The sequence below is a fragment of the Shigella sonnei genome (assembly GCF_002950395.1).
GTDB lineage: Bacteria > Pseudomonadota > Gammaproteobacteria > Enterobacterales > Enterobacteriaceae > ECMA0423.
Genome location: NZ_CP026802.1, coordinates 4551829 through 4667171 on the forward strand (window position 1 = coordinate 4551829; position 115343 = coordinate 4667171).

The 115343-nt window shown below is 50.8% G+C and carries 104 protein-coding genes, 1 tRNA gene and 19 pseudogenes (2 of these 124 only partly in view); 63 read left to right on the forward strand and 61 right to left on the reverse strand.

Annotation, left to right across the window (positions count from 1 at the left end):
* The 5 genes in view from nudF to parE are tightly spaced (at most 28 nt apart) and all read left to right on the forward strand, a layout consistent with a single transcriptional unit that may run on beyond the window.
* Window positions 1–629 carry the 3' portion of an ADP-ribose diphosphatase gene (nudF, locus tag C1P89_RS23475; RefSeq protein WP_000917117.1) on the forward strand. It extends 1 nt beyond the left edge of the window, so the window shows 629 of its 630 coding nt (coding positions 2–630); the start codon is cut by the window's left edge — 2 of its three bases fall inside, at window positions 1–2; the stop codon is at window positions 627–629.
* Entirely contained in the window at window positions 630–1052 is a 423-nt protein-coding gene (locus tag C1P89_RS23480) for a DUF1249 family protein (protein ID WP_000833393.1), read from the forward strand.
* A gap of 24 nt (window positions 1053–1076) precedes the next feature.
* Window positions 1077–1904, forward strand: coding sequence for a 3',5'-cyclic-AMP phosphodiesterase (gene cpdA, locus C1P89_RS23485; RefSeq protein ID WP_000444747.1), 828 nt, complete (start codon window positions 1077–1079; stop codon window positions 1902–1904).
* A complete protein-coding gene (gene yqiA, locus C1P89_RS23490; protein ID WP_000105733.1) occupies window positions 1904–2485 on the forward strand; it encodes an esterase YqiA in 582 nt (193 codons plus the stop codon). The genes cpdA and yqiA overlap by 1 nt, the downstream gene beginning before the upstream one ends.
* A gap of 28 nt (window positions 2486–2513) precedes the next feature.
* Complete coding sequence (gene parE / locus C1P89_RS23495; protein WP_000195296.1) at window positions 2514–4406, forward strand: DNA topoisomerase IV subunit B; 1893 nt, start codon at window positions 2514–2516, stop codon at window positions 4404–4406.
* 47 nt (window positions 4407–4453) lie between these two features.
* Here parE and C1P89_RS23500 read toward each other — a convergent pair whose 3' ends face one another.
* The 4 genes from C1P89_RS23500 to qseB form a co-directional block, all read right to left on the reverse strand.
* Entirely contained in the window at window positions 4454–4768 is a 315-nt protein-coding gene (locus C1P89_RS23500; protein WP_000958598.1) for a putative quinol monooxygenase, read from the reverse strand.
* A 30-nt stretch (window positions 4769–4798) separates the two neighbouring features.
* Complete coding sequence (gene mdaB, locus C1P89_RS23505) at window positions 4799–5380, reverse strand: NADPH:quinone oxidoreductase MdaB (protein WP_000072420.1); 582 nt, start codon at window positions 5378–5380, stop codon at window positions 4799–4801.
* 109 nt (window positions 5381–5489) lie between these two features.
* On the reverse strand, window positions 5490–6839 hold the full coding sequence (qseC, locus tag C1P89_RS23510) for a quorum sensing histidine kinase QseC (protein ID WP_000673376.1): 1350 nt from the start codon (window positions 6837–6839) through the stop codon (window positions 5490–5492).
* Window positions 6836–7495, reverse strand: coding sequence for a quorum sensing response regulator transcription factor QseB (gene qseB / locus C1P89_RS23515; RefSeq protein ID WP_001221493.1), 660 nt, complete (start codon window positions 7493–7495; stop codon window positions 6836–6838). Before qseB ends, qseC begins: the two co-directional genes overlap by 4 nt.
* A 151-nt stretch (window positions 7496–7646) precedes the next feature.
* On the opposite strand from qseB, the gene ygiW reads away from it, so the two are divergent.
* The 6 genes from ygiW (at window position 7647) to C1P89_RS23545 (ending at window position 16165) form a co-directional block, all read left to right on the forward strand.
* Window positions 7647–8039: an OB fold stress tolerance protein YgiW gene (ygiW, locus tag C1P89_RS23520; protein ID WP_000712658.1), complete on the forward strand. Its 393-nt coding sequence runs from the start codon at window positions 7647–7649 to the stop codon at window positions 8037–8039.
* A gap of 52 nt (window positions 8040–8091) precedes the next feature.
* A complete protein-coding gene (locus C1P89_RS23525) occupies window positions 8092–8574 on the forward strand; it encodes an AraC family transcriptional regulator (protein ID WP_000183494.1) in 483 nt (160 codons plus the stop codon).
* A gap of 545 nt (window positions 8575–9119) precedes the next feature.
* Window positions 9120–11378, forward strand: a complete 2259-nt coding sequence (gene parC, locus C1P89_RS23530) for a DNA topoisomerase IV subunit A (protein WP_001281884.1) — start codon at window positions 9120–9122, stop codon at window positions 11376–11378.
* Window positions 11379–11610: 232 nt separating this feature from the next.
* Entirely contained in the window at window positions 11611–12348 is a 738-nt protein-coding gene (plsC, locus tag C1P89_RS23535; RefSeq protein WP_000965712.1) for a 1-acylglycerol-3-phosphate O-acyltransferase, read from the forward strand.
* Between the two features lie 74 nt (window positions 12349–12422).
* The gene (gene ftsP / locus C1P89_RS23540; protein ID WP_000059385.1) at window positions 12423–13835 is read left to right on the forward strand and encodes a cell division protein FtsP; all 1413 of its coding nucleotides are present in this window, start codon (window positions 12423–12425) and stop codon (window positions 13833–13835) included.
* Window positions 13836–13945: 110 nt separating this feature from the next.
* Entirely contained in the window at window positions 13946–16165 is a 2220-nt protein-coding gene (locus C1P89_RS23545) for a YgiQ family radical SAM protein (protein ID WP_000095201.1), read from the forward strand.
* A gap of 42 nt (window positions 16166–16207) precedes the next feature.
* Here C1P89_RS23545 and yqhH read toward each other — a convergent pair whose 3' ends face one another.
* From yqhH to yqhD, 4 genes are all read right to left on the reverse strand, one after another.
* Complete coding sequence (yqhH, locus tag C1P89_RS23550; protein ID WP_000848522.1) at window positions 16208–16465, reverse strand: lipoprotein YqhH; 258 nt, start codon at window positions 16463–16465, stop codon at window positions 16208–16210.
* 50 nt (window positions 16466–16515) lie between these two features.
* Window positions 16516–17442 (reverse strand): YqhG/Tai3 family protein, encoded by a 927-nt coding sequence (locus C1P89_RS23555; protein ID WP_000691638.1) that lies wholly within the window; start codon window positions 17440–17442, stop codon window positions 16516–16518.
* 199 nt (window positions 17443–17641) lie between these two features.
* Window positions 17642–18469 carry a 2,5-didehydrogluconate reductase DkgA gene (gene dkgA / locus C1P89_RS23560; protein ID WP_000013145.1) on the reverse strand — a complete coding sequence of 276 codons (828 nt, stop codon included), beginning with the start codon at window positions 18467–18469 and terminating at the stop codon, window positions 17642–17644.
* Window positions 18470–18573: 104 nt separating this feature from the next.
* On the reverse strand, window positions 18574–19737 hold the full coding sequence (gene yqhD / locus C1P89_RS23565; protein ID WP_001058794.1) for an alcohol dehydrogenase: 1164 nt from the start codon (window positions 19735–19737) through the stop codon (window positions 18574–18576).
* Window positions 19738–19930: 193 nt separating this feature from the next.
* Here yqhD and yqhC point away from each other — a divergent pair, with 193 nt between their 5' ends.
* Complete coding sequence (gene yqhC, locus C1P89_RS23570; protein ID WP_005137119.1) at window positions 19931–20830, forward strand: DNA-binding transcriptional regulator YqhC; 900 nt, start codon at window positions 19931–19933, stop codon at window positions 20828–20830.
* Between the two features lie 39 nt (window positions 20831–20869).
* Here yqhC and yghB read toward each other — a convergent pair whose 3' ends face one another.
* Window positions 20870–21529, reverse strand: coding sequence for a DedA family general envelope maintenance protein YghB (gene yghB / locus C1P89_RS23575; protein WP_000268419.1), 660 nt, complete (start codon window positions 21527–21529; stop codon window positions 20870–20872).
* Window positions 21530–21668: 139 nt separating this feature from the next.
* The gene (gene metC, locus C1P89_RS23580) at window positions 21669–22856 is read right to left on the reverse strand and encodes a cystathionine beta-lyase (protein ID WP_001295517.1); all 1188 of its coding nucleotides are present in this window, start codon (window positions 22854–22856) and stop codon (window positions 21669–21671) included.
* 251 nt (window positions 22857–23107) lie between these two features.
* Between metC and exbB the strand changes: the two genes are divergently transcribed.
* A complete protein-coding gene (gene exbB, locus C1P89_RS23585) occupies window positions 23108–23842 on the forward strand; it encodes a tol-pal system-associated acyl-CoA thioesterase (RefSeq protein ID WP_000527844.1) in 735 nt (244 codons plus the stop codon).
* Between the two features lie 6 nt (window positions 23843–23848).
* A complete protein-coding gene (gene exbD, locus C1P89_RS23590) occupies window positions 23849–24274 on the forward strand; it encodes a TonB system transport protein ExbD (protein ID WP_001240712.1) in 426 nt (141 codons plus the stop codon).
* A 159-nt stretch (window positions 24275–24433) separates the two neighbouring features.
* Here the strand turns inward: exbD and yghA are convergent, their stop codons facing one another.
* Window positions 24434–25318, reverse strand: coding sequence for an NADP(+)-dependent aldehyde reductase (yghA, locus tag C1P89_RS23595; protein ID WP_000018758.1), 885 nt, complete (start codon window positions 25316–25318; stop codon window positions 24434–24436).
* Between the two features lie 190 nt (window positions 25319–25508).
* Between yghA and C1P89_RS23600 the strand changes: the two genes are divergently transcribed.
* On the forward strand, window positions 25509–26003 hold the full coding sequence (locus C1P89_RS23600) for a TIGR00645 family protein (protein WP_000439331.1): 495 nt from the start codon (window positions 25509–25511) through the stop codon (window positions 26001–26003).
* A gap of 39 nt (window positions 26004–26042) precedes the next feature.
* Here the strand turns inward: C1P89_RS23600 and gpr are convergent, their stop codons facing one another.
* Complete coding sequence (gene gpr, locus C1P89_RS23605; RefSeq protein ID WP_000262150.1) at window positions 26043–27083, reverse strand: L-glyceraldehyde 3-phosphate reductase; 1041 nt, start codon at window positions 27081–27083, stop codon at window positions 26043–26045.
* A 156-nt stretch (window positions 27084–27239) separates the two neighbouring features.
* Between gpr and yghX the strand changes: the two genes are divergently transcribed.
* From yghX to hybG, 10 genes are all read left to right on the forward strand, one after another.
* Complete coding sequence (gene yghX / locus C1P89_RS23610; RefSeq protein ID WP_005137123.1) at window positions 27240–28127, forward strand: YghX family hydrolase; 888 nt, start codon at window positions 27240–27242, stop codon at window positions 28125–28127.
* A 118-nt stretch (window positions 28128–28245) separates the two neighbouring features.
* Window positions 28246–28533, forward strand: a complete 288-nt coding sequence (gene yghW, locus C1P89_RS23615) for a DUF2623 family protein YghW (protein ID WP_001059136.1) — start codon at window positions 28246–28248, stop codon at window positions 28531–28533.
* 188 nt (window positions 28534–28721) lie between these two features.
* Entirely contained in the window at window positions 28722–29840 is a 1119-nt protein-coding gene (gene hybO / locus C1P89_RS23620; RefSeq protein WP_000145410.1) for a hydrogenase 2 small subunit, read from the forward strand.
* Between the two features lie 2 nt (window positions 29841–29842).
* Window positions 29843–30829: a hydrogenase 2 operon protein HybA gene (gene hybA / locus C1P89_RS23625; RefSeq protein WP_001081870.1), complete on the forward strand. Its 987-nt coding sequence runs from the start codon at window positions 29843–29845 to the stop codon at window positions 30827–30829.
* Window positions 30819–31997, forward strand: a complete 1179-nt coding sequence (hybB, locus tag C1P89_RS23630; protein WP_000017694.1) for a Ni/Fe-hydrogenase cytochrome b subunit — start codon at window positions 30819–30821, stop codon at window positions 31995–31997. The genes hybA and hybB overlap by 11 nt, the downstream gene beginning before the upstream one ends.
* On the forward strand, window positions 31994–33697 hold the full coding sequence (hybC, locus tag C1P89_RS23635) for a hydrogenase 2 large subunit (protein ID WP_000083053.1): 1704 nt from the start codon (window positions 31994–31996) through the stop codon (window positions 33695–33697). The genes hybB and hybC overlap by 4 nt, the downstream gene beginning before the upstream one ends.
* The gene (locus C1P89_RS23640) at window positions 33697–34191 is read left to right on the forward strand and encodes a HyaD/HybD family hydrogenase maturation endopeptidase (protein ID WP_001221946.1); all 495 of its coding nucleotides are present in this window, start codon (window positions 33697–33699) and stop codon (window positions 34189–34191) included. Before hybC ends, C1P89_RS23640 begins: the two co-directional genes overlap by 1 nt.
* Entirely contained in the window at window positions 34184–34672 is a 489-nt protein-coding gene (gene hybE, locus C1P89_RS23645; RefSeq protein ID WP_000134014.1) for a hydrogenase-2 assembly chaperone, read from the forward strand. Before C1P89_RS23640 ends, hybE begins: the two co-directional genes overlap by 8 nt.
* A complete protein-coding gene (gene hypA / locus C1P89_RS23650) occupies window positions 34665–35006 on the forward strand; it encodes a hydrogenase maturation nickel metallochaperone HypA (RefSeq protein ID WP_000544953.1) in 342 nt (113 codons plus the stop codon). The genes hybE and hypA overlap by 8 nt, the downstream gene beginning before the upstream one ends.
* 12 nt (window positions 35007–35018) lie before the next feature.
* Complete coding sequence (gene hybG, locus C1P89_RS23655) at window positions 35019–35267, forward strand: hydrogenase maturation factor HybG (RefSeq protein WP_000334896.1); 249 nt, start codon at window positions 35019–35021, stop codon at window positions 35265–35267.
* Window positions 35268–35389: 122 nt separating this feature from the next.
* On the opposite strand, the gene yghU is transcribed toward hybG, so the two are convergent.
* Window positions 35390–36256: a glutathione-dependent disulfide-bond oxidoreductase gene (gene yghU, locus C1P89_RS23660; protein WP_005137126.1), complete on the reverse strand. Its 867-nt coding sequence runs from the start codon at window positions 36254–36256 to the stop codon at window positions 35390–35392.
* Between the two features lie 204 nt (window positions 36257–36460).
* On the opposite strand from yghU, the gene gss reads away from it, so the two are divergent.
* The gene (gene gss, locus C1P89_RS23665; protein ID WP_001297309.1) at window positions 36461–38320 is read left to right on the forward strand and encodes a bifunctional glutathionylspermidine amidase/synthase; all 1860 of its coding nucleotides are present in this window, start codon (window positions 36461–36463) and stop codon (window positions 38318–38320) included.
* Window positions 38321–38607: 287 nt separating this feature from the next.
* Window positions 38608–40107 carry an inorganic phosphate transporter PitB gene (gene pitB, locus C1P89_RS23670; RefSeq protein ID WP_000933296.1) on the forward strand — a complete coding sequence of 500 codons (1500 nt, stop codon included), beginning with the start codon at window positions 38608–38610 and terminating at the stop codon, window positions 40105–40107.
* Between the two features lie 48 nt (window positions 40108–40155).
* Here the strand turns inward: pitB and C1P89_RS23675 are convergent, their stop codons facing one another.
* On the reverse strand, window positions 40156–40848 hold the full coding sequence (locus C1P89_RS23675; RefSeq protein ID WP_001190792.1) for a dTMP kinase: 693 nt from the start codon (window positions 40846–40848) through the stop codon (window positions 40156–40158).
* Window positions 40849–41021: 173 nt separating this feature from the next.
* Here C1P89_RS23675 and C1P89_RS23680 point away from each other — a divergent pair, with 173 nt between their 5' ends.
* The 3 genes from C1P89_RS23680 to C1P89_RS23690 are packed head-to-tail and all read left to right on the forward strand — an operon-like array spanning window position 41022 to window position 43929.
* Window positions 41022–41735, forward strand: a complete 714-nt coding sequence (locus C1P89_RS23680) for a dTMP kinase (protein ID WP_001076234.1) — start codon at window positions 41022–41024, stop codon at window positions 41733–41735.
* A 31-nt stretch (window positions 41736–41766) separates the two neighbouring features.
* The gene (locus C1P89_RS23685; RefSeq protein ID WP_000339543.1) at window positions 41767–42525 is read left to right on the forward strand and encodes a nucleoside/nucleotide kinase family protein; all 759 of its coding nucleotides are present in this window, start codon (window positions 41767–41769) and stop codon (window positions 42523–42525) included.
* Between the two features lie 45 nt (window positions 42526–42570).
* Window positions 42571–43929 (forward strand): lipopolysaccharide biosynthesis protein, encoded by a 1359-nt coding sequence (locus C1P89_RS23690; RefSeq protein ID WP_000896882.1) that lies wholly within the window; start codon window positions 42571–42573, stop codon window positions 43927–43929.
* Here the strand turns inward: C1P89_RS23690 and C1P89_RS23695 are convergent.
* The 6 genes and pseudogenes from C1P89_RS23695 to C1P89_RS23715 all read right to left on the reverse strand — a co-directional run.
* Window positions 43923–44620 (reverse strand): IS1-like element IS1A family transposase gene (locus C1P89_RS23695; protein WP_237158178.1). Its coding sequence is split into 2 segments (ribosomal slippage): window positions 43923–44371 and window positions 44371–44620, totalling 699 coding nucleotides; the frame shifts between segments, so codons are not numbered across the junction. The genes C1P89_RS23690 and C1P89_RS23695 overlap by 7 nt on opposite strands.
* 112 nt (window positions 44621–44732) lie before the next feature.
* Window positions 44733–45272, reverse strand: a complete 540-nt coding sequence (locus tag C1P89_RS23700; protein ID WP_001104025.1) for a DUF4339 domain-containing protein — start codon at window positions 45270–45272, stop codon at window positions 44733–44735.
* A gap of 125 nt (window positions 45273–45397) precedes the next feature.
* Window positions 45398–45751 carry a YfjT/YkfB family phage-associated protein gene (locus C1P89_RS26555; RefSeq protein ID WP_000491376.1) on the reverse strand — a complete coding sequence of 118 codons (354 nt, stop codon included), beginning with the start codon at window positions 45749–45751 and terminating at the stop codon, window positions 45398–45400.
* A 236-nt stretch (window positions 45752–45987) separates the two neighbouring features.
* Complete coding sequence (locus tag C1P89_RS23705; protein ID WP_000102623.1) at window positions 45988–47058, reverse strand: patatin-like phospholipase family protein; 1071 nt, start codon at window positions 47056–47058, stop codon at window positions 45988–45990.
* On the reverse strand, window positions 47055–47960 hold the full coding sequence (locus C1P89_RS23710; RefSeq protein WP_000203504.1) for a diguanylate cyclase regulator RdcB family protein: 906 nt from the start codon (window positions 47958–47960) through the stop codon (window positions 47055–47057). The genes C1P89_RS23705 and C1P89_RS23710 overlap by 4 nt, the downstream gene beginning before the upstream one ends.
* A pseudogene (locus C1P89_RS23715) lies at window positions 47957–48715 on the reverse strand (dynamin family protein); the annotation flags it as partial. The pseudogene C1P89_RS23715 and the gene C1P89_RS23710, both read right to left, overlap by 4 nt.
* A 91-nt stretch (window positions 48716–48806) precedes the next feature.
* Here C1P89_RS23715 and C1P89_RS23720 point away from each other — a divergent pair.
* Window positions 48807–49805 (forward strand): annotated as a pseudogene (locus C1P89_RS23720) (IS3-like element IS600 family transposase); the annotation flags it as partial.
* 16 nt (window positions 49806–49821) lie between these two features.
* Here C1P89_RS23720 and C1P89_RS23725 read toward each other — a convergent pair.
* Window positions 49822–50519 (reverse strand): IS1-like element IS1A family transposase gene (locus C1P89_RS23725; protein ID WP_094096600.1). Its coding sequence is split into 2 segments (ribosomal slippage): window positions 49822–50270 and window positions 50270–50519, totalling 699 coding nucleotides; the frame shifts between segments, so codons are not numbered across the junction.
* A 56-nt stretch (window positions 50520–50575) separates the two neighbouring features.
* Here C1P89_RS23725 and C1P89_RS23730 point away from each other — a divergent pair.
* Window positions 50576–50740: pseudogene (locus tag C1P89_RS23730) on the forward strand (IS3 family transposase); the annotation flags it as partial.
* A gap of 70 nt (window positions 50741–50810) precedes the next feature.
* On the opposite strand, the gene C1P89_RS23740 reads toward C1P89_RS23730, so the two are convergent.
* The 3 genes and pseudogenes from C1P89_RS23740 to C1P89_RS23755 form a co-directional block, all read right to left on the reverse strand.
* Window positions 50811–51380, reverse strand: a complete 570-nt coding sequence (locus C1P89_RS23740; protein ID WP_237158179.1) for a hypothetical protein — start codon at window positions 51378–51380, stop codon at window positions 50811–50813.
* A 58-nt stretch (window positions 51381–51438) separates the two neighbouring features.
* Complete coding sequence (sigA, locus tag C1P89_RS23745) at window positions 51439–55296, reverse strand: serine protease autotransporter toxin SigA (RefSeq protein ID WP_001034111.1); 3858 nt, start codon at window positions 55294–55296, stop codon at window positions 51439–51441.
* A 361-nt stretch (window positions 55297–55657) separates the two neighbouring features.
* Window positions 55658–56662: pseudogene (locus tag C1P89_RS23755) on the reverse strand (conjugal transfer protein TraF); the annotation flags it as partial.
* Between C1P89_RS23755 and C1P89_RS23760 the strand changes: the two are divergent.
* Window positions 56647–57024: pseudogene (locus C1P89_RS23760) on the forward strand (IS66 family transposase); the annotation flags it as partial. The pseudogenes C1P89_RS23755 and C1P89_RS23760 overlap by 16 nt on opposite strands.
* A gap of 38 nt (window positions 57025–57062) precedes the next feature.
* Here C1P89_RS23760 and C1P89_RS23765 read toward each other — a convergent pair.
* From C1P89_RS23765 to C1P89_RS23815, 9 genes and pseudogenes are all read right to left on the reverse strand, one after another.
* Window positions 57063–57428 (reverse strand): annotated as a pseudogene (locus tag C1P89_RS23765) (transposase); the annotation flags it as partial.
* Between the two features lie 27 nt (window positions 57429–57455).
* A pseudogene (locus C1P89_RS23770) lies at window positions 57456–57626 on the reverse strand (IS3 family transposase); the annotation flags it as partial.
* 187 nt (window positions 57627–57813) lie between these two features.
* A protein-coding gene (locus C1P89_RS23775; protein ID WP_085948186.1) for an IS3-like element IS600 family transposase occupies window positions 57814–58970 on the reverse strand; the annotation gives its coding sequence in 2 pieces (ribosomal slippage) (window positions 57814–58721 and window positions 58721–58970; 1158 coding nt in all).
* Between the two features lie 64 nt (window positions 58971–59034).
* On the reverse strand, window positions 59035–62550 hold the full coding sequence (locus tag C1P89_RS23780) for an AAA domain-containing protein (RefSeq protein WP_000344109.1): 3516 nt from the start codon (window positions 62548–62550) through the stop codon (window positions 59035–59037).
* Between the two features lie 451 nt (window positions 62551–63001).
* Window positions 63002–63304 (reverse strand): annotated as a pseudogene (locus C1P89_RS23790) (tyrosine-type recombinase/integrase); the annotation flags it as partial.
* Window positions 63305–63577: 273 nt separating this feature from the next.
* Entirely contained in the window at window positions 63578–64597 is a 1020-nt protein-coding gene (locus C1P89_RS23800; RefSeq protein WP_000878026.1) for an IS110-like element ISEc11 family transposase, read from the reverse strand.
* Between the two features lie 137 nt (window positions 64598–64734).
* Window positions 64735–65706 (reverse strand): annotated as a pseudogene (locus C1P89_RS23805) (tyrosine-type recombinase/integrase); the annotation flags it as partial.
* A gap of 197 nt (window positions 65707–65903) precedes the next feature.
* A tRNA-Phe gene (locus C1P89_RS23810) sits at window positions 65904–65979 on the reverse strand.
* A gap of 105 nt (window positions 65980–66084) precedes the next feature.
* Window positions 66085–66792 carry a DUF554 domain-containing protein gene (locus C1P89_RS23815; RefSeq protein WP_000234514.1) on the reverse strand — a complete coding sequence of 236 codons (708 nt, stop codon included), beginning with the start codon at window positions 66790–66792 and terminating at the stop codon, window positions 66085–66087.
* A gap of 152 nt (window positions 66793–66944) precedes the next feature.
* Here C1P89_RS23815 and yqgH point away from each other — a divergent pair, with 152 nt between their 5' ends.
* Together yqgH and speC are read left to right on the forward strand one after the other, a co-directional pair.
* Window positions 66945–67028, forward strand: coding sequence for a protein YqgH (yqgH, locus tag C1P89_RS26195; RefSeq protein ID WP_211180506.1), 84 nt, complete (start codon window positions 66945–66947; stop codon window positions 67026–67028).
* 162 nt (window positions 67029–67190) lie between these two features.
* Window positions 67191–69068 (forward strand): annotated as a pseudogene (speC, locus tag C1P89_RS23820) (ornithine decarboxylase); the annotation flags it as partial.
* A gap of 265 nt (window positions 69069–69333) precedes the next feature.
* Here speC and C1P89_RS23825 read toward each other — a convergent pair.
* The gene (locus C1P89_RS23825; protein ID WP_001063816.1) at window positions 69334–70461 is read right to left on the reverse strand and encodes an IS110-like element ISSso6 family transposase; all 1128 of its coding nucleotides are present in this window, start codon (window positions 70459–70461) and stop codon (window positions 69334–69336) included.
* Between the two features lie 127 nt (window positions 70462–70588).
* Between C1P89_RS23825 and C1P89_RS23835 the strand changes: the two are divergent.
* Window positions 70589–70846: pseudogene (locus C1P89_RS23835) on the forward strand (Orn/Lys/Arg family decarboxylase); the annotation flags it as partial.
* Between the two features lie 48 nt (window positions 70847–70894).
* Here C1P89_RS23835 and nupG read toward each other — a convergent pair.
* The 4 genes from nupG to mutY all read right to left on the reverse strand — a co-directional run bounded on the left by nupG (window position 70895) and on the right by mutY (window position 74852).
* On the reverse strand, window positions 70895–72151 hold the full coding sequence (nupG, locus tag C1P89_RS23840; RefSeq protein WP_001049791.1) for a nucleoside permease NupG: 1257 nt from the start codon (window positions 72149–72151) through the stop codon (window positions 70895–70897).
* A 201-nt stretch (window positions 72152–72352) separates the two neighbouring features.
* The gene (mltC, locus tag C1P89_RS23845; protein WP_001298916.1) at window positions 72353–73432 is read right to left on the reverse strand and encodes a membrane-bound lytic murein transglycosylase MltC; all 1080 of its coding nucleotides are present in this window, start codon (window positions 73430–73432) and stop codon (window positions 72353–72355) included.
* 64 nt (window positions 73433–73496) lie between these two features.
* Window positions 73497–73772: an oxidative damage protection protein gene (locus tag C1P89_RS23850; protein WP_000091700.1), complete on the reverse strand. Its 276-nt coding sequence runs from the start codon at window positions 73770–73772 to the stop codon at window positions 73497–73499.
* A 27-nt stretch (window positions 73773–73799) separates the two neighbouring features.
* Window positions 73800–74852 carry an A/G-specific adenine glycosylase gene (mutY, locus tag C1P89_RS23855; protein ID WP_001295382.1) on the reverse strand — a complete coding sequence of 351 codons (1053 nt, stop codon included), beginning with the start codon at window positions 74850–74852 and terminating at the stop codon, window positions 73800–73802.
* A 160-nt stretch (window positions 74853–75012) separates the two neighbouring features.
* Between mutY and trmB the strand changes: the two genes are divergently transcribed.
* The 8 genes and pseudogenes from trmB to C1P89_RS23895 all read left to right on the forward strand — a co-directional run.
* Entirely contained in the window at window positions 75013–75732 is a 720-nt protein-coding gene (gene trmB / locus C1P89_RS23860; protein ID WP_000786911.1) for a tRNA (guanosine(46)-N7)-methyltransferase TrmB, read from the forward strand.
* Entirely contained in the window at window positions 75732–76058 is a 327-nt protein-coding gene (locus C1P89_RS23865; protein ID WP_001107564.1) for a YggL family protein, read from the forward strand. Before trmB ends, C1P89_RS23865 begins: the two co-directional genes overlap by 1 nt.
* Before the next feature lie 183 nt (window positions 76059–76241).
* Entirely contained in the window at window positions 76242–76961 is a 720-nt protein-coding gene (locus C1P89_RS23870) for a YggN family protein (protein WP_000984796.1), read from the forward strand.
* 175 nt (window positions 76962–77136) lie between these two features.
* Window positions 77137–78183, forward strand: coding sequence for an L-asparaginase 2 (ansB, locus tag C1P89_RS23875; protein WP_000394125.1), 1047 nt, complete (start codon window positions 77137–77139; stop codon window positions 78181–78183).
* Window positions 78184–78299: 116 nt separating this feature from the next.
* Window positions 78300–78752, forward strand: a pseudogene (locus C1P89_RS23880) (DUF1202 family protein); the annotation flags it as partial.
* Between the two features lie 55 nt (window positions 78753–78807).
* Window positions 78808–79505 (forward strand): IS1-like element IS1A family transposase gene (locus C1P89_RS23885; protein WP_094096600.1). Its coding sequence is split into 2 segments (ribosomal slippage): window positions 78808–79057 and window positions 79057–79505, totalling 699 coding nucleotides; the frame shifts between segments, so codons are not numbered across the junction.
* 9 nt (window positions 79506–79514) lie between these two features.
* Window positions 79515–79844: pseudogene (locus tag C1P89_RS23890) on the forward strand (TRAP transporter small permease); the annotation flags it as partial.
* Window positions 79844–80416: pseudogene (locus C1P89_RS23895) on the forward strand (TRAP transporter large permease subunit); the annotation flags it as partial. The pseudogenes C1P89_RS23890 and C1P89_RS23895, both read left to right, overlap by 1 nt.
* A 15-nt stretch (window positions 80417–80431) precedes the next feature.
* On the opposite strand, the gene C1P89_RS23900 reads toward C1P89_RS23895, so the two are convergent.
* From C1P89_RS23900 to yggS, 8 genes and pseudogenes are all read right to left on the reverse strand, one after another.
* A protein-coding gene (locus C1P89_RS23900; RefSeq protein WP_094096600.1) for an IS1-like element IS1A family transposase occupies window positions 80432–81129 on the reverse strand; the annotation gives its coding sequence in 2 pieces (ribosomal slippage) (window positions 80432–80880 and window positions 80880–81129; 699 coding nt in all).
* A 55-nt stretch (window positions 81130–81184) separates the two neighbouring features.
* Window positions 81185–81373, reverse strand: a pseudogene (locus tag C1P89_RS23905) (TRAP transporter small permease); the annotation flags it as partial.
* Window positions 81374–81417: 44 nt separating this feature from the next.
* On the reverse strand, window positions 81418–82404 hold the full coding sequence (locus C1P89_RS23910; RefSeq protein WP_000783997.1) for a TRAP transporter substrate-binding protein: 987 nt from the start codon (window positions 82402–82404) through the stop codon (window positions 81418–81420).
* A gap of 310 nt (window positions 82405–82714) precedes the next feature.
* A complete protein-coding gene (gene hemW / locus C1P89_RS23915; protein WP_000239924.1) occupies window positions 82715–83851 on the reverse strand; it encodes a radical SAM family heme chaperone HemW in 1137 nt (378 codons plus the stop codon).
* A complete protein-coding gene (locus C1P89_RS23920) occupies window positions 83844–84437 on the reverse strand; it encodes an XTP/dITP diphosphatase (protein WP_001174756.1) in 594 nt (197 codons plus the stop codon). Before C1P89_RS23920 ends, hemW begins: the two co-directional genes overlap by 8 nt.
* A gap of 7 nt (window positions 84438–84444) precedes the next feature.
* On the reverse strand, window positions 84445–84735 hold the full coding sequence (gene yggU / locus C1P89_RS23925; protein WP_001277227.1) for a DUF167 family protein YggU: 291 nt from the start codon (window positions 84733–84735) through the stop codon (window positions 84445–84447).
* Window positions 84732–85298: an osmotic shock tolerance protein YggT gene (yggT, locus tag C1P89_RS23930; RefSeq protein ID WP_001094831.1), complete on the reverse strand. Its 567-nt coding sequence runs from the start codon at window positions 85296–85298 to the stop codon at window positions 84732–84734. The genes yggU and yggT overlap by 4 nt, the downstream gene beginning before the upstream one ends.
* A 17-nt stretch (window positions 85299–85315) precedes the next feature.
* Window positions 85316–86020 (reverse strand): pyridoxal phosphate homeostasis protein, encoded by a 705-nt coding sequence (gene yggS, locus C1P89_RS23935; protein WP_000997795.1) that lies wholly within the window; start codon window positions 86018–86020, stop codon window positions 85316–85318.
* 17 nt (window positions 86021–86037) lie between these two features.
* On the opposite strand from yggS, the gene C1P89_RS23940 reads away from it, so the two are divergent.
* Window positions 86038–87018, forward strand: coding sequence for a PilT/PilU family type 4a pilus ATPase (locus C1P89_RS23940; RefSeq protein ID WP_014334060.1), 981 nt, complete (start codon window positions 86038–86040; stop codon window positions 87016–87018).
* A 174-nt stretch (window positions 87019–87192) separates the two neighbouring features.
* Here C1P89_RS23940 and ruvX read toward each other — a convergent pair whose 3' ends face one another.
* The 8 genes from ruvX to metK all read right to left on the reverse strand — a co-directional run bounded on the left by ruvX (window position 87193) and on the right by metK (window position 94415).
* Window positions 87193–87609 (reverse strand): Holliday junction resolvase RuvX, encoded by a 417-nt coding sequence (gene ruvX / locus C1P89_RS23945; protein ID WP_000017111.1) that lies wholly within the window; start codon window positions 87607–87609, stop codon window positions 87193–87195.
* The gene (locus C1P89_RS23950; RefSeq protein ID WP_001053178.1) at window positions 87609–88172 is read right to left on the reverse strand and encodes a YqgE/AlgH family protein; all 564 of its coding nucleotides are present in this window, start codon (window positions 88170–88172) and stop codon (window positions 87609–87611) included. Before C1P89_RS23950 ends, ruvX begins: the two co-directional genes overlap by 1 nt.
* A gap of 108 nt (window positions 88173–88280) precedes the next feature.
* Window positions 88281–89231, reverse strand: a complete 951-nt coding sequence (gshB, locus tag C1P89_RS23955; RefSeq protein ID WP_000593273.1) for a glutathione synthase — start codon at window positions 89229–89231, stop codon at window positions 88281–88283.
* Between the two features lie 12 nt (window positions 89232–89243).
* Complete coding sequence (gene rsmE, locus C1P89_RS23960; protein ID WP_001222508.1) at window positions 89244–89975, reverse strand: 16S rRNA (uracil(1498)-N(3))-methyltransferase; 732 nt, start codon at window positions 89973–89975, stop codon at window positions 89244–89246.
* Window positions 89976–90054: 79 nt separating this feature from the next.
* Window positions 90055–90762, reverse strand: coding sequence for a deoxyribonuclease I (gene endA / locus C1P89_RS23965; RefSeq protein ID WP_000286500.1), 708 nt, complete (start codon window positions 90760–90762; stop codon window positions 90055–90057).
* Between the two features lie 94 nt (window positions 90763–90856).
* Entirely contained in the window at window positions 90857–91354 is a 498-nt protein-coding gene (locus tag C1P89_RS23970; protein WP_005137173.1) for a SprT family zinc-dependent metalloprotease, read from the reverse strand.
* 76 nt (window positions 91355–91430) lie between these two features.
* Window positions 91431–92825 carry a galactose/proton symporter gene (gene galP / locus C1P89_RS23975; RefSeq protein WP_001112301.1) on the reverse strand — a complete coding sequence of 465 codons (1395 nt, stop codon included), beginning with the start codon at window positions 92823–92825 and terminating at the stop codon, window positions 91431–91433.
* Between the two features lie 435 nt (window positions 92826–93260).
* The gene (metK, locus tag C1P89_RS23980; RefSeq protein WP_001062128.1) at window positions 93261–94415 is read right to left on the reverse strand and encodes a methionine adenosyltransferase; all 1155 of its coding nucleotides are present in this window, start codon (window positions 94413–94415) and stop codon (window positions 93261–93263) included.
* 55 nt (window positions 94416–94470) lie between these two features.
* Here metK and yqgD point away from each other — a divergent pair, with 55 nt between their 5' ends.
* From yqgD to speB, 5 genes are all read left to right on the forward strand, one after another.
* The gene (yqgD, locus tag C1P89_RS26310; RefSeq protein ID WP_001303651.1) at window positions 94471–94722 is read left to right on the forward strand and encodes a protein YqgD; all 252 of its coding nucleotides are present in this window, start codon (window positions 94471–94473) and stop codon (window positions 94720–94722) included.
* 110 nt (window positions 94723–94832) lie between these two features.
* Window positions 94833–94976, forward strand: coding sequence for a protein YqgG (yqgG, locus tag C1P89_RS26315; protein ID WP_001297404.1), 144 nt, complete (start codon window positions 94833–94835; stop codon window positions 94974–94976).
* Between the two features lie 93 nt (window positions 94977–95069).
* Window positions 95070–95201: an acid stress response protein YqgB gene (gene yqgB, locus C1P89_RS23985; protein WP_001297406.1), complete on the forward strand. Its 132-nt coding sequence runs from the start codon at window positions 95070–95072 to the stop codon at window positions 95199–95201.
* A gap of 8 nt (window positions 95202–95209) precedes the next feature.
* Window positions 95210–97186, forward strand: coding sequence for a biosynthetic arginine decarboxylase (speA, locus tag C1P89_RS23990; RefSeq protein ID WP_001295380.1), 1977 nt, complete (start codon window positions 95210–95212; stop codon window positions 97184–97186).
* A 137-nt stretch (window positions 97187–97323) separates the two neighbouring features.
* A complete protein-coding gene (speB, locus tag C1P89_RS23995) occupies window positions 97324–98244 on the forward strand; it encodes an agmatinase (protein WP_000105575.1) in 921 nt (306 codons plus the stop codon).
* 142 nt (window positions 98245–98386) lie between these two features.
* Here the strand turns inward: speB and loiP are convergent, their stop codons facing one another.
* On the reverse strand, window positions 98387–99145 hold the full coding sequence (gene loiP / locus C1P89_RS24000; RefSeq protein WP_000701842.1) for a metalloprotease LoiP: 759 nt from the start codon (window positions 99143–99145) through the stop codon (window positions 98387–98389).
* Between the two features lie 277 nt (window positions 99146–99422).
* On the opposite strand from loiP, the gene tkt reads away from it, so the two are divergent.
* The 3 genes and pseudogenes from tkt to cmtA all read left to right on the forward strand — a co-directional run.
* Window positions 99423–101414 (forward strand): transketolase, encoded by a 1992-nt coding sequence (gene tkt / locus C1P89_RS24005; protein ID WP_000098609.1) that lies wholly within the window; start codon window positions 99423–99425, stop codon window positions 101412–101414.
* Window positions 101415–101727: 313 nt separating this feature from the next.
* Window positions 101728–102171 (forward strand): PTS mannitol transporter subunit IIA, encoded by a 444-nt coding sequence (gene cmtB, locus C1P89_RS24010; RefSeq protein WP_001239645.1) that lies wholly within the window; start codon window positions 101728–101730, stop codon window positions 102169–102171.
* A 27-nt stretch (window positions 102172–102198) separates the two neighbouring features.
* Window positions 102199–103191: pseudogene (gene cmtA, locus C1P89_RS24015) on the forward strand (PTS mannitol transporter subunit IICB); the annotation flags it as partial.
* Window positions 103192–103205: 14 nt separating this feature from the next.
* Here the strand turns inward: cmtA and C1P89_RS24020 are convergent.
* Window positions 103206–103903, reverse strand: a pseudogene (locus C1P89_RS24020) (IS1-like element IS1A family transposase).
* Window positions 103904–103959: 56 nt separating this feature from the next.
* Here C1P89_RS24020 and C1P89_RS24025 point away from each other — a divergent pair.
* Together C1P89_RS24025 and C1P89_RS24030 are read left to right on the forward strand one after the other, a co-directional pair.
* Window positions 103960–104037 (forward strand): annotated as a pseudogene (locus C1P89_RS24025) (transcriptional regulator); the annotation flags it as partial.
* A complete protein-coding gene (locus tag C1P89_RS24030) occupies window positions 104034–104747 on the forward strand; it encodes a nucleoside/nucleotide kinase family protein (RefSeq protein WP_000687765.1) in 714 nt (237 codons plus the stop codon). The pseudogene C1P89_RS24025 and the gene C1P89_RS24030, both read left to right, overlap by 4 nt.
* Here the strand turns inward: C1P89_RS24030 and C1P89_RS24035 are convergent.
* Genes C1P89_RS24035 through C1P89_RS24055 form a run of 5 tightly spaced genes read right to left on the reverse strand, consistent with a single transcriptional unit; the run spans window position 104719 to window position 107795 of the window.
* Entirely contained in the window at window positions 104719–105396 is a 678-nt protein-coding gene (locus C1P89_RS24035; protein WP_000956897.1) for an ABC transporter ATP-binding protein, read from the reverse strand. The genes C1P89_RS24030 and C1P89_RS24035 overlap by 29 nt on opposite strands.
* Entirely contained in the window at window positions 105390–106067 is a 678-nt protein-coding gene (locus C1P89_RS24040) for an ABC transporter ATP-binding protein (protein ID WP_000256970.1), read from the reverse strand. Before C1P89_RS24040 ends, C1P89_RS24035 begins: the two co-directional genes overlap by 7 nt.
* Window positions 106055–106762, reverse strand: a complete 708-nt coding sequence (locus tag C1P89_RS24045) for an energy-coupling factor transporter transmembrane component T (RefSeq protein WP_000553211.1) — start codon at window positions 106760–106762, stop codon at window positions 106055–106057. The genes C1P89_RS24040 and C1P89_RS24045 overlap by 13 nt, the downstream gene beginning before the upstream one ends.
* Window positions 106763–107341 (reverse strand): ECF transporter S component, encoded by a 579-nt coding sequence (locus tag C1P89_RS24050; protein ID WP_000124312.1) that lies wholly within the window; start codon window positions 107339–107341, stop codon window positions 106763–106765.
* A 22-nt stretch (window positions 107342–107363) separates the two neighbouring features.
* Window positions 107364–107795: a PPC domain-containing DNA-binding protein gene (locus tag C1P89_RS24055; protein WP_000988688.1), complete on the reverse strand. Its 432-nt coding sequence runs from the start codon at window positions 107793–107795 to the stop codon at window positions 107364–107366.
* Window positions 107796–108166: 371 nt separating this feature from the next.
* On the opposite strand from C1P89_RS24055, the gene epd reads away from it, so the two are divergent.
* The 8 genes and pseudogenes from epd to C1P89_RS24095 all read left to right on the forward strand — a co-directional run.
* Window positions 108167–109186 carry an erythrose-4-phosphate dehydrogenase gene (gene epd / locus C1P89_RS24060; RefSeq protein ID WP_000218480.1) on the forward strand — a complete coding sequence of 340 codons (1020 nt, stop codon included), beginning with the start codon at window positions 108167–108169 and terminating at the stop codon, window positions 109184–109186.
* 49 nt (window positions 109187–109235) lie between these two features.
* Window positions 109236–110399, forward strand: coding sequence for a phosphoglycerate kinase (gene pgk / locus C1P89_RS24065; protein WP_005143530.1), 1164 nt, complete (start codon window positions 109236–109238; stop codon window positions 110397–110399).
* 214 nt (window positions 110400–110613) lie between these two features.
* Complete coding sequence (gene fbaA, locus C1P89_RS24070) at window positions 110614–111693, forward strand: class II fructose-bisphosphate aldolase (protein ID WP_000034372.1); 1080 nt, start codon at window positions 110614–110616, stop codon at window positions 111691–111693.
* Window positions 111694–111883: 190 nt separating this feature from the next.
* Window positions 111884–112744: a small-conductance mechanosensitive channel MscS gene (mscS, locus tag C1P89_RS24075; RefSeq protein WP_000389818.1), complete on the forward strand. Its 861-nt coding sequence runs from the start codon at window positions 111884–111886 to the stop codon at window positions 112742–112744.
* Window positions 112745–112882: 138 nt separating this feature from the next.
* Window positions 112883–113518, forward strand: coding sequence for an arginine exporter ArgO (argO, locus tag C1P89_RS24080; RefSeq protein WP_000493340.1), 636 nt, complete (start codon window positions 112883–112885; stop codon window positions 113516–113518).
* 92 nt (window positions 113519–113610) lie between these two features.
* Entirely contained in the window at window positions 113611–114351 is a 741-nt protein-coding gene (locus tag C1P89_RS24085; protein ID WP_000669834.1) for an oxidative stress defense protein, read from the forward strand.
* Window positions 114352–114516: 165 nt separating this feature from the next.
* Window positions 114517–114801 (forward strand): annotated as a pseudogene (locus C1P89_RS24090) (LysR family transcriptional regulator); the annotation flags it as partial.
* Window positions 114802–114857: 56 nt separating this feature from the next.
* A protein-coding gene (locus tag C1P89_RS24095) for an IS1-like element IS1A family transposase (protein WP_094096600.1) occupies window positions 114858–115343 on the forward strand; the annotation gives its coding sequence in 2 pieces (ribosomal slippage) (window positions 114858–115107 and window positions 115107–115343; 699 coding nt in all); it runs 212 nt beyond the window's last position.

Genomic DNA, 115343 nt, shown 5'->3' on the forward strand with positions numbered 1-115343 from the left:
TGCTTAAGCCAGACAACCTGCCCGTTACATTTGGCAAAAACGATGTAGAAATTATTGCACGAGAAACACTTTATCGCGGCTTTTTTTCATTAGATCTTTATAGATTTCGTCATCGTCTATTCAACGGGCAAATGAGTCATGAGGTACGGCGGGAAATTTTTGAGCGCGGTCACGCCGCAGTCTTGCTACCCTTTGACCCAGTGCGCGATGAAGTTGTGCTGATTGAGCAGATTCGGATTGCCGCATACGACACCAGTGAAACCCCCTGGCTACTGGAGATGGTTGCCGGGATGATAGAAGAGGGTGAAAGTGTGGAAGATGTTGCCCGTCGCGAAGCGATTGAAGAGGCGGGACTGATAGTCAAACGGACCAAACCGGTGTTAAGTTTCCTGGCAAGCCCGGGGGGCACCAGTGAGCGTTCGTCAATTATGGTGGGCGAAGTGGACGCCACGACCGCAAGCGGTATTCATGGTCTGGCTGATGAAAACGAAGATATTCGCGTTCATGTGGTAAGCCGGGAACAGGCATACCAGTGGGTAGAAGAGGGGAAAATCGACAACGCAGCGTCGGTCATCGCTTTGCAATGGCTGCAGCTGCATCATCAAGCGTTAAAAAATGAGTGGGCATAAATGAAGCGTTACACACCTGACTTTCCTGAAATGATGCGCCTGTGCGAGATGAACTTTTCACAATTGCGCCGTTTGTTACCGCGCAATGACGCACCCGGCGAAACTGTAAGCTATCAGGTGGCAAACGCACAATATCGGCTGACGATTGTGGAATCGACCCGATACACTACCCTGGTGACAATAGAACAGACTGCGCCCGCGATCAGTTACTGGAGCCTTCCGTCAATGACGGTGCGTCTGTATCATGACGCGATGGTGGCTGAAGTGTGTTCAAGCCAGCAGATTTTTCGCTTCAAAGCGCGGTATGATTATCCTAATAAAAAGTTGCATCAACGCGACGAAAAGCATCAAATTAATCAGTTTTTAGCGGACTGGTTGCGATACTGTTTAGCACATGGAGCGATGGCGATTCCGGTTTACTAGCATCGTGAAACCTAAGGACACCATTTGGAAAGCCTGTTAACCCTTCCTCTGGCTGGTGAGGCCAGAGTCAGGATTTTACAAATTACCGACACTCACCTGTTTGCACAAAAGCACGAAGCTCTGTTAGGGGTAAACACCTGGGAAAGCTACCAGGCGGTGCTGGAGGCGATTCGTCCACATCAGCACGAATTCGACCTGATTGTCGCGACAGGTGATTTAGCGCAGGATCAATCCTCTGCGGCCTATCAGCATTTCGCTGAAGGCATCGCAAGTTTTCGTGCGCCCTGCGTCTGGCTGCCGGGCAACCACGATTTCCAGCCCGCGATGTACAGCGCGTTACAGGATGCGGGTATCTCCCCGGCGAAGCGGGTGTTTATTGGTGAGCAATGGCAAATCCTGTTGCTGGATAGCCAGGTGTTTGGCGTGCCGCACGGTGAGCTGAGCGAGTTTCAGCTTGAGTGGCTGGAACGTAAACTGGCCGATGCGCCAGAACGCCATACGTTGCTGCTGCTGCATCATCATCCGCTACCTGCGGGTTGTAGTTGGCTCGATCAACACAGTCTGCGTAACGCGGGCGAACTGGATACCGTGCTGGCGAAGTTTCCGCACGTCAAATACTTGCTGTGCGGTCATATTCATCAGGAGCTGGATCTCGACTGGAACGGTCGCCGCCTGCTGGCAACGCCGTCGACCTGTGTGCAGTTTAAGCCGCACTGTTCCAACTTTACGCTGGATACTATCGCGCCCGGCTGGCGTACTCTCGAGTTACATGCTGATGGCACGCTGACCACCGAGGTGCATCGCCTGGCGGACACACGTTTCCAACCTGATACCGCTTCAGAAGGCTACTGATGTCTACGCTTCTTTATTTACACGGTTTCAACAGCTCGCCGCGCTCTGCAAAAGCGAGCTTGTTAAAAAACTGGCTGGCGGAACATCACCCTGACGTTGAGATGATCATTCCGCAGTTGCCGCCGTATCCTTCCGACGCGGCAGAACTGCTGGAATCCATTGTCCTGGAACATGGCGGCGATTCGCTGGGTATTGTCGGTTCGTCACTGGGGGGATATTACGCCACCTGGTTGTCACAATGTTTTATGCTGCCCGCAGTGGTGGTAAACCCGGCGGTGCGCCCGTTTGAACTGCTGACGGACTATCTCGGTCAGAACGAGAACCCATACACCGGGCAGCAATATGTGCTAGAGTCACGCCATATTTACGATCTCAAAGTCATGCAGATTGACCCGCTGGAAGCGCCGGATTTGATCTGGCTGCTGCAACAGACGGGAGATGAAGTGCTGGATTACCGCCAGGCGGTGGCGTACTACGCTTCCTGCCGCCAGACTGTCATAGAAGGCGGCAACCACGCATTCACGGGCTTCGAAGATTATTTCAACCCGATCGTCGATTTTCTTGGTCTGCACCATCTCTGACGATCAACTCGAATTGCTAACTTAAACCATGACGCAAACTTATAACGCTGATGCCATTGAGGTACTCACCGGGCTTGAGCCGGTTCGCCGCCGTCCGGGGATGTATACCGATACCACTCGCCCTAACCATTTGGGGCAAGAAGTTATTGATAACAGTGTCGATGAAGCACTGGCGGGTCACGCAAAACGCGTGGATGTAATCTTACATGCTGACCAGTCGTTAGAAGTTATTGACGATGGGCGCGGGATGCCGGTGGATATTCACCCGGAAGAGGGTGTCCCGGCGGTTGAATTGATTCTTTGCCGTCTGCATGCAGGCGGTAAATTCTCTAACAAAAATTACCAGTTCTCTGGCGGCCTGCATGGCGTGGGGATTTCGGTGGTTAACGCCCTGTCGAAGCGCGTTGAAGTTAACGTGCGCCGCGATGGTCAGGTTTATAACATCGCCTTTGAAAATGGCGAAAAGGTGCAGGATTTACAGGTTGTCGGCACTTGCGGTAAACGCAATACCGGTACCAGCGTGCACTTCTGGCCGGATGAAACCTTCTTTGACAGCCCGCGATTTTCTGTTTCACGCCTGACGCATGTGCTGAAAGCCAAAGCGGTACTGTGCCCCGGCGTTGAGATTACCTTTAAAGATGAGATCAACAACACCGAACAGCGCTGGTGCTATCAGGACGGTCTGAATGATTACCTGGCGGAAGCGGTAAACGGTTTACCGACGCTGCCAGAAAAACCGTTTATCGGTAATTTCGCTGGCGATACTGAAGCTGTGGACTGGGCGCTACTGTGGCTGCCGGAAGGCGGTGAACTGCTGACCGAAAGCTACGTCAACCTGATCCCAACGATGCAGGGCGGTACCCATGTTAATGGCCTGCGTCAGGGCCTGTTGGACGCGATGCGTGAGTTCTGTGAATATCGCAACATTCTGCCGCGCGGCGTGAAGCTGTCGGCGGAAGATATCTGGGATCGCTGCGCCTATGTTCTGTCGGTGAAAATGCAGGATCCGCAGTTTGCCGGGCAGACGAAAGAGCGTCTCTCTTCGCGTCAATGCGCGGCATTCGTTTCTGGCGTGGTGAAAGATGCCTTTATCCTGTGGCTGAACCAGAACGTTCAGGCGGCGGAGTTGCTGGCAGAGATGGCGATTTCCAGCGCCCAGCGTCGTATGCGTGCGGCTAAAAAAGTGGTGCGTAAAAAGCTGACCAGCGGCCCGGCGCTGCCTGGCAAACTGGCTGATTGTACCGCGCAGGACCTTAACCGTACCGAACTGTTCCTCGTGGAAGGTGACTCCGCAGGCGGATCTGCCAAGCAGGCGCGCGATCGTGAATATCAGGCGATCATGCCGCTGAAAGGTAAGATCCTTAACACCTGGGAAGTTTCTTCCGACGAAGTGCTGGCCTCGCAGGAAGTGCATGATATTTCGGTAGCGATCGGTATCGATCCTGACAGCGACGATCTGAGCCAGCTTCGTTATGGCAAAATCTGTATCCTCGCGGATGCGGACTCTGATGGTCTGCACATTGCCACGCTGCTCTGCGCTTTGTTCGTAAAACACTTCCGCGCGTTGGTGAAACACGGTCACGTTTACGTCGCACTGCCACCGCTCTACCGTATTGATCTCGGGAAAGAGGTTTATTACGCGCTGACGGAAGAAGAGAAAGAGGGCGTACTTGAGCAATTAAAACGCAAGAAAGGCAAGCCGAACGTCCAGCGTTTTAAAGGTCTGGGGGAAATGAACCCGATGCAATTGCGTGAAACCACGCTTGATCCGAACACTCGCCGTCTGGTGCAGTTGACTATCGATGATGAAGACGATCAGCGTACTGACGCGATGATGGATATGCTGCTGGCGAAGAAACGCTCGGAAGATCGCCGCAACTGGTTGCAAGAGAAAGGCGACATGGCGGAGATTGAGGTTTAAAGGAAAGAACATTGCCCGGTCAGGATGGCCGGGCAAACAAGGCAGGATTAAATCCCTGGCTGCAGAATACGAATATTCATCTCCAGCACGTCGCCTTTTACGGCTTCGCTGTACGCCTTCATGTGCGGGGTTTGCAGATGCGCTTCAAGGTGCGCGATGCTTTCCCACTGCTCAATCATCACGATAGAATCCGGTGCCATAGACTGGAAACTCACGCCAGCAGCGCAATCCACCATTGGCGCATAGCCGTGGCAACCTTCTTCTTTCAGTACGGTTGGAACGATTTTAGCAAACTGATCCAATACCGCCTGACGGTGATGTTGACCAGGACGAGTACGGATTTCTGCGATTACGGTAAGCATGGTTAACTCCTTCTAAAGCCTGAGCTCTAGTTAACCAAAAATTTCCACAAGATGCTTGCGATATTCTTCAGTATAGCGGGGAACATCAGGCATTTTTATCACGTCATTAGCGATAAATGTCGGCAGCGGTTCCATGCCAAGGAATTGGTTTGCTTTATGGAACGGCAGATACACACCGTCGACGCCAACGCCGTGGAAGAATTGATCTTTTTCGGTGAAGGCTTCCATTGGTGCGTTCCAGGTCAGAGAAAGCATATATTTTTTGCCCTGTACCAGGCCGCCGGAACCGTATTTTTTTGACGGATCTTTGCGGGTACGGCCATCGCTGGCATACAGCGTCCCGTGACCTTCGGTGAATACATCATCAATGTATTTTTTCACTGTCCACGGCGCGCCCATCCACCAGCCTGGCATCTGCCAGATCACCACATCAGCCCAGAGAAAGTTTTGTACTTCCGCTTTGACATCGTAGTCGCTGTCGGCGCGAACGATGCGAACATCATGCCCGAGGTCGCGCAGTGTGCCATCCGCGACTTCGGTCAGGGTGTCGTTCAGTTGACCATTGGAGTGGGCGAATTTTTTCGCGCCGTTGATAATCAGGGTGTTGCTCATTTTTTAACCTCAAGGTGAGACGTTTGTCGACTATAGTACGTCACAGAGCGGTACGGTAAAATTAGCAAAATGTGCAAAGTCTTTTGCGAATTTAGCAAAAGTCTTACCCTTACCAGCTCACCTTCGCCTCAAATCCACCTTGTTCCGCATTCCCAAATTCAACATTCATGCCATGCAATTTGGCGATTCGCTGGACAATCGATAGCCCAAGTCCACTGCCGGTAGCGGTTTGTCCGGGGGGGCGATAGAAGCGTTCGCCAATTCGCGCCAGTGCCTCTGGTGTCACACCGGGGCCGTTATCCCTCACGATGAAATTATCGGCATTCAGCGTGACGTCCACCACGCTGCCCTGTGGACTGTAGCGCACGGCGTTATCCAGAAGGTTTCGCACCAACAAACTTAGCAATAGCGGTTGTCCAGTGCGTTTGATGCTGTGGGCATTGAGTGTCAGTCGCACGTCAATTTTCGCCTGCTGCGCCGTGTGGTAAATATCCATCACCGACGATTGCAGGAGATCTTCAAGCGGGATCTCCGCGACGTCCTGAAGGTTATCCAGTGAGTCCAGCCGCGATAGCGTGAGCAGTTGATCAACCAGACGAGTAGCGCGATCGATCCCGGAATGTAATTGGAGCAGTGCTTTTTTCCGCGCCTGCGGATCATCGTCAGAGAGCTGCGCAACTTCGGTTTGCACTTTCAGCGCTGTTAACGGGCTACGTAGTTCGTGAGCTGCATCGGAGGTAAAGCGTCGTTCTCGAACCATCATCGCATGTGTGCGGGCGAACAGTTGATTTAGCGACTCAACCAGTGGTCGCACTTCGCTGGGTACGCCAGTCGCGTTTAGTGGTTTTTCCGAGTCAGGGTCACGCATACGTAGTGCCAGCGCCAGTTTGTTCAGCGGCGCGAGTTCACGACCCAGTAGTACCATCATGATGATTAACATAATCGGCAGTGCGACCAGCCACGGGATCAATTGCCCGGCAACAATCGCCAGCGCCATGTCTTCACGGTATTCCCATTCCTGGCCAACAACGATGCGATATTTGCCATCAGGTGAGGTCATCCAGACAAAACGCCAAGGATCGTCTTCACCGACCAGTTGCCCGTCAGCAAAACCTTCCCGTTGATAGCTATAGGGAATATCTTCTCCGTTATCGCCATCATTAAGGACCATTCTGCCGTCGTGGGTAAAGATGGCAAAGGTCAGCGCATCGTCATCAACATGACCGTGTTTTAATTTATTTGGCGTCTGTGCCATGCGATCCGCCGCGTTGATTTCGTTGAGATCGAGCGTACTTAACCGCTTGGCAAACAGCATCAGTTGGGTGTCGAACAATTCATCGACGTTATCCGTTGTTTGTTTCCAGGCGACAAAGCTGGAAAGCAGCCAGGTCACCGAGGCCAGAATTAAAAAGATTAGCGTCAGCCTGACGCGCAGACTAAGACGTTGGGTAAATTTCATTTCTCACCTAATGTGTAGCCAATACCATGCACGGTACGAATAAAATCACTACCGAGTTTGCGTCGCAGATGATGCACATGCACTTCAACGGCATTACTGGTGACCTCTTCGTCCCAGGTATACAGTTTCTCTTCAATCAGTTTGCGCGGCAGTACCCGACCAGCGTTACGCATCAGTAATTCCAGCAGGGCAAATTCTTTTGGTTTCAGTGTTAAGGGTTCGCCAGCCAGCGTGGCGATACGTTTGCCGGGGTCGAGCATGACGTTACCGTGGCGCAGCTCGTTGCTGGCCTGGCCGTTGGTTCGGCGCATCAGAGCCTCCAGCCTGGCGGCGACTTCTATCAACGCAAAAGGTTTACACAGATAATCGTCAGCTCCCAGACGCAGCCCTTCTACACGTTCCGCTAACGCATCACGCGCGGTCAGGATCAGTACCGGCTCACGCTGACCTTTCTCTCGCCATTCGCGCAAAATATCGCGACCATCCATGCCTGGTAAGGTTAAATCCAGGATCACCGCATCATAAGGTGCGCTATAAAGCGCCTCTTTTCCCTGACGACCTTGTGTAAACCAGTCGACACTAAAACCCATTTTACTAAGGCCAGTTTTGATGCCGTCGCCAATCAGCATGTCATCTTCTATCAGTAAAATTCGCATTTTTTCATCCCTGCGATAACCGTATTTGCTGCCAGTAAACCGTGTTGTAACGCGCTCTGTACAGCATTAAATTTTATTTTTTTCCCTTAAGAAGTTGTTAAGGACTATCTTGTTAAATGCTCGGAAACAGACATTAAAGGGAGTAATAAACATGAAAAAATTCGCAGCAGTAATCGCAGTAATGGCCCTGTGCAGTGCACCGGTGATGGCAGCAGAGCAGGGCGGTTTTTCTGGCCCATCGGCAACGCAAAGTCAGGCCGGAGGATTCCAGGGGCCGAACGGCAGCGTAACGACTGTAGAAAGCGCAAAATCCCTGCGTGACGACACCTGGGTAACCCTGCGCGGCAATATCGTTGAACGCATCTCTGACGATCTCTACGTGTTTAAAGATGCCAGCGGTACTATCAATGTTGATATCGACCACAAACGCTGGAACGGTGTGACGGTGACGCCGAAAGATACGGTTGAGATTCAGGGTGAAGTCGATAAAGACTGGAATTCTGTTGAAATTGACGTCAAACAGATCCGCAAAGTAAATCCGTAATTGTTACCGCTCCCGGGACGCGTTCCCGGGAATAATTTCGCAGGGAGGCAAAATGACAAACCTGACACTGGATGTAAACATTATCGATTTCCCATCAATCCCTGTGGCGATGTTGCCGCACCGCTGTAGCCCTGAGTTGCTCAACTACAGTGTGGCGAAATTTATCATGTGGCGTAAAGAGACGGGGCTTTCTCCTGTTAACCAAAGCCAGACTTTTGGCGTCGCCTGGGACGACCCTGCCACCACCGCACCGGAAGCGTTTCGCTTTGATATCTGCGGCAGCGTTAGCGAACCGATTCCCGATAATCGTTATGGTGTGAGCAATGGTGAACTTACCGGTGGACGTTATGCCGTGGCCCGCCACGTTGGCGAGCTGGACGATATTTCACACACGATATGGGGCATTATTCGCCACTGGCTGCCTGCAAGCGGCGAGAAAATGCGTAAAGCACCGATTCTGTTTCACTACACCAATCTTGCCGAAGGGGTGACGGAGCAGCGACTGGAAACGGATGTTTATGTGCCGTTAGCGTGATGGGGAATCTTTACCGGAGTGTGAGCCAAATCACTCGCGATAAGTTTGAGCGAACAATGCCACAGGCGTATTGTTGTTGGGCTTATAATTTCTCCGGTAAGGAATACCATGTATACGCGAAATTTATTATCCGGTGCGCCGTAAGCCGTCTCGGGGGTACCCATGAGCAAGCCGCACTTATGGCAGGAGGCGCGGGGCACTGGTGGAGACACAGCTAAACTGGGCTGAACCATATACTTACAGTCGACTACTTTGATGCTTTAGGCTTCCCTGGACTCGCATAACCTCAACTTCTCGAATCGCCCGGAGCGGACCCCCATGCCGAGTGGTGTGGCATGGGCGCAACCTTGTGCTGCCCTCTATGCCGATCAAGTCTACAGCAAAGAGTTGTATATCAAGGCACATTGATGCCTTTATCGCCGTCGGAGCACGTCCGGCGGCGCTATTCACGCTGATCTCCTGTGACTCGACGCGGCAGATAATGTAGTATCTCCGGCAATATTGCCCCTTTGAAGGCTGGCGAATCAGTTGAGGAATCAGAATTAATGAGCGATATGGCAGAGCGCCTTGCGCTACATGAATTTACGGAAAACGCCTACTTAAACTACTCCATGTACGTGATCATGGACCGTGCGTTGCCGTTTATTGGTGATGGTCTGAAACCTGTTCAGCGCCGCATTGTGTATGCGATGTCTGAACTGGGCCTGAATGCCAGCGCCAAATTTAAAAAATCGGCCCGTACCGTCGGTGACGTACTGGGTAAATACCATCCGCACGGCGATAGCGCCTGTTATGAAGCGATGGTCCTGATGGCGCAGCCGTTCTCTTACCGTTATCCGCTGGTTGATGGTCAGGGGAACTGGGGCGCGCCGGACGATCCGAAATCGTTCGCGGCAATGCGTTACACCGAATCCCGGTTGTCGAAATATTCCGAGCTGCTATTGAGCGAGCTGGGGCAGGGGACGGCTGACTGGGTGCCAAACTTCGACGGCACTTTGCAGGAGCCGAAAATGCTGCCTGCTCGTCTGCCAAACATTTTGCTTAACGGCACCACCGGTATTGCCGTCGGCATGGCGACCGATATTCCACCGCATAACCTGCGTGAAGTAGCTCAGGCGGCAATCGCATTAATCGACCAGCCGAAAACCACGCTCGATCAGCTGCTGGATATCGTGCAGGGGCCGGATTATCCGACTGAAGCGGAAATTATCACTTCGCGCGCCGAGATCCGTAAAATCTACGAGAACGGACGTGGTTCAGTGCGTATGCGCGCGGTGTGGAAGAAAGAAGATGGCGCGGTGGTTATCAGCGCATTACCGCATCAGGTTTCAGGTGCGCGTGTACTGGAGCAAATTGCTGCGCAAATGCGCAACAAAAAGCTGCCGATGGTTGACGATCTGCGCGATGAATCTGACCACGAGAACCCGACCCGTCTGGTGATTGTGCCGCGTTCCAACCGCGTGGATATGGATCAGGTGATGAACCACCTCTTCGCTACCACCGATCTGGAAAAGAGCTATCGCATTAACCTCAATATGATCGGTCTGGATGGTCGTCCGGCGGTGAAAAACCTGCTGGAAATCCTCTCCGAATGGCTGGTGTTCCGTCGCGATACCGTGCGCCGCCGACTGAACTATCGTCTGGAGAAAGTCCTCAAGCGCCTGCATATCCTGGAAGGTTTGCTGGTGGCGTTTCTCAACATCGACGAAGTGATTGAGATCATTCGTAACGAAGATGAACCGAAACCGGCGCTGATGTCGCGGTTTGGCCTTACGGAAACCCAGGCGGAAGCGATCCTCGAACTGAAACTGCGTCATCTTGCCAAACTGGAAGAGATGAAGATTCGCGGTGAGCAGAGTGAGCTGGAAAAAGAGCGCGACCAGTTGCAGGGCATTTTGGCTTCCGAGCGTAAAATGAATAACCTGCTGAAGAAAGAACTGCAGGCAGACGCGCAAGCCTACGGTGACGATCGTCGTTCGCCGTTGCAGGAACGCGAAGAAGCGAAAGCGATGAGCGAGCACGACATGCTGCCGTCTGAACCTGTCACCATTGTGCTGTCGCAGATGGGCTGGGTACGCAGCGCTAAAGGCCATGATATCGACGCGCCGGGCCTGAATTATAAAGCGGGTGATAGCTTCAAAGCGGCGGTGAAAGGTAAGAGCAACCAATCGGTAGTGTTTGTTGATTCCACCGGTCGTAGCTATGCCATCGACCCGATTACGCTGCCGTCGGCGCGTGGTCAGGGCGAACCACTCACCGGCAAATTAACGTTGCCGCCTGGGGCGACCGTTGACCATATGCTGATGGAAAGCGACGATCAGAAACTGCTGATGGCTTCCGATGCGGGTTACGGTTTCGTCTGCACCTTTAACGATCTGGTGGCGCGTAACCGTGCAGGTAAGGCTTTGATCACCTTACCGGAAAATGCCCATGTTATGCCGCCGGTGGTGATTGAAGATGCTTCCGATATGCTGCTGGCAATCACTCAGGCAGGCCGTATGTTGATGTTCCCGGTAAGCGATCTGCCGCAGCTGTCGAAGGGCAAAGGCAACAAGATTATCAACATTCCATCGGCAGAAGCCGCGCGTGGAGAAGATGGTCTGGCGCAATTGTACGTTCTGCCGCCGCAAAGCACGCTGACCATTCATGTTGGGAAACGCAAAATTAAACTGCGCCCGGAAGAGTTACAGAAAGTCACTGGTGAACGTGGACGCCGCGGTACGTTGATGCGCGGTTTGCAGCGTATCGATCGTGTTGAGATCGACTCTCCTCGCCGTGCCAGCAACGGTGATAGCGAAGAGTAATATGCCGGGGAGGGCCTGTTTCCTCCCGCTTGCAAGGAACGCCGGATGAAACGTTAAGTCGTCATCCGGCAGCGTATTCAACCCCCGGAAACGATAAAAATTCCCTTGAAACCGTTGTTTATTCATGCGTTGCGATTAACAATACGCTTTTCCAGAGAGCGGCTTTTAACAATGCCCTAACCTGATTTCAGGTGACGTATAATGCCAGTCTCTCAGACCTTCAGAGGGTGTTATGCTATATATCTTTCGTCTTATTATTACCGTGATTTACAGCATCTTAGTCTGTGTATTCGGCTCCATTTACTGCCTTTTCAGCCCGCGTAACCCGAAACATGTGGCCACCTTTGGGCATATGTTTGGCCGTCTTGCGCCGCTGTTCGGCCTGAAAGTTGAGTGCCGCAAACCTGCAGATGCTGAAAGCTACGGCAATGCTATCTATATCGCTAACCACCAGAACAACTATGACATGGTGACAGCATCGAACATTGTGCAACCGCCGACGGTGACGGTAGGTAAAAAGAGCTTGCTGTGGATCCCCTTCTTCGGGCAGTTGTACTGGTTAACCGGCAACTTATTGATCGACAGAAACAATCGCACTAAAGCTCACGGCACCATTGCGGAAGTCGTGAATCATTTCAAAAAACGCCGTATTTCCATCTGGATGTTCCCGGAAGGAACCCGCAGCCGTGGTCGCGGCCTGCTACCGTTCAAGACTGGAGCATTTCACGCGGCAATTGCGGCGGGCGTCCCGATTATTCCCGTGTGCGTCTCTACAACTTCGAATAAGATTAATCTTAATCGACTGCACAACGGTCTGGTGATTGTCGAAATGCTGCCGCCAATTGACGTCAGTCAGTATGGCAAAGATCAGGTTCGTGAGCTGGCTGCCCATTGTCGTTCGATAATGGAACAAAAAATCGCCGAGCTCGATAAAGAAGTCGCAGAACGCGAAGCCGCCGGAAAAGTTTAAGTCGGCAATCTGTATTTTTGCGGGGAACACTTTCCTGCACGGTATTACTTTAGCCAGTTTTACATGGAGCAAATATGTCACTCAGTCGGCGTCAGTTCATTCAGGCATCGGGGATTGCACTTTGTGCAGGCGCTGTTCCCCTGAAGGCCAGCGCAGCCGGGCAACAGCAACCGCTACCCGTTCCGCCGCTACTTGAATCTCGCCGTGGGCAACCGCTGTTTATGACTGTACAACGTGCGCACTGGTCATTTACGCCAGGGACACGCGCGTCGGTCTGGGGAATCAATGGTCGTTACCTGGGGCCGACTATCCGCGTCTGGAAGGGCGACGATGTTAAGCTTATTTACAGCAACCGCCTGACAGAAAATGTCTCAATGACGGTGGCCGGGCTACAGGTACCTGGCCCGCTGATGGGCGGTCCGGCACGGATGATGTCGCCAAACGCTGACTGGGCACCCGTACTGCCTATTCGCCAGAACGCAGCTACTCTGTGGTATCACGCCAATACTCCCAACCGCACGGCTCAGCAGGTCTATAACGGCCTTGCCGGAATGTGGCTGGTGGAAGATGAAGTCAGCAAGTCGCTGCCTATCCCCAACCATTATGATGTGGATGATTTTCCGGTCATTATCCAGGATAAACGGCTGGATAACTTTGGTACGCCAGAATACAACGAACCGGGAAGCGGCGGCTTTGTTGGTGATACGCTGCTGGTTAACGGTGTACAAAGCCCGTACGTTGAAGTCTCGCGTGGCTGGGTGCGCTTGCGACTGCTGAACGCGTCGAACTCTCGTCGCTATCAACTACAGATGAGCGATGGTCGCCCGTTACATGTGATTTCTGGCGATCAGGGATTCCTGCCTGCTCCTGTATCGGTGAAGCAACTTTCGCTGGCACCGGGCGAGCGCCGCGAGATTCTGGTGGATATGAGCAACGGCGATGAAGTGTCGATCACCTGTGGCGAAGCGGCGAGCATTGTTGATCGTATTCGCGGCTTCTTTGAGCCATCCAGTATTCTGGTTTCTACCCTGGTGCTAACGCTGCGCCCAACCGGCCTTCTGCCGCTGGTCACAGACAGTCTTCCGATGCGCTTGCTGCCAACTGAAATCATGGCCGGTTCGCCGATTCGCAGTCGCGATATCAGTCTGGGTGATGACCCGGGTATTAATGGACAGCTGTGGGACGTCAACCGTATTGATGTCACCGCGCAGCAAGGAACGTGGGAACGCTGGACGGTACGCGCGGACGAGCCGCAAGCGTTCCATATTGAAGGCGTGATGTTCCAGATCCGTAACGTGAATGGTGCGATGCCGTTCCCGGAAGACAGAGGCTGGAAAGATACCGTTTGGGTTGACGGACAAGTGGAGCTGCTTGTTTATTTCGGTCAGCCTTCCTGGGCGCACTTCCCGTTCTACTTCAACAGTCAGACGCTGGAAATGGCGGACCGTGGCTCGATTGGGCAACTGTTAGTCAATCCGGTACCGTAATCTTCATACTCGCCCGAGGAGGGCGAGTATGGAATACTTTTCGATTTCTCTTTCGTTCCGGCTTATAATCCCCGGCCTTTGATTATTTTTTTATCATTTCTGGAAGCAAAATGAGCTCTATCTCCCTGATCCAACCGGATCGCGACCTGTTCTCCTGGCCGCAGTACTGGGCCGCCTGTTTTGGACCGGCACCGTTTTTGCCGATGTCTCGTGAAGAGATGGATCAACTTGGCTGGGATAGCTGCGACATCATTTTGGTTACTGGCGACGCGTATGTCGATCACCCAAGCTTCGGGATGGCGATTTGCGGTCGTATGCTGGAAGCACAGGGCTTTCGCGTCGGGATCATCGCCCAGCCGGACTGGAGCAGCAAAGACGACTTTATGCGTCTGGGTAAACCGAATCTGTTTTTCGGTGTTACTGCTGGCAACATGGATTCGATGATCAACCGTTATACCGCCGATCGCCGTTTACGTCATGACGATGCCTACACGCCGGATAACGTCGCGGGTAAGCGCCCGGATCGCGCCACACTGGTTTATACCCAGCGTTGTAAAGAGGCGTGGAAAGATGTACCGGTGATCCTCGGCGGTATTGAGGCTAGTCTGCGCCGTACCGCACATTATGATTACTGGTCCGATACCGTGCGCCGTTCCGTGCTGGTGGATTCGAAAGCCGACATGCTGATGTTTGGTAACGGTGAGCGTCCGCTGGTGGAGGTGGCGCACCGTCTGGCGATGGGCGAGCCGATTAGTGAAATCCGCGATGTGCGTAATACCGCGATTATCGTGAAAGAGGCGCTGCCTGGCTGGAGCGGCGTGGATTCCACCCGTCTTGATACCCCTGGAAAAATCGACCCAATCCCGCATCCGTATGGTGAAGATTTGCCGTGCGCGGATAACAAACCGGTGGCACCGAAAAAGCAGGAAGCCAAAGCCGTAACCGTGCAGCCACCGCGCCCGAAACCGTGGGAAAAAACCTACGTGTTGCTGCCTTCTTTCGAGAAAGTGAAGGGCGATAAAGTGCTGTACGCCCATGCTTCGCGTATTCTGCACCACGAAACCAACCCAGGCTGCGTCCGCGCATTGATGCAAAAACACGGTGACCGCTATGTGTGGATCAACCCGCCTGCTATCCCGCTTTCTACCGAAGAGATGGACAGCGTTTTTGCGCTGCCGTACAAGCGCGTGCCACATCCGGCCTATGGCAATGCCCGTATTCCGGCTTACGAAATGATCCGTTTTTCGGTCAACATTATGCGCGGCTGCTTTGGCGGCTGTTCTTTCTGTTCTATTACCGAGCACGAAGGGCGCATTATTCAGAGCCGTTCGGAAGATTCGATCATTAATGAGATCGAAGCGATCCGCGACACCGTTCCAGGTTTTACGGGCGTGATTTCCGATCTCGGTGGGCCAACTGCCAACATGTATATGTTGCGCTGCAAATCGCCACGCGCTGAACAAACTTGTCGCCGTTTGTCGTGCGTTTATCCGGATATTTGTCCGCACATGGACACTAACCACGAACCGACGATCAACCTCTATCGCCGTGCGCGTGATCTGAAAGGCATTAAAAAAATCCTCATCGCCTCAGGCGTACGTTATGACATCGCCGTGGAAGATCCGCGCTATATCAAAGAGTTGGCGACCCATCACGTCGGCGGTTATCTGAAGATTGCTCCGGAACATACCGAAGAAGGGCCGTTGTCGAAGATGATGAAGCCGGGCATGGGCAGCTATGACCGCTTTAAAGAGCTGTTCGATACCTACTCGAAACAGGCAGGTAAAGAGCAGTATCTGATCCCGTATTTCATCTCTGCGCACCCCGGTACGCGTGATGAAGATATGGTGAATTTGGCGCTGTGGCTGAAAAAGCATCGTTTCCGTCTCGACCAGGTACAGAACTTCTACCCATCGCCGCTGGCGAACTCAACCACCATGTATTACACCGGGAAAAAACCGCTGGCGAAGATTGGTTATAAGAGCGAAGACGTCTTCGTACCGAAGGGCGACAAACAGCGTCGTTTGCATAAAGCGTTGTTGCGTTACCACGATCCGGCAAACTGGCCGTTAATCCGCCCGGCGCTGGAAGCGATGGGCAAAAAGCATCTGATTGGCAGCCGTCGCGATTGCTTAGTGCCTGCGCCAACCATTGAAGAGATGCGTGAAGCTCGTCGCCAGAACCGCAATACCCGTCCGGCGTTGACTAAACATACGCCGATGGCGACCCAGCGTCAGACGCCTGCTACGGCAAAAAAAGCGTCGTCTACGCAATCTCGTCCGGTGAATGCTGGTGCGAAGAAACGCCCTAAAGCGGCGGTTGGACGTTAAAAAAAATCCCCGGCAACTGACATGCTGCCGGGGATTTTTTTATCATTCTGCGTACATACGCAAGCAGCGCAGGCAATCAAAATAGTCCTGAGCATCAAGACGCGTATTGGCTCTGTTAGCTTCGGATTTGGCAGCATAGATTTGTGGGCGTAGTGCTTTTATATCCTGCTCAAGCCGGGCGATTTTGGCATTTAATGTTTGTACATTGCTCGCCAGTTGATTGACCTTTTGCTCATTGACGCAGCCACTGAGCAAGCAGGTTGCCAGAACAACAGCTCCCACGGTGAAAATCGTTTTCATATAGTGTTCCCTTTTATTTATTGTTCCGGCTAATTGTTATTTAATTCAGCTCATTGCTTTAATCTGGCGGCGGTTTTTGCCTCAATCTGCTTAAGTAGGCTGCCGCTGTTCGGGCGGATAAAATCAGCGATTTCCCACTTGCCTTCGCGCCGCTGTAAAACCAGTTCTTGCTCTTCGTTGTTGCCATTGGTCAGCGTAAAACGAACATGAATGCGGGCGGAATCGGCGGTTTTCTCCAGGACTCGAATTTCATCAACGCGTGAAAATAGCGACTCTTCGCCAAAACAGATCGGATTGTCGTAAATAAATTGCCGTTCTATTTGCATATCTTCATCGGGATTATTGGCCGTCTTGAAGGTGGTTTTATAGAAGGCATTAACCGCCTGGCGGTAAGAGTCGGAAACCACCCACGTCCACGGCCAGCTATAATCAGCAATATGTTCAAAGAGTTCGGCAACAAAGGCTTCCGGCTGTTCTTTTTGCAACGAAGCTAAAGCGGCCAGCGTTTTTTCATTCTCGCTATTAACTGCTTGTAAGACGCTGCCATGATTGCTGACAATATCGTCAATGACCCAACGACCATTTTCCGCCACCATTTTCAGTGTCTGCGTGGTCTTTTCTTTATCATCTTTAAAGATACGAAAGCGCACAACGGCATCGGCATGATCGGCGTCAGTTTGGGTTATCGCAACGCTTTCTAGCACCAGATCGCCAAAATCCTGACAATCACAAACCGGATCATAATCCAGCCAGCCAATATTGCCCGGCAGCGTAAGATTGTCGTTCAGGGTAAGCGCCTGTTGAATACGCGCTGAAGTTATCGCCCGCTCTCCGGTTTCACCGAAATAAGGTGTACTGGCATCTGATTTATAGTTCTGATAAATCTGCCGGACTGTTTGTTCTACGGTCTGTGAAGGAGGCTGCGCGTGTACGGTAAAACTTGCCAGGGCTGCTAAAAACAGAAGTATTATTTTCATCTGTTTTTCACCTCTCCGTTGCGTTTATCCCGGATATAGATGAGTTGTTCTTTTAAGAGCTTCCGGCTCTGCATGATGATGTCCTTATATTTGGCATTCCTGAACAAGGAAGAGTAACAACGGGCGGGACGCGAGGGGAATAAATGATTTCTGAAAAGTCCGGTAGCGGAACATTACCGTCACCGGGAGAATTTGCATGTTAGCCGCCGAACTGGTCAGGATCGGGACCGAGACGCTTGCCCTGATCGAGTTTTGCAATTTCGCCGAGTTCGTCTTTGTCGAGACGGAAATCCCAGACATCAAAGTTTTCGGCAATACGTGAAGGTGTGACCGATTTCGGGATCACCACCAGGCCGCTATCCAGATGCCAGCGGATAACAATCTGCGCCGGGGCTTTGCCGTATTTATCTGCCAGATCGCGAATGACTTTCTGATCGAAAACGCCTTTCCCTCCTTGCGCTAATGGGCTCCAGGATTCGGTCTGGATTTTGTGTGTCGCGTTCCAGGCGTGTAGCTGGCGTTGTTGCATCAGCGGATGAAGTTCGATCTGGTTTATCACAGGCGTCACGCCAGTTTCATCAATCAGGCGTTGCAGGTGATGGATCTGGAAGTTGCACACGCCGATGCTTTTGATTAATCCCTCTTTTTGCAATTCGATCATGCCTTTCCATGCTTCGACATAATGGTCGATAGCGGGAACGGGCCAGTGCATTAAGTAGAGGTCGATATAATCAAGCTGGAGTTTTTTCAGGCTGTCGAGCAGGGCTTCGCGGGGGCGCTTGTGGTCGTCGTTCCACAGCTTAGTGGTGATGAACAGTTCTTCTCTGTTGACTGAGGCATTTTTCAGGGCTTTGCCGACACCTTCTTCGTTCTTGTAGGCCGCGGCGGTATCAATCGAGCGATAACCCACTTCTAACGCTTTTTGAATGGCGGTGATTACTTCCTCATTACTTGCTTGCCAGACGCCCAGTCCCAGCTGGGGCATGACATTGCCATCCTGTAGCTTAATAACGGTTGGATTAGCCATACGTTCCTCCTTTATATGAACTCACCGGAGCAGGCTCCGGTGAGGTGTTGTGAACTTAAGTCTGGACGAAATGCCCGAAAACGAAAGTTTGAGGCGTAAAAAGCTTAGCGGGCGGCTTCGTATATACGGCGGCTGACATCCAACGTAATGTCATGATTTTCGCCCAGTTGGGTCATGCCGTGCTCTTCCAGTTTTTTCAGCAAAGCCGGGATGGAGCTGCCGTCCAGACCGTAGTCGGAGAGGTGGGTCGGCACGCCTAATTGCTCAAAGAAATTGCGGGTTGCGGCAATCGCGGCGTCAATACGCTCATCGTCGGAACCTTCAGTGATGTTCCAGACGCGTTCAGCATATTGCAGCAGCTTAGCGCGCTTGGTCTCGCGTTTTTCATTCCACAGTGCAGGCAGGACGATAGCCAGTGTTTGCGCGTGATCCAGACCGTGCATCGCAGTCAGTTCGTGGCCCAGCATATGCGTTGCCCAGTCCTGCGGTACGCCAGCGCCAATCAAACCGTTCAGCGCCTGAGTCGCCGCCCACATGACGTTGGCGCGCACATCGTAGTTTTCTGGCTCTTTCAGGGCTTTCGGACCATCTTCGATTAGCGTCAGCAAAATGCCTTCTGCGAAACGGTCCTGAATTTTGGCATCAACCGGTTTGGTAACATACTGTTCCACGGTGTGTACAAAGGCGTCCACTACGCCGTTAGCCACCTGACGCGGCGGCAGGGTGTAGGTATAAACCGGATCGAGCACGGCAAATACCGGCTGAACATGGGCAGAATGGAACGCCTGCTTGTCGCCTGTGGTTTTACGGGAGATCACCGCGCCTGCGTTGGATTCTGAACCGGTTGCTGGCAGCGTCAGCACACAGCCCATCGGGATGGCGCTTTTAATCTCTTTACCGCCCGTTTGCAGAATGTGCCACGGATCGATATTTTCCGGATAGTTAGCCGCTGCGGCGATAAATTTGGTGCCGTCCAGTACAGAACCGCCGCCAACCGCCAGCAGGAAAGTCACTTTCTGTTCGCGAACCAGTTTCACGGCGTTCATCAGCGTTTCATAAGCCGGGTTTGGCTCAATACCGCCAAATTCCAGCACGTCCATGCCTTTCAGGGCATCCAGAACTTGATCGAGAACGCCGATTTTTTTCACGCTGCCGCCGCCGTAGGTAATCAATACGCGAGCATCGTGAGGAATTTGTTCGCGTAAACCAGCGATTGCGCCTTTACCAAACAGAATGCGGGTTGGGGTGTGCAGATTAAAGTTGTTCATTACTTGCTCCCTTTGCTGGGCCAATATGAGGGCAGAGAACGATCTGCCTGATGTTTTTCATTGTGATCGCCAGCGCCCTGGCTCTCAATGCTCATTTCTGCCAATGTCTTGCCTATTTCTCCAGAGTGCTGGAGAAATGCTACAAAATTGCGCACAATCAAATTGCCGCATTATTCCTAAGAAATTACGCGATATGAAACGTGAAGAGATTTGCCGCTTGCTGGCGGATAAAGTTAATAAACTGAAAAATAAAGAAAATAGTTTGTCAGAACTGTTGCCCGATGTGCGTTTGTTGTATGGCGAGACGCCTTTCGCACGTACACCGGTGATGTACGAGCCTGGCATCATAATTCTCTTTTCCGGGCATAAAATCGGTTATATCAATGAACGCGTGTTTCGTTATGATGCCAATGAATACCTGCTGCTGACGGTGCCGTTGCCGTTTGAGTGCGAAACCTATGCCACGTCAGAGGTGCCGCTGGCAGGATTGCGTCTCAATGTCGATATTTTGCAGTTACAGGAACTGTTGATGGACATTGGCGAAGATGAGCATTTCCAGCCGTCGATGGCAGCCAGCGGGATTAACTCCGCCACGTTATCAGAAGAGATTTTATGCGCGGCGGAGCGGTTACTCGACGTGATGGAGCGACCACTGGATGCGCGTATTCTCGGCAAACAGATCATCCGCGAAATTCTGTACTACGTGCTGACCGGACCTTGCGGCGGCGCGTTACTGGCGCTGGTCAGTCGCCAGACTCACTTCAGTCTGATTAGCCGCGTGCTGAAACGGATTGAGAATAAATACACCGAAAACCTGAGCGTCGAGCAACTGGCGGCAGAAGCCAACATGAGCGTATCGGCGTTCCATCATAATTTTAAGTCTGTCACCAGCACCTCGCCGTTGCAGTATTTGAAGAATTACCGTCTGCATAAGGCGCGGATGATGATCATCCATGACGGCATGAAGGCCAGCGCAGCAGCGATGCGCGTCGACTATGAAAGCGCATTGCAATTTAGCCGTGAGTTTAAACGTTACTTCGGTGTGACGCCGGGGGAAGATGCGGCAAGAATGCGGGCGATGCAGGGGAATTAAATACGTTCCCGGTACAGCAGCCGGGAACGGGGAAAATCGTCAGGCGTTACAGTATTTTTTTTTAATCACTACAAACAGCGTGCCTAACAAGCCAGCGGTTAACAAGGCAATTGGCAGGATCATCAGGAACGTCATTACCTGATCTTCATGGCGTTTAACGAACGGAATCATACTTAAGGCATAGCCAAAACTGGTTACCACGCTGACCCACAGCAATCCACTTAACCAGTTGAAAAACTGGAAGCGGCGGTTTGGCAGACCGGAAATTCCCGCCATGGTTGGCAGCAGCGTACGGACAAATGCAAGAAAACGTCCAGCCAGCAGCGCCAGCAGACCGTGGCGGTCAAACATGCAGGTGGCGCGCTGGTGATATTTAGCAGGAAGCTGTGCCAGCCAGCCTTTCACCGTTTTGGTATTCCCTAACCAGCGCCCCTGAATATAACTTAGCCAGCAGCCCAGACTTGCTGCGGCGGTCAGAATCGCAATCGTAGGCAGAAAATCCATAACCCCTTGGGCAATCAATGCGCCTGCCAGTATCAACAAGCTGTCGCCTGGCAAAAATGAGGCGGGCAGCAGGCCGTTTTCTAAAAACAGCGTGGCAAACATGACAAAGTAAACAACGCTAACAATATGAGGATCCGCCAGCGCGGCAAAGTCGTGTTGCCAGAGCGCAGCGATGATATCTTGAATAACAGCCATGGACTTTCCTGTGGAACAGCGTTTAAGCCTTTATCTGCCTATTGTACTCCTGATTCGTCCGGGACGCCTTGATCCCGGACGCAACAATTTAAGACTTTTCACAATTAAATGTCTGCAAAATTGTCCAAAAGTGGCAATGTTATACAATTCGCGCAAAACCGGCGTCCAGATCGGCAATCAGATCGTCGACATCTTCCAGACCAATATGCAGGCGAATCAAGGTCCCGCTAAAATCGATCTCGCCTTGTGGGCGAATGGCGGCGATATGTTCTGGTTGATTCGCCAGGATCAACGATTCATACCCGCCCCACGAGTAGGCCATGCTGAATAAACTGAAGTTATCCAGATAGTTCGCCAGCTCTTCATTACTGAGTTTTTTCTTAAGCACAAAGGAAAATAGCCCGCTGCTGCCTGTAAAGTCTCGTTTCCAGAATTCGTGGCCTTTACTGCCAGGCAGAGCAGGGTGGTTAACTCGCGCTACTTGCGGATGTTCTGCCAGCCATTCAGCCACTTTCAGACTGCTTTCATGATGTTGACGCAAACGCACACCTAATGTGCGCAGGCCACGGCTGGTTATATAGGCGGTATCGGCATCGACCATCTGGCCCATCAGATAGGCGTTTTCCCGTAGCTGCTCCCAGCAACGGGCATTGCACACGGCAGTGCCAATCATCGCATCTGAATGCCCAACCAGATATTTGGTGGCGGCTTGAATAGAAACATCGATGCCAAAATCCAGCGCCTTAAACAGCACACCGGCTGCCCAGGTGTTGTCGATCATAATGATGGCATCCGGCACCACACTGCGTACGGCGGCAACAATCGCCGGAACGTCGTGGACTTCCATGGTGATGGAGCCTGGCGATTCCAGAAACACGATTTTAGTGTTTGGCTGCAGATGCTTAACGATATCGGCACCAATCAGCGGATCAAACCACGATGTCGTTACGCCCAGTTTGCTGAGGATTTTGCTACAGAAATCCTGACTCGGTTCATAGGCGGTGTTGGTCATCAACACATGATCGCCCTGTTCGACAAAAGCAAGAATGGAATTAGCAACCGCTGCCGCCCCGCAGGGAAATAGCACGCAGCCTGCGCCACCTTCCAGTTCACACATCGCTTGTTGTAAGGAGAAATGGGTTAACGTTCCGCGCCGTCCATAGAACAACTCGCCATTGGCGCGATTGCGCGTCGCGTGCTTTTTGGCTTCCACACTGTCAAAGACCAGCGAAGAAGCGCGCTGAATCACGCTATTTACCGCGCCGAGAGTGTATTTTTTGCTGCGTCCTGCATTCACCAGTTGAGTATCAAGCTTTTTGTCCGCCATCTCGGGATTCCTGTTTTTATACGTCTGGATGTCTAAACTAGCATGAATATTCGCGGGCGCATCCTGAAGAATTGGCATAAAGCAGAAAATTTTCGCAAATGGCGTGCTGGTGACTTTTTTACTGCGTAAACGCAAGGAAAAGAAAGCAAAGGTACGGCAGTATGCAAATAGTAATGAGAACGACTATCAATTCGACGTCATTTTGATATTATTATGCGCAGATTTTGTGACTTGCGTCCTGGAGATACACAGTGGGTAATAATTTGATGCAGACGGACCTTTCCGTCTGGGGTATGTATCAGCACGCCGATATTGTCGTTAAGTGCGTGATGATTGGGCTTATTTTGGCCTCCGTAGTCACTTGGGCAATCTTCTTCAGTAAGAGCGTAGAGTTCTTCAATCAGAAGCGTCGCCTTAAGCGCGAGCAGCAACTGCTGGCTGAAGCGCGTTCCTTAAACCAGGCCAACGATATCGCCGCTGATTTTGGTAGCAAAAGCTTAAGCCTGCATTTGCTCAATGAAGCGCAGAATGAGCTGGAACTGTCAGAAGGCAGCGACGATAACGAAGGTATTAAAGAACGTACCAGCTTCCGTCTGGAGCGTCGGGTCGCCGCAGTGGGTCGTCAAATGGGCCGCGGTAACGGCTATCTGGCAACCATCGGCGCGATTTCTCCGTTCGTTGGTCTGTTTGGTACGGTCTGGGGCATCATGAACAGCTTTATTGGTATCGCGCAAACGCAGACCACTAACCTGGCAGTCGTTGCGCCGGGTATCGCAGAAGCTCTGTTAGCAACGGCAATCGGCCTCGTGGCAGCGATTCCTGCGGTCGTTATCTATAACGTATTTGCACGCCAGATTGGCGGCTTTAAAGCGATGCTGGGTGATGTTGCAGCGCAGGTATTGTTGCTGCAAAGCCGTGACCTGGATCTGGAAGCCAGCGCCGCTGCGCATCCGGTTCGTGTCGCACAAAAATTACGCGCAGGATAATGTCCGATGGCAATGCATCTTAACGAAAACCTCGACGATAACGGCGAAATGCATGATATCAACGTGACGCCGTTTATCGACGTGATGTTGGTTCTGCTGATTATCTTTATGGTGGCGGCACCGTTAGCGACGGTAGATGTGAAGGTGAACTTGCCTGCTTCTACCAGCACGCCGCAGCCGCGCCCGGAAAAACCGGTTTATCTGTCGGTGAAGGCAGACAACTCGATGTTTATCGGTAACGATCCGGTCACCGATGAAACAATGATTACGGCGTTGAATGCGTTAACCGAAGGCAAGAAAGACACCACCATCTTCTTCCGAGCGGACAAAACCGTCGATTACGAGACGTTGATGAAGGTAATGGATACGCTGCATCAGGCGGGTTACCTGAAGATAGGTCTGGTCGGCGAAGAAACCGCCAAAGCGAAGTAAAGTAGAATTGCCTGATGCGCTACGCTCATCAGGCCTACAAAATCTATTGCAACATGTTGAATCTTCGTGCGTTTGTAGGCCGGATAAGGCGTTTTCGCCACATCAGGTAAGAGTGAATTCACAATGATGCCCGGTTGCTTTTCACAACCGGGCATTTTTTTAACCTAAATGCTCGCCGCCGCACACGCCGTGCACTTCTGCGGTGACGTAGCTCGACTCCTGACTTGCCAGATAAACATATACAGGGGCCAGTTCCGCCGGTTGCCCCGCACGCTTCATCGGCGTTTTCTGACCAAACTGCGGGATCTTATCCTGCGTTTGTCCGCCGGAAATTTGCAGTGCCGTCCAGATAGGGCCTGGCGCGACAATATTCACCCGAATACCTTTCTCCGCGACCTGTTTTGCCAGGCCACGGCTGTAGTTCAGAATCGCCGCCTTCGTAGCCGCATAGTCCAGTAAATGCGGACTTGGCTGGTATGCCTGGATTGACGAAGTGGTGATGATACTTGCACCTTTCGGTAGCAGGGGGATCGCTTCCTGGGTTAGCCAGAACAGCGCGAAAACGTTAATGGCAAAGGTCTTTTGAAACTGTTCGCTGGTGAGGTCTGCAATATCCGGAATGGCAACCTGTTTCCCGGCGACCAGCGCCATAATATCCAGCCCGCCTAACGCCTTGTGCGCTTCGTGAACCAGCGAACGGGCGAATTTCTCATCGCTTAAATCGCCTGGCAGCAGAACGGCTTTGCGTCCGCATTCTTCAATGATCTTTTTCACATCCTGAGCGTCTTCTTCTTCCACGGGAAGATAACTGATCGCCACGTCAGCCCCTTCACGCGCGTAAGCGATGGCGGCAGCGCGACCTATTCCGGAATCGCCCCCTGTCACCAGTGCTTTACGATCTTTCAGGCGACCGCTACCAACATAGGTTTTCTCGCCGCAATCCGGTACCGGTGTCATCTTCGCCTGGATGCCTGGCGTCGGTTGTTTCTGTTTGGGATATTCACCAGTGTAATACTGCGTGGTCGGGTCTTTTAAATGAGACATCGTTTTTCTCCCTTCAGGTTCAACGTCCTTTAAGGGTAGACGCTCTCGATGCGTTGATAAGGGAACCAGGAAGATCCCTAAACCTCAGAATTATGCGACAAAGGTTTAACGTATATGTTGATTTGCTGTTGCGTGCTGTTTACTCAATTGCGATATACTGTTGCCCGTTTTAACTACACGACAGGAATGTATGGAACGTTTTCTTGAAAATGCAATGTATGCTTCTCGCTGGCTGCTTGCCCCCGTGTACTTTGGCCTTTCGCTGGCGTTAGTTGCCCTGGCGCTGAAGTTCTTCCAGGAGATTATTCACGTACTGCCGAATATCTTCTCGATGGCGGAATCAGATTTGATCCTCGTGTTGCTGTCGCTGGTGGATATGACGCTGGTTGGCGGTTTGCTGGTGATGGTGATGTTTTCCGGTTATGAGAATTTCGTCTCACAGCTGGATATCTCCGAGAACAAAGAGAAGCTGAACTGGCTGGGGAAAATGGACGCAACGTCGCTGAAAAACAAAGTAGCAGCGTCGATTGTGGCAATTTCTTCCATTCACTTACTGCGCGTCTTTATGGATGCGAAAAATGTCCCGGATAACAAACTGATGTGGTACGTCATTATCCATCTGACGTTTGTGCTTTCTGCATTTGTGATGGGCTATCTTGACCGACTGACTCGTCATAATCACTGATCTGATTCGGGCGCGGTTCGCGCGCCCGTTATTAACAGGTCATTTATCGGACGACGCCTGCCACAGATTCAGCTCGCCATCGGCGATATGCTGATCAATCTGCGCCAGCTCCTCGGTGCTAAATGTCAGATTATTCAGCGCCTGCACGTTCTCCTCTAGTTGCTCCGCGCGGCTGGCACCAATCAATACCGACGTCACGCGATCATCTTTCAGCAACCAGCTTAACGCCATTTGCGCCATTGATTGTCCACGCTGCTGTGCCATTTCATTCAATAAGCGCAGGCTGTTGAGGTTGGCTTCGGTAAGCATTTTCGGCGTCAGACCACGAACTTTATTCCCTTCACGATGCATCCGTGAATCTTGCGGAATGCCGTTGAGATATTTTCCGGTCAGCAATCCCTGAGCCAGAGGAGTAAAGGCAATACAGCCCACGCCGTTATTTTGCAGGGTATCCAGCAGGCCGCTTTTATCCACCCAGCGGTTCAGTAAATTGTACGAAGGTTGATGAATTAAAAGCGGAATTTTCCACTCGTGCAGCAACTCGACCATTTTTTGCGTCCGCTCTGGCGAGTAAGAGGAGATCCCGACATACAGCGCCTTACCGCTTTGTACCGCATGAGCCAGCGCAGAGGCGGTTTCTTCCATCGGCGTATTTTCATCGACGCGATGAGAGTAAAAGATATCGACATACTCAAGCCCCATACGCTTCAGGCTTTGGTCGAGGCTGGCGAGCAGGTATTTACGTGAACCGCCAGAGCCGTAAGGGCCGGGCCACATATCGTAGCCAGCCTTGGTAGAGATAATCAGTTCATCGCGATAAGCGGCAAAATCCTCCCGCAGCAGGCGACCAAAGTTCTCTTCTGCGCTTCCTGGAGGCGGCCCGTAATTGTTGGCTAAATCAAAGTGCGTAATGCCCAAATCAAACGCTTTACGCAGGATCGCACGCTGTGATTCCAGCGCGTTAACGTGACCGAAATTGTGCCATAAACCGAGCGATAACGCGGGCAGGCGTAAACCGCTTTTTCCGCAATAGCGGTATTGCATCTGCCCGTAACGTTCGGGATTCGCTAACCAGACCATGACCTCTCCTTTCCACCGTTCAATTTCGAAACAATGTTTCTAGTTTAGCGATTCGCCAGCGCGTATCCCGTAGTCTGGCTCACAGAGTGACGAAAAACTGGGCAAAAACACGTGCTTATGCTTTGCTTAAAAAAACACCAACTGAGGAGTGCAACGATGCCGCGTTTAACCGCCAAAGATTTCCCACAAGAGTTGTTGGATTACTACGACTATTACGCTCACGGGAAAATTTCGAAACGTGAGTTCCTCAACCTTGCGGCGAAGTATGCGGTGGGCGGGATGACGGCATTAGCGTTGTTTGATTTGCTCAAGCCAAATTATGCGCTGGCGACTCAGGTAGAGTTTACCGACCCGGAGATTGTTGCTGAGTACATCATGTATCCTTCGCCAAATGGTCACGGCGAGGTACGGGGTTATCTGGTGAAACCCGCAAAAATGAGCGGCAAAACGCCAGCCGTGGTGGTGGTGCATGAGAATCGTGGACTGAATCCGTATATCGAAGATGTGGCACGGCGAGTGGCGAAGGCGGGGTATATCGCCCTGGCACCTGACGGCTTAAGTTCCGTTGGAGGTTATCCGGGAAATGATGATAAAGGTCGTGAGCTGCAACAGCAGGTTGATCCAACCAAACTGATGAATGATTTCTTTGCCGCAATTGAGTTTATGCAACGCTATCCACAAGCGGCAGGCAAAGTGGGTATTACCGGATTTTGCTATGGCGGTGGCGTATCGAACGCGGCGGCTGTCGCGTATCCGGAACTGGCCTGCGCGGTGCCGTTTTATGGTCGTCAGGCACCCACTGCCGATGTGGCGAAGATTGAAGCGCCTTTACTACTCCACTTCGCGGAACTGGACACCCGAATCAACGAGGGCTGGCCTGCTTACGAGGCGGCGTTGAAAGCCAATAATAAGGTTTATGAGGCGTATATCTATCCGGGGGTTAATCACGGATTCCATAATGATTCCACGCCCCGTTATGACAAATCTGCCGCCGATCTTGCCTGGCAAAGGACACTGAAATGGTTCGATAAATATCTCTCCTGATAGGTTTATCTCTTACTGGATTACGTCTTAAACAAGCATGAAAAAATAGCGTGCGCAAAAGTCGTTCTTTGCCTAAAATATCGCTATATATGGCGATATATAGCGAATGAGGTGAACGATGAATAACCATTTTGGTAAAGGCTTAATGGCGGGATTAAAAGCAACGCATGCCGACAGTGCGGTTAATGTGACAAAATTCTGTGCCGATTATAAACGCGGTTTTGTATTAGGCTACTCACACCGGATGTACGAAAAGACCGGAGATCGCCAGCTTAGCGCCTGGGAAGCGGGTATTCTGACGCGCCGCTATGGACTGGATAAAGAGATGGTAATGGATTTCTTTCGTGAGAATAATTCCTGTTCTACGTTGCGCTTTTTTATGGCCGGTTATCGCCTCGAAAATTGATCAAACATACGTATTATCTTGCTTTAATTAATTACACTAATGCTTCTTCCCTTCGTTTTAGCGCCCCGCCGCAGTATCATGATATCGATAACCATAATAAATGTGTGGTAAATGGCGCATCGATCGCATTATTGATTTTGCGATTGAGGCAAAATATATGCCAGGTCTTCGCAACGGAATAACTATAAATGACTGGAGATAACACCCTCATCCATTCTCACGGCATTAACCGTCGTGATTTCATGAAGCTTTGTGCAGCATTAGCCGCCACCATGGGGTTAAGTAGCAAAGCCGCTGCAGAGATGGCCGAATCGGTTACTAACCCGCAGCGTCCGCCAGTTATCTGGATTGGCGCGCAGGAGTGCACCGGTTGTACGGAATCTCTGCTTCGTGCAACGCATCCAACGGTAGAAAACCTCGTGCTGGAGACTATCTCTCTGGAGTATCACGAAGTGCTTTCCGCCGCCTTCGGTCATCAGGTCGAAGAGAACAAACATAACGCACTTGAGAAGTACAAAGGGCAGTATGTGTTGGTTGTGGATGGTTCCATCCCATTAAAAGATAACGGTATTTATTGCATGGTTGCTGGTGAGCCGATTGTGGATCACATCCGCAAAGCGGCAGAAGGCGCAGCAGCGATTATCGCTATCGGTTCCTGCTCTGCGTGGGGCGGTGTTGCCGCAGCTGGAGTTAACCCAACTGGCGCAGTCAGCCTGCAAGAAGTTCTGCCAGGCAAAACCGTTATCAATATTCCGGGCTGCCCGCCGAACCCGCACAACTTCCTCGCGACCGTTGCGCACATCATCACTTACGGCAAACCGCCGAAACTGGATGACAAAAACCGTCCGACCTTCGCCTATGGCCGTCTGATTCACGAACACTGCGAACGTCGCCCGCACTTCGATGCTGGTCGTTTTGCCAAAGAGTTCGGTGATGAAGGCCACCGTGAAGGCTGGTGCCTGTACCACCTCGGCTGTAAAGGGCCAGAAACTTACGGCAACTGCTCAACGCTGCAATTCTGCGATGTTGGCGGCGTGTGGCCGGTAGCGATTGGTCACCCATGCTATGGCTGTAACGAAGAAGGTATCGGCTTCCATAAAGGCATCCATCAGCTTGCCAACGTCGAAAATCAGACTCCGCGTTCACAGAAACCGGATGTTAACGCTAAAGAGGGCGGCAACGTCTCTGCAGGCGCTATTGGTTTGCTCGGCGGTGTGGTTGGGCTGGTTGCCGGTGTCAGCGTGATGGCGGTGCGTGAACTGGGTCGTCAGCAAAAGAAAGATAACGCTGACTCACGGGGAGAATAACCGTGAACAGACGTAATTTTATTAAAGCAGCCTCCTGCGGGGCATTGCTGACGGGCGCGCTGCCGTCTGTCAGTCATGCGGCTGCTGAAAACCGCCCGCCAATTCCGGGATCGCTGGGGATGTTGTACGACTCGACCTTGTGCGTAGGCTGCCAGGCTTGCGTCACCAAGTGTCAGGATATCAACTTCCCTGAACGTAACCCGCAAGGGGAACAGACCTGGTCGAACAACGACAAACTGTCGCCGTATACCAATAACATCATTCAGGTGTGGACCAGCGGCACAGGGGTCAACAAAGACCAGGAGGAGAACGGCTACGCGTACATTAAGAAACAGTGTATGCACTGCGTCGATCCGAACTGTGTCTCTGTGTGCCCGGTCTCTGCACTGAAAAAAGATCCGAAAACCGGCATTGTCCATTACGACAAAGACGTGTGCACCGGTTGCCGTTACTGCATGGTCGCCTGTCCGTACAACGTGCCGAAGTACGACTACAACAACCCGTTTGGTGCGCTGCATAAGTGCGAGCTGTGCAACCAGAAAGGTGTGGAACGTCTCGATAAAGGCGGTCTGCCTGGCTGCGTAGAAGTGTGCCCGGCGGGCGCGGTGATTTTCGGTACGCGTGAAGAGCTGATGGCGGAGGCGAAAAAACGTCTGGCGCTGAAGCCTGGCAGCGAATACCACTATCCGCGTCAGACGCTGAAATCTGGCGACACTTACCTGCATACGGTGCCGAAATATTATCCGCATCTGTACGGCGAGAAAGAGGGCGGCGGTACTCAGGTTCTGGTACTGACGGGTGTGCCTTATGAAAATCTCGACCTGCCGAAACTGGACGATCTTTCTACCGGTGCGCGTTCCGAAAATATTCAACACACCCTGTATAAAGGCATGATGCTACCACTGGCTGTGCTGGCGGGCTTAACCGTGCTGGTTCGTCGCAACACCAAAAACGACCATCACGACGGAGGAGACGATCATGAGTCATGATCCACAACCGCTGGGCGGCAAAATCATCAGTAAACCGGTCATGATTTTTGGACCGTTAATCGTCATCTGTATGCTCCTGATTGTGAAGCGTCTGGTGTTCGGTCTGGGCTCTGTCTCTGACCTGAACGGCGGCTTCCCGTGGGGCGTGTGGATCGCGTTTGACCTGCTGATTGGCACCGGCTTTGCCTGTGGCGGCTGGGCGCTGGCGTGGGCGGTATACGTCTTTAACCGTGGGCAATACCATCCGCTGGTGCGTCCGGCGCTGTTGGCGAGTCTGTTTGGTTACTCACTGGGTGGCTTGTCGATCACTATCGACGTGGGTCGCTACTGGAACCTGCCGTACTTCTACATTCCGGGTCACTTCAACGTGAACTCGGTACTGTTCGAGACGGCGGTCTGTATGACCATCTATATCGGCGTGATGGCACTGGAGTTTGCTCCGGCACTGTTTGAACGTCTGGGCTGGAAGGTTTCTCTCAAGCGTCTGAACAAGGTTATGTTCTTCATCATTGCACTTGGCGCGCTGTTGCCGACCATGCACCAGTCTTCAATGGGGTCACTGATGATCTCGGCGGGCTACAAGGTGCATCCGTTGTGGCAGAGCTATGAAATGTTGCCGCTGTTCTCGCTGCTGACGGCGTTCATCATGGGCTTCTCGATTGTCATCTTTGAAGGTTCGCTGGTGCAGGCGGGTCTGCGTGGCAACGGTCCGGATGAAAAGAGTCTGTTCGTCAAGCTGACCAACACCATCAGTGTGTTGCTGGCGATTTTCATCGTGCTGCGCTTTGGCGAGCTTATCTATCGCGACAAGCTGTCGTTAGCGTTTGCCGGTGACTTCTACTCCGTGATGTTCTGGATTGAAGTCCTGCTGATGCTCTTCCCGCTGGTCGTTCTGCGTGTGGCGAAGCTGCGTAATGATTCCCGCATGCTGTTCCTGTCAGCACTGAGCGCACTGTTAGGTTGTGCAACCTGGCGTCTGACCTATTCGCTGGTGGCATTCAACCCGGGCGGCGGTTACGCCTACTTCCCGACCTGGGAAGAACTGTTGATTTCTATTGGTTTTGTGGCTATTGAGATTTGCGCTTACATCGTACTCATTCGTCTACTGCCGATACTTCCTCCTTTAAAACAAAACGATCATAATCGTCATGAGGCGAGCAAAGCATGAGCCAGAGAATTACTATTGATCCGGTAACCCGTATTGAGGGGCATTTACGCATCGATTGCGAAATCGAAAATGGCGTCGTTTCGAAAGCATGGGCTTCCGGTACCATGTGGCGCGGCATGGAAGAGATCGTGAAAAACCGCGATCCGCGCGATGCATGGATGATTGTGCAACGTATCTGTGGCGTATGTACTACCACTCACGCGCTGTCTTCCGTTCGTGCGGCAGAAAGTGCGCTGAATATCGACGTTCCGGTTAACGCGCAATACATCCGTAACATCATTCTGGCTGCGCACACCACGCATGACCATATCGTTCATTTCTATCAGCTTTCGGCGCTGGACTGGGTGGACATCACTTCTGCACTGCAAGCTGACCCAACCAAAGCCTCCGAAATGCTGAAAGGCGTTTCGACCTGGCATCTGAACAGTCCGGAAGAGTTCACTAAAGTTCAGAACAAGATCAAAGATCTGGTTGCCAGCGGTCAGTTGGGTATTTTCGCCAATGGCTACGGGGGTCACCCGGCGATGAAACTGCCGCCGGAAGTGAACCTGATTGCGGTAGCGCACTACCTGCAGGCGCTGGAGTGCCAGCGTGACGCTAACCGCGTCGTGGCGCTGCTGGGCGGTAAAACGCCGCACATTCAGAACCTGGCGGTAGGTGGTGTCGCGAACCCGATCAACCTCGACGGTTTGGGCGTGCTGAACCTTGAGCGCCTGATGTACATCAAGTCTTTCATCGACAAGCTGAGCGACTTTGTTGAACAGGTTTATAAGGTTGATACCGCAGTTATTGCCGCGTTCTACCCGGAATGGCTGACGCGCGGTAAAGGTGCGGTGAACTACCTGAGCGTGCCGGAATTCCCGACCGACAGTAAAAACGGCAGCTTCCTGTTCCCGGGCGGCTACATTGAGAATGCGGATCTGTCCTCGTATCGTCCGATCACTTCTCATTCCGATGAATACCTGATCAAAGGCATTCAGGAAAGCGCGAAGCACTCCTGGTATAAAGACGAAGCGCCGCAGGCACCGTGGGAAGGTACCACCATTCCGGCTTATGATGGTTGGTCTGACGACGGGAAATATTCCTGGGTGAAATCACCGACTTTCTACGGCAAAACGGTAGAAGTGGGTCCGCTGGCTAATATGCTGGTGAAACTGGCGGCAGGTCGCGAATCTACCCAGAACAAACTGAATGAAATCGTTGCGATTTATCAGAAACTGACTGGCAACACGCTGGAAGTGGCGCAGCTGCACTCCACGCTGGGCCGTATTATTGGTCGTACCGTTCACTGCTGCGAATTGCAGGATATCCTGCAAAATCAATACAGTGCACTGATCACCAATATCGGCAAAGGCGATCACACCACCTTTGTGAAACCGAACATTCCGGCAACGGGTGAGTTCAAAGGTGTTGGCTTCCTCGAAGCGCCGCGCGGTATGCTCTCTCACTGGATGGTTATTAAAGACGGTATTATCAGTAACTACCAGGCAGTTGTTCCATCAACCTGGAACTCTGGTCCGCGTAACTTCAATGATGACGTCGGTCCTTACGAGCAGTCGCTGGTGGGTACACCGGTTGCTGATCCGAATAAACCGCTGGAAGTGGTGCGTACCATTCACTCCTTCGACCCGTGCATGGCCTGTGCGGTACACGTAGTGGATGCCGACGGCAACGAAGTGGTTTCAGTGAAGGTTCTGTAATGCGTATTTTAGTCTTAGGGGTCGGCAATATTTTGCTGACCGATGAAGCCATCGGTGTGCGGATTGTCGAAGCGTTAGAGCAACGATACATTCTGCCGGATTATGTTGAGATCCTCGATGGCGGCACGGCGGGAATGGAGCTGCTTGGCGACATGGCAAATCGCGATCATCTGATTATTGCGGATGCCATTGTGTCGAAAAAGAACACGCCGGGAACGATGATGATCCTGCGGGATGAAGAAGTTCCGGCGTTGTTTACCAACAAAATCTCTCCGCATCAGCTTGGCCTGGCCGACGTATTGTCGGCCCTGCGCTTCACCGGTGAGTTTCCGAAAAAGCTGACCCTGGTCGGCGTGATCCCGGAATCGCTGGAGCCACACATCGGCTTAACGCCGACGGTTGAAGCAATGATTGAACCTGCGCTTGAGCAGGTTCTGGCTGCGCTGCGCGAATCAGGCGTGGAAGCCATCCCACGGGAGGCGATTCATGACTGAAGAGATAGCAGGTTTCCAGACCTCCCCGAAGGCGCAAGTACAGGCAGCGTTTGAAGAAATTGCCCGGCGTTCGATGCACGATCTCTCTTTTCTGCATCCTTCAATGCCGGTGTATGTTTCTGATTTTACGCTGTTCGAAGGTCAGTGGACGGGGTGTGTGATCACCCCGTGGATGCTGAGTGCAGTTATCTTCCCCGGCCCGGATCAACTCTGGCCGCTGCGCAAAGTGAGTGAAAAAATTGGTCTGCAACTGCCGTATGGCACTATGACCTTTACCGTTGGCGAACTGGACGGTGTTTCGCAATATCTCTCCTGTTCGCTGATGTCGCCGCTTTCGCACAGCATGTCGATTGAAGAGGGCCAACGCCTGACGGATGACTGCGCACGAATGATCCTTTCGCTGCCAGTCACGAATCCGGATGTACCACACGCAGGGCGTCGCGCCCTGCTGTTTGGTCGCAGGAGTGGCGAAAATGCATGAGTTGTCTCTTTGCCAGAGCGCCGTTGAAATTATCCAACGGCAGGCGGAGCAGCACGATGTTAAGCGCGTCACCGCCGTGTGGCTGGAAATTGGCGCGCTCTCCTGCGTTGAGGAGAGCGCCGTCCGTTTTAGTTTTGAAATTGTCTGCCACGGAACGGTGGCGCAAGGGTGCGATTTACATATCGTCTATAAACCCGCCCAGGCTTGGTGCTGGGATTGCAGCCAGGTGGTGGAGATTCATCAGCACGATGCGCAGTGTCCGCTCTGTCACGGCGAGCGGTTGCGTGTCGATACCGGCGATTCGCTGATCGTCAAAAGTATTGAAGTTGAATAACCGGAGTTAATAATGTGTATTGGCGTTCCAGGCCAGGTGCTGGCTGTCGGTGAAGATATTCACCAGCTTGCGCAGGTTGAAGTATGTGGTATCAAGCGCGACGTGAATATCGCCCTGATTTGTGAAGGTAACCCTGCCGATCTACTGGGCCAGTGGGTGCTGGTACACGTCGGATTTGCCATGAGCATCATCGACGAAGATGAAGCCAAAGCCACATTAGACGCACTGCGCCAAATGGATTACGACATTACCAGCGCGTGATGATTAGCTTTCGTAGGCCTGATAAGACGCGGCAGCGTCGCATCAGGCATTGTGCACGATTGCCGGATGCGGCGTGAACGCCTTATCCGGCCTGGATGGCTTGCTGCGACGAACACCAACCCTTACCCCTGACGCTTATCTTCCGTATTCGTCTCGAAATCACTGGCGTCATGGCGCTCATGCAACTGCTCATTCAGCGGTCCGTTGGTGCGGTTAACAATACGCCCACGTTTCACCGCCGGACGTTCGCCTACTTCTTTCGCCCAGCGTTGTACATGCTTATAACTGCCCGCATCAAGAAACTCTGCGGCATCATACACGCCGCCTAACACCACATTGCCAAACCACGGCCAAATCGCCATATCCGCAATGGTGTACTCATCGCCCGCAACAAACTTATGCTGCGCCAGTTGCTTATCCAGCACGTCGAGCAGACGTTTGGCTTCCATGGTAAAGCGGTTGATGGCGTACTCAATTTTCATCGGCGCGTAATGGTAAAAGTGACCAAAACCACCGCCGAGGAACGGTGCCGCGCCCTGTAACCAGAACAGCCAGTTCATCGTTTCAGTACGCTTTGCCAAATCCTGCGGCAGGAAGTAGCCAAATTTCTCCGCCAGATAAAGCAGGATCGAACCAGATTCAAACACGCGGATCGGCGGATTATGCGTATGATCGCGCAGCGCCGGGATCTTCGAGTTTGGGTTCACTTCGACAAAGCCGCTGGAGAATTGATCGCCATCGCCAATACGAATCAGCCAGGCGTCGTACTCTGCACCAGTAACGCCCAGCGCCAGCAGCTCCTCAAGCATAATCGTTACTTTCTGACCGTTCGGCGTTCCCAGCGAATAAAGTTGCAATGGGTGTTTGCCAACGGGCAGCGTTTTTTCATGCGTCGGACCAGAAACCGGGCGATTGATATTGGCGAACGCGCCGCCAGCGGATTTATCCCACGTCCAGACTTTCGCGGGCTGATAAGTATTGTCTGTCATAGTGAGTTGCCTTCTGAGTGGTAGTGTTGAAGCAGTGTAGCAGGTCACTTGCTGTACAGAATGTGAATTTTTTAACCCTTTGCGCCAGCCGCTGCGATGAGGTGTATGATTAGTCTGACCTCTGTCCGGTTAATGTCGCTGAGCAGGTAATCAGAGCACAACAATTACGCCAACTGCTTAGGTTGTATTGTTAAAGGTAAAGTGATGAGCAAAGGAACGACCAGCCAGGATGCCCCGTTCGGGACATTATTGGGCTACGCCCCAGGTGGGGTAGCAATCTACTCTTCAGATTACAGTTCTCTCGATCCGCAGGAATACGAAGATGACGCCGTATTCCGTAGCTATATCGACGACGAATATATGGGCCACAAGTGGCAATGCGTTGAATTTGCTCGCCGTTTTCTCTTTCTGAATTACGGTGTGGTCTTTACTGACGTGGGTATGGCGTGGGAGATTTTCTCGCTGCGCTTCCTGCGAGAAGTGGTTAATGACAACATCCTGCCATTGCAGGCATTTCCTAACGGCTCGCCGCGTGCGCCGGTCGCGGGTGCGCTTCTTATCTGGGATAAAGGCGGTGAATTTAAAGACACTGGCCATGTCGCCATCATTACCCAATTGCATGGCAACAAAGTCCGTATTGCGGAACAGAACGTGATTCATTCCCCGTTGCCGCAAGGGCAACAGTGGACGCGTGAGCTGGAGATGGTGGTCGAAAACGGCTGCTATACCCTGAAAGACACTTTTGATGACACCACCATTCTGGGCTGGATGATCCAGACGGAAGATACTGAATACAGCTTACCGCAGCCGGAAATTGCAGGCGAGCTGCTGAAAATCAGCGGAGCGCGCCTGGAAAACAAAGGCCAGTTTGACGGTAAATGGCTGGATGAAAAAGATCCGCTGCAAAACGCCTATGTGCAGGCCAACGGTCAGGTGATCAATCAGGATCCTTATCATTACTACACCATTACCGAGAGTGCCGAGCAGGAGCTAATTAAAGCCACCAACGAGCTGCACCTGATGTATCTTCACGCAACCGACAAGGTGCTGAAAGATGACAACCTGCTGGCGCTGTTCGACATCCCGAAAATCCTCTGGCCACGTTTGCGTCTCTCCTGGCAGCGTCGCCGTCACCATATGATCACTGGTCGTATGGATTTCTGCATGGATGAGCGTGGCCTGAAGGTTTACGAGTACAACGCCGACTCCGCCTCCTGTCATACCGAAGCGGGCTTGATCCTCGAACGTTGGGCGGAGCAGGGCTATAAAGGCAACGGCTTCAATCCGGCGGAAGGGCTGATTAACGAATTGGCTGGTGCCTGGAAACACAGTCGTGCACGTCCGTTTGTCCATATCATGCAGGACAAAGATATCGAGGAAAACTATCACGCGCAGTTTATGGAGCAGGCGCTGCACCAGGCGGGCTTTGAAACGCGTATCTTGCGTGGATTGGATGAACTGGGCTGGGATGCTGCCGGGCAACTGATTGATGGGGAAGGGCGACTGGTTAACTGCGTGTGGAAAACCTGGGCGTGGGAAACCGCGTTTGATCAGATTCGTGAAGTTAGCGACCGTGAGTTTGCTGCGGTGCCAATCCGTACCGGTCATCCGCAAAACGAAGTGCGTCTTATCGACGTATTGCTGCGCCCGGAAGTGCTAGTCTTTGAGCCGCTGTGGACGGTGATCCCCGGCAACAAAGCGATTCTGCCGATCCTCTGGTCGCTGTTCCCGCACCATCGTTACCTGCTGGATACCGATTTCACTGTTAATGATGAATTGGTGAAAACAGGTTACGCAGTGAAACCGATTGCCGGTCGCTGTGGTAGCAATATCGACCTGGTCAGCCATCATGAAGAGGTGCTGGACAAAACCAGCGGTAAATTTGCCGAGCAGAAAAACATCTATCAGCAACTGTGGTGTTTGCCGAAAGTGGACGGTAAATACATTCAGGTATGTACCTTCACCGTGGGCGGCAACTACGGTGGGACGTGTTTGCGCGGTGATGAATCACTGGTCATCAAAAAAGAGAGTGATATTGAACCGTTAATTGTGGTGAAAAAGTAATACATGTTGTAGCAACCCCGTACTGATTATGAAGAATAATCAGTACGGGGATTAATCAAAATATTCAATATTTATATGTTCTAATATTTATTTCATATGTGAATATATTAACCAGTGGAATACCTGTGTTTTGATTATTTCTAAAGGTTTTGAATGAATGCTTATTGTCTGATACACAAGAAATAACACTCTTTTTATCGTTAAAAAATGATATTTCACTTTGCCCATGCCGTTAAAGTCACTGATAATGCGTCCGTTCGTAAATTCAAAATGGCGTAATCTAATATATGCTAAATTTATTTGTTGGCCTTGATATATACACAGGGCTTTTGTTATTGCTTGCTCTGGCATTTGTGTTGTTCTACGAAGCAATCAATGGTTTTCATGACACGGCGAATGCGGTGGCAACCGTTATTTATACTCGTGCCATGCAACCACAACTTGCTGTGGTGATGGCGGCATTTTTTAACTTTTTTGGCGTGTTATTGGGCGGACTTAGCGTTGCCTATGCCATTGTCCATATGTTGCCAACCGATTTGTTGCTGAATATGGGGTCAACCCACGGCCTGGCGATGGTCTTTTCCATGCTGCTGGCGGCGATTATCTGGAACCTGGGAACGTGGTTCTTCGGTTTACCGGCCTCCAGTTCGCACACCTTGATTGGTGCGATTATCGGCATCGGTTTAACCAACGCGCTGTTAACCGGATCATCGGTGATGGATGCGTTAAACCTGCGTGAAGTGACCAAAATTTTCTCCTCGCTGATTGTTTCCCCTATCGTCGGCCTGGTCATTGCGGGAGGCCTGATATTCCTGCTGCGACGCTACTGGAGCGGGACGAAAAAGCGTGACCGTATTCACCGCATTCCGGAAGATCGCAAAAAGAAAAAAGGCAAACGTAAACCGCCATTCTGGACGCGTATTGCGCTGATTGTTTCCGCTGCGGGCGTGGCGTTTTCGCACGGCGCGAACGACGGACAAAAAGGGATCGGCCTGGTGATGCTGGTACTGGTGGGGATTGCCCCTGCTGGCTTCGTCGTCAATATGAACGCGTCCGGCTATGAAATTACCCGTACCCGCGATGCCGTCACCAACTTCGAACACTACCTGCAACAGCATCCTGAACTGCCGCAGAAGTTGATTGCGATGGAACCTCCATTGCCTGCAGCATCGACTGATGGCACGCAAGTAACAGAGTTTCACTGTCATCCGGCAAATACCTTTGATGCGATTGCGCGCGTTAAAACGATGCTGCCAGGCAATATGGAAAGTTACGAGCCGTTAAGCGTGAGTCAGCGCAGCCAGCTGCGCCGCATTATGCTGTGCATCTCTGATACCTCCGCGAAGCTGGCGAAACTGCCAGGCGTCAGTAAAGAAGACCAGAACCTGCTGAAAAAACTGCGCAGCGATATGTTAAGCACCATTGAGTACGCTCCTGTGTGGATCATCATGGCGGTAGCACTGGCGCTCGGCATTGGCACCATGATTGGCTGGCGTCGTGTAGCGATGACCATCGGTGAGAAGATTGGTAAGCGCGGCATGACGTATGCGCAAGGCATGGCGGCACAAATGACGGCGGCAGTGTCTATCGGCCTTGCCAGTTATATTGGGATGCCTGTCTCCACAACACACGTCCTCTCGTCTGCGGTAGCAGGGACGATGGTGGTGGACGGCGGTGGGTTACAGCGTAAAACGGTAACCAGCATCCTGATGGCGTGGGTGTTTACTTTACCGGCGGCAATTTTTCTTTCTGGTGGGCTGTACTGGATAGCATTGCAGTTGATTTAACCTTCCTGAAAATGCCCGGTCCTGGCGATCGGGCATTTCCATTTTTGACTAGTGATAACCACGCGCGGTCATAAAATCCGTAATCGCTTTTTCTGCATCAACCAACACCTGTTCCAGTGGCTGATTGGCATCGATATCAACCAGTTGTGCACCACCAAAGGTTAACTGTGGCGTTATGGCAATCTTCCTCGCCAGCGATTCCCGTTTATGGTCGGGTTTACGTGCACAGGCAACTTCAAGGTCAACATTGAGTTTGATGACCAGATCAGGCTTATGGCTCGCCATCCAGTGAAACGCTTTACGTTCCTGGCTTGCCAGCCATGAGACAAAACGACCACCTTCAACGTTAGGTGGGAACACCGTACCATCGTAAGCGCCAGGAATTTGGTCCTGAGGATAACGGTCGGTTAGAACAATTAACCCGCGACGACGACAGGCAAGCATATGACGAAAGCGCAGTAAGCGACGGGCGACAAACGCTGTAATTACCAGCGCCGGAACTGGTCTAGGCAATTTTTTTGCTGTTTTCACCTGATTTCGTTCAATTGTTTTATGTAAGGATTTTCCCATCAACGGTAATTTTGTCACTGCACGACCGACATTTCCGGCCTGTTTTCCTAAATGAACTCTTTCGGCAGCACCATATTTTTCGACAACGGTAATAAGATGTTCACACACCGTTGACTTGCCTGAACCATCGCTACCAATAACGGCAATTAATGGAGGTGTTATTGACTGCATGAATATATCCTTTAATTTAAATATCCATTAAAAATATTTATTTGGTTAATATGTTTTTATGAAAGCGTAATTCAGGTCAATGTCACAATTAACCATTGTCACAATAAGGTTGAACGGATATTCTGAGCACGGACCACGTAATATTCAATACATTATTTACTGCCGGGTTTTTCGTGAATCAACGTAATATGTCAATAATTAATTCCACGCCAGTGCGTGTTATTGCCATTGTAGGATGTGATGGTTCAGGTAAATCGACCCTCACGGCAAGCCTGGTAAATGAACTGGCAGCAAGAATGCCAACAGAACACATTTATCTCGGGCAATCGTCCGGGCTAATTGGCGAATGGATTTCACAGCTCCCTGTTATTGGCGCACCTTTTGGGCGTTATCTGCGAAGTAAAGCGGCACATGTGCACGAAAAACCCTCAACACCGCCTGGCAATATTACTGCTCTGGTTATCTATCTGCTTTCCTGCTGGCGGGCGTACAAGTTTCGCAAAATGTTGTGTAAAAGCCAGCAAGGCTTTCTGCTCATCACCGACCGCTACCCGCAGGTTGAAGTGCCGGGTTTTCGCTTTGATGGCCCGCAATTGGCAAAAACCACGGGCGGTAACGGTTGGATAAAAATGTTAAGGCAGCGCGAGCTGAAGCTGTACCAATGGATGGCATCTTATTTGCCCGTATTGTTGATTCGTCTTGGCATTGATGAACAAACCGCGTTTGCGCGTAAACCTGACCACCAACTGGCAGCGTTACAGGAAAAAATCGCCGTTACGCCGCAACTGACTTTCAACGGCGCCAGGATCCTTGAACTGGATGGTCGGCAACCAGCCGATGAAATCCTGCAAGCGTCACTACGTGCAATTCACGCCGCGCTTTCCTGATCACCAAAATGGATAGGGGATGATTTAACGAATGGATGCACTACAAACACAAACTGTTAATAGTACAACCGCGCCGCAGCCCAGCTACATTCCGGGGCTAATTGCGGTGGTCGGGTGCGATGGCACCGGTAAATCCACGCTGACCACCGATCTGGTGAAATCATTGCAACAGCACTGGCAAACCGAGCGGCGCTATCTGGGGCTGCTCTCGGGCGAAGACGGCGACAAAATCAAACGATTACCGTTGGTTGGCGTCTGGCTGGAACGGCGACTGGCGGCCAAATCCTCGAAAACCCAAAGCATGAAAACCAAATCTCCGGCGCTATGGGCGGCGGTGATTATGTACTGCTTCTCGCTGCGAAGAATGGCGAATCTACGCAAGGTTCAGCGACTGGCGCAAAGTGGCGTTCTGGTGGTCAGCGATCGCTTCCCGCAGGCTGAAATTTCGGGCTTTTATTACGACGGACCGGGGATTGGCGTCGAACGTGCGACCGGGAAAATCAGCATGTTTCTGGCGCAGCGCGAACGGCGTTTATACCAACAAATGGCGCAATATCGCCCGGAATTAATTATTCGCCTGGGCATTGATATTGAGACTGCCATCTCCCGCAAGCCTGACCATGACTATGCCGAGCTGCAGGACAAAATCGGTGTCATGTCGAAGATTGGCTATAACGGCACAAAAATTCTTGAGATTGATTCCAGAGCGCCCTACAGCGAAGTGCTGGAACAGGCACAGAAGGCGGTTTCTCTGGTTGCCATCGTTTCTGACCGCCGAAGTTTAACTTAAGGCTGGCGGGATACTTTTTACTATCAACGATAAGGTCAGGCTGAATTGGCGGGTTTTAACATCAAACATTGGTTTGCAGATGGCGCGTTTCGCACCATTATTCGCAATAGCGCCTGGTTAGGCTCCAGTAATGTCGTGAGCGCCTTGCTGGGGCTGTTGGCGCTCTCGTGTGCCGGTAAAGGGATGACGCCCGCCATGTTTGGCGTACTGGTGATTGTGCAATCGTACGCCAAGTCGATCAGCGATTTTATTAAGTTTCAGACATGGCAGCTGGTGGTTCAGTACGGAACGCCAGCCTTGACCAACAATAATCCGCAGCAATTTCGCAATGTCGTCTCATTTTCCTTCTCGCTGGATATCGTCAGCGGCGCGGTGGCGATTGTCGGCGGCATTGCCTTACTGCCATTCCTTTCCCATTCATTAGGTCTGGATGACCAAAGCTTTTGGCTGGCGGCGCTGTATTGCACGCTCATTCCTTCAATGGCTTCCTCCACGCCGACCGGCATTCTGCGTGCGGTAGATCGCTTCGATTTAATTGCTGTACAGCAGGCGACGAAACCTTTTCTGCGCGCAGCGGGGAGCGTCGTAGCCTGGTATTTTGACTTTGGTTTTGCGGGTTTTGTTATTGCCTGGTACGTGTCGAATCTGGTTGGCGGCACCATGTACTGGTGGTTTGCAGCGCGCGAATTACGCCGCAGAAATATCCATAATGCCTTCAAATTGAATCTGTTTGAGTCTGCCCGACACATCAAAGGCGCGTGGAGTTTTGTCTGGTCAACCAACATTGCCCACTCCATCTGGTCGGCGCGTAACTCGTGCAGCACAGTGCTGGTGGGGATCGTGTTAGGACCCGCTGCCGCCGGGTTATTTAAAATCGCCATGACATTCTTCGACGCCGCCGGAACGCCAGCGGGTTTGCTGGGTAAAAGTTTTTACCCAGAGGTGATGCGTTTAGATCCGCGCACCACCAGACCGTGGTTGTTAGGTGTGAAGTCCGGTTTACTGGCGGGCGGAATCGGTATTCTGGTGGCGCTCGCGGTGTTGATCGCCGGCAAGCCGCTCATTTCGCTGGTGTTTGGCGTTAAGTATCTCGAAGCGTATGACCTGATTCAGGTGATGCTGGGCGCAATTGTGATTTCGATGCTGGGTTTCCCGCAGGAGTCATTGCTATTGATGGCGGGAAAACAGCGCGCTTTTCTCGTGGCGCAAACCATCGCCTCAATCGGCTACATCGTATTGCTGTTCATGTTCTGTCATCTGTTTGGTGTGCTGGGAGCAGCGTTTGCTTACTTCGGTGGGCAATGTCTGGATGTGGTGCTCTCGTTAATTCCAACTTTAAAGGCATTTTTTCAGCGTCATTCCTTGCTTTATAACGCAGCCGGGGTAATGACTCCAACTTATTGATAGTGTTTTATGTTCAGATAATGCCCGATGACTTTGTCATGCAGCTCCACCGATTTTGAGAACGACAGCGACTTCCGTCCCAGCCGTGCCAGGTGCTGCCTCAGATTCAGGTTATGCCGCTTAATTCGCTGCGTATATCGCTTGCTGATTACGTGCAGCTTTCCCTTCAGGCGGGATTCATACAGCGGCCAGCCATCCGTCATCCATATCACCACGTCAAAGGGTGACAGCAGGCTCATAAGACGCCCCAGCGTCGCCATAGTGCGTTCACCGAATACGTGCGCAACAACCGTCTTCCGGAGACTGTCATACGCGTAAAACAGCCAGCGCTGGCGCGATTTAGCCCCGACATAGCCCCACTGTTCGTCCATTTCCGCGCAGACGATGACGTCACTGCCCGGCTGTATGCGCGAGGTTACCGACTGCGGCCTGAGTTTTTTAAGTGACGTAAAATCGTGTTGAGGCCAACGCCCATAATGCGTGCAGTTGCCCGGCATCCAACGCCATTCATGGCCATATCAATGATTTTCTGGTGCGTACCGGGTTGAGAAGCGGTGTAAGTGAACTGCAGTTGCCATGTTTTACGGCAGTGAGAGCAGAGATAGCGCTGATGTCCGGCAGTGCTTTTGCCGTTACGCACCACCCCGTCAGTAGCTGAACAGGAGGGACAGCTGATAGAAACAGAAGCCACTGGAGCACCTCAAAAACACCATCATACACTAAATCAGTAAGTTGGCAGCATCACCTTACCTGTTAAGAACACTAATAACCTGATTATTTAGTAAACTCTGCGATAAAGAATATCAGACCGTAAATAACACCAGTATCAGCATAACCAACCAGACCCAGAAATACGCAGGTTTTTGTCCGAGGATTTTTGCCCGACGCCACAGATAAACCGGGATCAACCATGCCAGCCAGCCAAATGTTGCAGTATCAACACCAGATTTACGGAGTTTTCGTTCATCCAGATATCCCAGAGCAATATTCAGAATCAGAGAGATAAACCAGTACTGGCCTTCGCTGACTGCATCATAAGCCCGTTCAAATGACATACCGTTCAGCCCTGCAGTCCACATCTCAAGTATGTACCCAATCAAAGGGGCAAATGCCAGCGTCCAGACAACGCCTCCGGGAATGCGGTGACCCGGAAGGGCTGGGGGAACTTCACTTTGTTTCAGTATTTCCGCCAGTGATGTGGCTGAAACTGGCTGCCATTCCAGCATGCCCTGTTGCCACACCAGTGTTGATGCATTCAGTTCACCACGCCGGATACGTTCGATAATATCTTCCTCTGTTACGTTATCATAACGTACACCATTTTTTTCATAATGCCAGTTCATCTGATTCTCCTGTTAATCATTCAGTTAATAAAATATATGACATCTGAAACAAAAAATATTTTTATAATATTCATTTTCACTCATTGTATTAAATTAAACTGAGGTGTTTTACACCACGTTATCAATTATTCCTGGAACCAGGTGTTCCAGCAGCTGTCGTAGAATTTGTTACCCAAAGTCTTTTTCACATTTTTGATATTTGCGGTATAGCTGTCGACTTTCTTACCGTTTACTAAAACGTCGAATTGCGTGGCTTCACTGATAGCATCGATAAAGTATACCCATGCATTCTTATTCATTCGTGTTCCGTCGACAGATGGGGCCGGATACTTTTTATCGTTGATGATAAAAATAATATCAGAATCGTACTGATTTAGCTGGGTGGAGGTATGACCGTAAATCCACACATAGTGTGGTAGCAAATTGTTGTCTTCTGGATTAATCGTGCAGTTAATAGAAACATTACCGATACTGAACATATCAGTGCCAGCAATACTGTTACGCGTCTACAATGCCGATTCTGTTTGTGCTACGGTTGCACTTACAGTTAAAACAACAGCTAAAAGAATGTTTAACAGTTTCATGAGTTTTCTCCCCAAAATTAAATAAATTAATCTTAACCATCATCCAGGTAATATATATCTGAAAATATTTTCAATAATACCAGACAGGAAAAACACCACCACAGTGGCGGTGGCGTTTCTCCGGAGCGTCTTTATTTAATCCGGGCCATCGCGTTTCTCAGTGCCGAATCTGCACCTTCAGTTATCTCCAGGCTTTTCTGCAATACCGTCTCTGACCGGGTCAGTGCCTGACGTGCTGCCAGCGGTTTCCGGATATGCTCCATCGTCAGCATCGTGTCCTCGTAGCCCTGCTGACGCCAGGCGTCGGTATGTGCCGATGTAAAACTGAGCAGACCGCCACTTTTGCCTTCGTCCCCGATTTGTTTCAACCTTTTCCGGGGACGGATTTCAAGGATTGTGGTGTCCGGATAAGCCCGACGATCCCATAAAGAACCGTCACTCAGATGCGTCACAATCACCATATTGCATCCGGCATCCACCAGTGGCGTCACGGGAGTATTCCCCTGCCTGTTTCGCCATCCGCCCATCCCACCATCACCGTACATTGTTCCCTGAACCTCGCGGGGACGGAACAGCAGAGGCAGCGCGGCTGACGCCAGTAAGGCTTCTTTCTGCTGCCCGCGGGGCAGACTCTGGATATGCTGAAAAACAGCGTTTTTCGTGGTTCCGGCACCCAGTTCAGCACGAATGCAGTCAATAATATCCTGCATGCCTCCTTCTGTGGGGTACAGCGACACGTACAGCGGTAGCCCGTCGGCCAGAGCATCTGTATCAAGATAATGATCCATCAGCGCTGTCAGGGGCTCATCTGACAACAGCGGCTGAATCATCGGATTGTCGAACCCGTTGATTGTCGATATATGGCGAAAAAGCGTCGTAAGCAGTGCGCCCGCACGTCCGGGGATCTGGCAGAGGTTCATGGCCTGAACCAGTTTTTTCAGCAATGAAAAGTAAACCGATCTGTTTACCGACAGAACCTGATTATTCCCCAGATGATCCCAGAGCGCCTCCAGGCGTAAGGCGGCTTCTGACAGATCGGGAGAGGCCGTGATAATGGCACCATTGAGAGCCCCGATACTGGCTCCTGAGACCATACTGATCTGTGCGCCGCACTCTGCCAGTGCCTTAACCACTCCCGCCTGATAAGCGCCCACCGCCCCGCCGCCGGACAGCACCAGCCCCGTTTTCATTTCTGTACTCATGCCTCCCCCTTCTGAAATATTTCATCAACCATACTTTCAGAGAGGCGTTCTGCAGAGCAGAGACGGGGCATACGAACCGGTAAGTGTTCTGCAGCCTGTGTGGTTGACCAGATCACAGGATGCCGCTCTTCACTGCACCAGTCCCCCAGCCAGTTAACCGCTTCATGCCATTCGTTATCAGCCTGTTCCCGGCTCTGACCACCAAGCCAGTCCAGTGTGTTCAGACGTACTGTTGCGCTACCGCCATTCTCCTGTGCCATTTGCGTTAATGCTTTATGTCTGAGGATATCCAGTAACTGGTTAACCTGGCCTGTTTCACCCTGACGTATCACATCACCAAACGCGCCCCAGCGAAGCTCTTCAAGCGCCACATAACAACGTCCGGCAGGGGAAAATGACGCGTATCGCCCGGCGCTCCACCATGAGAATATCTGCTCAAGATGTAACTGTGCCCGCTGAACCTGGTCAACACGGTGGAGTTTTTCTTCAAGATGATTCAGTTTCTGATGAACCTGTTCTGCCAGGGTGAGTAACTGCTCCCGCGTGTCTGCCGAATAATGCGCCAGCCTGGCAGTATCACTGACCAGTGAACTGACCCTGTCGTTTACCCGGGTAATCGCGTAATTTGTGGTGGCAAGCGACGTTGTCAGCTCCGTCAGCCAGCGCAGGGACGCCTCAACGCCCTGTGCAAGCGAAGCATTGATGGCATTCTGGCGTACAGCGCCTTTGCCAGTCAGACCTTCTTTTAAACGCCGGAAAAACGTGCGCCCCCCGGCCGTGCGGTTATGCTCCTGTGCAACATCAATACCGTTTGCAAAATCAACCACAAATTTTTCAGGAAGGCAACTGAGTACCTGACATACCCGGTTATCAGCAATTTGTTGAATAAATGGTGAGGTCACAGCAGTGTCTCCAGTTCTTCCCTTAACGCCTTACTGTCAGTAATCAGCTCGGGAACCCTTTCATTTAATGCCTGAAGGCGCTCCGTAAGCTGCTCCTGTGCCTGCTGATCGCGTTTATGATCTTCAGAGCTCTGAATGAGTGTGTTACGTAGCTGTTCGACTTTTTCCCTGAATGTACAGAAAAAATCATCGATCTCCTGGCGGACGGGCTGGTTAATATTCTGCTCAATGGATGCCTGCAACTCCCCGAAATATGCCCGGGTCAGTGACATCACTTCCTTCCTGACCGAGTTGATATTGATCACACTGCGGCTCACATTCTCCTTATAGTTTTCCCAGCCCCAGTCACTGGTGCCAAACGCTCCACAAATCTTTCCCCAGAAACCACTCTGCCGACGGCGACGGGTGACTGTCTCAGTTCTTTCCTCCATAAGCGCACTCAGATTTGTTTTTACCGCGATCCTGGTCTGTAACTGGCTGACTGCCGGGAAAGTGATTTTTACAGTGAAGCCCTCGTCCTCCAGGCGGGCATTGATACGTCCGGCAATATTTTCTGTGGCATACAGGGCCGTACCACGAAAACCTGTTTCGATACCCCTGACGATTTTTTCCAGTTCAGGCCGGAACTGTGCTTCAGCCTCACGGTGCAGGCTGGTCACGGTCGATTCGATTTGCGTCATCAGTTTAAGGGCTTCCCTGCGATCACTGAATTTTATCTCGGGGCTGTCCGGATCAAAGTCTCGTTTCCATGAATGATGGCCCGGGGCACTGACACTAAACTGTGAGGTAGCCTGAGTTTAACGGACACTCCTTCCTGAAATAGAATGGCATCAGAAGGAGCTAATAATGAGCAGAAAAACCCAACGTTACTCTAAAGAGTTCAAAGCTGAAGCTGTCAGAACGGTTCTTGAAAATCAACTTTCGATCAGTGAAGGCGCTTCCCGATTATCTCTTCCTGAAGGCACTTTAGGACAATGGGTTACCGCCGCCAGAAAAGGGCTCGGTACTCCTGGTTCCCGCACGGTGGCTGAACTGGAATCTGAAATTCTGCAACTGCGTAAGGCGTTAAATGAAGCTCGCCTTGAGCGAGATATATTAAAAAAAAGCAACAGCGTATTTTGCACAGGAGTCGCTGAAAAATACGCGTTAATCGAACAATGGCGACAACAATTTCCCATTGAAGCGATGTGTCAGGTATTTGGTGTATCCAGGAGCGGTTATTACAACTGGGTACAGCATGAACCCTCAGACAGAAAACAAAGTGATGAGCGGCTAAAACTGGAGATTAAGGTGGCACATATCCGCACTCGCGAAACATATGGAACCCGGCGGCTCCAGACGGAGCTGGCAGAGAATGGCATCATCGTTGGTCGTGACCGACTGGCACGTCTTCGTAAGGAGCTAAGGCTACGCTGTAAGCAGAAACGCAAGTTCAGAGCGACTACGAACTCGAACCACAATCTGCCAGTTGCGCCAAATCTGCTGAACCAGACGTTCGCTCCTACAGCACCAAATCAGGTCTGGGTGGCGGACCTGACGTATGTTGCCACACAGGAGGGATGGTTGTACCTCGCTGGCATCAAAGATGTTTATACGTGCGAAATTGTCGGCTACGCCATGGGAGAGCGCATGACAAAAGAGCTGACAGGTAAAGCCCTGTTTATGGCGCTCAGGAGCCAGCGCCCACCTGCCGGGCTAATCCACCACTCTGATCGAGGTTCACAGTACTGCGCATACGATTACCGGGTCATACAGGAGCAGTCTGGTCTGAAAACATCAATGTCGCGTAAAGGTAACTGTTACGACAACGCTCCGATGGAAAGCTTCTGGGGAACGCTGAAAAATGGGTAATGACTCCAACTTATTGATAGTGTTTTATGTTCAGATAATGCCCGATGACTTTGTCATGCAGCTCCACCGATTTTGAGAACGACAGCGACTTCCGTCCCAGCCGTGCCAGGTGCTGCCTCAGATTCAGGTTATGCCGCTCAATTCGCTGCGTATATCGCTTGCTGATTACGTGCAGCTTTCCCTTCAGGCGGGATTCATACAGCGGCCAGCCATCCGTCATCCATATCACCACGTCAAAGGGTGACAGCAGGCTCATAAGACGCCCCAGCGTCGCCATAGTGCGTTCACCGAATACGTGCGCAACAACCGTCTTCCGGAGACTGTCATACGCGTAAAACAGCCAGCGCTGGCGCGATTTAGCCCCGACATAGCCCCACTGTTCGTCCATTTCCGCGCAGACGATGACGTCACTGCCCGGCTGTATGCGCGAGGTTACCGACTGCGGCCTGAGTTTTTTAAGTGACGTAAAATCGTGTTGAGGCCAACGCCCATAATGCGTGCAGTTGCCCGGCATCCAACGCCATTCATGGCCATATCAATGATTTTCTGGTGCGTACCGGGTTGAGAAGCGGTGTAAGTGAACTGCAGTTGCCATGTTTTACGGCAGTGAGAGCAGAGATAGCGCTGATGTCCGGCAGTGCTTTTGCCGTTACGCACCACCCCGTCAGTAGCTGAACAGGAGGGACAGCTGATAGAAACAGAAGCCACTGGAGCACCTCAAAAACACCATCATACACTAAATCAGTAAGTTGGCAGCATCACCGAAAAATGAGAGCCTGAGCCACTATCGTTTTAATAACCGGGATGAAGCCATCTCAGTAATACGGGAATACATTGAGATTTTCTACAATCGTCAGCGTCGTCACTCTCGTCTGGGGAATATCTCCCCGGCAGCCTTCAGGGAAAAATATCATCAGATGGCTGCTTAAAAAAAGAACAAATGGTAGTGTCCGCTATTGCCAGTACACCTCAGTACACCTCAAAATACCGGGACAGAGATCAGGCGTGATTAATCTGCAGCATTTTTAATAACAGAAGTACTGAGCTTACTTTACCTTTGATGATGTAATAGTTATTTCCGTCGGTACTCATTTTTCCCTGAAATAATGTCACGGATGTTTCTTCCTGCTGATCCTGCAGGCGCAGTCGTAAGGTCATATTTTTAATGAGCTGAGATCCGGGTGGCAAGGGGTATTTGCTGTCAGATACTGGGCGACTGAGTCTGATGTGGCGCGTATACAGCCCGTTTTCGTACAGGGTGGCCTCTGTTATGGTGTCAGTGACCAGCATGTGGGAGACAATGCTGTATTCTTTTTTAAAGCACTCACCAGAAACGGTGATTGTAATGATAATGGTCTTCTCGATCGAGATGTAAATACCCGTTTCGTTATACTGTCCGTATCGGAACCATGAGAACTCAGTTGCATTCCAGCCATGCTCCAGAATATGTGCATTTTTTTGCCTGATAGTTTCTTTTTTTATTCGCTCATGTTTAAGGCATAACAGGCAGATAAATAATGTCAGAAAAAGAAAGCTAATAATGAGAGCAAGAGCGATATAGTCTGTCACAGGGTAATACATATTCTCTACGGTAGAAGAAGGGCCGCAAACGCGGCCCGGGCTGTTATCAGAAAGAGTAACGGAAGTTGGCGTTGATCGCGTTATCCACGTTGTATTTACCAAATGCCGATTTCTCAAACTCAAGACCGAAGCGAAGATTATCGCGAATTTCGGCGTTGAGACCAACATTCATGAGAATACGACCGTCTTTTTCACCTTTGATACGTTTCTCACCGGACGCATCACGCAGTACGGTTTCACCGTTGGCAAACAGGTCAAACTGGTAGCCAAGGCCGGCGCGGGCTGTGACTTTCCAGTCCTTACCGGAGAAGGATTTACCCACATCAACACCGGTACGCCCAATCAGCGGATTAAAGTCCTTATCCTTCATGGTCACGCTCATTCCGCGATCCTGCCAGTCGAACCGTTTACCTGATACGGCCCCATAAACCAGTTCTGCCTGCGGCTCAATCCAGGAGTCTTCTGTTACATGATAGCGGTAGCCTGCTTCAGCACCCACATACAAGGAATGAGAACTGTAGTCTTTTGTTCCGAGTCCAGCAAAGGTCGCCGAGTACTCATTATCATGGTGAACATACTTACTAATCAGGTCGATATAGGCACCAGAGTCAAATATAGCGGAAGCATACAGACCTGCCCCGACGGACTTCGTCTTGCCACTGAATGCATTACTGCTGGCATGACTGTCGGTATACGTCATAGTCAGACCAGTGAAAAGGTCAAGTCCATCCAGCTCATGTTTTTTATCCACACCAATCTGCACATGGGTGTAGTTGTCACTGTATCCACTAGAAGCTGAACCTGCTCCGCTCATGATGCGGGCCCATGCACCGGCCTCGCCATTGGTGTCACGCAGATCCCCCATTCGTTTATTCAGGTTGTTGACTTCTGTCAGGAAGGCTTTGTAATTACCGGACATATACGATTTTGCTGCACCGGAAGATGCTGTATTTTCAGCCACCTTATATCCGGTCAGGGTCCACGTGGTATGTTCCTGATCCTCTTTCGTGCTGATCACAGGAGATATGTTGCTGAAACCTATGGCCTGAGTACTGGCTTTAAATATCTCTTTATTGCTTCCTTTTGGGGCTGTTATCAGGTCAACGTTTAATCCTGAGTTATTATTTCCCACTTTCTGTATATCGACCGACAGACTGTTATTGCTTCCGGTTAACTGATTTTTAACAATGAGTTTATCCGATTGATTTACAGACTGGCTCAGATCAGCCCGCATAATCACAGCAGTATTAGTGGCATCCAGTGTGTTTACTGTCACAGTATGGAAACCCGAATTCTCTATGTTACTAAACAACAAAAGACTGTCGCGGGTTTTTAATGATTGCAGGGCTGACTGTCCGTTTACTCTCCATAAGGTGTTATACATGCTGGCTGAGGCAGCAGGAGCATCAATACCTCCGGTATAAGAAGTATCAAAGCCACCCAGCAAACCTGTAGCCAGCGGTGTGTGTGTGGTTTTGTCCAGGTTATCTTCTTTATACTGGTCAACACCAAACAGAATAGATGCTTTTTTGTCTGATTTTATATTACCATTGACCCAGGCATAATTTTGAGCCTTTAACGTGGCACCATCTTCTGTCATATTATATCCATCTGACATATAGATTGCCGGGCTGTATTTATTATTTTCTGTAGGGGTGCCTGTTAATGTCAGGGTTCCGGCCAGTTCAATAGCTTTATCTACATACATTTTTCCCTGGGCGGTAACAGTAGCTCCTTTGTTGATAATCAGGTCTGTATTAATTAAGGATAATGCACCAGTCATAGTAACAGTTGATTTATCACCAACAGTTATTTTGCTGTTTTGAGCACTCAGACTGCCGTTGAAACTACTTTCGCCTGCTGAATCCCCGGAGCGAAGCTGTTGTCTGAATCCAAAACCTTCGCCAGTAATGTTTCTTCCTGAGAACATGTCAATGTATGCAGTTTTATTTCCCAGAACAATTTGAGAGTTTTTAGCCTCTATGTGTCCTTTTACATTAGCATCCCGGCCTATACTCAGGGTTGCGTTTTCTAAATTTAATTTCCGGAAATTAAATTTACGACTTTCCCAGTCGGGCTGGGAAAAAGAGGCTATCTGATTGTTGGACTTATATTCCGTATTGTAACGTTTATTTACAGTGCTTTCCTGGTCCTTTATGGCAGCAGAATAGTCTTTTTGACATAAAAAAGGAATTGGACAGTTGTTATTGCCTTCTTTAAATATGGCATGTTCTGTCGCATGTCCTTGTAATGTTAACTGTGCATTCCGGACAGAGATATCGTTTTTGATATCGACTGAGCCATCAAAGATCAGATTGGCATTATTGTTATGTTGCTGGGTAGTATTGATAATATGATTTATGCTTATATTACCTGATACATTCCCATGGTACATATATGCATCAGTATTAGTAAGTGATAATGTTGATTGCTTCACGTTTGAGTTCGTTACGGTTGTTCCCGCATCTGTTGCTGCGATTTTCTGAAATGACTGGTCATAGCCGTTTAGATCCAGTGTTCCGCCATTTCTGGTAAAATAGATTTCGCCATTACCGCTTTCGCTTAAAGCGTCTTTGGCATTTATTTTTACCGTACCTTTACCTCCGGCCATGTAAATTTTATTGAAGGCTTTTTCAGCACTAAGGATGACAGTCCCATTACCTATTTTAAGGTTATTTCCCTGTGCTATTTTTACATCCAGAGTACCACTACCTATTTTATGCAGATTATCTCCGGCAACGCCCTTAACATTCCATTCAACGGTGGTATTATTATCAATATCTATCCCGGCACCTTTATAAGACTTATCTTTTCCGTACACTTTATATGTCTGGTTCTTATCGAATATAAGCCCGCCAATGCCAAGATCGGTATCCTGCTTGAGCGTTAATTCCCCTCCTCCTGAGACAGACAGGTCCTTATCTTTTATAATCGATGATAACTCTTGTTTTTTACCATCCAGCTGCATAGTGTTTGTGAAATTCTTTTTTAAATTGTTTACCAGAATATTATTAAATAACGAGTAGTTTGTCCAGGCTATATTGGTACTACTGAGAAAACCAACTGTACTGGTAACACCATGGAAAACCCATTTTTGTTGTTCTTTATCATATAGATAAGAACCAGAACCACTATCGCCAAAAATTGGTGAGTTTTTAAAAGGGGTTCTGTTGGTATAAATGTAACTCTTGTTTTTCCAGTCCAGATTAAAAAGACTTGCGCTTAACAAGTCGGGATTATAGTTTTGTCCAAACAGATATTGTTTGCCGTTTAATATCGTTGAGGTTGTTCCGGCACCTGCTCTGAAGCCAATTATTTGTTCCTTACCGTTGTAGTTTACGCCATATCTTTTCATCGCATCTTCGGGAGAAAGTGAGAAGTCGGCACTCTCCGTAACCCCTGTTGTTTCCACGACGAATTTATTCAGACGATGAACCGAAAAGTCGCCAGATGATACTCTGTTACTTGCTTTATATGCTGTCTGATCCCATGACTGTGTTGTTATTGCATGATGCTGTGTACCGTTATGAGTCGCAGTAACACTGTACGCACCTCCAATTGATGTTGTTGCACCTTTGTTGGAAACAGCAGAAAAATCAGGTACAGGTAGTTCTGGAAAATGAAATATCTTTCCATCTTTCATCATTAATTGAACATTTGTTGCACCCGGTCTGAACTCTCCTCTGTTTTGAGCAAGGTCAAGATAATCGCGGGTCCATATATTATTTATATCCAGCATTGCTGCAAATGCTGTTTCGCCATAACTTCCATATATTGAGGATAAAATAATACCGAGGATAACTTTCTTTCTTGATGTACCGACACTAACTTTCCGGGTCAGTTCAGAAACAGCAACTAATCCACCTGTAATATGACTATATTTCAGTGAATAAATTTTATTCATACGTGAACTCCGATATTTCTGAGTTGTGGTTATGGGATAGCATTTAATTACAACGGGGAACTATCAGTCATGGTACGTAACTGATAAGGGTATAATGATAATCACTGTCAGTTATATTTGTATGACAGATGTAACAAAATGAAAAAAAAAGATAAGCACAAGTGATTGATTGGTCAGATATTGATCACTTGGTGTTTGTATTTTGAACTTTGCGATCAAAATTTGATCTTTGTTGTTTCCGGTCAATCCTTTACAGGTTTTCTGTATTATCCGGGGGAGTTAAGTCTGTCGATGTCCGACAGACTTTTGATGATGGAAACAACATGCAGCGATAATGTGCATGCTGTTTTGCAGGTGGAACTCAGAAGGTGAACTGGAACTGTGCGACCGCACCGTAAGTGTTGTCCGTGCCGATCAGGCCTGCAACATCAAGGTGAACCACATCAAACGGTGAGATCCCCACCCCGGCCGTGAATGCACTGCCGTCGTTACCGGCCAGATTCTGACGGTAACCGGCGCGCAGCTGTGCCCATTTCCAGGCATTAAATTCTGCGCCAATGGCGGCAAACTGACGGTTGCTGTCGGAGGTGAAACCGCTGGCCGGGGTCAGATCCACATCAAATGCGGTGGTGAACATCGCGTTGTGCCAGGAGACACCGGCCGTCACCTGCGGGCGGATCCTGAAGGTTTCCGTGATACCGTTCACTTCTTTTGTCTCAATACTACGGGGGATCAGGTTCTGTGCGACCAGTCCCAGCGTCCAGTTGTCATCCAGGTCCGTACTGGCACCGATGTCGGCGTTGATGCCATTTTTCGTGTTGTGGTAGCGGTCGCCTTTGAAGGCGCTGCTGTCATAATTTCTGACCAGCACGTTGTAGTTGAACAGGTCGACGCGCTGGAATTTGGGGGGGAAGCCCAGAGACCATTTCTGCCCGGCCGTTTCCAGTTCCGTAGCCAGAGCAATACCCACATCAGTGATCAGTGCCGCGCGGGCAAAGGCCTGTGATGTCAGGCGGCTTTTGTCCACCTCCTGCCCGGTGCTGTTTGCCACCTCTTCCAGGTAAGTGAGGTCAGCATCAGAGACTTTACCGTCGACACTGACGGTGCCGTGTGATTTAACCATCAGTGCGGCAGAGAGGCGATCACCGGGAAGGGCCGCCACAGCAGAAACGCCCAGCTGTGCGGCGGCATGTGTGTTACGGAAGTCCCGGAGGTGTTCTTTCAGGCGTGCGGCAGCCTCAGGAACACCGTGGTTACTTTCGATGGCGCGGTCGAAGGCCTTCCACTCATCACTGATCCGGTCGGCGTTGTCGGTGATATTATCCGGATTGGAGAGCTGCGCGCCGACGGACGGAAGCAGGATGCTGGGCTCATGCGCGACGCAAAATCCACGATGTATATATCAGTACTAAAAGCGCGACGGCGGAAGAAGCTCTGAAACTAATCGGTGAACTGTACGCCATAGAGCACGATATACGCGGGTTACCGGTGTCTGAACGCCTGGCGGTCAGGCAAATGCAGAGTAGACCGCTCCTGACTTCCCTGTATAAGCTGATGCAGGAGAAAGAACACACGTTATCGAAGAAATGTCGTCTGGGAGATGCGTTCCGGTATATCAGGAAGCACTGGGCTGCGTTGTGCAACTTCTGTGATGATGGCCTGGCTGAGGTAGATAATAATGCAGCAGAAAGAGCGCTTCGTGCAGTCTGTCTCGGGAAGAAAACTTTTTCGAGGATCACTCATTCCGTGTCTGACTGCTTCAGGGTTTAATTTTGCTTCTGCTGACTGAATGATGATTGGGCAGCAAGTGCAATATCCCACATAAATCCAGTTAACTCACGAGCCACCGCCGTAATGGCTACTTGTGATTTTTTCCCTTTTGCTGTCAGAGTTCGGTAACGAGAACACAATCGTTGTTGAGCTTTCCATGCAATATCTTTGGAATATTGTGTTACAGAGTCCGGTCGGTAATATATAAGCCATGCTCCAACTTTTGCAGGTGTACGATAAGACCAAGCGGCTTCGTAAAGCAGACGTCTCAGTTCGCTGTTTCCAACTTTTGTTATTCCTCTGGGACGAATACTGTTTCCACTGGAATATTCACCTGGCACCAGTCTGAGGTGTACTGGCAATAGCGGACACTACCATTTGTTCTTTTTTTAAGCAGCCATCTGATGATATTTTTCCCTGAAGGCTGCCGGGGAGATATTCCCCAGACGAGAGTGACGACGCTGACGATTGTAGAAAATCTCAATGTATTCCCGTATTACTGAGATGGCTTCATCCCGGTTATTAAAACGATAGTGGCTCAGGCTCTCATTTTTCAGCGTTCTGAGCCTCTGATTCTTCCGGACAGAAGATAATCATGTCGGTATGAATGTTATAATTAAGGACTGTGCAATAATAGCCATTCCATTCAGCCATCTTACGCTCGAAAACGATCGGTAAGATGGCTACTCACCATTCCTGCTCTATGAGGTGTACTGGCAATAGCGGACACTACCATTTGTTCTTTTTTTAAGCAGCCATCTGATGATATTTTTCCCTGAAGGCTGCCGGGGAGATATTCCCCAGACGAGAGTGACGACGCTGACGATTGTAGAAAATCTCAATGTATTCCCGTATTACTGAGATGGCTTCATCCCGGTTATTAAAACGATAGTGGCTCAGGCTCTCATTTTTCAGCGTTCCCCAGAAGCTTTCCATCGGAGCGTTGTCGTAACAGTTACCTTTACGCGACATTGATGTTTTCAGACCAAACTGCTCCTGTATGACCCGGTAATCGTATGCGCAGTACTGTGAACCTCGATCAGAGTGGTGGATTAGCCCGGCAGGTGGGCGCTGGCTCCTGAGCGCCATAAACAGGGCTTTACCTGTCAGCTCTTTTGTCATGCGCTCTCCCATGGCGTAGCCGACAATTTCGCACGTATAAACATCTTTGATGCCAGCGAGGTACAACCATCCCTCCTGTGTGGCAACATACGTCAGGTCCGCCACCCAGACCTGATTTGGTGCTGTAGGAGCGAACGTCTGGTTCAGCAGATTTGGCGCAACTGGCAGATTGTGGTTCGAGTTCGTAGTCGCTCTGAACTTGCGTTTCTGCTTACAGCGTAGCCTTAGCTCCTTACGAAGACGTGCCAGTCGGTCACGACCAACGATGATGCCATTCTCTGCCAGCTCCGTCTGGAGCCGCCGGGTTCCATATGTTTCGCGAGTGCGGATATGTGCCACCTTAATCTCCAGTTTTAGCCGCTCATCACTTTGTTTTCTGTCTGAGGGTTCATGCTGTACCCAGTTGTAATAACCGCTCCTGGATACACCAAATACCTGACACATCGCTTCAATGGGAAATTGTTGTCGCCATTGTTCGATTAACGCGTATTTTTCAGCGACTCCTGTGCAAAATACGCTGTTGCTTTTTTTAATATATCTCGCTCAAGGCGAGCTTCATTTAACGCCTTACGCAGTTGCAGAATTTCAGATTCCAGTTCAGCCACCGTGCGGGAACCAGGAGTACCGAGCCCTTTTCTGGCGGCGGTAACCCATTGTCCTAAAGTGCCTTCAGGAAGAGATAATCGGGAAGCGCCTTCACTGATCGAAAGTTGATTTTCAAGAACCGTTCTGACAGCTTCGGCTTTGAACTCTTTAGAGTAACGTTGGGTTTTTCTGCTCATTATTAGCTCCTTCTGATGCCATTCTATTTCAGGAAGGAGTGTCCGTTAAACTCAGGCTACCTCACTAAACCTGACGCCTCTCAAGACTATTATAAATAGCCTCAATCTCACCCTTCAGGTTATCACCGCAATAAACCATTGATGTATCGTATCGTTCATATCGCGCTTCCCGTGTCGCACTAAACCAGTTGAACGATCCCACACACAGCAAACCATCATCACCAATAACAATTTTGCTATGAACACGGTTTACCAGCTTTGTAGCAATACCCAGCGCATTCAGTTTCTCCAGCGCCGCTTTAAAGTTCTGCTGCTTCTCTTTTCGCTTCTCAAAATCATTATGTTCAGTGTTGTAGCTTCTGTCAGTGACTATCGTGACGTTAATTCCACGTGAACACGCCGCAATCATGGAATCAAGAAAACCGGTTTGCTCCAGCCTTTGCCAGGTCAGCCATGGAGAAATTATCGTGATGTGTTTACTGGTATTTTCAAATGTCTGATTCAGGAAATTATCATGTTGCTCCACACCATGAAGTGTGTAGATTTTGGTCCCGGCGGTTTTTAAATCCTTACGCTCTTTATAATCAAAAGAGAGCGCATTCTTCTCTGACTCAAAGAGGTATTTTGCCAGTAATCCCCGTGGCGATGAGGCTGGCTGGACCTCAAACAGGTCCATATCGCCGAAGACCAGAAAACTGTCCTTCGCACGGGAGACTGCAACATTCAGCATGCTGTTATCGCTATCAATAAACCCGCCGTCTTCATGTTTTGAATAGACTGGCGAGAATATCACAATCGCTCTTTCCGCTCCCTGAAGAGAGTGCACGGTGCCCACTGTGAGCGACTTTTCATTCGTGCCTGTACTGATACCTTGTTTGCCCAGCACCTGTTTGATAGTGGATACCTGAGCGCTAAAAGGCGTCACAATACCGACAACTTCATGAAGCGATTTACCGTAATGCGCTTCAATATTTTGCTGGTTCTCTGCCAACCAGACCGCTATCGTTTCAGCCTCAAGCAAATTATATCGACTTCCACTACTTGCCAGCTCTCCTTTACCATCAATATGGAGATACCCCATTGCGGGCATTAAATTGCTCTCTTCACGCCCTCTTTTAGGCAACAACTTACCGTGATAGCAGAGCGTATTACAGTATCCAATAATATTGTCGTAGCACCGGCGGTGTTCATATAGGTACATACCACGAGCCAGTTCGGGATCATATTGATAGCGCGAAGCAAACTGCGCTATTTTCATAACGCTGCCAGATGCGGCACTTTTACCAAGGTCTGCGATTGCCGTATATTTCTCGGTAATCTCTTCTTGCGTACTGCCAGACAGAATTTTTTCCGCCAGCATGTTACCGACATCAATCGCAGGAGCAATACTCCATATTGGCGGGATCTGCTCCGTATCGCCAATCACTAATGCCTTCTTAGCTAATGCAAACGAGGCAGCAGCCACTTCAGGAAGCACCTGCCCGGCTTCATCGACAATGAGTAAATCGGCAAAATCATACAAATAACTTTTCTCGAATTTACGTTGTCCTTTGTGCTCACTTATCTGCATATTACCGGGCAGCATATAGCATGTCATTACCACACATGGCGTGAGTTTCATTCGACGTTGCCAACGGGCGGTTACCCCTTTAGCACCTTTTTTCTTCTTCTCGTCCTGCAGATCATCAATGCTGGCCATATCCATCAGCCAACGACCTTCCCAGTAGTGAGTCGTCAGTAAAAATGCAGGGAAGCGAATCTGCGTATCAGCCAGTTCATCGGCCTGTGAGAAGCTCAGTTCCTCGTCGCCCTCATACCCTAAATCAAATGCCAGCCTCTGCCACTCCTGAACCGCCTGCTGTTCTTTAAGAACGATTTCATGGGCGGAGTCAATCTGCTGCCGGTATGTTGTTTGCTCGCGCTCAGCGGAATTGAGCAGCCCATCAATATTACGTTCGATAGTTTCAGGATCAGACCACTGATTTCCTGCAATCAGCGCGCCTAATTTATCTTCGAGAAACAGCTGTATTTGGTACTGTCGCTTATTGCGAACCGCCGGGAGCCAGGAAAATAATGAATAGATCAGTGATTCACCGGCGCGATATTTTTTCCATTCCGTTTTAGCACTCTTCAGTAGAGTGACTTTTTGTTCTTGTCCGGAAAGTAATTTATTTAAATTATCGAGATATTGCTCAATATCATTAGCAATAAGCTCACGCGCAGCCCGAATCTGGCTTAACGTTTGCCATGTTGCGTTCAGTCTTATCAGTTGCTCAGATTTTGCTGCCAACTGACCATGCAGGAGTTCAATGACCTTTTCAGGGGATGAACACTCTTTTCCAGGAAAGGCTGCCTTAGCCTTTTCCAGATAAAACAGCAGTGCATCCTCTACATACTCTTTTGACTCAACCTGGTTGAAGAAATCTTCAGTTTGATATTTTTTGGCTGCCTCAGCTTTACGACTGCTTGAGGGAAAATAAGCACCGAAGCTTTTCAGCTCTGGCAACCATCGCCCGGCCATCGCACCTGAACCTTGCGAAAAGTCTTTCCCGAATGCCTCAATAATGTTCGTTACAGCCTGGTTATTCGTTGAAGTCGCGATAATAACCGGAGGCTCAGATTTTTCGAGAGCCGCTCTGGCCCACTGCGTGGCGATGATAGAAAGCACCAGCGTGGTTTTTCCGGTTCCCGGAGGGCCATTAACAGCAAGGATATCGCCATGTCTTGCATCCAGAAAATGGCTTAAGGCATCGCGCTGAGCCTTTGCCAGCGGAAACTTATCTCCGGAGTGTCCAAGCCTGTCGCTGAATTTTGCTCCTGGGGCCAGCAAAGACTCTGCAGCATGAACCTCTCGCGAGGCGAAGCGATTGAAGAGCGGCACATCCTTATTGCAAACAATCAGGTGATCATAAAGAGAAAGGATATGGGAACTGGCACCGCCAGATTGAGCCGTTTTAACAATATAACCGTGCTCAGCGAGTTCATATTGCTCAGGTTTTTCAATCCAGTCGCCGGCAACGCTCTTCAGTAGCCTCTCTGAGTCATACAGATATTGACGCCACTCCTGCTGCAAGGCGGCATATCGTGCTTCCCGTTCTTCATCCGTTTCGGCAGTCTTATCAACGCTGTCATCAAAGTTGATAGAGAACGTGGTATGGGTCGTCTTGTATTTGTCATACTGCCCAATCTCACCAATCGAAAATGCTCCTTTTGGCAAAGGTTCAAGCAGGTCTCTGGGAATGGAGGTCGCTGGCGTCGGATATAAAAAACCCTCACGGCTTAGCAAGGCTGGCGTCACTATCGGGGTAACAATATCAGGCGCACCTGCAGAACGGTCCTTACCATGCTGCAGTAACCGGAAATAAACTTTTGGGCGCAAGATGACATCGACCGTTTCGACATCGTCTTTTTCTCCCTTAAAAAATTTACTGACAATCGCTTCGTCAAGACGTCCCGCCGCTATCCCATGCCAGTGAGTGAAATTTTTGGCGTCTTTCCGTTCAAAACTGCCCTTTCCTGACTCAGCATCCGCAAGCGAGTTGCGCCAGTATGAGGTAAACCCTAAAGCATTTTCATCCATTACCAGTCCTGTGACTCAATGAAATCCATTGATTTATCGAATATAAAACCACCATATGGACAACTATTGTCCATATTGAAAAAGTTGGATGCAATGTTTTGTTTATAATTCGGTATCAAATGTACTGGTTGTACAAGGTTCAGAACACAAGCACATTCAACAGTACGTCAGGACTATTGATTTCATAACAGTGAATACATTTTTTACCGTTTATAATGACTGCCTGTGTTGGACAAGGATACCAGAACAGCCGAAAACACCGGGGGTTATTACCTGCTCTCATGGAAACCAGATATTCCTGGTGCTAATCACAGTCATAAATAGCCTGAAGAACATGACGAAGGGACTTTAATGGAAGCCGGAGTAACTTGCCAGAACATCAATCTTCGTCATCATTTACAAAGAAAAATAATCAGTTAAAGCAGTCCGGGCAATCAGCCCGGACTGCTTACTATTTTAATGGATTGTTAATCTTTGCATATTCAAACGGGCTGATACCCTTATCTCTGTTCGCATCCAGAAAATCTGCCCACCACTGTAGCATCAGTCGACGTTCTTCCAGATGTTCTGCTTTATGGATATACGCAGCACGTACACCATTACGCTCCTGATGGCTCATCTGACGTTCCACAGCATCGCGGGACCACAAACCTGATTCAATCAATGCACTGCACGCCATCGCCCGGAATCCATGGCCACAGACATCCTGGGTTGTGTCATACCCCATCACCCTCAGGGCTTTATTTACAGTATTTATATGAACGCATCCCGTTTGCAAGGCATCCATTGTTTTGACATGACGGGTAGGTTGCAGCTTTATATCCGGCTTTATTGCAGCCGTAACGCTGCGAGCCCCTATGTAATTCGCCGACTCACCCCTTATTTTCACGGCGGACTTCAAGCCCAAAATACTGTTCAGGTTTAGTGAGTCACGGTCTTACCTGTCTTTGTCATCACTCTGGCCGCCATAGCAACCTTTCAGCATTCACCCTTTTGTTAAGAGTTCATTGTTTAATGGTATCAGCGATTAATATGGTCTGATACTGACGTGGTTCCTGTCATACTTACGGTCATGGGCGGTTATCGCCCATACTGTTCGTGCCAGCTTGTTTGCCATGGCGACGATTGCCACACTGGCTGGACGACGTTTTTTCAGTTCGGTTATCCACGGGCCAGGCTCTTTAGCTACTAATGCCACCGCTCTTGCACCGTGGATAAATAATGTCCTGAGATAAGTGTCACCACGTTTGCTTATCCCCAGCAGACGTACTTTCCCTCCGGAGCCAGTTTGTTTTGGAACCAGACCAACATATGCGGCGAACTCTCGCCCCGATTTAAACGCTGATGCTTCCCCCATGGTGGCCACCGCTGCCGTCGCAATAAGTGGTCCAACGCCAGGAATATCCAGCAACCGCTTACAGGTTTCATTCTGCCTCGCCACGCTGGTAAGCTGTTTTTCAATATCCTCTATCAGTGAGTCCAGCTCATTCAGTCGGTTGTACTGGTTTTCCAGAACCATAATGAGATACGGTGGCAGTCTCTCTTTCATCCGTTCCAGTGCTTCGGGGAACTCCCGCTCCATCGCTGCCCGGCCTTTGTGGATGGTTTCACCAAACTCCAGTAACGTCCCGTGCAGGGCATTAATTTGTGCGGTCCGGAACTTCACCAGTTGCATGCGGGTACGGTGCAGAACCAGTACCGACTGCTGTTCTTCTGTTTTTACGGCGATTTCTTTACCCGGCTGCTGAACCGCCATCCAGATAGCCCGGGCATCCATCACATCATTCTTATTGCCCATGACGAATGCCTTAACGAAGCGGGCCTGCAACAACCGGACTTTATGACCAAGTTTTGTCAGTTCCCGTGCCCAGTGCTGAGAACCTCCACAGGCCTCCATACCAATCAGGCATGGCTCACGGTTGCCGAAGAACGTCAGAAAATCCTGTCTACGCAACTGTTTATCAACCACTTCACCTGTGTGCTCATTGATGAAGTGAATCTGAATGACATGTTTTGCGATATCAACGCCAACCGGTGTATATTTCATTTGTGGAGTCTCCAGTCTGAGGGAGCTTTATGCATCCCGTATTGGGCACTATGATGCCGGAAATCTGCGAGGCTCCACACCTGCCAGTTTCACCCTTTTAACCATCATACTGCTCCGTGTTTAATTGTGTGGGATGCGTTCATTACATTTTCACTGATTGGTTTACGCGGGTCATGTGCTCCCGTAAAGATCAGACCATTTTCACCAGCCCATGTCTGTAGTTCTGTCAGTATGGCTACAGCCTGTTTGCTGAGTGGCACAAGATGTGGTGTTCGCATCTTGGAGCCCCGGTGTGAGAATTTTACGCCTGGCAGGGGTTCGCGTTCGGCTGGAATAGTCCACATGGCATTGTCAATATCAATTTCAGACCAGCGGGCGTATCTGAGTTCACTGGAACGAATAAAAACCAGTAAATTCAGCATAACGGCAAGCTGGGTGACAGGTTGCCCTTTGTAACTGCCAATACGCGACAAAAGTTCAGGCAGGCGAGAAAGATCAAGAGCGGGGCGATGCTGGCGTTTTACCGTAGTCAATGCGCCAGCCATATCCAGAGCAGGATTATATCTGATGATGCCAGACTGTACGGCATAACGCATTACGGCAGATATTCTTTGCTGCAGACGACTGGCGATTTCATAAATTTGTTTAGCTTCTGCAGCACGAACAGGGATAAGCAGATCCGGGGTATTGAGTGTTGTGATATCCCGGTTGCCGATAAAGGGGAAAACGTGAGTCTCAAGGCTTTTGAGTACTTTATTGCTGTGTGATTGTGCCCATTGTTTATTACTGGCATGCCAGCGTCGCGCAATATGTTCAAAAGAGAGCTGTAAATCAGGGACTACTTTTTTAGCTCTTTTCTGTTCGCAAGGGTCAACCCCCTCCGAAATCAGTTTTCGGGCCTCATCCCGTTTTGTACGAGCTTCGGAGAGAGAAACTTCTGGATACACACCAAGTGCCAGAGTCTTCTCCTTACCCAGAATACGATAACGGAGACGCCAGTAACGGGAGCCATTAGGATGTACCAGCAGGAACATGCCAGCCCCGTCAGTGAGTTTATAAGCCTTGTCAGTGGGCTTTGCAGCCCGGATTTTTGCGTCAGTCAGTGCCATAGTTCAGCCTTCTGAATGCGTTAAAGAGGGTACAAATTCTGTCGAACTGGGGTATGCCCGCAATTATACCCACACAATGGGGTTGATGTGGGGGGAATCTGGTTGAGTTCGGTAGAATTGATTTGTAGGCAGAACGCTTAAATCGTGGCGTTCTGAAACGAAAAACGGACCTCCGTGGAGGTCCGTTGATATGAATTTGGTGCCCGGACTCGGAATCGAACCAAGGACACGGGGATTTTCAATCCCCTGCTCTACCGACTGAGCTATCCGGGCAACGGGGCGCATTAAACCTGATTCGCCTCGTCTCGTCAATCAAATTTCTTCAATTTACTGCAGACTGCACAATCTATCATCACTTTGCCGCTATTGCACGCATTGTCAGGCAAACCAGGCGGTCCAGGCGGCGGAAAGCGGCATTGCCAGAAGGAGTGCTGGAAGCATGTTGACCACCGGGAACATTTTAATGCCACAGATGCGTAATCCGGTTGCCAGCAGCAATAAACCGCCTACGGCGCTGAAGTCTGCCATCATCGACGGTGTGGTCAGCGGTAATATCAGCGCGGCAGCCCACGCTAGCGTTAGCTGGATGATCAGTAATGGGATACTAATTACCGACACCGCAATACCCAGCGAGCAGGCGAAGATCATCGCCGTAAAGAAATCAAGAAATGACTTGGCGATTAAAATACTCGGATCGCCGGTCATCCCTTCGTTCATCGCCCCGAAGATCCCGGTGCCGCTGGCGCAAAACAGGACAATAATCGCGACATAATTCTGAATAAAAGATTCATGCGCTGGCTTCTTACGTGAGTGACGAAACAGATTTTGTGCTTTGGCGACTGCTGTATTGACACCTTTCTCCAGCAAACAAATTTCGCCAATTAGAGCGCCAAGTAGCGTAGCTAAAACCATCGCTGGAAGGTTGGCGCATTTCACAACCAGTAAAATACCAATCCCCAGCGATGCCAGACCAAAAATAGATGTCATGGAGACGCGGATACGTTCCGGTAAGCGTTGGCTGAGCAGTGCGCCGAGAACGCCACCCAGTAAGACTGCACTAGCGTTGATAAAAGGGCCGATGACCACAAGAGTTCCTGTTAGCTGTATTGTTTGATTTTCTTATTATGAACTTTTTGCCTTGTTGATGGCTTGTCTGGTCGCAAAGTCCTGGCTTGCACGCCTTAGCGAAAGGTGCCATGATTGCGCGAATTTTCTCCTCTCTGTACGGAGTTTGCCCGATGCACGCCATCTCCTTACATTCTCTCGCTTATCGCCGTTTCGCGCGAAACGTTTCCCTTTCTATGTTACTGCTCATGCGGTGAAGTTAACGCACGTTCACTGCAGGACAACAGTAAAATCAGAGCGTTTCTGCTTTTACTGATGTCTGGCGGTCGGAGCTGGTGACCAGTTTGACCCATATCTCATGGGGCAGGGTTTTACACTTTGTCCGGTATTCTTACTTCCCCGAAACGGGTTTTGCGCTTATGAAATCAATGAATATTGCCGCCAGTAGTGAACTGGTATCCCGACTTTCTACTCATCGCCGCGTGGTGGCGTTGGGAGATACTGATTTTACGGATGTCGCGGCAGTCGTCATTACCGCTGCGGATAGTCGCAGTGGCATTCTTGCGTTGCTTAAGCGCACCGGTTTTCATCTACCGGTGTTTTTGTATTCCGAACATGCTGTTGAATTACCTGCGGGCGTTACGGCGGTAATCAACGGCAACGAGCAGCAGTGGCTGGAGCTGGAATCCGCAGCCTGTCAGTATGAAGAGAATTTGCTGCCACCGTTTTATGACACGCTGACGCAGTACGTTGAGATGGGCAACAGCACCTTTGCTTGCCCTGGACATCAACATGGTGCGTTTTTTAAAAAGCATCCTGCCGGACGCCATTTTTACGATTTCTTTGGTGAGAACGTCTTTCGCGCCGATATGTGTAACGCTGACGTAAAATTGGGCGATCTGCTTATTCATGAAGGATCGGCGAAGGATGCGCAGAAATTCGCAGCCAAAGTCTTTCATGCCGATAAAACCTATTTTGTGCTGAACGGCACATCGGCAGCGAATAAAGTGGTGACGAATGCGCTGTTAACGCGTGGCGATCTGGTGCTCTTCGACCGTAACAACCATAAGTCGAATCATCACGGCGCGCTGATTCAGGCGGGGGCGACGTCGGTCTATCTGGAAGCTTCACGCAACCCGTTTGGTTTCATTGGCGGTATTGATGCGCACTGTTTTAATGAAGAGTATCTGCGCCAGCAAATTCGCGACGTTGCGCCAGAAAAAGCCGAGCTGCCGCGCCCGTTTCGCCTGGCGATTATTCAGCTGGGAACCTATGACGGAACTGTCTATAACGCCCGTCAGGTGATCGATACCGTTGGGCATCTGTGTGATTACATTCTGTTTGATTCCGCGTGGGTCGGTTACGAACAGTTTATCCCGATGATGGCGGATAGCTCGCCGCTGCTATTAGAACTTAACGAAAACGATCCGGGGATCTTTGTGACTCAGTCGGTGCACAAACAGCAGGCGGGATTCTCACAGACGTCGCAGATCCATAAAAAAGATAACCATATCCGCGGACAGGCGCGTTTTTGCCCGCATAAGCGGTTGAATAACGCCTTTATGCTCCATGCTTCTACCAGCCCTTTCTATCCGCTGTTTGCTGCACTGGATGTTAACGCCAAAATTCATGAAGGGGAGAGTGGGCGTCGGCTGTGGGCTGAGTGCGTTGAGTTGGGTATTGAGTCGCGCAAGGCTATTCTTGCGCGCTGTAAGCTGTTCCGCCCGTTTATCCCGCCCGTTGTTGATGGCAAATTGTGGCAGGATTATCCGACATCTGTGTTAGCCAGCGACCGCCGTTTTTTCAGTTTTGAGCCGGGGGCGAAGTGGCACGGCTTTGAAGGATATGCCGCGGATCAGTATTTTGTTGATCCGTGCAAGCTGTTACTCACTACACCAGGTATCAATGCCGAAACCGGCGAATATAGCGACTTTGGCGTTCCGGCGACGATTCTGGCGCACTATCTGCGTGAGAACGGCATTGTGCCGGAGAAGTGCGATCTCAACTCCATTCTGTTCTTATTAACTCCGGCGGAAAGCCACGAGAAGCTGGCACAACTGGTGGCGATGCTGGCGCAATTTGAACAGCATATTGAGGATGACTCGCCGCTGGCTGAGGTGTTGCCGAGCGTTTATAACAAATATCCGGTGCGCTATCGCGACTACACCCTGCGCCAGTTGTGTCAGGAGATGCACGATCTGTATGTCAGTTTCGACGTCAAAGACCTACAAAAAGCGATGTTCCGCCAGCAGAGTTTCCCGTCAGTGGTGATGAACCCCCAGGATGCGCATAGCGCTGATATGACTTTCCGTGTCAAACCGGAATCTCTAATTTTGACGATTTTCTTTTTAGGTTTAATTCCCTGAGGGCGACGTAGCAGTAAATCCGACGGTGAATCACGCTGATATTCGCGGGTTGGATACCGCATTACAGAGGTCCGTCATATGAGCCTGCCACTTTCTTACGTCGCGAATCAGCTTTGTTCCGCCGTCGCCAAGCGCTAACGTGCGTTACTCTTGTACCGGGCTACGTCGCCTTCAGGGAACTGGTTATTCTCATTTTTTATTTGTGACATTGTGGTTGTTGTGCGACAGACATTGCTATTCGGCCCATATCCCAGATAAAACCCGCCAGCTCACGTGCAACAGCAACAATTGTAATATTGACATTCTTTCCTTTGGCCTGAAGTTTTCGATACCTCTTACAAAGCCTGAGTTGAGCATCCCATGCTCTGTCAATGACGGGGCGGGGTAAATTTTCCTGCCTTTTTTGTATTGCCGGACTGATGCGTGCCGGATGACGGTAACTCCACGCTGCCTCGACCAATAGCTTTCTGGCATAGCTGTTTCCGGCTTTGGTAATGCTGCCCTGATGTCTGCTTCCACCCGATGAATATTCTGATGGCGTGATACCAAACCATGACATCAGTTGTCGTGGATGTTCAAAACGGGTCAGATCACCCAGTTCAGAAATTAATCCAACCGCAGTAATAAACTGAATCCCTCGCATGGCTTGCAGCGCCTCTACTACCGGATACAGCCTCCATTCGGTAACGGCCTCCTTCAGGGCGGATTCCAGCCGTTCACATTGTGCCTGCCGGTCTTCTATTGTACGACGGTGTTCGTCAAAAGCTAATTGTCGCCAGGGACTTTCGAATGAGTATTTGCTGAGCCAGCGTCGGTGTGCAGGGCCCCAATCTGCTCGCCCGACATAATGGACCCCATGAACCAGAAGAAACGATTTCAGACGTTGCCTTGCATGCCGTAAATCATCGCGGGCAGATGCCCATGCCCGGGCCAAATCCCGGAATGCCTCATCTTCAATGCCGGGTACGTAGACAGCAGAAAGATCTCCTGCACGCAGTGAACGCACAAGTCTGATGGCATCACGGCGATCGGTTTTAACCCGCTCCCCCGGTTTTTTCGGGATAAGTGAGGGGGCGCAGACCATGCAGTCAAAACCGGATTTCACCAGCCGACGATAAAGTCCATAACCACAGGGCCCCGCTTCATAAACGATACTGACCTGCGATGACTTTGACCTGAGACGTTTACAAAGATTCTGAATATCAGTAGGTGATGTGCCAATTTTACCCATCAGTTCAACAGGTTCTGAATTGATAGCATAAGCGACAGTAATCGATTCTTTGTGAACATCTAACCCGACGTACAATGTGTTATTGTTGTTCATGCTGGCCTCCGTGGTGGAAATACCGGGGTGTAGCAACAGCTCACCCATGCGGCTCTGACAACGATGTTAACCCACGTTAAATATCCCACGTTGGCCAGCATCTGTCTCACGGAAAGTCATACTGCCTTATATTCGCGGTGAAGTGGAGTTGGTGCGGATTCGTGATGCCGAAGGGCGAATTGCGGCAGAAGGGGCGTTGCCTTATCCACCTGGCGTGCTTTGCGTGGTTCCCGGGGAAGTCTGGGGTGGGGCGGTTCAACGTTATTTCCTTGCGCTGGAAGAAGGCGTGAATTTGTTGCCGGGATTTTCGCCGGAGTTGCAAGGTGTCTATAGCGAAACCGATGCGGATGGCATGAAACGATTGTACGGTTATGTGTTGAAGTAAGAATAAAAAAACGGGTCACCTTCTGGCGACCCGTTTTTCTTTGCGTAATTAGTGGCTAACCGTCTGTGTGCCTGTCGGGACACGAACGTGTTTATATTTGAACATCGCCATGAACGCGAAGGCCAGAACCACGGAATAACCAGCGAAAATCAACCATACGGTCTGCCAGTCGGTAATGCCGTTTTGGGTGTACATCTCAACAACTTTACCGCTCACGATGCCGCCGAGGATACAGCCGAAGCCGTTAGTCATCATCAGGAACATCCCTTGTGCACTGGCGCGAATTGCCGGGCTAACTTCTTTTTCGACAAACACCGAACCAGAGATGTTGAAGAAGTCGAATGCGCAACCGTAAACGATCATCGACAGTACCAGCAGTACAGTACCGAACGGAGTCGGGTCGCCGTAAGCAAACAGCGCAAAACGCAGGATCCACGCCACAATACTGATCATCATTACGTTCTTAATACCGTAGCGGCTTAAGAAGAACGGGATGGTCAGAATGAACAGGGTTTCAGAGATCTGCGAAATCGACATGATGATTGACGCATGCTGCACGATGAAGCTGCTGGCAAACATCGGATCTTTGTCGAAGCTGTGCAGGAAGGTATTACCGAACATGTTGGTAATCTGCAGTTCCGCGCCCAGCAGCATTGAGAAGATGAAGAAGATTGCCATACGCTTGTTTTTAAACAGCGCGAATGCATCGAGGCCCAGCAGGGTTGTCCAGCTCTGATTCGCTTGCTGTTTAGCAACCGGAATATGCGGCAGAGTCAGGGTAAACAGAACCAGAATGGCGGAAAGTGCTGCGCCAATATACAGCTGCATGTGGCTTAATTCGAAGCCAGACAGGCTCACCACCCACATTGCCATGATAAAGCCGATGGTGCCCCAGATACGGATTGGCGGGAAGTCAGTAACGATATCCATCCCGGCATTTTGCAGGCGATAGTAAGAGATGGTGTTGATTAACCCAAGCGTTGGCATATAAGCAAACGAGTTAATCAATATCACAAGGAACATCGCTTCCGGCGTCGTGACCTGTGCCGCCATGAACAGCGTGATAGCGCCAATGGTGTGGCAAATGGCATATACCCATTTCGCACTTAACCATTTGTCGGCCACAATCCCCAGCAGCGCAGGCATAAATACCGCGGCGATACCCAGTGAGCTATAAACTGCGCCAATAGAAGCACCGTCAAACTTCAGGGTAACAAACATATAGGAGCCGAGGGTCGTCAGCCAACTTCCCCACAGACAGAACTGCAGAAAAGAGAGGATTTTCAGCTGCAGCTTAAGATTCATGTTAATTTCCTCACATTGTGATGCGGATGAGTGTTTGAAAAAGCACATTTGACCGTGCGAGATGATGGGATTCTATCAACTTCGCGGACTGGTTTTTTGTTACCTGTGGCAAATAATTGCAAACATTCCCAATTTGCAAAACGAAATTGTGATGTGGATAACATTTTTGCCCCTGAGCATCGTCAGGGGCGGTTAATGGAATTATCGGCGGCGGTAGGATTTTTGCGCGGTATTCACTTTATAAAGATAACGGCGAGATTCCGCAGAGGGATGGCGGGTCGTCAGCGTCTGATAAACATCGCCCGGCGTCATGGTGTTAATAATATTGGCAGCCTGAATCTTATCATTCGAAAAGACTCGCAGCACGCTGCCTGCGCCGCCGTTATAGGCGGTGATGACGGCATAACGCCGCGATGTTGGGTTATCAATTCCGCCGAGATAAACATTGTTCAGCATCGCCAGATACGCGGTGCCGGTATCAATATTGCTGGCAGGATCAAACAAGAAACTGCGGCTCGGCGTGCCGGATTTCCCCTGCGAGCGGAACACATCTTTCCCGGCAGTATGTTGTACCACCTGCATTAATCCCAGCGCATCGGAACGGCTGACCGCATACGGGTTAAAGGAAGATTCGGTCTGCATAATTGCCAGAATCAGCGACTCATCAACGCCATATTTCCGTGACGCCTGGCGGACCATGCCGAGATATTTGTGCGCACGTTTATCAAGGTGGTTCGGTACCATGTTAATGGTGACGCTGTAGATGATACGCAGCCCGTTACTGCGGCTTTGCAGACGGTTTTTCAGCAGATAATCCGCGAAGTTGCTTGCGCGACCTTCCCAGCGAATCGGCTGCCCGGTGTTGTCCACCACCTGACCGTAAAGGAAAGGTTCTTTCGAAATCGTAATATCATCAACGTCGGAATAGAGATCGACCGAACTCGGATCGTCACCCATCAGCAACGTTTTGATAATTGCCCGGCGCAAATGCGCGGCAGGTTCTGTCCCGGCGATAGTTTCGATAGTAATCGTACCGTCATCGAAGTTGATGTGGCTGCGGGTCTGATATTGATCGGTGTATTTCACGTAGTCCTTAGGACCGGCGATCACCACCTCTTTGAATCCCCAGATGTTCTCAATATTGTGGGCAAATTGCCCCATCAGAATATCAAAACCGTTGGTATCTTTGACCCAGGCTTCGTTATAGGTATCGCCTTTTTTGGTCGTCGAACAGGAGATGAGCAACGGCGCAATCAAAGCCAGCGCGAGATATTTTTTCATCATTCCGGGTGCGTGTTGTGTTTGTTTTTATGCAAGTTGCCGGAGGCGTGCTCCGGCACTGTTTTTATTTTTTATCTTCCGGCGTATAGCCCTCGATATGCACCTCTTTACCCTCGAACAGGAAGTTGACCATCTCCTGCTCAAGCAGCTTGCGGTGCTCGGCATTCATCATGTTGAGTTTCTTTTCATTAATCAGCATGGTTTGCTTGTGCTGCCACTGCGCCCAGGCTTCTTTGGAGATCTCGTTATAGATGCGTTTTCCCAGCTCGCCGGGGTACAGCTGAAAATCCTGACCTTCTGCTTCACGTTGCAGGAAAGTACAAAAAATCGTTCTGCTCATAAATCATCCTCTTTATCGACTCACGCGCTAAACCGGCGCGCCAGTGCGTAACTGCTGTAACAAACGCTCCACGGGAGCCGCCAGGCCAACTGACGGCGGTTGCGCTAAGTTATACCAGAGCGCATTGCCTTCATCCATGCAGCCGGTGAATGACGACACGGGAAGCCACATAGGCACAATATCTAAGTGGAAATGGCTGAAGGTATGCCGAAACGCGGTCAGTTGCGTCAGGTTATCGGCAGCAATCTGCCGTTGCGCCAGCCACTGCCGCAAACTTTCTTCGTCGGCAAACTGCGGGAAACAGTATAAACCGCCCCACAATCCGCTCGGCGGACGCTGCGCCAGCAATACTTCATCTTCGTGCTGTAACAGCAAAAAGTAGCCGGTGCGCTCCGGCAGCGTCTGTTTCGGTTTTTTGCCCGGATAAAGCGACCAGCTATTATTGGCGGCGGCAATACATCCGTTTTGTAGCGGACAGAGCGAACATTTCGGCTTCGAGCGCGTACAAATCATCGCGCCCAAATCCATCATCGCCTGATTAAACCGTTCCACGCCGACCGCGGGCGTCACCTGCTCGCTCAAACTCCATAATTTATTCTCGACCTCTTTTTTCCCAGGCCAGCCGCTTACAGCATAGCAGCGCGCCAGCACGCGTTTGACGTTACCGTCGAGAATCGGAAAGTGCTTACCCAGAGAAAGCGAGAGAATCGCGCCTGCGGTGGAACGCCCGACGCCCGGTAACGCCGCGACTTCTTCAAAGGTTTCCGGGAATTTACCGCCGTGTAAGGTCGCCACTTGTTGTGCCGCTTTATGCAGATTGCGCGCGCGGGCGTAATAGCCAAGCCCGGTCCACAAGTGGAGAACTTCGTCGAGCGGCGCATTGGCGAGATCGGTCACCGTCGGGAAGCGCGCCATAAAGCGTTCAAAATAGGGGATAACGGTCGCAACCTGAGTTTGTTGCAACATCACTTCTGAGAGCCATACTTTGTAGGGCGTCTTGTCAATTTGCCAGGGCAGCGTTTTTCGCCCGTATTTATCGTACCAGTCCAGAACCTGGGCTGAAAATTGCGACGCTTGCATGGTCACCGAATTCACTGTTGTTGGGGGCAAGATTGCAGCACAGCGACGGCAGGGTGTAAACCGGAACTTTCCGCAGCCACGGCCTTATCATGCTTGCATCCGGCAACTAACTTTGGATAATGCCCGTTTTCAGAACACTTTCACAAGCGACTAAATCTTTATGAAAAACGACGTCATTTCACCGGAATTTGATGAAAACGGCCGCCCACTGCGCCGTATCCGTAGTTTTGTGCGCCGCCAGGGGCGACTGACCAAAGGCCAGGAACATGCGCTGGAAAACTACTGGCCGGTGATGGGCGTTGAGTTCAGCGAAGATATGCTGGATTTCCCCGCGCTTTTTGGCCGTGAAGCGCCGGTGACGCTTGAGATTGGTTTTGGCATGGGGGCGTCGCTGGTGGCAATGGCTAAAGATCGCCCTGAGCAGGACTTCCTCGGCATTGAAGTGCATTCACCGGGCGTTGGTGCGTGCCTGGCTTCTGCGCATGAAGAAGGTTTAAGCAACCTGCGCGTGATGTGTCACGATGCGGTTGAAGTGCTGCATAAAATGATTCCTGACAATTCATTGCGCATGGTGCAGCTCTTTTTCCCTGACCCGTGGCACAAAGCGCGCCATAATAAACGCCGTATCGTACAGGTGCCGTTTGCCGAACTGGTAAAAAGCAAACTGCAGCTGGGGGGTGTATTCCATATGGCGACCGACTGGGAACCTTATGCGGAACATATGCTTGAAGTGATGTCTTCTATTGACGGTTATAAAAACCTGTCAGAGAGCAATGATTACGTGCCGCGTCCGGCATCACGTCCGGTGACGAAATTTGAACAACGTGGTCATCGTCTTGGTCACGGAGTATGGGACTTAATGTTCGAGAGGGTGAAATAATGGCAAAGAACCGTAGCCGTCGTCTGCGTAAAAAAATGCACATCGACGAATTCCAGGAATTAGGATTTTCGGTGGCATGGCGATTCCCGGAAGGTACATCGGAAGAACAGATTGATAAAACCGTTGATGATTTTATTAACGAGGTTATCGAACCGAACAAACTGGCCTTTGACGGCAGCGGTTATCTGGCCTGGGAAGGTCTGATCTGCATGCAGGAAATCGGCAAATGCACCGAAGAACATCAGGCGATTGTGCGTAAGTGGCTGGAAGAGCGCAAACTGGATGAGGTACGCACCAGCGAACTTTTCGACGTTTGGTGGGACTAAGAAAGCATACGGGCGATGACAAATGCAAAACTGCCTGATGCGCTACGCTTATCAGGCCTGGAAAGATGCACGATCGAGTAGGCGGGATAAGGTGTTTACGCCGCATCCGGCATGGAAAACGCGTACTTTGTTATCAATCTGGGGCCAGCAAATGCTGGCCTGATTTTTTCTTGAGGGAAGACTATGATGCGCAAAATGCTGCTGGCGGCAGCACTTTCAGTGACGGCAATGACCGCTCACGCCGACTACCAGTGCAGCGTCACGCCGCGTGACGATGTGATTGTCAGCCCGCAAACCGTGCAGGTGAAGGGCGAAAACGGCAATCTGGTGATCACGCCAGACGGCAACGTGATGTATAACGGTAAGCAATATTCCCTGAATGCCGCCCAGCGCGAGCAGGCGAAGGATTATCAGGCTGAACTACGCAGCACGCTGCCGTGGATTGATGAAGGCGCGAAAAGCCGCGTAGAAAAAGCCCGTATTGCGCTGGATAAAATTATCGTTCAGGAGATGGGCGAAAGCAGCAAAATGCGCAGCCGTCTGACCAAACTTGATGCGCAGCTGAAAGAGCAGATGAACCGCATTATCGAAACGCGCAGCGATGGCCTGACGTTTCACTATAAAGCCATTGATCAGGTTCGCGCCGAAGGCCAGCAATTAGTGAATCAGGCAATGGGTGGAATTTTACAGGACAGCATTAATGAAATGGGCGCGAAAGCGGTGCTGAAAAGCGGCGGTAACCCATTACAGAATGTGCTGGGAAGCCTGGGGGGGCTGCAATCCTCAATCCAAACAGAGTGGAAAAAGCAGGAAAAAGATTTCCAGCAGTTTGGCAAAGATGTTTGTAGCCGCGTTGTGACTCTGGAAGATAGCCGCAAAGCCCTGGTCGGGAATTTAAAATAATCCTCTATTTTAAGACGGCATAATACTTTTTTATGCCGTTTAATTCTTCGTTTTGTTACCTGCCTCTAACTTTGTAGATCTCCAAAATATATTCACGTTGTAAATTGTTTAACGTCAAATTTCCCATACAGAGCTAAGGGATAATGCGTAGCGTTCACGTAACTGGAGGAATGAAATGGAGTTTTTCAAAAAGACGGCACTTGCCGCACTGGTTATGGGTTTTAGTGGTGCAGCATTGGCATTACCCAATATCACCATTTTAGCAACCGGCGGGACCATTGCCGGTGGTGGTGACTCCGCAACCAAATCTAACTACACAGCGGGTAAAGTTGGCGTAGAAAATCTGGTTAATGCGGTGCCGCAACTAAAAGACATTGCGAACGTTAAAGGCGAGCAGGTAGTGAATATCGGCTCCCAGGACATGAACGATAATGTCTGGCTGACACTGGCGAAAAAAATTAACACCGACTGCGATAAAACCGACGGCTTCGTCATTACCCACGGTACCGACACGATGGAAGAAACCGCTTACTTCCTCGACCTGACGGTGAAATGCGACAAACCGGTGGTGATGGTCGGCGCAATGCGCCCGTCCACGTCCATGAGCGCAGACGGTCCATTCAACCTGTATAACGCGGTAGTGACCGCAGCTGATAAAGCCTCCGCTAATCGTGGCGTGCTGGTGGTGATGAACGACACCGTACTGGACGGTCGCGATGTCACCAAAACCAACACCACCGACGTAGCGACCTTCAAGTCTGTTAACTACGGTCCTCTGGGATACATTCACAACGGTAAGATTGACTACCAACGTACCCCGGCACGTAAGCACACCAGCGATACGCCATTCGATGTCTCTAAGCTGAATGAGCTGCCGAAAGTCGGCATCGTTTATAACTACGCTAACGCATCCGATCTTCCGGCTAAAGCACTGGTAGATGCGGGCTATGATGGCATCGTTAGCGCTGGTGTGGGTAATGGTAACCTGTATAAATCCGTGTTCGACACCCTGGCAACCGCCGCGAAAAACGGCACTGCAGTAGTGCGTTCTTCCCGCGTACCGACGGGTGCTACCACTCAGGATGCTGAAGTGGATGATGCGAAATACGGCTTCGTCGCCTCTGGCACGCTGAACCCGCAAAAAGCGCGCGTCCTGCTGCAGCTGGCTCTGACGCAAACCAAAGATCCGCAGCAGATCCAGCAGATCTTCAATCAGTACTAATCACCTCGCCCCGGTATCGTGCCGGGGCTTTTTCACTTCAGACTTACGTCCATTGCCAATTTTCATTACCCTAATGATAATCACCGGAATAAATTATTCCGCGTGAGGTTTTTCGGGTGAAAAAGCAATGGATTGTTGGCACGGCACTGCTTATGTTGATGACTGGTAATGCCTGGGCAGATGGCGAACCGCCAACTGAAAATATCTTAAAAGATCAATTCAAAAAGCAGTATCACGGCATTCTCAAGCTTGATGCTATCACCTTAAAAAATCTTGATGCTAAGGGTAATCAGGCCACCTGGTCAGCGGAAGGCGATGTCTCTTCCAGTGACGATCTCTATACCTGGGTCGGTCAGTTGGCAGATTACGAACTGCTCGAACAGACCTGGACGAAAGATAAACCGGTAAAATTCTCGGCGATGTTAACCAGTAAAGGAACGCCCGCGTCTGGCTGGTCGGTGAACTTTTACTCTTTTCAGGCGGCAGCCAGCGATCGTGGGCGGGTGGTCGACGATATCAAAACGAATAATAAATATCTGATCGTGAATAGCGAAGATTTCAATTATCGCGGTGATGCTGCCAACTTACTGATTTAGTGTATGATGGTGTTTTTGAGGTGCTCCAGTGGCTTCTGTTTCTATCAGCTGTCCCTCCTGTTCAGCTACTGACGGGGTGGTGCGTAACGGCAAAAGCACTGCCGGACATCAGCGCTATCTCTGCTCTCACTGCCGTAAAACATGGCAACTGCAGTTCACTTACACCGCTTCTCAACCCGGTACGCACCAGAAAATCATTGATATGGCCATGAATGGCGTTGGATGCCGGGCAACTGCACGCATTATGGGCGTTGGCCTCAACACGATTTTACGTCACTTAAAAAACTCAGGCCGCAGTCGGTAACCTCGCGCATACAGCCGGGCAGTGACGTCATCGTCTGCGCGGAAATGGACGAACAGTGGGGCTATGTCGGGGCTAAATCGCGCCAGCGCTGGCTGTTTTACGCGTATGACAGTCTCCGGAAGACGGTTGTTGCGCACGTATTCGGTGAACGCACTATGGCGACGCTGGGGCGTCTTATGAGCCTGCTGTCACCCTTTGACGTGGTGATATGGATGACGGATGGCTGGCCGCTGTATGAATCCCGCCTGAAGGGAAAGCTGCACGTAATCAGCAAGCGATATACGCAGCGAATTGAGCGGCATAACCTGAATCTGAGGCAGCACCTGGCACGGCTGGGACGGAAGTCGCTGTCGTTCTCAAAATCGGTGGAGCTGCATGACAAAGTCATCGGGCATTATCTGAACATAAAACACTATCAATAAGTTGGAGTCATTACCGGTGCTGCATATACCGTCGGCGCGCAGAGACATCTCTCTATCGATTTATTTGCTCTCGCCCTGAATAAGCGCAAGCAATTACTTCTTAGTATAGTCATTAACGTTCTTATTTTAGGTTTTGCTGGTTCGGTCATTGTGACTGGTGGCCTGAAATTAATTGATAAAACGCTGGCAACATCACAGGTATCTGCCGCGATGCAAATACCGATGGGATACGTATATATCATTCTGCCATTAAGTGGATTGGTGATGATGTTTTATGCCTTGTGTTTTATTAATCAAAGCATTCAACAACTGAAACAACCTGCGCAGGAGGCCAGTTAATGGATAGTTATATCGCGATTACACTGTTTGGCTGTTTTTTTGTGCTGGTCTTTATTGGTGTGCCCATTTCGTTCTCAATCGGTATTGCCACTGTAGCTTCAATGCTTTTGATGTTTCCCTGGGATATCGCGGCAATCACTGTTTCGCAGCGACTGGCTAATGGACTGGATAACTTTGCCCTATTGGCAATCCCCTTTTTCATCTTTGCCGGAACGCTGATGAACAGCGGCGGTATTGCGATACGTTTGATTAACCTCGCCCAGGTAATGGTTGGTCGGGTTCCTGGTTCACTTGGTCATGTGAACGTCCTGGCGAATATGATGTTTGGTTCCATTTCTGGTTCAGCCGTTGCGGCAGCTGCTGCCGTTGGTGGCACACTGAATCCCATTCAGACCAAACAAGGTTATGATCCGGCATTTTCTACCGCTGTAAACGTCTCATCTTGTATTACTGGATTACTGATACCGCCCTCAAACGTGTTAATTGTGTTTTCCCTGACAGCTGGCGGCGTTTCTGTAGCATCGCTATTTATGGCGGGATATTTGCCAGGGATCTTAATGGGTCTTGCGGTAGGTAATGACTCCAACTTATTGATAGTGTTTTATGTTCAGATAATGCCCGATGACTTTGTCATGCAGCTCCACCGATTTTGAGAACGACAGCGACTTCCGTCCCAGCCGTGCCAGGTGCTGCCTCAGATTCAGGTTATGCCGCTCAATTCGCTGCGTATATCGCTTGCTGATTACGTGCAGCTTTCCCTTCAGGCGGGATTCATACAGCGGCCAGCCATCCGTCATCCATATCACCACGTCAAAGGGTGACAGCAGGCTCATAAGACGCCCCAGCGTCGCCATAGTGCGTTCACCGAATACGTGCGCAACAACCGTCTTCCGGAGACTGTCATACGCGTAAAACAGCCAGCGCTGGCGCGATTTAGCCCCGACATAGCCCCACTGTTCGTCCATTTCCGCGCAGACGATGACGTCACTGCCCGGCTGTATGCGCGAGGTTACCGACTGCGGCCTGAGTTTTTTAAGTGACGTAAAATCGTGTTGAGGCCAACGCCCATAATGCGTGCAGTTGCCCGGCATCCAACGCCATTCATGGCCATATCAATGATTTTCTGGTGCGTACCGGGTTGAGAAGCGGTGTAAGTGAACTGCAGTTGCCATGTTTTACGGCAGTGAGAGCAGAGATAGCGCTGATGTCCGGCAGTGCTTTTGCCGTTACGCACCACCCCGTCAGTAGCTGAACAGGAGGGACAGCTGATAGAAACAGAAGCCACTGGAGCACCTCAAAAACACCATCATACACTAAATCAGTAAGTTGGCAGCATCACCTGCAGCACCTAATAACCCTACCCAGATCATCAAAAATCGTGCCAGCTCATCGGTTAATGTACTTGGCTGGTTAAGTACGTAGCGGCTAAATACTTGCCAGACTACGCATACAACCAGAGCAAGCATGACGGCGACAGAAAACGCGGCAATGACGCGGTCTACCGCAAGTTTCAGGCGGTTAAATATCATTGTAAGCATCTTGGAAAATCAGGGCCAGAGACTGGCCCGGAATATTATTGAGCAGCGTTGTCGAACTTCTCTAACAAAGCAGCTTGTTTTGGATCTTTTTTGAAGTCGTCAAACAGAGGCTGAACTGCGGCACGGAATGGTGCTTTATCCACTTTTACAATTTCACCCCCCATAGCTTTCGCCTGAGCACGTGTGTCAGCGTCAATTTTTTCCCACAATTTTTGTTGATAAGCTTCGGATTTCTTCGCTGCTGTTTCGAGGATTTGTTTCTGTTCTGGGGTTAATTTATTCCATGTTTTGGTGGAGATAACCAAAAAGTCAGGAATTGAGGCGTGTTCATCTTCAGAAAAAACTTTGGCAATTTCAATATGTCGAGTCTGCACCCAGGAAGGCACGTTATTTTCTGCGCCATCTACTACACCTTGCTGCATCGCAGTATAAACTTCGCCAAATGAAATTGGAGTGGGTGAACCACCCATCAGTTCAATCATTTTGATGGTGGTCGGACTTGGCTGAACACGAATTTTCAGCCCTTTAAGATCTTCTGGCTTAGTAATCGGTTTTTTCGCATAGAAACTGCGTGTACCCGCTACATAAGCTGATAAAGCAAAAAAGCCTTTGTCTTTTGTTGAGTCCATAATTTCTTTACCAACTTCACCAAAAACAACTTTGTTGAAGTGAGCCTGATCTTTAAATAAGAACGGCAAATTATAGATAGCATAAATATTATCAAAAGACTCCAGATCACTGGCGGAACCTTTGGTCATATCCAGTGCGCCATTTTGCAACAATTCCATAGTTTCTCGCGCATTACCCATCTGGCTGCTGGGATAAATACGGATCACCATATTACCTTCTGACAGCTGTTTTACCTCTTTCGCCAGCTCTTCAAAACTCTGATGTACAACATGACTTCTTTCCAGGTTGTGTGCTAACTTTAACGTCACTTTTTCTGCGGCGTTTACGCCAGTGCTAACCAGAGCCAGCAAGGATGCGCAGACTAATGAGCGGGTAAATGACCTCATTTTCATAAAAAAACTCCCTGTTGAAGGATGGAAATTGGTTGATATCTAATTGTGCTTATCAGTGCTTTGTGCGACAAATTGGTTAACCTGTCTGACAACTTGTCTATGTTTATCACAACTTGAAATAAAGTCAGAAATTAAATATTAAATTTGTGCGCCAGGTTGTACATGTTTATAATCAATAAATGATGAGTAAATATTCACTAGATATATCTAATAAATATCATCGATGTTTATTCAGTAAGAAATATATTTTGCCGAAGTTAATTAACGGGGGGAAAAGAAGTGATTAATGCGCCCGCAGGCGCATTAATGATTACTCAGCGAGGAATAATTCAAGAAGTGAGTTTAAGAATAATTTACCGTGCTCGGTTATCTGCCAGTAATCCGCACATTCGGTGAGATAACCCTGGGCAATCGCCTCGTCTAACTGTGGGCGAATCACATCTTCGCAAAGCCCGGTATACGCAATAAACTCCACGCGCGGCGCGGCCTCCAGCAGACGGAAGCGATTCATAAAGAACTCAAACGGCTTATCTGCGGCTTCGACATCACGCTGGCTTTCCAGATACCTTCCTTGCATAAAACCACGAGGATGACGCGTTTTAGTGGTACGCAGAATGCGCCCATCCGGGAAGGTGACTTTGCCGTGCGCGCCGCAGCCAATACCGATGTAGTCACCAAATCGCCAGTAGTTGAGATTGTGCTGGCACTGATAACCGGGTTTGGCGTAAGCGGAAGTTTCATATTGCTGATAACCCGCTGCGGTTAATAACTGATGCCCCTGTTCGAAAATATCCCACAGCGCGTCATCGTCCGGCAGCACCGGTGGTCGCGAACCAAACAGCGTATTGGGTTCGATGGTCAGTTGATACCAGGAAAGATGCGGCGGATTCAGTTCAATGGCCTGGCGTAGATCGCCAAGCGCCTCTTCCAGTGATTGATCCGGTAGTCCATGCATCAAATCGAGGTTAAAGCTACGCAGCCCCAGCCCGCTCGCCAGCTTTGCCGCGCGTTTCGCTTCTTGCGGGCCATGAATACGCCCAAGTCGTTTCAGCTTTTCTTCGCTAAAACTCTGCACACCAATAGAGATGCGGTTCACACCAGCACGCTGATAATCGACAAAGCGATCGGCTTCTACCGTTCCAGGGTTCGCTTCCATAGTAATTTCTGCATCCGCTGCCAGCGGCAAACGCGCACGCACGCCGTCCAGCAGCGTTTGCATCGCCGGGCCGGAAAGCAGGCTCGGCGTACCACCGCCAATAAAGATTGTCTTTACTTCACGGCCCTGAGCGTAAGCCACATCATTGTCCAGATCGCAAAGCAGATGCTGAACATAATCGTCGTGCGGCACTTCTCCTTTCAACGCGTGAGAGTTGAAATCGCAGTACGGGCATTTCTGCACGCACCACGGGATGTGAATGTAGAGACTCAGCGGCGGTAATTTAACCATTACGTAAAGCGTCCAGCAGCAGTTTCAACGCCTGACCACGGTGGGAAATGGCGCTCTTTTCTTCGCGGGTCAGTTCGGCGGCGGTTTTCCCTTCGGAAGGTACGAAGAAGATTGGATCATAACCAAAGCCACCAGTGCCCGCTGGTTCGCGAGTAATCACGCCCGGCCAGCTGCCGTGGCATACCAGCGGAGTCGGATCTTCCGCGTGACGCAGATATACCAGCACGCAGTGGAAACGCGCCTGACGTTGGTCGTCCGGTACGTCTTTCAGTGTTTCCAACAGTTTTTGCAGATTCTTTTGATCGGTCGCGTCTTCACCGGAATAACGCGCGGAGTAAATACCCGGCGCGCCACCCAGCGCATCTACCGCCAGACCAGAGTCGTCGGCAATTGCCGGTAAACCGGTCACTTTTGCCGCATAGCGCGCTTTCAGAATCGCGTTTTCGATAAAGGTCAGGCCGGTTTCTTCAGCGGAATCTACGCCGAGGTCTGTTTGGGCCACGATATCAAGACCGAAGTCGCTAAGCAGCGACGCCAGCTCACGCACTTTACCGGCATTGCCGGTTGCGAGGACAACTTTTTGCATAGGATACCTAATTAATTAACGCCGCGATTTCTGGCGGGATTTGTTGCGGATTAATGATTTTAATTTGTTTGTGGCGGCCAAGTTCGCCTTTTTCAATCACCACCTGGCTTTTGGCAACCCGGAATTGCTTACCGAGAAACTTCACCAGATGACTGTTGCCCTGGCCGTCAACCGGCGGCGCGGTAATGGCGACTTTAACTTCGTCGCCATGTAAACCGACAATAGAATCACGGCTGGCTTTCGGCTGAATATAGAGCCGTAAAACCAGACCGTCATCATTAACTGTTACGGCACTCATAACGCCATCCACAGCCCCGGCAGCAGCATGTTTCCGGTTGCCTGTAATACTTCTGCGACACCCATATTGATGACATACAGCAGCAGAACGAGGATCATCGGCGAGAAATCAATCCCACCCATTGCCGGTAGCAGGCGGCGAATCGGGCGCAGCAGCGGATCGGCCAGCTGAATCAGCACGTATTCAATCGGACTACGACCCTGGCTTACCCAGCTCATAATCGCCATCACCAGCAGGACCCAGAAAATCAGCAGGCCGATGGTTTTCAGCAGAATCAGTAAACCAGCAATCCAGATGATTGGCAGGAAGGTCACCACTTTAAACAGCACGATGGCTTTGATAAAACTGAGAATATAGGCAACCAGCAGCGAGGCGCTGTCAATGGGGCCCATTGCCGGAATAACGCGGCGCAGTGGCCCGATAATTGGCTGCGTTACCTTCACTACAAACTGTGAGAAGGGGTTGTAAAAATCACAATGAGCCCACTGCATCCAGATGCGTAATAACAGCACCATGGTATACAGCTCAATGACCGTTGAAAGCAGGAAAGTCAACGTATTCATGGCGTTCCTTTAATTCCTTATTTTTTAGAGTAATCACGCGCACCAAAAATTGCAGTGCCGATACGAACCATCGTGCTACCTGCCGCAATGGCGGCTTCCATATCGTCCGACATTCCCAGAGAGAGCGTGTCGATATGCGGGTAGCGCGTTTTCAGTCCGGCAAATGCTACAGCCATTTGGCGTGCAACTTCAAACTGCCTTACATATTCTGACTCAGGCGCAGGGATTGCCATCAGCCCGCGCAGACGTAAACGCGGTAGTTCAGCGACCGCCGCTGCCAGCTCGTCCAGTTCTGCCAGTTGAATCCCGGACTTACTGTTTTCATCACTAATATTAATTTGAATCAGTACGTTAAGAGGGGGAAGTTCTGCCGGGCGCTGATCGTTGAGGCGGGTAGCAATGCGCAAACGGTCGATGGTATGACACCAGTCGAAATGCTCTGCCACCAGGCGGCTTTTATTAGACTGCAACGGGCCAATAAAATGCCATTCTAATCCTGTTACGCCCAGTTCCTGAAAGTGGCGAATTTTATCTACCCCTTCCTGAACGTAGTTTTCACCAAATTGACGCTGCCCGGCATCAATGGCTTCTGCGATGGCGCTCGCAGGTTTTGTTTTACTGACTGCAAGCAGCGTAATTTCTTCTGGAGAACGGCCGCAACGCGTTGCAGCCGCTGAGATTTTGTCCCGGACCTGTGCCAGGTTATGCGCAATATCGTTCATTTTCCGAGGATCTTAGTATGAATATGGAAGAAATTGTGGCCCTTAGTGTAAAGCATAACGTCTCGGATCTACACCTGTGCAGCGCCTGGCCCGCACGATGGCGCATTCGCGGGCTAATGGAAGCTGCGCCGTTTGAGGCGCCGGACGTCGAAGAGCTACTGCGGGAGTGGCTGGATGACGATCAGCGGGCAATATTGCTGGAAAATGGCCAGCTGGATTTTGCCGTGTCGCTGGCGGAAAACCAGCGATTGCGTGGCAGCGCATTTGCGCAACGGCATGGCATTTCGCTGGCGTTACGGCTGTTACCTTCGCACTGCCCGCAGCTCGAACAGCTTGGCGCACCAACGGTATTGCCGGAATTACTCAAGAGTGAGAATGGCCTGATTCTGGTGACGGGGGCGACGGGGAGCAGCAAATCTACCACGCTGGCGGCGATGGTTGGCTATCTCAATCAACATGCCGATGCGCATATTCTGACGCTGGAAGATCCTGTTGAATATATCTATGCCAGCCAGCGATGTTTGATCCAGAAGCGGGAAATTGGTTTGCACTGTATGACGTTCGCATCGGGATTGCGGGCCGCATTGCGGGAAGATCCTGATGTGATTTTGCTCGGAGAGCTGCGTGACAGCGAGACAATCCGTCTGGCACTGACGGCGGCAGAAACCGGGCATTTGGTGCTGGCAACATTACATACGCGTGGTGCCGCGCAGGCAGTTGAGCGACTGGTGGATTCATTTCCGGCGCAGGAAAAAGATCCCGTACGTAATCAACTGGCAGGTAGTTTACGGGCCGTGTTGTCACAAAAGCTGGAAGTGGATAAACAGGAAGGACGCGTGGCGCTGTTTGAATTATTGATTAACACTCCCGCGGTGGGGAATTTGATTCGCGAAGGGAAAACCCACCAGTTACCGCATGTTATTCAAACCGGGCAGCAGGTGGGGATGATAACGTTTCAGCAGAGTTTTCAGCAGCGAGTGGGGGAAGGGCGTTTGTGACGTTGCCATGCCCGATGTGCAAGCTTATCGGGCCTACAAAGGCAATAAACGTCTGATGAGACGTTTGCGCGTCTTATCAGACCTACAATCGCTGCCACATGTAGGCCGGATAGGCGTTCACGCCGCATCCGGCAAGATGGCGGTAACGACTATCCGCCAGGCTTTTAAATCGCCTTAATATCCCTGCTCGAAATAGCTTTCGAGAATAATAACCGCAGAGGCAGAGTCGACTTTGCCTTTGTTGAGCGCCCGATAGCCGCCCTGTTCAAACAGACCGGAACGGGCTTCCACGGTGCTAAGACGTTCGTCATGGAGCTTTACTTCAACACCGAAACGACCATGAATACGGTTGGCAAATTTACGCGCTCTGGCAGTCAATGGTTGCTCGGTGCCGTCCATATTCAGCGGCAAACCGACGATGATTTCGTCCGGCTGCCACTCTTTCAGTAAACGTTCGATGAGGTTCCAGTCCGGCGTACCGTCCTGTGCTTTAATTGCAGGCAAAGGGCGAGCAGTGCCGGTAATGCGTTGGCCGACCGCTACGCCAATGCTTTTGGTGCCGAAGTCGAAGGCGAGTAAGGTTCCACTCATCAGGCGTGCCCTGCCACACCAGGCATGGTGAGAATATCCACACCAATCAGTTTTGCCGCCTCGCGCCAGCGGTCGGCAATCGGCGTTTTGAACAGAATATTCAGATCCGCCGGGGCCGTTAGCCACGCGTTATCGAGAATTTCTTGTTCCAGTTGACCTTTTTCCCAGGAGGCATAACCTAGAGCCACCAATACGTCAGACGGTTGTTTATCGGTGCCGAGCGTTTCCAGCACATCGCGGGAAGTGGTCATCACTGTGTTGTCTGAAATGCGAATGCTGGAAGCAAAATTGGAGGGCGGAGTATGCAAAATAAACCCGCGATCTTCAGCCAGCGGACCGCCGAGCATAACCGGTTTATCCAGACGGATTGATTCATCACGCGGCTCCGGCGTGATCTTCAGCTTTTCCAGAATCCCTTCAATTTTGAGATTTTCCAGCGGCTTGTTGACGATGATCCCCATTGCACCATTGGTATTATGTTCGCAAATGTAGACCACGGAACGACGGAAAATCGGATCCTGGAGAGCAGGCATGGCAATAAGAAAGTGATGCTGTAAATTCATTGTCAGAGGTTCTGTTTCCTGGTTCAAAAAAGCAACAGCGCCCAGTATGCGTGGAAAGAAGGGCGCTGTCACTCAGAGTCTCAACGAGATCCTTCTCGCTAAGGTGGGTTACTGCTGCTGTAAACGTGCTTCGATGGCATCCATTAACATTCCGGTGATCGACACCGGAAACTCTGCTTCAATCTCACGAATACAGGTTGGGCTGGTGACGTTAATTTCAGTCAGACGGTCGCCGATGATATCCAGACCAACAAAAATCAGCCCTTTTTCTTTCAGCGTCGGCCCGATCTGACGGGCGATTTTCCAGTCACTTTCCGTCAGCGGACGAGGTTCACCGCGACCACCGGCAGCCAGATTGCCACGGGTTTCGCCCCCCTGCGGAATACGCGCCAGGCAGTACGGTACCGGCTCGCCATCCACCACCAGCACGCGTTTGTCGCCATCTTTAATGGCTGGCAGGTAATTTTGTGCCATGCAGTAGCGAGTGCCATGCTCAGTCAGGGTTTCGGCAATCACGCCGAGGTTTGGATCGCCTTCTTTCACGCGGAAAATCGACGCGCCGCCCATACCGTCCAGCGGCTTAAGAATGATGTCGCTGTGTTTCTCCCAGAACGCTTTTAGCTGCGCTTTATTGCGCGTAACCAGCGTTTCTGGCGTTAAGTCAGAGAACCAGGCGGTAAACAGTTTCTCGTTACAGTCGCGCAGGCTCTGCGGCTTGTTAACGATCAGCGTCCCTTTCTCTTCGGCACGTTCCAGAATATAGGTCGCGTAGATAAACTCGGTATCAAACGGCGGGTCTTTACGCATCAGGATCACATCGAGATCGGCCAGCGGCAGATCCTGTTCACCGACGAACGAAAACCACTCTTCGTAGTTCTGCTTCACGTTCAGCGTGCGGGTATGGGCGCGGGCTTCGCCATTGATCAGATACAGATCGCCCATCTCCATATAGTGAAGTTCGTAACCACGACGCTGTGCTTCCAGCAACATAGCGAAACTGGAATCTTTCTTGATGTTGATGTTTGCGATGGGGTCCATCACGATGCCGAGCTTGATCATTATTCTTCTCCGTTAGCCCAAATCGCCAAATCGTACTTGTAGCGCGGTAATGGCGGTGAGCGCAGTTGTCTCTGTACGCAAAACGCGAGGTCCCAACAGGATATCAGTAAATTGATAGCGGGCAGTCATGGCAATTTCATCTGCCGATAAACCGCCTTCCGGGCCAATCAGCAGGCGGACGCGTTCAACCGGTAACGGCAACGTATTGATGCTGTTACTGGCGCGCGGGTGAAGATTCAGTTTCAGTCCTTCATCCTGCTCTGCACACCAGGCTTCCAGATCCATCGCTGGACGGATTTCCGGCACCCGGTTACGACCACACTGCTCACAGGCAGCAATTGCAATCTTCTGCCACTGCTGGAGCTTCTTGTTCAGACGTTCACTATCCAGTTTAACGCCGCAGCGCTCAGAAAAAAGTGGCGTAATGAGGCTTACACCGAGTTCGATCGATTTCTGGATCGTAAATTCCATTTTTTCACCACGCGACATCACCTGACCGAGGTGAATATGCAGCGGAGATTCGCGATCGTCGATCTTGCCTTCCAGCACCTTCACTTCCACGCTTTTTTTGCTGGCGCTGGTAATTTCGGCGTCAAAGACCTGGTTGCTACCGTCAAACAATTGCAACGCCTGCCCCGGCCCCATGCGCAGTACGCGCCCGATATGGTTGGCGGCATCTTCGCAAAGCGCGATGTGAGAATGGCTGGTCAGTGGTTCAGGATGATAAATGCGGGGGATACGCATAGTTAAAAATCCGCGTCGTCTCCCCACGCGGTTGTACGCGTGGGGTAGGGGTTAACAAAAAGAATCCCGCTAGTGTAGGTTAGCTCTTTCGCGCCTGGCAAGCGCGTTGCACATACGGGTTATGATTGCCTTGCACCTTCGCGATGCGTTCATCGCGCTCGCACTCCCAGTCGGTAACCGGATACATCTTGTTCCATGCGTTGAACAGCTGCGTTTGCTGGCGAGAGAGTGTCAGGTTGTATTGGTCGCGCATATAGAAGTAGGTGCGCGCAATGGCACCGCGTGCACGCGCTGGTGGTTCGGCAGCTTTTTCTTTGAAATCGACCTTCATGGCGCATTGACCGTACTGGCCTTCGCCGCCATTCCACTGGCTGTACATAAAGTTGCCGCGATCGCCATTCACCTCACCGACTGACGGCTGCAGGTTATGCATATCGCTTTCCATCTTGCGATAGACCGGATCTTTAGCGCAGTTTTTACGTCCACCGTCCTGCCAGCACTGGCGCTGGTGACCGAACTGCCAGGCGGGAACGACGTGTTCCCACTCTACGCGGCTGGCTCGGTTTTCATTTTTGCGCACCTGATAGCCGCACGATTGCAGATCAACAACGCCTTTTTTGCCCTGCCAGTTAATTTTACATCCGCAATAAAACGTACCGGGCGCGTCAGCGTGGACTTTTACCGCCGCGGCTTTCGCCTGAGAAAAACTATTGATACCTTCGGCCAACGCCGGGCCGGAAAATGCTGCGCTCAGTACCACCGCAGCAATAGACAAATAACGGTACATCACTTACTCCGTGTTAAAACGAGCCAGCAACGTAGCGAAAGTTGTTTTGGTATGCAATCAGCCAGATCAGGAAAGTTCCTGATAGTTCAGATGGTTATTTCGCAACCAGCTGTTCACCGCAGTGAACACAGCGATAGACGGCCTCGCCACGAACTACGCGATTATGGCGGCGTACGGTAAGCTGATGCTCCTGGCACTTGCAGCGGTAGGGGAAGGTGTTGCGACGCACGGATTGCAGTTCGAACTGATGCGTACGACGGGCGGGAACACCCAGCACGCTTTCCATCATCCACTTCCACTCTTTGCCATGTGGCGCTACGCGGCCGAAATGTTTCCATACCAGCAAATGTGCCAGTTCGTGCGGTACCACTTCTTCAATAAAAGCTTCACTGTTTTCCAACAGCAAAACGGGATTGAGGCGGATTTCATAGCTTTCCAGCCAGGCTGTTCCGGCGGAGGTTCCGCGCTGGGTGTAAGAGAGTTTTGGCTCCGGGTAGTTACGCCCTAGCTTCAGGTTGGCCTGGGCGAGTTTTTCCCGCAGGCCGCGCATAACGGCCTGTTGGATGGCGATAGGGAGACGGGATGTTTTCATAGCGGCAGAGGATAGAGCGAAGAAAAGATGACTGCAAGAGGCGGCTTCCTCCGCGACGGGAGGAAGCCTGAGGAGATTAATCGTGAGCGCCGATTTCGCGCAGTTTACGACCTTTCATCAGGTTACGTTCAATATGTTCCAGCGAAACGTGTTTGGTTTCCGGTACCAGCCACAATGTCAGCAGGATAAACAGTACGTTCAGAGCCGCATACACCCAGAAGGTGTTGGCGTTACCCAGCGTGTTGAGCATGGTCAGGAACGTTGCGCCAACGATCATGTTGGCAATCCAGTTGGTGGCAGTGGAGCAGGTGATGCCAAAATCGCGGCCTTTCAGCGGCTGAATTTCGGAGCACAGTACCCAAATCAGCGGACCGGCACTCATGGCAAAACCGACAATAAACATCAGCAGCATGGCGATGGCGAAATACTGCGCCGACGGAGAGTGGATACCGATATGCATCATTGTACCGAGTACGCCCATGCCAGCAGCCATCACCAGGAAGCCCAGCGTTAGCGTTGGTTTTCGTCCCCAGCGGTCAACAAGGCCGATTGCGATAAAGGTGGCAAGTACGTTGGTCAGGCCGACAATCACTGTCCCCCACATTTGCTCTGTGGTGTTGGTATAACCCGCCAGTTCGAAGATTTTCGGCGCGTAATACATGATGACGTTCATCCCGGTGAATTGCTGCATTACCTGCAACAGTACGCCAAGGAACACCGCGCGGCGGAAGTTGCTGTTCTCTTTAAACAGCGCCCAGCCACTCTGTTTAACCTGCAAACTTTCACGGATTTCATCCAGTTCGCGTTTCGCTTCCGCGCTGGTGTCACGCAGGCGTAGCAGCACGCGTTCGGCATCAACAAAACGGCGTTTGGCGGCAAACCAACGTGGGCTGTCTGGCAGGAAGAAGACACCAATCAGCAGCAAAATTGCCGGGATGATAATCACACCCAGCATCCAGCGCCATGCACCGGTGTAGCTGAAGGCGGTATCAGAAAGATAAGCACCGAGGATCCCGATAGTGATCATCAACTGATACATCGAGATCATACTGCCACGAATTTTTTCCGGCGCAATTTCAGAGAGGTACAGCGGTGCGGTATAAGAGGCCACACCCACCGCCAGCCCCAGTAGAACGCGGGAAAGAATCAGTACTTCAACGTTTGGCGCAGCCGCAGAGAACAGCGAACCGGCAACAAACAAAATTGCGCCGATCATCAGGCTCTTTTTGCGCCCGAGTTTAAAGGAGAGCCAGCCGCTGCCCACCGCACCGACTGCCGCACCGAACATCATGGAGCTTACGACCCATTCTTGCGTGTGCGAAGTAATCTGGAATTCATCTGCAATAAACGGCAGTGCGCCAGCAATTACACCGATATCCAGGCCAAAGAGTAATCCCGCCAGAGCGGCAAGGAAGCAGACGAAAAACGTCATTGCCTTGTTTGACCGCCCCTGTTTTTTAGCGTCAGGCATGATGCCCTCCAATATGGTTATTTTTTATTGTGAATTAAGATAGGTGAGTACGACGTAAAAAGATGTGAAGCAAATCACATCAGTGTAATCGCTTACACTAACATTTATCTTAGTTATGGTTTAAGTGCATGAAAATAATTGAGTTATATCATCATAGATTAAACGCTGTTATCTGCAATTAAGACTTTACTGAAAAGAAATGTAACAACTGTGAAAACTGAATAATAATATGAAAATATTACAAATATTTGGCTGGTGTTATTGGTGTAATCGGTTTCAGTAGTGATGATAATTTGCGATAAAACGTGTTGAGGAAGAATGATGTTATTGTGCGGGCAGCTTTTTGCCGGATGCGGCGTGAATGCCTATCCACCGCGGTGAGGTAAAAGAAAAAGGCCAGCGCGAGGCTGGCCTTTGAAAGCAGGTGAAGAAAGATTACTTCAGACCGGCAGCATCGCGCAGCAGCTGCGCTTTGTCGGTTTTTTCCCACGGGAAATGTTCACGACCAAAGTGACCGTATGCTGCGGTTTCTTTGTAGATCGGGTGCAGCAGATCCAGCATCTGAATCAGACCGTATGGGCGCAGGTCGAAGAACTCACGTACCAGCAGAGTCAGTTGTTCAGAAGGCACTTTCTCAGTACCGAAAGTTTCTACCATAATGGAGGTCGGTTCAGCCACGCCGATTGCGTAGGAAACCTGAATTTCACAACGATCGGCCAGGCCAGCAGCAACGATGTTTTTCGCGACATAACGTGCTGCGTAGGCTGCGGAACGGTCCACTTTTGATGGATCTTTACCAGAGAATGCTCCGCCACCGTGACGTGCCATGCCGCCGTAGGTATCAACGATAATTTTACGACCAGTCAGACCGCAGTCACCCATCGGGCCACCGATAACAAAACGACCGGTCGGGTTGATGAAGAATTTGGTGGCAGAAGTCAGCCATTCAGCGGGCAGAATCGGCTTGATGATCTCTTCCATTACCGCTTCTTGCAGCGATTTCTGGTCGATCTCTTCAGAGTGCTGAGTGGAAAGCACGACAGCATCGATACCAACGATTTTGCCGTCGTCATACTGGAAAGTCACCTGGCTTTTCGCGTCCGGGCGCAGCCACGGCAGAGTGCCGTTTTTACGCACTTCAGCCTGACGCTGTACCAGACGGTGTGCATAGGTGATAGGTGCTGGCATCAGCACGTCGGTTTCATTAGTTGCGTAGCCAAACATCAGACCCTGGTCACCCGCGCCCTGTTCCAGCGGATCGGCACGGTCAACGCCCTGGTTGATGTCAGGAGACTGTTTGCCGATAGCGCTCAGAACCGCACAGGAGTTAGCGTCAAAGCCCATGTCGGAATGCACATAGCCAATTTCGCGAACGGTGTTACGGGTGATCTCTTCGATGTCTACCCAGGCGCTGGTGGTGATTTCGCCGCCAACTAAAACCATGCCGGTTTTTACGTAGGTTTCGCAAGCAACGCGTGCTTTCGGATCCTGTTCGAGGATCGCGTCTAAAACGGCATCAGAGATTTGGTCAGCAATTTTGTCAGGATGCCCTTCAGAGACGGACTCGGACGTAAAAAGGTGTTTTGCCATATTTAATATCACCTAAAGAGAATTTGGTTAGCTCAAACTGTTGTGTGGATTTTCTGTGGTAGCGGATCCTACCACGACTCTGCAGGTTAAAAACACTGGCAGTCTGAGTGTTAATCGGTATGGATGGATTAACATCTGGATGGCTATTTTAGGTCAATTCTTCACCCGATTTCCACTTTTTTTTGAATCGTGTCTCATTCTGTTAAAAACGTGGCTGGAAATTTTTCCTGACAATGCCGGCATTCTGCGTATTTATCTTTTGCAATTTTCTGCCATTGTGGGGTATAAAACGCGGCGCGCGGCTTAAATAAAAAGCACACGACGTTTCTTTCGTGTTGCCACTTCCAGCCGGGTTGAAATCAGAGTTTTGGCTTGTGGGTTCGTCTTAACAGGCGGCCGTGGAGGTGATACGAAATAATGAACCGTTGTCTGCTGCTTAACCTGTCTCACCGTTCTGGTGAAGATTCGTTCCCCGCACTCTGCATCTCTGCTTTGCATACCTGCCGATGTTATACCCATCTCGGCGCTTCTCAGGATTCAAGAGCTGGTTACAGTTACTGAGGACTGAACAAGGGCGCTCTTGTAAAAACAAGAGTTTTCTCGTGGTTTCGCCGAACTGTCACACTTACGTTCGGTTATGTGCTTAATAATGTTATGAAAAAGAAACCGGTTGCGCAGTTGGAGCGTCAGCATTCACTGCTGGAAAATCCATGTGCTTATGGGTTGTTATCGCAGTTCCAGGCTGCGATAGTCGTTAACTGTTTTACACTTAATAAAATAATTTGAGGTTCGCTATGTCTGACGACATGTCTATGGGTTTGCCTTCGTCAGCGGGCGAACACGGTGTACTACGCTCCATGCAGGAGGTTGCAATGAGCTCCCAGGAAGCCAGCAAGATGCTGCGTACTTACAATATTGCCTGGTGGGGCAATAACTACTATGACGTTAACGAGCTGGGCCACATCAGCGTGTGCCCGGACCCGGACGTCCCGGAAGCTCGCGTCGATCTCGCGCAGTTAGTGAAAACTCGTGAAGCACAGGGTCAGCGTCTGCCTGCACTGTTCTGTTTCCCACAGATCCTGCAGCACCGTTTGCGTTCCATTAACGCCGCGTTCAAACGTGCGAGGGAATCCTACGGCTATAACGGCGATTACTTCCTTGTTTATCCGATCAAAGTTAACCAGCACCGCCGCGTGATTGAGTCCCTGATTCATTCGGGCGAACCGCTGGGTCTGGAAGCCGGTTCCAAAGCCGAGTTGATGGCAGTACTGGCACATGCTGGCATGACCCGTAGCGTCATCGTCTGCAACGGTTATAAAGACCGCGAATATATCCGCCTGGCATTAATTGGCGAGAAGATGGGGCACAAGGTCTATCTGGTCATTGAGAAGATGTCAGAAATCGCCATTGTGCTGGATGAAGCAGAACGTCTGAATGTCGTTCCTCGTCTGGGCGTGCGTGCACGTCTGGCTTCGCAGGGCTCGGGTAAATGGCAGTCCTCCGGCGGGGAAAAATCGAAGTTCGGCCTGGCTGCGACTCAGGTACTGCAACTGGTTGAAACCCTGCGTGAAGCCGGGCGTCTCGACAGCCTGCAACTACTGCACTTCCACCTCGGTTCGCAGATGGCGAATATTCGCGATATCGCCACGGGCGTTCGTGAATCCGCGCGTTTCTATGTGGAACTGCACAAGCTGGGCGTCAATATTCAGTGCTTCGACGTCGGCGGCGGTCTGGGCGTGGACTATGAAGGCACCCGTTCGCAGTCTGACTGCTCCGTAAACTATGGCCTCAATGAATACGCCAACAACATCATCTGGGCGATTGGCGATGCGTGTGAAGAAAATGGTCTGCCGCATCCGACGGTAATCACCGAATCGGGCCGTGCGGTGACTGCGCACCATACCGTGCTGGTGTCGAATATCATCGGCGTGGAACGTAACGAATATACGGTGCCGACCGCGCCCGCAGAAGATGCGCCGCGCGCGCTGCAAAGCATGTGGGAAACCTGGCAGGAAATGCACGAACCGGGAACTCGCCGTTCTTTGCGTGAATGGTTACACGACAGCCAGATGGATCTGCACGACATTCATATCGGCTACTCTTCCGGCACCTTTAGCCTGCAAGAACGTGCATGGGCAGAACAACTCTATCTGAGCATGTGCCATGAAGTGCAGAAGCAACTGGATCCGCAAAACCGTGCGCATCGTCCGATAATCGACGAACTGCAGGAACGTATGGCGGACAAAATGTACGTCAATTTCTCGCTGTTCCAGTCAATGCCGGACGCATGGGGGATCGACCAGTTGTTCCCGGTTCTGCCGCTGGAAGGGCTGGATCAAGTGCCGGAACGTCGCGCTGTGCTGCTGGATATTACCTGTGACTCTGACGGTGCTATCGACCACTATATTGATGGTGATGGTATTGCCACGACAATGCCAATGCCGGAGTACGATCCAGAGAATCCGCCGATGCTCGGTTTCTTTATGGTCGGCGCATATCAGGAGATCCTTGGCAATATGCACAACCTGTTCGGTGATACCGAAGCGGTTGACGTGTTCGTGTTCCCTGACGGTAGCGTAGAAGTAGAACTGTCTGACGAAGGCGATACCGTGGCGGACATGCTGCAATATGTACAGCTCGATCCGAAAACGCTGTTAACCCAGTTCCGCGATCAAGTGAAGAAAACCGATCTTGATGCTGAACTGCAACAACAGTTCCTTGAAGAGTTCGAGGCAGGTTTGTACGGTTATACTTATCTTGAAGATGAGTAAGTCCTGTGTTACTTGAATCCGCTTAATTTAGCGGTGATAATCCGCCACAATTTATTGTGACAAATCCAACCCTTCCTCGTCGGGCCTAACGACGCGGAAGGGTTTTTTTATATCGACTTTGTAATAGGAGTCCATCCATGAGCACCTTAGGTCATCAATACGATAACTCACTGGTTTCCAATGCCTTTGGTTTTTTACGCCTGCCGATGAACTTCCAGCCGTATGACAGCGATGCAGACTGGGTGATTACTGGCGTGCCGTTCGATATGGCCACTTCTGGTCGTGCGGGTGGTCGCCACGGTCCGGCAGCGATCCGTCAGGTTTCGACGAATCTGGCCTGGGAACACAACCGCTTCCCGTGGAATTTCGACATGCGTGAGCGTCTGAACGTCGTGGACTGCGGCGATCTGGTATATGCCTTTGGCGATGCCCGTGAGATGAGCGAAAAGCTGCAGGCGCACGCCGAGAAGCTGCTGGCTGCCGGTAAGCGTATGCTCACCTTCGGTGGTGACCACTTTGTTACGCTGCCGCTGCTGCGTGCTCATGCGAAGCATTTCGGCAAAATGGCGCTGGTACACTTTGACGCCCACACCGATACCTATGCGAACGGTTGTGAATTTGACCACGGCACTATGTTCTATACCGCGCCGAAAGAAGGTCTGATCGACCCGAATCATTCCGTGCAGATTGGTATTCGTACCGAGTTTGATAAAGACAACGGCTTTACCGTGCTGGACGCCTGCCAGGTGAACGATCGCAGCGTGGATGACGTTATCGCCCAAGTGAAACAGATTGTGGGTGATATGCCGGTTTACCTGACTTTTGATATCGACTGCCTGGATCCTGCTTTTGCACCAGGCACCGGTACGCCAGTGATTGGCGGCCTGACCTCCGATCGCGCTATTAAACTGGTACGCGGCCTGAAAGATCTCAACATTGTTGGGATGGACGTAGTGGAAGTGGCTCCGGCATACGATCAGTCGGAAATCACCGCTCTGGCTGCGGCGACGCTGGCGCTGGAGATGCTGTATATCCAAGCGGCGAAAAAGGGCGAGTAAGCACCAGATGCGATGCCACCCGTAGGCCGGATAAGATGCAGTCAGCATCGCATCCGGCAATGCGCACAGGGTAACAAATGTGCCATTGATGTCAGATGCGGCGTGAACGCCTTATCTGACCTACGTTCGACACCACCAGGCTTTACTTAATCCCATCCGCGCTCATGCGATCGCGAATATGCTGGGCGCGTTCGGCGGATGCCGGATGGTCGTCAAACATTGAGCTTTGGCGGCCTTCTTCCAGTTTCGCCAGTTTTTCAAAGCTGGTGGCAAGACCTGCCGGGCTGATGCCGCGTTGGCGCAGAAGATCGTAAGAATAATCATCGGCTTCTGCTTCCTGGCGCTGGGAGAATTGCGAATTGACTAATTTCTCGCCCAGATCACCAAGTTGTGATTGAGATAAACTGCCGACAATCCCGCCCGCAGAGGCCGCAGCTACTCGCACGGCATTTGTACCAAGCGCCACCTGCATCCCTTTCTTCACATGGCCTAACGCCACGTGCCCCATCTCGTGACCGATCACCGCTTCGACTTCGTTATCTGTCATCATATCCATCAGCCCGCTATAGACGCGGATACAGCCGTTAGCCATTGCAAAGGCGTTCACATCCTTCGCCATATACACTTTGTAATTCACCGGCTGACCGTTGATATTGTTGCCTAGCGCATTGGCAATAGTTGTCAGACGTTTAGCGTATTCGCTATTGGCTGGCGCAATCGTCGCCTTGCTGTCCATCTCCTGACATGCCTGATCGCTCAGGGTTTTCACCTGCGCATCACTCAAACTGTAAGCCTGAAAAGCTTCCGCTCCTGATGAGAGCAGTCCGTTGGAGTCCATATTCTGGCAACCAGTCAGTACCGTTGCCACGCTCATTGCTACCAATAAGGCGCGAATTTTCATGTTTTCTCTTCCGCACAAGGTCAGGATTATTCTAAAAATGCGCCGTTTGCAGGTGAATCGACGCTCAGTCTCAGTATAAGGAAAAGCGCAGCGGACGGGCGAGTAGATTGCGCAACATGCGAGCATGATCCAGAGATTTCTGAAGCGGCAAAAGGATGTTCCATGTACATGACGCGCGGCTTGCGGTAAATTGTTGGCAAATTTTCCGGCGTAGCCCAAAACGCGCTGTCGTCAAGTCGTTAAGGGCGTGCCCTTCATCATCCGATCTGGAGTCAAAATGTCCTCACGTAAAGAGCTTGCCAATGCTATTCGTGCGCTGAGCATGGACGCAGTACAGAAAGCCAAATCCGGTCACCCGGGTGCCCCTATGGGTATGGCTGACATTGCCGAAGTCCTGTGGCGTGATTTCCTGAAACACAACCCGCAGAATCCGTCCTGGGCTGACCGTGACCGCTTCGTGCTGTCCAACGGCCACGGCTCCATGCTGATCTACAGCCTGCTGCACCTCACCGGTTACGATCTGCCGATGGAAGAACTGAAAAACTTCCGTCAGCTGCACTCTAAAACTCCGGGCCACCCGGAAGTAGGTTATACCGCTGGTGTGGAAACCACCACCGGTCCGCTGGGTCAGGGTATTGCCAACGCAGTCGGTATGGCGATTGCAGAAAAAACGCTGGCGGCGCAGTTTAACCGTCCGGGCCACGACATTGTCGACCACTACACCTACGCCTTCATGGGCGACGGCTGCATGATGGAAGGCATCTCCCACGAAGTTTGCTCTCTGGCGGGTACGCTGAAGCTGGGTAAACTGATTGCGTTCTACGATGACAACGGTATCTCTATTGATGGTCACGTTGAAGGCTGGTTCACCGACGACACCGCAATGCGTTTCGAAGCTTACGGCTGGCACGTTATTCGCGACATCGACGGTCATGACGCAGCATCCATCAAACGCGCAGTAGAAGAAGCGCGCGCAGTGACTGACAAACCGTCCCTGCTGATGTGCAAAACCATCATCGGTTTCGGTTCCCCGAACAAAGCCGGTACTCACGACTCCCACGGTGCGCCGCTGGGTGATGCAGAAATCGCTCTGACCCGCGAACAGCTGGGCTGGAAATACGCACCGTTCGAAATCCCGTCTGAAATCTATGCGCAGTGGGATGCGAAAGAAGCAGGCCAGGCGAAAGAATCTGCATGGAATGAGAAGTTTGCGGCTTACGCGAAAGCTTATCCGCAGGAAGCGGCTGAATTTACCCGCCGTATGAAAGGCGAAATGCCGTCTGACTTCGACGCCAAAGCGAAAGAGTTTATCGCTAAACTGCAGGCTAATCCGGCGAAAATCGCCAGCCGTAAAGCGTCTCAGAATGCTATTGAAGCGTTCGGCCCGCTGTTGCCGGAATTCCTCGGCGGCTCCGCTGACCTGGCACCGTCTAACCTGACCCTGTGGTCTGGTTCTAAAGCAATCAACGAAGATGCTGCGGGTAACTACATCCACTACGGTGTTCGCGAGTTCGGTATGACCGCGATTGCTAACGGTATCTCCCTGCACGGTGGCTTCCTGCCGTACACCTCCACCTTCCTGATGTTTGTCGAATACGCACGTAACGCTGTACGTATGGCTGCGCTGATGAAACAGCGTCAGGTGATGGTTTACACCCACGACTCCATCGGTCTGGGCGAAGACGGCCCGACTCACCAGCCGGTTGAGCAGGTCGCTTCTCTGCGCGTGACCCCGAACATGTCTACATGGCGTCCGTGTGACCAGGTTGAATCCGCGGTCGCGTGGAAATACGGTGTTGAGCGTCAGGACGGTCCGACCGCGCTTATCCTCTCCCGTCAGAATCTGGCGCAGCAGGAACGTACTGAAGAGCAACTGGCAAACATCGCGCGCGGTGGTTATGTGCTGAAAGACTGTGCTGGTCAGCCGGAACTGATCTTCATCGCGACCGGTTCGGAAGTTGAACTGGCTGTTGCCGCCTACGAAAAACTGACTGCCGAAGGCGTGAAGGCGCGCGTGGTTTCCATGCCGTCTACCGATGCATTCGACAAGCAGGATGCGGCTTACCGTGAATCCGTACTGCCGAAAGCGGTTACTGCACGCGTTGCGGTAGAAGCGGGTATTGCTGACTACTGGTACAAGTATGTTGGCCTGAATGGCGCTATCATCGGTATGACCACCTTCGGTGAGTCAGCTCCGGCAGAGTTGCTGTTCGAAGAGTTCGGCTTCACCGTCGACAACGTCGTTGCGAAAGCAAAAGAACTGCTGTAATTAGCATTTCGGGTAAAAAGGTCGCTTCGGCGACCTTTTTTATTACCTTGATATGTCCGTTTGCGGACAAGCAATAGATAAAGCGTGTTGTAGATCACAAATATTTATATGCAATAAATATCAATTATGTAATATGCATCACGATATGCGTATTGACATTTGTTGTTATATCTATAACTCAATGTTATATAAGAAATTAATAATTCACTGTTTTCAAAACACCGGTTTCCCTGCTCAATTGCTTTCATTAAACCGCACGAGTATTTTATTTTTACCGCCGGACGGTACCCTAAAAATAAAATAAGGATAATTTATGCGGCTTAGTGACTATTTTCCAGAATCATCAATCTCAGTTATACATTCAGCAAAAGATTGGCAGGAAGCTATCGATTTCTCGATGGTATCATTGCTGGATAAAAACTATATCAGCGAGAATTACATTCAGGCAATTAAAGATTCCACCATTAACAATGGCCCTTATTATATTCTCGCACCAGGCGTGGCAATGCCTCATGCGCGACCGGAATGTGGGGCGCTTAAAACCGGGATGTCTTTGACATTACTTGAACAAGGTGTTTATTTTCCGGGGAATGACGAACCAATAAAATTACTCATCGGCCTTTCTGCTGCCGATGCCGATTCGCACATTGGCGCTATTCAGGCGTTAAGTGAATTACTGTGCGAAGAAGAAATACTCGAACAACTCTTAACAGCAGCATCAGAAAAACAATTAGCGGACATAATCAGCCGCGGATAATTACTCTCTCCTCTACAGGATAATATTATGGAAAACAAGTCTGCTCGTGCAAAGGTCCAGGCTTTTGGGGGCTTTTTGACGGCAATGGTCATCCCCAATATTGGTGCTTTTATTGCCTGGGGTTTTATTACTGCGTTATTTATTCCCACCGGTTGGCTGCCTAACGAACATTTCGCCAAAATTGTCGGCCCGATGATTACCTATTTATTGCCCGTGATGATTGGTTCTACCGGTGGTCATCTGGTCGGCGGTAAACGCGGCGCGGTCATGGGCGGAATAGGTACTATTGGTGTGATCGTCGGCGCAGAGATCCCGATGTTCCTTGGCTCAATGATTATGGGGCCGCTCGGTGGGCTGGTCATAAAATATGTTGATAAGGCACTGGAAAAACGCATACCTGCCGGTTTTGAGATGGTTATCAATAACTTCTCATTAGGTATCGCGGGGATGCTCCTTTGTCTGCTGGGTTTTGAAGTTATCGGCCCGGCGGTGTTAATTGCCAATACTCTCGTCAAAGAGTGTATTGAGGCGCTGGTACATGCGGGTTATCTGCCTCTGCTGTCAGTCATCAATGAACCGGCGAAAGTGCTTTTCCTCAATAATGCGATCGATCAGGGCGTCTATTATCCGCTGGGAATGCAACAGGCTTCGGTTAACGGTAAATCCATCTTCTTTATGGTGGCGTCCAATCCTGGGCCTGGCTTAGGGCTGCTGCTGGCGTTTACCTTGTTTGGTAAAGGGATGAGTAAACGTTCTGCGCCCGGGGCGATGATTATTCACTTCCTCGGTGGGATCCACGAACTGTATTTCCCGTATGTGCTGATGAAGCCGCTGACCATTATTGCCATGATTGCGGGCGGTATGTCTGGCACCTGGGTGTTTAACTTACTGGACGGTGGTCTGGTGGCTGGCCCAAGTCCGGGGTCTATCTTTGCTTACCTGGCACTGACGCCGAAAGGCTCGTTCCTGGCGACAATTGCCGGTGTTACGGTAGCTACCCTGGTGTCCTTTGCTATCACGGTAATGACTCCAACTTATTGATAGTGTTTTATGTTCAGATAATGCCCGATGACTTTGTCATGCAGCTCCACCGATTTTGAGAACGACAGCGACTTCCGTCCCAGCCGTGCCAGGTGCTGCCTCAGATTCAGGTTATGCCGCTCAATTCGCTGCGTATATCGCTTGCTGATTACGTGCAGCTTTCCCTTCAGGCGGGATTCATACAGCGGCCAGCCATCCGTCATCCATATCACCACGTCAAAGGGTGACAGCAGGCTCATAAGACGCCCCAGCGTCGCCATAGTGCGTTCACCGAATACGTGCGCAACAACCGTCTTCCGGAGACTGTCATACGCGTAAAACAGCCAGCGCTGGCGCGATTTAGCCCCGACATAGCCCCACTGTTCGTCCATTTCCGCGCAGACGATGACGTCACTGCCCGGCTGTATGCGCGAGGTTACCGACTGCGGCCTGAGTTTTTTAAGTGACGTAAAATCGTGTTGAGGCCAACGCCCATAATGCGTGCAGTTGCCCGGCATCCAACGCCATTCATGGCCATATCAATGATTTTCTGGTGCGTACCGGGTTGAGAAGCGGTGTAAGTGAACTGCAGTTGCTATGTTTTACGGCAGTGAGAGCAGAGATAGCGCTGATGTCCGGCAGTGCTTTTGCCGTTACGCACCACCCCGTCAGTAGCTGAACAGGAGGGACAGCTGATAGAAACAGAAGCCACTGGAGCACCTCAAAAACACCATCATACACTAAATCAGTAAGTTGGCAGCATCACCAGAGGCGCGTTTTAGCGGAATGGTCAAAACGGCGCTGACGCTGGCAGTAACGACCACCTTAAAGGAATTAACGCCGTGAAAATTGAATTAACGGTGAATGGGCTGAACGTGCAAGCGCAGTACCATGATGAAGAGATAGAACGCGTGCATAAACCGTTGCTGCGTATGCTGGCGGCCTTACAGACGGTAAATCCGCAGCGGCGTACGGTGGTTTTTCTTTGCGCTCCGCCGGGGACGGGTAAATCTACCCTAACCACCTTCTGGGAATATCTCGTGCAACAAGACCCGGAGCTGCCCGCTATTCAGACGCTCCCGATGGATGGTTTTCACCATTACAATAGCTGGCTGGACGCGCATCAATTGCGCCCCTTCAAAGGCGCACCAGAGACATTTGACGTTGCGAAACTGGCGGAAAATCTGCGCCAGGTGGTGGAAGGGGATTGTACGTGGCCGCAGTACGATCGACAAAAGCATGATCCTGTTGAAGATGCGTTGCACGTTACCGCACCACTCGTCATCGTCGAAGGAAACTGGTTGTTGCTGGACGACGAGAAGTGGTGCCAGCTTGCGCAATTTTGTGATTTCTCGATCTTTATCAACGCGCCAGCTACTGCGTTGCGGGAGCGTCTGGTGGGGCGCAAGCTGGCGGGAGGGGTATCGCTGGCAGATGCAGAAGCCTTTTATGACCGTACCGACGGGCCGAATGTTCGCCGGGTGCTGGAAGAGAGTCTGCCTGCAAATTTGACCTTAATGATGACCGCTACGGGTGAATATCGTCTGGTGGATTAACGTTCCTGATTACACCATCTTCCAGTCGCACCACACGAGAGAAATGACGCCGGGTAAATGCGGCGTCATGACTGATTGCTACCACGCTCGTGCCTCGCTGGCGGCACTTCTCCAGCCAGCTTTCAAATACGCTCAACCAATTTTCGTCAAAATCCCGACTCGGCTCGTCCAGCAGTAATAGTGGCGGAGAGAGTGCTTCCAGGCAGGCGACGGCGACCATCCGTCGCTGCGCACTATGCAGATCCAACGGGTGCGAGTTGGCAGTGTCTGCTAACTGACAACATTGCAGGGCAGCATGGGTACGTTGAGTGATTTCATCCGCCGGGCATTTTTGCAGTTTCAAACCAAATGCGATCTCGTCAGCGACGGTGCTGTGAAAAAGTTGGTTTTCCGCTTCCTGAAACAGTACGCCAACCTTTGCCGCGCGCTGGCGGTTTTTCAGGTTTTTCATCGCCTGTTGTTGCAGCATAACCGTACCGGCTGTGGGCGTAAGAAGACCTGCCATTACTCGTAACAGCGTCGATTTTCCCGCGCCATTGTCGCCGGTCAGCGCCAACCATTCACCTTGTTTGAGTTGCAGAGAAATGTCGCAAAGACAATCCGTTGCTGCGCTAGGCCAGCGATAAGATATCTGATTTAACGTTAACATAGTGGCTGGAGCGCTCCGTTTTGCAATTGCCACGCTTGCTGGCAGTAGTTCAGGAAAGGTGTGCGATGACGTTCAAAAAGAATAATCAGCGAACCACGTTCAAGCGCCCAGTGTTGTAAGCGCTGCAACAGCATTTCGCTGGCCTGCGGCGTCAGGCGACTAAAGGCTTCATCAAGAATTAAGAGCTTTGGCTGCATCGCGATGGCGCAGGCGATGACCACGCGTTGTGTCTCTCCACCGGAGAGTGTTGCCGGGTGACGATGGCGCAACGGCTGGCACTCGGTCAGAGTCAGGGCGGCATCAATCCGCGCCATAATCTCTGTTTCAGCAAGACACAGATTTTCTGGCCCAAAGGCAACTTCTTCTTCCACGCTAAAGGTACAGCCGGAGAGCTGCAAATAGGGCGATTGCTGGACGAGCTGGATGGTGGCGGATTGTTCATTAAGCGGGAGATGCCCAATGGGCGTACCGAGGAGCGTCCCCGTGCCTGTTATCTCTCCTGGCAGAAAGTCCGGATACCAGCCCGCCATCAGCTGTGCCAGCGTACTTTTGCCACTGCCGTTGTCACCAAAGATGGCGACCATCCCCGGTTTGACATAGTGAAAGTCATAACAGAACGGAGGATGCGTTGAGTGTGTCGGGCAATAACGGAACTGTTCTAACGTAACCATATCCACGCTCCGAATTCTGTTAGCATCAGCAAGATCATGGTGTAACGCGCTACGCGTTGTAGGGTGCTATCGGCTGGTGCCCACAACGTTGTTCGTCGGTTGTGGATCCGAAATGCCCGCATATCCAGCGCCGCACCACGGACAGCCAGATCGTTAAGCGCATTGTGTGTTAGCAGAATAATTAACGCGGGCATCGCACGTAAACGCTGATACCAGCCCTCATCCAGCGGCACGCCGCGGGCACGCTGCGCTTCATGAATAATCGCTAATTGCCGTTTTAACTGCTCAACGACCAATAACGGTCCGGCAAACAGATAAGCGACGCCTGGCGGCAGGCGAGAAGCAAACAGAGCGCGGATAAAACATTGCACGGGGACGTACTGCATCCACAACTGTGAGGTTGAAACAATCGCCAGAATCCGCAACCAGAGCGTAATAGCATGCGTCCAACGCTCCGGCGAACGCGGCGTGCCGCTTAGCCATTCTGTTAGCCAGCCACCGTGTACCAGCCACAGCCCGGCTCCCAGCGAGAACATCAGCCAGGCGACATATTTTGCCCGCCGCCGCGTGGCCTTTAGCGCAATAAGACAAAAAAAGGTCGCCGCGCTATAGATCGGCAAAATGGTCTGCGCGGGCAGGATAAGCGTGGTGCAGGCCGCCAATGCCCACAGTGTTAATGAGGTAAATGGATGCATTTAGCGCACGGCAGCCATTGCCGGAAAATGGCGCGTGGTGCGAATCGGCAGCTGGCGCAGTAAAAGCCAGACAATCACCGCTGTAAGAATTTTATCGACCAGGTTCGCGCCTATCACCGTAATCGCCACCGACTCCACCAGGTTTTGCCCCATCGAGTGCATCCAGGCAACGAACAAATCGGCTCCGCTACCGGTGACACCGCCGAACAGCGCAGTACGCAGCGGTACAGCGACGACCGTTACCGCAAGCGTAATAATCACGCCGCTGACAACGACTTTTGGCAGGGTGCGAAACCAACCCGCTCGCGCCAGCCAACCGGCGACCAGGCCGATGACCATCGCGACGGGTGCAAATGCGGCGGCGATCGGGTCGGTCAGCAATCCCCAGAGTAAATTGGTCAGTAAGCCGGTCAGCATTCCGATCACCGGACCAAGCAGTACCGCGCTAATAAGTGTGCCGATGGAGTCGAGAAATATAGGTAATTTGACCATGCTGGCCAGTTGCCCGCCGATCATATTGATGGCGATAGATATAACGATCAACACCAGTGCCTGACTGGAAAAGTGGCTACGCGCCATAAGAAAACCTCTTTGAAAGTAGTTATTTAACGGGGGAAATATGCAACTCGTCGTAACCAGAAAGCGCGCAAGGTTGGCGGCTAAACGCCAGTTCCTCAAGGCTACCGATCACCAGTTCAAGCGTGGTCCGCACGGTACAGCCGGGCATCATATGACCGCCAAGCATCGTGCCGTGTGGATCGGAAACGCAGAGATGAAGATGCTCACCACTCTGTTCCAGCGTGCCGTTTAGTGAGATCACTTCGAATGTACCGTTAAGGAGCGTGGTGCCTTCTTGCCCGGCATAGCGCAAGGCGACGTCAGTCAGGCTACCGGTACAGCCTGCAATCCAGGCGGCATGAAGTTGATGCTGCTGTGCAAAAGCGTGTAGCTGGGAAAAAACTTCCTGCCCGGGGAGGAGGCGCAGTGCATAAAAGCGTGCGGGGGAAGAATATGGGTAGGGCAATGTCATCATTGGAGTACTCCGAAACTCGGACGTATTGCGGATAATATCGACGCTGCATCAGTCATATTCTGATATAAGTCAGGGTTTGTGACGGCACAACGAAAAGATTTTGCTACGCTTATTCGTGATTCTGCAAAGTGGAATAAATTCCACAGGGGCGGGGCTGAAAACGTGACGTAAGTCAGATAATTGTTTTCTTTGACTGGACAATCATTCCTTTTATTCCACGTTTCGCTTATCCTAGCTGAAGCGTTTCAGTCGATTAAATGTTCGACAATTAACCAATCAGTCGCAGTTTGCGACAGGTAAGGTTTCCCCGGACGATTTGCTGGATTACTCTGTCTGGCAAATTTGCTCAGGGAAAACCTTGCAGGAGATCTATGACCGTACGCGTAGCGATAAATGGCTTCGGTCGCATCGGGCGTAATGTGGTTCGTGCTTTGTATGAATCCGGACGCCGGGCGGAAATTACCGTGGTGGCAATCAACGAACTGGCGGATGCTGCGGGCATGGCGCATTTGTTGAAATATGACACCAGCCATGGCCGTTTTGCATGGGAAGTACGACAGGAACGCGATCAACTTTTTGTTGGTGATGACGCCATCCGCGTATTGCATGAACGTTCACTGCAATCGCTCCCCTGGCGTGAACTTGGCGTTGATGTAGTCCTCGACTGCACCGGCGTATATGGCTCCCGCGAGCATGGCGAAGCGCATATTGCCGCCGGGGCCAAAAAAGTGCTCTTTTCACATCCTGGCAGTAACGATCTCGACGCGACCGTTGTTTACGGCGTCAATCAGGATCAACTTCGTGCGGAACACCGCATCGTTTCTAACGCTTCCTGTACCACGAATTGCATAATTCCCGTCATCAAATTGTTAGATGATGCGTACGGTATTGAGTCCGGCACTGTGACCACAATTCACTCCGCCATGCACGATCAACAGGTTATTGATGCATACCATCCTGACCTGCGTCGCACCCGGGCAGCCAGCCAGTCGATCATTCCGGTCGATACTAAACTGGCCGCCGGTATCACACGATTTTTTCCGCAATTTAACGATCGCTTTGAAGCGATTGCGGTACGTGTGCCAACCATAAATGTGACGGCAATCGATTTAAGCGTGACGGTGAAGAAACCTGTAAAAGCCAATGAAGTCAACCTGTTGCTGCAAAAAGCAGCACAAGGTGCATTTCATGGTATAGTTGACTATACGGAATTGCCGTTGGTCTCTGTAGATTTTAACCACGATCCGCACAGTGCCATTGTCGATGGCACCCAAACCCGGGTCAGTGGCGCACACCTGATCAAAACGTTGGTCTGGTGCGATAACGAATGGGGCTTTGCTAACCGAATGCTCGACACGACGTTAGCTATGGCTACTGTTGCTTTCAGGTAAGACGCAAGCAGCGTCTGCAAAACTTTTAGAATCAACGAGAGGATTCACCATGTCTGTAATTAAGATGACCGATCTGGATCTTGCTGGGAAACGTGTATTTATCCGTGCGGATCTGAACGTACCAGTAAAAGACGGGAAAGTAACCAGCGACGCGCGTATCCGTGCTTCTCTGCCGACCATCGAACTGGCCCTGAAACAAGGCGCGAAAGTGATGGTAACTTCCCACCTGGGTCGTCCTACCGAAGGCGAGTACAACGAAGAATTCTCTCTGCTGCCGGTTGTTAACTACCTGAAAGACAAACTGTCTAACCCGGTTCGTCTGGTTAAAGATTACCTCGACGGCGTTGACGTTGCTGAAGGTGAACTGGTTGTTCTGGAAAACGTTCGCTTCAACAAAGGCGAGAAGAAAGACGACGAAACCCTGTCCAAAAAATACGCTGCACTGTGTGACGTGTTCGTAATGGACGCATTCGGTACTGCTCACCGCGCGCAGGCTTCTACTCACGGTATCGGTAAATTCGCTGATGTTGCGTGCGCAGGCCCGCTGTTGGCAGCTGAACTGGACGCGCTGGGTAAAGCACTGAAAGAACCTGCTCGCCCGATGGTGGCTATCGTTGGTGGTTCTAAAGTATCTACCAAACTGACCGTTCTGGACTCCCTGTCTAAAATCGCTGACCAGCTGATTGTTGGTGGTGGTATCGCTAACACCTTTATCGCGGCACAAGGCCACGATGTGGGTAAATCCCTGTACGAAGCTGACCTGGTTGACGAAGCTAAACGTCTGCTGACCACCTGCAACATCCCGGTTCCGTCTGATGTTCGCGTAGCAACCGAGTTCTCTGAAACTGCATCGGCTACCCTGAAATCTGTTAACGATGTGAAAGCTGACGAGCAGATCCTGGATATCGGTGATGCTTCCGCTCAGGAACTGGCTGAAATCCTGAAGAATGCGAAAACCATTCTGTGGAACGGTCCGGTTGGCGTGTTCGAATTCCCGAACTTCCGCAAAGGTACTGAAATCGTGGCTAACGCTATCGCAGACAGCGAAGCGTTCTCCATCGCTGGCGGCGGCGACACTCTGGCAGCAATCGACCTGTTCGGCATTGCTGACAAAATCTCCTACATCTCCACTGGCGGCGGCGCATTCCTCGAATTCGTGGAAGGTAAAGTACTGCCTGCAGTAGCGATGCTCGAAGAGCGCGCTAAGAAGTAAAAAATCACAGGGCAGGGAAACCTGCCCTTGTTTCAGCGCGCTTTTAGAGCACGCATTTTTTCATACTCTAAATAATTCGAGTTGCAGGAAGGCGACAAGAGAGTGAATCCCCAGGAGCTTACATAAGTAAGTGACTGGGGTGAGCGAACGCAGACGCAGCACATGCAACTTGAAGTATGATGAGTATAAGGCCCGACGATACAGGACAAGAGACATGTCTAAGATTTTTGATTTCGTAAAACCTGGCGTAATCACTGGTGATGACGTACAGAAAGTTTTCCAGGTAGCAAAAGAAAACAACTTCGCACTGCCAGCAGTAAACTGCGTCGGTACTGACTCCATCAACGCCGTACTGGAAACCGCTGCTAAAGTTAAAGCGCCGGTTATCGTTCAGTTCTCCAACGGTGGTGCTTCCTTTATCGCTGGTAAAGGCGTGAAATCTGACGTTCCGCAGGGTGCTGCTATCCTGGGCGCGATCTCTGGTGCGCATCACGTTCACCAGATGGCTGAACATTATGGTGTTCCGGTTATCCTGCACACTGACCACTGCGCGAAGAAACTGCTGCCGTGGATCGACGGTCTGCTGGACGCGGGTGAAAAACACTTCGCAGCTACCGGTAAGCCGCTGTTCTCTTCTCACATGATCGACCTGTCTGAAGAATCTCTGCAAGAGAACATCGAAATCTGCTCTAAATACCTGGAGCGCATGTCCAAAATCGGCATGACTCTGGAAATCGAACTGGGTTGCACCGGTGGTGAAGAAGACGGCGTGGACAACAGCCACATGGACGCTTCTGCACTGTACACCCAGCCGGAAGACGTTGATTACGCATACACCGAACTGAGCAAAATCAGCCCGCGTTTCACCATCGCTGCGTCCTTCGGTAACGTACACGGTGTTTACAAGCCGGGTAACGTGGTTCTGACTCCGACCATCCTGCGTGATTCTCAGGAATATGTTTCCAAGAAACACAACCTGCCGCACAACAGCCTGAACTTCGTATTCCACGGTGGTTCCGGTTCTACTGCTCAGGAAATCAAAGACTCCGTAAGCTACGGCGTAGTAAAAATGAACATCGATACCGATACCCAATGGGCAACCTGGGAAGGCGTTCTGAACTACTACAAAGCGAACGAAGCTTATCTGCAGGGGCAGTTGGGTAACCCGAAAGGCGAAGATCAGCCGAACAAGAAATACTACGATCCGCGCGTATGGCTGCGTGCCGGTCAGACTTCGATGATCGCTCGTCTGGAAAAAGCATTCCAGGAACTGAACGCGATCGACGTTCTGTAAGATATTCCTTTCTGCTTATCTCAAGGCCCGCTCTGCGGGTCTTTTTTTCGCCAAAAGCAAGGTGATTCAGATGAGAAATCTGTGATCTATTTGGCAAAATTATGCTTTATTGTTTACCCTTGTCAGACTGCCCGTCATAAGGCGGCGGAGTGTATTTCTCCATTTTGAGTCAGTTGAAAAGGAATATTGAATGGAAGATTTGAATGTTGTCGATAGCATAAACGGCGCGGGAAGCTGGCTGGTAGCTAACCAGGCGCTGCTGCTAAGTTATGCAGTAAACATCGTGGCGGCACTCGCGATCATCATCGTTGGTTTGATTATCGCGCGGATGATTTCCAACGCGGTGAATCGCCTGATGATCTCCCGTAAAATCGATGCCACTGTTGCTGATTTTCTTTCTGCATTAGTCCGTTACGGTATTATCGCCTTTACGCTAATCGCTGCCCTGGGACGCGTGGGTGTACAAACAGCGTCAGTCATTGCTGTACTCGGTGCCGCAGGCTTAGCTGTTGGTCTGGCTTTGCAGGGGTCACTTTCTAACCTGGCCGCTGGCGTGTTACTTGTCATGTTCCGCCCGTTCCGTGCCGGAGAATATGTTGATCTCGGCGGCGTAGCCGGTACTGTGCTGAGTGTGCAGATTTTCTCCACCACCATGCGTACTGCAGACGGTAAAATTATCGTTATTCCGAACGGTAAAATTATTGCCGGAAATATTATTAACTTCTCTCGCGAGCCAGTTCGCCGTAACGAATTTATTATTGGCGTGGCGTATGATTCCGATATCGATCAGGTTAAGCAGATCCTGACCAATATTATCCAGTCTGAAGATCGCATTTTGAAAGATCGCGAAATGACTGTGCGTCTGAACGAACTTGGTGCATCGTCGATTAATTTCGTGGTCCGCGTCTGGAGCAACAGCGGCGATCTGCAAAACGTGTACTGGGATGTGCTGGAGCGTATTAAACGTGAATTTGATGCCGCCGGTATCAGCTTCCCGTACCCGCAAATGGATGTGAACTTTAAGCGGGTGAAAGAAGACAAAGCTGCGTAATCAACGCTGAGGCCAGATAATACTCTCTGGCCTCTCTCTTATTAGTTATTCTGATTGCCAATTAATATTATCAATTTCCGCTAATAACAATCCCGCGATATAGTCTCTGCATCAGATACTTAATTCGGAATATCCAACGTGTTTTCTTATTACTTTCAAGGTATTGCTCTTGGGGCAGCTATGATTCTGCCGCTCGGTCCACAAAATGCTTTTGTGATGAATCAGGGCATTCGTCGTCAGTACCACATTATGATTGCCTTACTTTGTGCTATCAGCGATTTGGTCCTGATTTGCGCCGGGATTTTTGGTGGCAGCGCGTTATTGATGCAGTCGCCGTGGTTGCTGGCGCTGGTCACCTGGGGCGGCGTAGCCTTCTTGCTGTGGTATGGTTTTGGCGCTTTTAAAACAGCGATGAGTAGTAATATTGAGTTAGCTAGTGCCGAAGTCCTGAAGCAAGGCAGATGGAAAATTATCGCCACCATGCTGGCAGTGACCTGGCTGAATCCGCATGTTTACCTGGATACTTTTGTTGTACTGGGCAGCCTTGGCGGGCAGCTTGACGTCGAACCAAAACGTTGGTTTGCGCTCGGGACAATTAGCGCCTCTTTCCTGTGGTTCTTTGGTCTGGCTATTCTCGCAGCCTGGCTGGCACCGCGCCTGCGCACGGCAAAATCACAGCGCATTATCAATCTGGTAGTGGGATGTGTCATGTGGTTTATAGCCTTGCAGCTGGCGAGAGACGGTATTGCTCATGCACAAGCCTTGTTCAGTTAGGCGCTATCTGATGGAAAAATAAAACAGAGGCGCTAAGCTTGCCTCCAGAGGTCCTGAATTTTGGGCAAGTCAATTAACACGGAGAGACTAACGTGAAGTTCAAAGTTATCGCCCTGGCGGCATTAATGGGTATTAGCGGGATGGCAGCGCAGGCTAACGAATTGCCGGATGGACCGCATATTGTCACCTCCGGTACGGCAAGTGTGGATGCGGTGCCAGACATTGCCACTCTTGCGATTGAAGTTAACGTGGCCGCGAAGGATGCCGCTACAGCCAAGAAACAGGCAGATGAGCGCGTCGCACAATACATTTCCTTCCTTGAACTCAATCAGATCGCGAAAAAAGATATCAGCTCAGCGAACTTACGCACCCAGCCAGATTATGATTATCAGGATGGTAAAAGTATCCTGAAAGGCTACCGCGCTGTGAGAACGGTGGAAGTCACGCTCCGTCAGTTAGACAAACTGAATTCCTTGCTGGATGGCGCGCTGAAGGCGGGTCTTAACGAAATTCGTTCTGTGTCGCTGGGCGTGGCGCAGCCGGATGCCTATAAAGACAAAGCGCGTAAGGCAGCGATTGATAACGCGATTCATCAGGCGCAGGAACTGGCGAACGGCTTTCATCGTAAACTGGGGCCGGTATATAGCGTGCGCTACCATGTTTCCAACTATCAGCCCAGCCCAATGGTGCGGATGATGAAAGCCGATGCCGCGCCGGTGTCTGCCCAGGAAACTTACGAGCAGGCCGCTATTCAGTTTGATGATCAGGTCGATGTGGTCTTCCAGTTAGAACCTGTGGATCAACAACCCGCTAAAACACCTGCAGCACAATAATACTTGTAGCCCGACGTATTCGTCGGGCTAATGCCTTTACCCGATATTGCCTCCTTTTTCTGTAATTTTCTGTAAAACCATGACGTAATCACCTATCTTTGCTCGCGGTTTCATCAAGGATAGGCTGACTGAAACGGTTAAGCGGACAAGGATGCGGGGAGGGGGATGGACATTTTTATTTCGAAAAAGATGCGCAATTTCATTTTATTAGCGCAAACCAATAATATTGCCCGGGCGGCAGAAAAAATCCATATGACGGCTTCGCCATTTGGTAAAAGCATTGCCGCGCTGGAAGAACAAATTGGCTATACGCTATTTACCCGCAAAGATAATAATATCAGCCTCAATAAAGCCGGTCAGGAACTGTATCAAAAACTGTTCCCGGTTTATCAACGACTTTCTGCGATTGATAATGAAATCCATAACTCAGGGCGTCGTTCACGAGAAATTGGGTGATGCTGCCAACTTACTGATTTAGTGTATGATGGTGTTTTTGAGGTGCTCCAGTGGCTTCTGTTTCTATCAGCTGTCCCTCCTGTTCAGCTACTGACGGGGTGGTGCGTAACGGCAAAAGCACTGCCGGACATCAGCGCTATCTCTGCTCTCACTGCCGTAAAACATGGCAACTGCAGTTCACTTACACCGCTTCTCAACCCGGTACGCACCAGAAAATCATTGATATGGCCATGAATGGCGTTGGATGCCGGGCAACTGCACGCATTATGGGCGTTGGCCTCAACACGATTTTACGTCACTTAAAAAACTCAGGCCGCAGTCGGTAACCTCGCGCATACAGCCGGGCAGTGACGTCATCGTCTGCGCGGAAATGGACGAACAGTGGGGCTATGTCGGGGCTAAATCGCGCCAGCGCTGGCTGTTTTACGCGTATGACAGTCTCCGGAAGACGGTTGTTGCGCACGTATTCGGTGAACGCACTATGGCGACGCTGGGGCGTCTTATGAGCCTGCTGTCACCCTTTGACGTGGTGATAT

Excerpts from the sequence above, each read along its gene's own strand:
- C1P89_RS23480 (WP_000833393.1), top strand. The coding sequence starts at position 630 with ATGAAGCGTTACACACCTGACTTTCCTGAAATGATGCGCCTGTGCGAG.
- yqiA (WP_000105733.1), top strand. The coding sequence starts at position 1,904 with ATGTCTACGCTTCTTTATTTACACGGTTTCAACAGCTCGCCGCGCTCT.
- parE (WP_000195296.1), top strand. The coding sequence starts at position 2,514 with ATGACGCAAACTTATAACGCTGATGCCATTGAGGTACTCACCGGGCTT.
- C1P89_RS23500 (WP_000958598.1), bottom strand. The coding sequence starts at position 4,768 with ATGCTTACCGTAATCGCAGAAATCCGTACTCGTCCTGGTCAACATCAC.
- mdaB (WP_000072420.1), bottom strand. The coding sequence starts at position 5,380 with ATGAGCAACACCCTGATTATCAACGGCGCGAAAAAATTCGCCCACTCC.
- qseC (WP_000673376.1), bottom strand. The coding sequence starts at position 6,839 with ATGAAATTTACCCAACGTCTTAGTCTGCGCGTCAGGCTGACGCTAATC.
- qseB (WP_001221493.1), bottom strand. The coding sequence starts at position 7,495 with ATGCGAATTTTACTGATAGAAGATGACATGCTGATTGGCGACGGCATC.
- ygiW (WP_000712658.1), top strand. The coding sequence starts at position 7,647 with ATGAAAAAATTCGCAGCAGTAATCGCAGTAATGGCCCTGTGCAGTGCA.
- C1P89_RS23525 (WP_000183494.1), top strand. The coding sequence starts at position 8,092 with ATGACAAACCTGACACTGGATGTAAACATTATCGATTTCCCATCAATC.
- parC (WP_001281884.1), top strand. The coding sequence starts at position 9,120 with ATGAGCGATATGGCAGAGCGCCTTGCGCTACATGAATTTACGGAAAAC.
- plsC (WP_000965712.1), top strand. The coding sequence starts at position 11,611 with ATGCTATATATCTTTCGTCTTATTATTACCGTGATTTACAGCATCTTA.
- ftsP (WP_000059385.1), top strand. The coding sequence starts at position 12,423 with ATGTCACTCAGTCGGCGTCAGTTCATTCAGGCATCGGGGATTGCACTT.
- C1P89_RS23545 (WP_000095201.1), top strand. The coding sequence starts at position 13,946 with ATGAGCTCTATCTCCCTGATCCAACCGGATCGCGACCTGTTCTCCTGG.
- yqhH (WP_000848522.1), bottom strand. The coding sequence starts at position 16,465 with ATGAAAACGATTTTCACCGTGGGAGCTGTTGTTCTGGCAACCTGCTTG.
- C1P89_RS23555 (WP_000691638.1), bottom strand. The coding sequence starts at position 17,442 with ATGAAAATAATACTTCTGTTTTTAGCAGCCCTGGCAAGTTTTACCGTA.
- dkgA (WP_000013145.1), bottom strand. The coding sequence starts at position 18,469 with ATGGCTAATCCAACCGTTATTAAGCTACAGGATGGCAATGTCATGCCC.
- yqhD (WP_001058794.1), bottom strand. The coding sequence starts at position 19,737 with ATGAACAACTTTAATCTGCACACCCCAACCCGCATTCTGTTTGGTAAA.
- yqhC (WP_005137119.1), top strand. The coding sequence starts at position 19,931 with ATGAAACGTGAAGAGATTTGCCGCTTGCTGGCGGATAAAGTTAATAAA.
- yghB (WP_000268419.1), bottom strand. The coding sequence starts at position 21,529 with ATGGCTGTTATTCAAGATATCATCGCTGCGCTCTGGCAACACGACTTT.
- metC (WP_001295517.1), bottom strand. The coding sequence starts at position 22,856 with ATGGCGGACAAAAAGCTTGATACTCAACTGGTGAATGCAGGACGCAGC.
- exbD (WP_001240712.1), top strand. The coding sequence starts at position 23,849 with ATGGCAATGCATCTTAACGAAAACCTCGACGATAACGGCGAAATGCAT.
- yghA (WP_000018758.1), bottom strand. The coding sequence starts at position 25,318 with ATGTCTCATTTAAAAGACCCGACCACGCAGTATTACACTGGTGAATAT.
- C1P89_RS23600 (WP_000439331.1), top strand. The coding sequence starts at position 25,509 with ATGGAACGTTTTCTTGAAAATGCAATGTATGCTTCTCGCTGGCTGCTT.
- gpr (WP_000262150.1), bottom strand. The coding sequence starts at position 27,083 with ATGGTCTGGTTAGCGAATCCCGAACGTTACGGGCAGATGCAATACCGC.
- yghX (WP_005137123.1), top strand. The coding sequence starts at position 27,240 with ATGCCGCGTTTAACCGCCAAAGATTTCCCACAAGAGTTGTTGGATTAC.
- yghW (WP_001059136.1), top strand. The coding sequence starts at position 28,246 with ATGAATAACCATTTTGGTAAAGGCTTAATGGCGGGATTAAAAGCAACG.
- hybO (WP_000145410.1), top strand. The coding sequence starts at position 28,722 with ATGACTGGAGATAACACCCTCATCCATTCTCACGGCATTAACCGTCGT.
- hybB (WP_000017694.1), top strand. The coding sequence starts at position 30,819 with ATGAGTCATGATCCACAACCGCTGGGCGGCAAAATCATCAGTAAACCG.
- hybC (WP_000083053.1), top strand. The coding sequence starts at position 31,994 with ATGAGCCAGAGAATTACTATTGATCCGGTAACCCGTATTGAGGGGCAT.
- C1P89_RS23640 (WP_001221946.1), top strand. The coding sequence starts at position 33,697 with ATGCGTATTTTAGTCTTAGGGGTCGGCAATATTTTGCTGACCGATGAA.
- hybE (WP_000134014.1), top strand. The coding sequence starts at position 34,184 with ATGACTGAAGAGATAGCAGGTTTCCAGACCTCCCCGAAGGCGCAAGTA.
- hypA (WP_000544953.1), top strand. The coding sequence starts at position 34,665 with ATGCATGAGTTGTCTCTTTGCCAGAGCGCCGTTGAAATTATCCAACGG.
- hybG (WP_000334896.1), top strand. The coding sequence starts at position 35,019 with ATGTGTATTGGCGTTCCAGGCCAGGTGCTGGCTGTCGGTGAAGATATT.
- yghU (WP_005137126.1), bottom strand. The coding sequence starts at position 36,256 with ATGACAGACAATACTTATCAGCCCGCGAAAGTCTGGACGTGGGATAAA.
- gss (WP_001297309.1), top strand. The coding sequence starts at position 36,461 with ATGAGCAAAGGAACGACCAGCCAGGATGCCCCGTTCGGGACATTATTG.
- pitB (WP_000933296.1), top strand. The coding sequence starts at position 38,608 with ATGCTAAATTTATTTGTTGGCCTTGATATATACACAGGGCTTTTGTTA.
- C1P89_RS23675 (WP_001190792.1), bottom strand. The coding sequence starts at position 40,848 with ATGCAGTCAATAACACCTCCATTAATTGCCGTTATTGGTAGCGATGGT.
- C1P89_RS23685 (WP_000339543.1), top strand. The coding sequence starts at position 41,767 with ATGGATGCACTACAAACACAAACTGTTAATAGTACAACCGCGCCGCAG.
- C1P89_RS23700 (WP_001104025.1), bottom strand. The coding sequence starts at position 45,272 with ATGAACTGGCATTATGAAAAAAATGGTGTACGTTATGATAACGTAACA.
- C1P89_RS26555 (WP_000491376.1), bottom strand. The coding sequence starts at position 45,751 with ATGTTCAGTATCGGTAATGTTTCTATTAACTGCACGATTAATCCAGAA.
- C1P89_RS23705 (WP_000102623.1), bottom strand. The coding sequence starts at position 47,058 with ATGAGTACAGAAATGAAAACGGGGCTGGTGCTGTCCGGCGGCGGGGCG.
- sigA (WP_001034111.1), bottom strand. The coding sequence starts at position 55,296 with ATGAATAAAATTTATTCACTGAAATATAGTCATATTACAGGTGGATTA.
- C1P89_RS23780 (WP_000344109.1), bottom strand. The coding sequence starts at position 62,550 with ATGGATGAAAATGCTTTAGGGTTTACCTCATACTGGCGCAACTCGCTT.
- C1P89_RS23800 (WP_000878026.1), bottom strand. The coding sequence starts at position 64,597 with ATGAAATATACACCGGTTGGCGTTGATATCGCAAAACATGTCATTCAG.
- yqgH (WP_211180506.1), top strand. The coding sequence starts at position 66,945 with ATGCACGCCATCTCCTTACATTCTCTCGCTTATCGCCGTTTCGCGCGA.
- C1P89_RS23825 (WP_001063816.1), bottom strand. The coding sequence starts at position 70,461 with ATGAACAACAATAACACATTGTACGTCGGGTTAGATGTTCACAAAGAA.
- nupG (WP_001049791.1), bottom strand. The coding sequence starts at position 72,151 with ATGAATCTTAAGCTGCAGCTGAAAATCCTCTCTTTTCTGCAGTTCTGT.
- mltC (WP_001298916.1), bottom strand. The coding sequence starts at position 73,432 with ATGAAAAAATATCTCGCGCTGGCTTTGATTGCGCCGTTGCTCATCTCC.
- C1P89_RS23850 (WP_000091700.1), bottom strand. The coding sequence starts at position 73,772 with ATGAGCAGAACGATTTTTTGTACTTTCCTGCAACGTGAAGCAGAAGGT.
- mutY (WP_001295382.1), bottom strand. The coding sequence starts at position 74,852 with ATGCAAGCGTCGCAATTTTCAGCCCAGGTTCTGGACTGGTACGATAAA.
- trmB (WP_000786911.1), top strand. The coding sequence starts at position 75,013 with ATGAAAAACGACGTCATTTCACCGGAATTTGATGAAAACGGCCGCCCA.
- C1P89_RS23865 (WP_001107564.1), top strand. The coding sequence starts at position 75,732 with ATGGCAAAGAACCGTAGCCGTCGTCTGCGTAAAAAAATGCACATCGAC.
- C1P89_RS23870 (WP_000984796.1), top strand. The coding sequence starts at position 76,242 with ATGATGCGCAAAATGCTGCTGGCGGCAGCACTTTCAGTGACGGCAATG.
- ansB (WP_000394125.1), top strand. The coding sequence starts at position 77,137 with ATGGAGTTTTTCAAAAAGACGGCACTTGCCGCACTGGTTATGGGTTTT.
- C1P89_RS23910 (WP_000783997.1), bottom strand. The coding sequence starts at position 82,404 with ATGAAAATGAGGTCATTTACCCGCTCATTAGTCTGCGCATCCTTGCTG.
- hemW (WP_000239924.1), bottom strand. The coding sequence starts at position 83,851 with ATGGTTAAATTACCGCCGCTGAGTCTCTACATTCACATCCCGTGGTGC.
- C1P89_RS23920 (WP_001174756.1), bottom strand. The coding sequence starts at position 84,437 with ATGCAAAAAGTTGTCCTCGCAACCGGCAATGCCGGTAAAGTGCGTGAG.
- yggU (WP_001277227.1), bottom strand. The coding sequence starts at position 84,735 with ATGAGTGCCGTAACAGTTAATGATGACGGTCTGGTTTTACGGCTCTAT.
- yggT (WP_001094831.1), bottom strand. The coding sequence starts at position 85,298 with ATGAATACGTTGACTTTCCTGCTTTCAACGGTCATTGAGCTGTATACC.
- yggS (WP_000997795.1), bottom strand. The coding sequence starts at position 86,020 with ATGAACGATATTGCGCATAACCTGGCACAGGTCCGGGACAAAATCTCA.
- C1P89_RS23940 (WP_014334060.1), top strand. The coding sequence starts at position 86,038 with ATGAATATGGAAGAAATTGTGGCCCTTAGTGTAAAGCATAACGTCTCG.
- ruvX (WP_000017111.1), bottom strand. The coding sequence starts at position 87,609 with ATGAGTGGAACCTTACTCGCCTTCGACTTCGGCACCAAAAGCATTGGC.
- C1P89_RS23950 (WP_001053178.1), bottom strand. The coding sequence starts at position 88,172 with ATGAATTTACAGCATCACTTTCTTATTGCCATGCCTGCTCTCCAGGAT.
- gshB (WP_000593273.1), bottom strand. The coding sequence starts at position 89,231 with ATGATCAAGCTCGGCATCGTGATGGACCCCATCGCAAACATCAACATC.
- rsmE (WP_001222508.1), bottom strand. The coding sequence starts at position 89,975 with ATGCGTATCCCCCGCATTTATCATCCTGAACCACTGACCAGCCATTCT.
- endA (WP_000286500.1), bottom strand. The coding sequence starts at position 90,762 with ATGTACCGTTATTTGTCTATTGCTGCGGTGGTACTGAGCGCAGCATTT.
- C1P89_RS23970 (WP_005137173.1), bottom strand. The coding sequence starts at position 91,354 with ATGAAAACATCCCGTCTCCCTATCGCCATCCAACAGGCCGTTATGCGC.
- galP (WP_001112301.1), bottom strand. The coding sequence starts at position 92,825 with ATGCCTGACGCTAAAAAACAGGGGCGGTCAAACAAGGCAATGACGTTT.
- metK (WP_001062128.1), bottom strand. The coding sequence starts at position 94,415 with ATGGCAAAACACCTTTTTACGTCCGAGTCCGTCTCTGAAGGGCATCCT.
- yqgG (WP_001297404.1), top strand. The coding sequence starts at position 94,833 with ATGAACCGTTGTCTGCTGCTTAACCTGTCTCACCGTTCTGGTGAAGAT.
- yqgB (WP_001297406.1), top strand. The coding sequence starts at position 95,070 with ATGAAAAAGAAACCGGTTGCGCAGTTGGAGCGTCAGCATTCACTGCTG.
- speA (WP_001295380.1), top strand. The coding sequence starts at position 95,210 with ATGTCTGACGACATGTCTATGGGTTTGCCTTCGTCAGCGGGCGAACAC.
- speB (WP_000105575.1), top strand. The coding sequence starts at position 97,324 with ATGAGCACCTTAGGTCATCAATACGATAACTCACTGGTTTCCAATGCC.
- loiP (WP_000701842.1), bottom strand. The coding sequence starts at position 99,145 with ATGAAAATTCGCGCCTTATTGGTAGCAATGAGCGTGGCAACGGTACTG.
- tkt (WP_000098609.1), top strand. The coding sequence starts at position 99,423 with ATGTCCTCACGTAAAGAGCTTGCCAATGCTATTCGTGCGCTGAGCATG.
- cmtB (WP_001239645.1), top strand. The coding sequence starts at position 101,728 with ATGCGGCTTAGTGACTATTTTCCAGAATCATCAATCTCAGTTATACAT.
- C1P89_RS24035 (WP_000956897.1), bottom strand. The coding sequence starts at position 105,396 with ATGTTAACGTTAAATCAGATATCTTATCGCTGGCCTAGCGCAGCAACG.
- C1P89_RS24040 (WP_000256970.1), bottom strand. The coding sequence starts at position 106,067 with ATGGTTACGTTAGAACAGTTCCGTTATTGCCCGACACACTCAACGCAT.
- C1P89_RS24045 (WP_000553211.1), bottom strand. The coding sequence starts at position 106,762 with ATGCATCCATTTACCTCATTAACACTGTGGGCATTGGCGGCCTGCACC.
- C1P89_RS24050 (WP_000124312.1), bottom strand. The coding sequence starts at position 107,341 with ATGGCGCGTAGCCACTTTTCCAGTCAGGCACTGGTGTTGATCGTTATA.
- C1P89_RS24055 (WP_000988688.1), bottom strand. The coding sequence starts at position 107,795 with ATGATGACATTGCCCTACCCATATTCTTCCCCCGCACGCTTTTATGCA.
- epd (WP_000218480.1), top strand. The coding sequence starts at position 108,167 with ATGACCGTACGCGTAGCGATAAATGGCTTCGGTCGCATCGGGCGTAAT.
- pgk (WP_005143530.1), top strand. The coding sequence starts at position 109,236 with ATGTCTGTAATTAAGATGACCGATCTGGATCTTGCTGGGAAACGTGTA.
- fbaA (WP_000034372.1), top strand. The coding sequence starts at position 110,614 with ATGTCTAAGATTTTTGATTTCGTAAAACCTGGCGTAATCACTGGTGAT.
- mscS (WP_000389818.1), top strand. The coding sequence starts at position 111,884 with ATGGAAGATTTGAATGTTGTCGATAGCATAAACGGCGCGGGAAGCTGG.